The sequence below is a fragment of the Photobacterium sp. R1 genome (assembly GCF_054600795.1).
In genome coordinates this window covers 1-115,343 of the sequence record NZ_BAAHZP010000012.1, presented here as the reverse complement: position 1 = coordinate 115,343, position 115,343 = coordinate 1, and the positions used below count along the sequence as shown (strand labels likewise).

Annotated in this window: 107 protein-coding genes, 2 pseudogenes and 1 riboswitch (1 of these 110 running past the window's edge); of the genes and pseudogenes, 68 read left to right on the top strand and 41 right to left on the bottom strand. The window is 51.6% G+C overall.

The genetic code is table 11. The annotated features are described in order from the left end of the window. Window positions 1-584: the 5' portion of a DMT family transporter gene (locus ACYP03_RS18485; protein ID WP_459781535.1), read on the bottom strand. Its footprint begins 325 nt before the window's first position; 584 of the gene's 909 nt are visible here — the first part of the coding sequence; it begins with the start codon at window positions 582-584; the stop codon falls past the left edge of the window. Between the two features lie 209 nt (window positions 585-793). Between ACYP03_RS18485 and rmuC the strand changes: the two genes are divergently transcribed. From rmuC to hemB, 9 genes are all read left to right on the top strand, one after another. Further along, complete coding sequence (gene rmuC / locus ACYP03_RS18480) at window positions 794-2,317, top strand: DNA recombination protein RmuC (protein WP_459781555.1); 1,524 nt, start codon at window positions 794-796, stop codon at window positions 2,315-2,317. A 46-nt stretch (window positions 2,318-2,363) separates the two neighbouring features. Next, entirely contained in the window at window positions 2,364-3,116 is a 753-nt protein-coding gene (gene ubiE, locus ACYP03_RS18475) for a bifunctional demethylmenaquinone methyltransferase/2-methoxy-6-polyprenyl-1,4-benzoquinol methylase UbiE (protein WP_248144623.1), read from the top strand. Window positions 3,117-3,123: 7 nt separating this feature from the next. Further along, window positions 3,124-3,750, top strand: coding sequence for a ubiquinone biosynthesis accessory factor UbiJ (locus tag ACYP03_RS18470; protein WP_459781532.1), 627 nt, complete (start codon window positions 3,124-3,126; stop codon window positions 3,748-3,750). Window positions 3,751-3,755: 5 nt separating this feature from the next. Continuing rightward, window positions 3,756-5,393 carry a ubiquinone biosynthesis regulatory protein kinase UbiB gene (gene ubiB, locus ACYP03_RS18465; RefSeq protein ID WP_459781530.1) on the top strand — a complete coding sequence of 546 codons (1,638 nt, stop codon included), beginning with the start codon at window positions 3,756-3,758 and terminating at the stop codon, window positions 5,391-5,393. A 55-nt stretch (window positions 5,394-5,448) separates the two neighbouring features. Continuing rightward, complete coding sequence (gene tatA / locus ACYP03_RS18460) at window positions 5,449-5,694, top strand: Sec-independent protein translocase subunit TatA (RefSeq protein ID WP_248144626.1); 246 nt, start codon at window positions 5,449-5,451, stop codon at window positions 5,692-5,694. 3 nt (window positions 5,695-5,697) lie between these two features. Further along, a complete protein-coding gene (gene tatB / locus ACYP03_RS18455) occupies window positions 5,698-6,126 on the top strand; it encodes a Sec-independent protein translocase protein TatB (RefSeq protein WP_459781527.1) in 429 nt (142 codons plus the stop codon). A gap of 6 nt (window positions 6,127-6,132) precedes the next feature. After that, window positions 6,133-6,879, top strand: coding sequence for a Sec-independent protein translocase subunit TatC (gene tatC, locus ACYP03_RS18450; RefSeq protein ID WP_248144628.1), 747 nt, complete (start codon window positions 6,133-6,135; stop codon window positions 6,877-6,879). Window positions 6,880-7,008: 129 nt separating this feature from the next. Beyond that, the gene (locus ACYP03_RS18445; protein WP_459781524.1) at window positions 7,009-7,797 is read left to right on the top strand and encodes a TatD family hydrolase; all 789 of its coding nucleotides are present in this window, start codon (window positions 7,009-7,011) and stop codon (window positions 7,795-7,797) included. A 90-nt stretch (window positions 7,798-7,887) separates the two neighbouring features. After that, window positions 7,888-8,934, top strand: coding sequence for a porphobilinogen synthase (gene hemB / locus ACYP03_RS18440; protein ID WP_248144630.1), 1,047 nt, complete (start codon window positions 7,888-7,890; stop codon window positions 8,932-8,934). A 92-nt stretch (window positions 8,935-9,026) separates the two neighbouring features. Here hemB and asnC read toward each other — a convergent pair whose 3' ends face one another. After that, window positions 9,027-9,488, bottom strand: coding sequence for a transcriptional regulator AsnC (asnC, locus tag ACYP03_RS18435; RefSeq protein ID WP_036750916.1), 462 nt, complete (start codon window positions 9,486-9,488; stop codon window positions 9,027-9,029). 115 nt (window positions 9,489-9,603) lie between these two features. Here asnC and ACYP03_RS18430 point away from each other — a divergent pair, with 115 nt between their 5' ends. The 3 genes from ACYP03_RS18430 to ACYP03_RS18420 all read left to right on the top strand — a co-directional run bounded on the left by ACYP03_RS18430 (window position 9,604) and on the right by ACYP03_RS18420 (window position 14,114). Continuing rightward, a complete protein-coding gene (locus tag ACYP03_RS18430) occupies window positions 9,604-12,741 on the top strand; it encodes a bifunctional diguanylate cyclase/phosphodiesterase (protein ID WP_248144631.1) in 3,138 nt (1,045 codons plus the stop codon). A gap of 133 nt (window positions 12,742-12,874) precedes the next feature. Further along, the gene (locus tag ACYP03_RS18425; protein ID WP_459781521.1) at window positions 12,875-13,645 is read left to right on the top strand and encodes a class I SAM-dependent methyltransferase; all 771 of its coding nucleotides are present in this window, start codon (window positions 12,875-12,877) and stop codon (window positions 13,643-13,645) included. Window positions 13,646-13,685: 40 nt separating this feature from the next. Next, window positions 13,686-14,114, top strand: coding sequence for a hypothetical protein (locus tag ACYP03_RS18420; protein WP_459781519.1), 429 nt, complete (start codon window positions 13,686-13,688; stop codon window positions 14,112-14,114). A gap of 374 nt (window positions 14,115-14,488) precedes the next feature. Here the strand turns inward: ACYP03_RS18420 and ACYP03_RS18415 are convergent, their stop codons facing one another. Genes ACYP03_RS18415 through hemC form a run of 4 tightly spaced genes read right to left on the bottom strand, consistent with a single transcriptional unit; the run spans window position 14,489 to window position 18,531 of the window. Then, window positions 14,489-15,676 (bottom strand): heme biosynthesis HemY N-terminal domain-containing protein, encoded by a 1,188-nt coding sequence (locus tag ACYP03_RS18415; protein ID WP_248144634.1) that lies wholly within the window; start codon window positions 15,674-15,676, stop codon window positions 14,489-14,491. Beyond that, window positions 15,673-16,842, bottom strand: a complete 1,170-nt coding sequence (gene hemX, locus ACYP03_RS18410) for a uroporphyrinogen-III C-methyltransferase (protein ID WP_459781516.1) — start codon at window positions 16,840-16,842, stop codon at window positions 15,673-15,675. The genes ACYP03_RS18415 and hemX overlap by 4 nt, the downstream gene beginning before the upstream one ends. Window positions 16,843-16,846: 4 nt before the next feature. Beyond that, window positions 16,847-17,599 (bottom strand): uroporphyrinogen-III synthase, encoded by a 753-nt coding sequence (locus tag ACYP03_RS18405; RefSeq protein ID WP_330961626.1) that lies wholly within the window; start codon window positions 17,597-17,599, stop codon window positions 16,847-16,849. Then, entirely contained in the window at window positions 17,596-18,531 is a 936-nt protein-coding gene (gene hemC, locus ACYP03_RS18400) for a hydroxymethylbilane synthase (protein ID WP_248144637.1), read from the bottom strand. The genes ACYP03_RS18405 and hemC overlap by 4 nt, the downstream gene beginning before the upstream one ends. Before the next feature lie 389 nt (window positions 18,532-18,920). Here hemC and ACYP03_RS18395 point away from each other — a divergent pair, with 389 nt between their 5' ends. Continuing rightward, a complete protein-coding gene (locus tag ACYP03_RS18395) occupies window positions 18,921-21,509 on the top strand; it encodes a class I adenylate cyclase (protein ID WP_248144638.1) in 2,589 nt (862 codons plus the stop codon). Window positions 21,510-21,568: 59 nt separating this feature from the next. Here the strand turns inward: ACYP03_RS18395 and cyaY are convergent, their stop codons facing one another. Further along, window positions 21,569-21,880: an iron donor protein CyaY gene (gene cyaY / locus ACYP03_RS18390; protein ID WP_248144639.1), complete on the bottom strand. Its 312-nt coding sequence runs from the start codon at window positions 21,878-21,880 to the stop codon at window positions 21,569-21,571. Between the two features lie 76 nt (window positions 21,881-21,956). Here cyaY and lptM point away from each other — a divergent pair, with 76 nt between their 5' ends. The 6 genes from lptM to yigB all read left to right on the top strand — a co-directional run bounded on the left by lptM (window position 21,957) and on the right by yigB (window position 26,629). Beyond that, a complete protein-coding gene (gene lptM, locus ACYP03_RS18385; RefSeq protein WP_248144640.1) occupies window positions 21,957-22,076 on the top strand; it encodes an LPS translocon maturation chaperone LptM in 120 nt (39 codons plus the stop codon). Window positions 22,077-22,104: 28 nt separating this feature from the next. Further along, entirely contained in the window at window positions 22,105-23,355 is a 1,251-nt protein-coding gene (gene lysA, locus ACYP03_RS18380; protein ID WP_248144641.1) for a diaminopimelate decarboxylase, read from the top strand. 20 nt (window positions 23,356-23,375) lie between these two features. Further along, window positions 23,376-24,206 carry a diaminopimelate epimerase gene (gene dapF, locus ACYP03_RS18375; RefSeq protein ID WP_248144642.1) on the top strand — a complete coding sequence of 277 codons (831 nt, stop codon included), beginning with the start codon at window positions 23,376-23,378 and terminating at the stop codon, window positions 24,204-24,206. Window positions 24,207-24,273: 67 nt separating this feature from the next. Then, a complete protein-coding gene (locus ACYP03_RS18370) occupies window positions 24,274-24,981 on the top strand; it encodes a DUF484 family protein (protein WP_248144643.1) in 708 nt (235 codons plus the stop codon). After that, window positions 24,978-25,886, top strand: coding sequence for a tyrosine recombinase XerC (gene xerC, locus ACYP03_RS18365; protein ID WP_459781508.1), 909 nt, complete (start codon window positions 24,978-24,980; stop codon window positions 25,884-25,886). Before ACYP03_RS18370 ends, xerC begins: the two co-directional genes overlap by 4 nt. A 26-nt stretch (window positions 25,887-25,912) precedes the next feature. After that, window positions 25,913-26,629 carry a 5-amino-6-(5-phospho-D-ribitylamino)uracil phosphatase YigB gene (gene yigB, locus ACYP03_RS18360; RefSeq protein ID WP_459781506.1) on the top strand — a complete coding sequence of 239 codons (717 nt, stop codon included), beginning with the start codon at window positions 25,913-25,915 and terminating at the stop codon, window positions 26,627-26,629. A gap of 2 nt (window positions 26,630-26,631) precedes the next feature. Here yigB and ACYP03_RS18355 read toward each other — a convergent pair whose 3' ends face one another. From ACYP03_RS18355 to ACYP03_RS18340, 4 genes are read right to left on the bottom strand one after another with little or no spacing between them, the layout of a single operon-like run. After that, window positions 26,632-27,090, bottom strand: coding sequence for a DoxX family protein (locus tag ACYP03_RS18355; protein ID WP_248144646.1), 459 nt, complete (start codon window positions 27,088-27,090; stop codon window positions 26,632-26,634). A 9-nt stretch (window positions 27,091-27,099) separates the two neighbouring features. Beyond that, a complete protein-coding gene (locus ACYP03_RS18350; RefSeq protein ID WP_459781504.1) occupies window positions 27,100-27,882 on the bottom strand; it encodes an HvfC/BufC family peptide modification chaperone in 783 nt (260 codons plus the stop codon). Further along, on the bottom strand, window positions 27,863-28,732 hold the full coding sequence (bufB, locus tag ACYP03_RS18345; RefSeq protein WP_459781502.1) for an MNIO family bufferin maturase: 870 nt from the start codon (window positions 28,730-28,732) through the stop codon (window positions 27,863-27,865). The genes ACYP03_RS18350 and bufB overlap by 20 nt, the downstream gene beginning before the upstream one ends. Beyond that, entirely contained in the window at window positions 28,729-28,992 is a 264-nt protein-coding gene (locus tag ACYP03_RS18340) for a BufA1 family periplasmic bufferin-type metallophore (protein ID WP_248144649.1), read from the bottom strand. The genes bufB and ACYP03_RS18340 overlap by 4 nt, the downstream gene beginning before the upstream one ends. Window positions 28,993-29,282: 290 nt before the next feature. On the opposite strand from ACYP03_RS18340, the gene uvrD reads away from it, so the two are divergent. Next, window positions 29,283-31,454, top strand: coding sequence for a DNA helicase II (uvrD, locus tag ACYP03_RS18335; protein WP_459781499.1), 2,172 nt, complete (start codon window positions 29,283-29,285; stop codon window positions 31,452-31,454). Between the two features lie 86 nt (window positions 31,455-31,540). Here uvrD and ggt read toward each other — a convergent pair whose 3' ends face one another. Further along, window positions 31,541-33,286 (bottom strand): gamma-glutamyltransferase, encoded by a 1,746-nt coding sequence (gene ggt / locus ACYP03_RS18330; protein ID WP_248144651.1) that lies wholly within the window; start codon window positions 33,284-33,286, stop codon window positions 31,541-31,543. A gap of 110 nt (window positions 33,287-33,396) precedes the next feature. Continuing rightward, a complete protein-coding gene (gene rarD, locus ACYP03_RS18325; protein ID WP_459781496.1) occupies window positions 33,397-34,308 on the bottom strand; it encodes an EamA family transporter RarD in 912 nt (303 codons plus the stop codon). A 188-nt stretch (window positions 34,309-34,496) separates the two neighbouring features. Here rarD and recQ point away from each other — a divergent pair, with 188 nt between their 5' ends. The 4 genes from recQ to ACYP03_RS18305 all read left to right on the top strand — a co-directional run bounded on the left by recQ (window position 34,497) and on the right by ACYP03_RS18305 (window position 38,275). Continuing rightward, window positions 34,497-36,344, top strand: coding sequence for an ATP-dependent DNA helicase RecQ (gene recQ / locus ACYP03_RS18320; protein WP_459781494.1), 1,848 nt, complete (start codon window positions 34,497-34,499; stop codon window positions 36,342-36,344). Between the two features lie 280 nt (window positions 36,345-36,624). Beyond that, window positions 36,625-36,942 carry a DUF3630 family protein gene (locus ACYP03_RS18315; RefSeq protein ID WP_459781492.1) on the top strand — a complete coding sequence of 106 codons (318 nt, stop codon included), beginning with the start codon at window positions 36,625-36,627 and terminating at the stop codon, window positions 36,940-36,942. A gap of 156 nt (window positions 36,943-37,098) precedes the next feature. Next, a complete protein-coding gene (locus ACYP03_RS18310; protein ID WP_330961641.1) occupies window positions 37,099-37,776 on the top strand; it encodes a 7-cyano-7-deazaguanine/7-aminomethyl-7-deazaguanine transporter in 678 nt (225 codons plus the stop codon). A gap of 58 nt (window positions 37,777-37,834) precedes the next feature. After that, complete coding sequence (locus ACYP03_RS18305; protein WP_459781553.1) at window positions 37,835-38,275, top strand: N-acetyltransferase family protein; 441 nt, start codon at window positions 37,835-37,837, stop codon at window positions 38,273-38,275. A 494-nt stretch (window positions 38,276-38,769) separates the two neighbouring features. Here ACYP03_RS18305 and elbB read toward each other — a convergent pair whose 3' ends face one another. Beyond that, window positions 38,770-39,420, bottom strand: a complete 651-nt coding sequence (gene elbB, locus ACYP03_RS18300) for an isoprenoid biosynthesis glyoxalase ElbB (RefSeq protein WP_248144656.1) — start codon at window positions 39,418-39,420, stop codon at window positions 38,770-38,772. Window positions 39,421-39,745: 325 nt separating this feature from the next. Here elbB and polA point away from each other — a divergent pair, with 325 nt between their 5' ends. Together polA and ACYP03_RS18290 are read left to right on the top strand one after the other, a co-directional pair. Beyond that, complete coding sequence (polA, locus tag ACYP03_RS18295; protein WP_459781489.1) at window positions 39,746-42,520, top strand: DNA polymerase I; 2,775 nt, start codon at window positions 39,746-39,748, stop codon at window positions 42,518-42,520. 189 nt (window positions 42,521-42,709) lie between these two features. Beyond that, entirely contained in the window at window positions 42,710-42,757 is a 48-nt protein-coding gene (locus tag ACYP03_RS18290; RefSeq protein ID WP_438616993.1) for a small protein SpfP, read from the top strand. Window positions 42,758-43,515: 758 nt separating this feature from the next. On the opposite strand, the gene yihA is transcribed toward ACYP03_RS18290, so the two are convergent. Further along, a complete protein-coding gene (gene yihA / locus ACYP03_RS18285; protein WP_248144658.1) occupies window positions 43,516-44,199 on the bottom strand; it encodes a ribosome biogenesis GTP-binding protein YihA/YsxC in 684 nt (227 codons plus the stop codon). A gap of 158 nt (window positions 44,200-44,357) precedes the next feature. Here yihA and ACYP03_RS18280 point away from each other — a divergent pair, with 158 nt between their 5' ends. From ACYP03_RS18280 to hemN, 5 genes are all read left to right on the top strand, one after another. Beyond that, window positions 44,358-44,975, top strand: a complete 618-nt coding sequence (locus ACYP03_RS18280) for a c-type cytochrome (protein WP_248144659.1) — start codon at window positions 44,358-44,360, stop codon at window positions 44,973-44,975. Window positions 44,976-45,183: 208 nt separating this feature from the next. Further along, on the top strand, window positions 45,184-45,825 hold the full coding sequence (locus tag ACYP03_RS18275; RefSeq protein ID WP_459781486.1) for a class I SAM-dependent methyltransferase: 642 nt from the start codon (window positions 45,184-45,186) through the stop codon (window positions 45,823-45,825). Next, on the top strand, window positions 45,822-46,355 hold the full coding sequence (yihI, locus tag ACYP03_RS18270; RefSeq protein WP_248144661.1) for a Der GTPase-activating protein YihI: 534 nt from the start codon (window positions 45,822-45,824) through the stop codon (window positions 46,353-46,355). The genes ACYP03_RS18275 and yihI overlap by 4 nt, the downstream gene beginning before the upstream one ends. A gap of 3 nt (window positions 46,356-46,358) precedes the next feature. Further along, the gene (locus ACYP03_RS18265; RefSeq protein ID WP_459781484.1) at window positions 46,359-46,841 is read left to right on the top strand and encodes a DUF2489 domain-containing protein; all 483 of its coding nucleotides are present in this window, start codon (window positions 46,359-46,361) and stop codon (window positions 46,839-46,841) included. A 166-nt stretch (window positions 46,842-47,007) separates the two neighbouring features. Then, a complete protein-coding gene (gene hemN, locus ACYP03_RS18260) occupies window positions 47,008-48,381 on the top strand; it encodes an oxygen-independent coproporphyrinogen III oxidase (RefSeq protein WP_459781482.1) in 1,374 nt (457 codons plus the stop codon). 112 nt (window positions 48,382-48,493) lie between these two features. On the opposite strand, the gene add is transcribed toward hemN, so the two are convergent. The 4 genes from add to glnA all read right to left on the bottom strand — a co-directional run bounded on the left by add (window position 48,494) and on the right by glnA (window position 54,041). After that, window positions 48,494-49,495, bottom strand: a complete 1,002-nt coding sequence (add, locus tag ACYP03_RS18255; RefSeq protein WP_459781479.1) for an adenosine deaminase — start codon at window positions 49,493-49,495, stop codon at window positions 48,494-48,496. A gap of 164 nt (window positions 49,496-49,659) precedes the next feature. Further along, on the bottom strand, window positions 49,660-51,075 hold the full coding sequence (gene glnG, locus ACYP03_RS18250; RefSeq protein ID WP_330961646.1) for a nitrogen regulation protein NR(I): 1,416 nt from the start codon (window positions 51,073-51,075) through the stop codon (window positions 49,660-49,662). A gap of 74 nt (window positions 51,076-51,149) precedes the next feature. Then, a complete protein-coding gene (gene glnL, locus ACYP03_RS18245) occupies window positions 51,150-52,214 on the bottom strand; it encodes a nitrogen regulation protein NR(II) (RefSeq protein ID WP_248144666.1) in 1,065 nt (354 codons plus the stop codon). A gap of 417 nt (window positions 52,215-52,631) precedes the next feature. Further along, a complete protein-coding gene (gene glnA / locus ACYP03_RS18240; protein WP_459781476.1) occupies window positions 52,632-54,041 on the bottom strand; it encodes a glutamate--ammonia ligase in 1,410 nt (469 codons plus the stop codon). 560 nt (window positions 54,042-54,601) lie between these two features. Here glnA and typA point away from each other — a divergent pair. Further along, on the top strand, window positions 54,602-56,431 hold the full coding sequence (gene typA, locus ACYP03_RS18235; RefSeq protein ID WP_248144668.1) for a translational GTPase TypA: 1,830 nt from the start codon (window positions 54,602-54,604) through the stop codon (window positions 56,429-56,431). A 96-nt stretch (window positions 56,432-56,527) separates the two neighbouring features. Here the strand turns inward: typA and ACYP03_RS18230 are convergent, their stop codons facing one another. Next, window positions 56,528-57,172, bottom strand: a complete 645-nt coding sequence (locus tag ACYP03_RS18230; protein WP_330961648.1) for a DUF2959 domain-containing protein — start codon at window positions 57,170-57,172, stop codon at window positions 56,528-56,530. A gap of 200 nt (window positions 57,173-57,372) precedes the next feature. On the opposite strand from ACYP03_RS18230, the gene ACYP03_RS18225 reads away from it, so the two are divergent. The 3 genes from ACYP03_RS18225 (at window position 57,373) to ACYP03_RS18215 (ending at window position 59,800) form a co-directional block, all read left to right on the top strand. Beyond that, a complete protein-coding gene (locus ACYP03_RS18225) occupies window positions 57,373-58,320 on the top strand; it encodes a virulence factor BrkB family protein (RefSeq protein ID WP_248144700.1) in 948 nt (315 codons plus the stop codon). A gap of 19 nt (window positions 58,321-58,339) precedes the next feature. Beyond that, window positions 58,340-58,777, top strand: coding sequence for a D-aminoacyl-tRNA deacylase (gene dtd, locus ACYP03_RS18220; protein WP_248144670.1), 438 nt, complete (start codon window positions 58,340-58,342; stop codon window positions 58,775-58,777). A 99-nt stretch (window positions 58,778-58,876) separates the two neighbouring features. After that, window positions 58,877-59,800, top strand: coding sequence for a bifunctional GNAT family N-acetyltransferase/hotdog fold thioesterase (locus tag ACYP03_RS18215; protein ID WP_459781473.1), 924 nt, complete (start codon window positions 58,877-58,879; stop codon window positions 59,798-59,800). On the opposite strand, the gene ACYP03_RS18210 is transcribed toward ACYP03_RS18215, so the two are convergent. From ACYP03_RS18210 to hslR, 4 genes are all read right to left on the bottom strand, one after another. Next, window positions 59,752-61,857 (bottom strand): AsmA family protein, encoded by a 2,106-nt coding sequence (locus tag ACYP03_RS18210; protein WP_459781471.1) that lies wholly within the window; start codon window positions 61,855-61,857, stop codon window positions 59,752-59,754. The two genes, ACYP03_RS18215 and ACYP03_RS18210, sit on opposite strands and share 49 nt — an antisense overlap. A 166-nt stretch (window positions 61,858-62,023) precedes the next feature. Beyond that, entirely contained in the window at window positions 62,024-63,658 is a 1,635-nt protein-coding gene (gene pckA, locus ACYP03_RS18205; protein WP_330961651.1) for a phosphoenolpyruvate carboxykinase (ATP), read from the bottom strand. Window positions 63,659-63,968: 310 nt separating this feature from the next. Beyond that, the gene (gene hslO / locus ACYP03_RS18200; protein ID WP_330961652.1) at window positions 63,969-64,847 is read right to left on the bottom strand and encodes an Hsp33 family molecular chaperone HslO; all 879 of its coding nucleotides are present in this window, start codon (window positions 64,845-64,847) and stop codon (window positions 63,969-63,971) included. Between the two features lie 26 nt (window positions 64,848-64,873). Continuing rightward, window positions 64,874-65,281 (bottom strand): ribosome-associated heat shock protein Hsp15, encoded by a 408-nt coding sequence (hslR, locus tag ACYP03_RS18195; RefSeq protein WP_330961653.1) that lies wholly within the window; start codon window positions 65,279-65,281, stop codon window positions 64,874-64,876. 299 nt (window positions 65,282-65,580) lie between these two features. On the opposite strand from hslR, the gene gspC reads away from it, so the two are divergent. The 14 genes from gspC to cysQ all read left to right on the top strand — a co-directional run bounded on the left by gspC (window position 65,581) and on the right by cysQ (window position 78,378). Continuing rightward, window positions 65,581-66,495, top strand: a complete 915-nt coding sequence (gene gspC / locus ACYP03_RS18190) for a type II secretion system protein GspC (RefSeq protein ID WP_330961654.1) — start codon at window positions 65,581-65,583, stop codon at window positions 66,493-66,495. A gap of 38 nt (window positions 66,496-66,533) precedes the next feature. Next, a complete protein-coding gene (gene gspD, locus ACYP03_RS18185) occupies window positions 66,534-68,546 on the top strand; it encodes a type II secretion system secretin GspD (RefSeq protein WP_305885150.1) in 2,013 nt (670 codons plus the stop codon). Beyond that, the gene (gene gspE, locus ACYP03_RS18180; protein ID WP_248144677.1) at window positions 68,546-70,042 is read left to right on the top strand and encodes a type II secretion system ATPase GspE; all 1,497 of its coding nucleotides are present in this window, start codon (window positions 68,546-68,548) and stop codon (window positions 70,040-70,042) included. The genes gspD and gspE overlap by 1 nt, the downstream gene beginning before the upstream one ends. Beyond that, window positions 70,042-71,262: a type II secretion system inner membrane protein GspF gene (gene gspF / locus ACYP03_RS18175; protein ID WP_248144678.1), complete on the top strand. Its 1,221-nt coding sequence runs from the start codon at window positions 70,042-70,044 to the stop codon at window positions 71,260-71,262. The genes gspE and gspF overlap by 1 nt, the downstream gene beginning before the upstream one ends. Window positions 71,263-71,286: 24 nt before the next feature. Then, window positions 71,287-71,724 carry a type II secretion system major pseudopilin GspG gene (gene gspG / locus ACYP03_RS18170; RefSeq protein WP_248144679.1) on the top strand — a complete coding sequence of 146 codons (438 nt, stop codon included), beginning with the start codon at window positions 71,287-71,289 and terminating at the stop codon, window positions 71,722-71,724. A gap of 8 nt (window positions 71,725-71,732) precedes the next feature. Beyond that, entirely contained in the window at window positions 71,733-72,308 is a 576-nt protein-coding gene (gene gspH, locus ACYP03_RS18165) for a type II secretion system minor pseudopilin GspH (RefSeq protein ID WP_248144680.1), read from the top strand. Further along, window positions 72,305-72,682 (top strand): type II secretion system minor pseudopilin GspI, encoded by a 378-nt coding sequence (gene gspI / locus ACYP03_RS18160; protein WP_330961655.1) that lies wholly within the window; start codon window positions 72,305-72,307, stop codon window positions 72,680-72,682. The genes gspH and gspI overlap by 4 nt, the downstream gene beginning before the upstream one ends. After that, the gene (gspJ, locus tag ACYP03_RS18155; protein WP_330961656.1) at window positions 72,672-73,340 is read left to right on the top strand and encodes a type II secretion system minor pseudopilin GspJ; all 669 of its coding nucleotides are present in this window, start codon (window positions 72,672-72,674) and stop codon (window positions 73,338-73,340) included. Before gspI ends, gspJ begins: the two co-directional genes overlap by 11 nt. Continuing rightward, on the top strand, window positions 73,337-74,356 hold the full coding sequence (gspK, locus tag ACYP03_RS18150; protein WP_330961657.1) for a type II secretion system minor pseudopilin GspK: 1,020 nt from the start codon (window positions 73,337-73,339) through the stop codon (window positions 74,354-74,356). Before gspJ ends, gspK begins: the two co-directional genes overlap by 4 nt. Continuing rightward, window positions 74,325-75,614, top strand: coding sequence for a type II secretion system protein GspL (gspL, locus tag ACYP03_RS18145; protein ID WP_459781464.1), 1,290 nt, complete (start codon window positions 74,325-74,327; stop codon window positions 75,612-75,614). The genes gspK and gspL overlap by 32 nt, the downstream gene beginning before the upstream one ends. Then, window positions 75,611-76,093 (top strand): type II secretion system protein M, encoded by a 483-nt coding sequence (locus ACYP03_RS18140; RefSeq protein ID WP_330961659.1) that lies wholly within the window; start codon window positions 75,611-75,613, stop codon window positions 76,091-76,093. The genes gspL and ACYP03_RS18140 overlap by 4 nt, the downstream gene beginning before the upstream one ends. A gap of 2 nt (window positions 76,094-76,095) precedes the next feature. Beyond that, window positions 76,096-76,854: a type II secretion system protein N gene (locus tag ACYP03_RS18135; protein ID WP_459781461.1), complete on the top strand. Its 759-nt coding sequence runs from the start codon at window positions 76,096-76,098 to the stop codon at window positions 76,852-76,854. Between the two features lie 127 nt (window positions 76,855-76,981). Then, complete coding sequence (gene nudE / locus ACYP03_RS18130; RefSeq protein ID WP_248144687.1) at window positions 76,982-77,530, top strand: ADP compounds hydrolase NudE; 549 nt, start codon at window positions 76,982-76,984, stop codon at window positions 77,528-77,530. Window positions 77,531-77,544: 14 nt separating this feature from the next. Beyond that, the gene (cysQ, locus tag ACYP03_RS18125; protein ID WP_330961661.1) at window positions 77,545-78,378 is read left to right on the top strand and encodes a 3'(2'),5'-bisphosphate nucleotidase CysQ; all 834 of its coding nucleotides are present in this window, start codon (window positions 77,545-77,547) and stop codon (window positions 78,376-78,378) included. 42 nt (window positions 78,379-78,420) lie between these two features. Here cysQ and ACYP03_RS18120 read toward each other — a convergent pair whose 3' ends face one another. Continuing rightward, window positions 78,421-79,296 carry a LysR substrate-binding domain-containing protein gene (locus tag ACYP03_RS18120; protein WP_248144689.1) on the bottom strand — a complete coding sequence of 292 codons (876 nt, stop codon included), beginning with the start codon at window positions 79,294-79,296 and terminating at the stop codon, window positions 78,421-78,423. A 167-nt stretch (window positions 79,297-79,463) separates the two neighbouring features. On the opposite strand from ACYP03_RS18120, the gene ACYP03_RS18115 reads away from it, so the two are divergent. Continuing rightward, window positions 79,464-80,315: a bifunctional allantoicase/(S)-ureidoglycine aminohydrolase gene (locus tag ACYP03_RS18115; protein WP_330961662.1), complete on the top strand. Its 852-nt coding sequence runs from the start codon at window positions 79,464-79,466 to the stop codon at window positions 80,313-80,315. Between the two features lie 94 nt (window positions 80,316-80,409). Here ACYP03_RS18115 and sthA read toward each other — a convergent pair whose 3' ends face one another. Beyond that, window positions 80,410-81,825, bottom strand: coding sequence for a Si-specific NAD(P)(+) transhydrogenase (gene sthA / locus ACYP03_RS18110; RefSeq protein WP_248144691.1), 1,416 nt, complete (start codon window positions 81,823-81,825; stop codon window positions 80,410-80,412). A gap of 296 nt (window positions 81,826-82,121) precedes the next feature. On the opposite strand from sthA, the gene fabR reads away from it, so the two are divergent. The 4 genes and pseudogenes from fabR to ACYP03_RS18090 all read left to right on the top strand — a co-directional run. Further along, window positions 82,122-82,757, top strand: a complete 636-nt coding sequence (gene fabR / locus ACYP03_RS18105) for an HTH-type transcriptional repressor FabR (protein ID WP_248144702.1) — start codon at window positions 82,122-82,124, stop codon at window positions 82,755-82,757. 17 nt (window positions 82,758-82,774) lie between these two features. Then, a complete protein-coding gene (locus ACYP03_RS18100; protein ID WP_248144692.1) occupies window positions 82,775-83,152 on the top strand; it encodes a YijD family membrane protein in 378 nt (125 codons plus the stop codon). Window positions 83,153-83,441: 289 nt separating this feature from the next. Beyond that, window positions 83,442-84,695 carry a tyrosine-type recombinase/integrase gene (locus tag ACYP03_RS18095; RefSeq protein WP_459781457.1) on the top strand — a complete coding sequence of 418 codons (1,254 nt, stop codon included), beginning with the start codon at window positions 83,442-83,444 and terminating at the stop codon, window positions 84,693-84,695. Window positions 84,696-84,835: 140 nt separating this feature from the next. Further along, window positions 84,836-85,002, top strand: a pseudogene (locus ACYP03_RS18090) (IS256 family transposase); the annotation flags it as partial. Window positions 85,003-85,039: 37 nt separating this feature from the next. On the opposite strand, the gene ACYP03_RS18085 reads toward ACYP03_RS18090, so the two are convergent. Beyond that, window positions 85,040-85,960, bottom strand: coding sequence for a hypothetical protein (locus tag ACYP03_RS18085; protein ID WP_459781455.1), 921 nt, complete (start codon window positions 85,958-85,960; stop codon window positions 85,040-85,042). A 361-nt stretch (window positions 85,961-86,321) separates the two neighbouring features. Here ACYP03_RS18085 and ACYP03_RS18080 point away from each other — a divergent pair, with 361 nt between their 5' ends. Further along, complete coding sequence (locus tag ACYP03_RS18080; protein ID WP_459781453.1) at window positions 86,322-86,972, top strand: inovirus Gp2 family protein; 651 nt, start codon at window positions 86,322-86,324, stop codon at window positions 86,970-86,972. 38 nt (window positions 86,973-87,010) lie between these two features. Here ACYP03_RS18080 and ACYP03_RS18075 read toward each other — a convergent pair whose 3' ends face one another. After that, window positions 87,011-87,508, bottom strand: coding sequence for a lecithin retinol acyltransferase family protein (locus ACYP03_RS18075; RefSeq protein ID WP_459781451.1), 498 nt, complete (start codon window positions 87,506-87,508; stop codon window positions 87,011-87,013). 345 nt (window positions 87,509-87,853) lie between these two features. Between ACYP03_RS18075 and ACYP03_RS18070 the strand changes: the two genes are divergently transcribed. Further along, window positions 87,854-88,054 (top strand): AlpA family transcriptional regulator, encoded by a 201-nt coding sequence (locus tag ACYP03_RS18070; protein WP_459781449.1) that lies wholly within the window; start codon window positions 87,854-87,856, stop codon window positions 88,052-88,054. 99 nt (window positions 88,055-88,153) lie between these two features. Here the strand turns inward: ACYP03_RS18070 and ACYP03_RS18065 are convergent, their stop codons facing one another. Beyond that, entirely contained in the window at window positions 88,154-88,441 is a 288-nt protein-coding gene (locus tag ACYP03_RS18065; RefSeq protein ID WP_459781447.1) for a DUF2787 family protein, read from the bottom strand. Between the two features lie 22 nt (window positions 88,442-88,463). After that, window positions 88,464-89,324 carry a helix-turn-helix transcriptional regulator gene (locus ACYP03_RS18060; protein ID WP_459781445.1) on the bottom strand — a complete coding sequence of 287 codons (861 nt, stop codon included), beginning with the start codon at window positions 89,322-89,324 and terminating at the stop codon, window positions 88,464-88,466. A 148-nt stretch (window positions 89,325-89,472) separates the two neighbouring features. Here ACYP03_RS18060 and ACYP03_RS18055 point away from each other — a divergent pair, with 148 nt between their 5' ends. The 4 genes from ACYP03_RS18055 to ACYP03_RS18040 are packed head-to-tail and all read left to right on the top strand — an operon-like array spanning window position 89,473 to window position 94,973. After that, window positions 89,473-90,747 (top strand): hypothetical protein, encoded by a 1,275-nt coding sequence (locus ACYP03_RS18055; protein WP_459781443.1) that lies wholly within the window; start codon window positions 89,473-89,475, stop codon window positions 90,745-90,747. Continuing rightward, window positions 90,737-91,306 carry a condensin complex protein MksE gene (locus ACYP03_RS18050; RefSeq protein WP_459781441.1) on the top strand — a complete coding sequence of 190 codons (570 nt, stop codon included), beginning with the start codon at window positions 90,737-90,739 and terminating at the stop codon, window positions 91,304-91,306. The genes ACYP03_RS18055 and ACYP03_RS18050 overlap by 11 nt, the downstream gene beginning before the upstream one ends. Continuing rightward, complete coding sequence (locus ACYP03_RS18045; protein WP_459781440.1) at window positions 91,300-94,092, top strand: hypothetical protein; 2,793 nt, start codon at window positions 91,300-91,302, stop codon at window positions 94,090-94,092. The genes ACYP03_RS18050 and ACYP03_RS18045 overlap by 7 nt, the downstream gene beginning before the upstream one ends. Then, the gene (locus ACYP03_RS18040) at window positions 94,089-94,973 is read left to right on the top strand and encodes a DUF7281 domain-containing protein (RefSeq protein WP_459781438.1); all 885 of its coding nucleotides are present in this window, start codon (window positions 94,089-94,091) and stop codon (window positions 94,971-94,973) included. The genes ACYP03_RS18045 and ACYP03_RS18040 overlap by 4 nt, the downstream gene beginning before the upstream one ends. 308 nt (window positions 94,974-95,281) lie before the next feature. Here ACYP03_RS18040 and ACYP03_RS18035 read toward each other — a convergent pair whose 3' ends face one another. The 9 genes from ACYP03_RS18035 to radC all read right to left on the bottom strand — a co-directional run bounded on the left by ACYP03_RS18035 (window position 95,282) and on the right by radC (window position 102,967). Continuing rightward, on the bottom strand, window positions 95,282-96,097 hold the full coding sequence (locus ACYP03_RS18035; RefSeq protein ID WP_459781436.1) for a hypothetical protein: 816 nt from the start codon (window positions 96,095-96,097) through the stop codon (window positions 95,282-95,284). A 68-nt stretch (window positions 96,098-96,165) separates the two neighbouring features. Continuing rightward, window positions 96,166-96,909, bottom strand: a complete 744-nt coding sequence (locus ACYP03_RS18030) for a helix-turn-helix transcriptional regulator (protein WP_459781434.1) — start codon at window positions 96,907-96,909, stop codon at window positions 96,166-96,168. Between the two features lie 694 nt (window positions 96,910-97,603). Beyond that, window positions 97,604-97,981, bottom strand: coding sequence for an Imm31 family immunity protein (imm31, locus tag ACYP03_RS18025; RefSeq protein WP_459781433.1), 378 nt, complete (start codon window positions 97,979-97,981; stop codon window positions 97,604-97,606). Window positions 97,982-98,038: 57 nt separating this feature from the next. Next, entirely contained in the window at window positions 98,039-98,314 is a 276-nt protein-coding gene (locus ACYP03_RS18020) for a bacteriocin immunity protein (protein WP_459781431.1), read from the bottom strand. After that, window positions 98,292-98,711: a hypothetical protein gene (locus ACYP03_RS18015; protein WP_459781429.1), complete on the bottom strand. Its 420-nt coding sequence runs from the start codon at window positions 98,709-98,711 to the stop codon at window positions 98,292-98,294. The genes ACYP03_RS18020 and ACYP03_RS18015 overlap by 23 nt, the downstream gene beginning before the upstream one ends. Window positions 98,712-98,719: 8 nt before the next feature. Then, window positions 98,720-101,002 (bottom strand): S-type pyocin domain-containing protein, encoded by a 2,283-nt coding sequence (locus tag ACYP03_RS18010; protein ID WP_459781427.1) that lies wholly within the window; start codon window positions 101,000-101,002, stop codon window positions 98,720-98,722. Between the two features lie 555 nt (window positions 101,003-101,557). Next, window positions 101,558-102,001: a DUF2787 domain-containing protein gene (locus ACYP03_RS18005; protein ID WP_459781426.1), complete on the bottom strand. Its 444-nt coding sequence runs from the start codon at window positions 101,999-102,001 to the stop codon at window positions 101,558-101,560. Window positions 102,002-102,059: 58 nt separating this feature from the next. After that, window positions 102,060-102,497: a DUF2787 domain-containing protein gene (locus tag ACYP03_RS18000; RefSeq protein WP_459781425.1), complete on the bottom strand. Its 438-nt coding sequence runs from the start codon at window positions 102,495-102,497 to the stop codon at window positions 102,060-102,062. Further along, window positions 102,494-102,967 carry a RadC family protein gene (gene radC, locus ACYP03_RS17995; RefSeq protein ID WP_459781423.1) on the bottom strand — a complete coding sequence of 158 codons (474 nt, stop codon included), beginning with the start codon at window positions 102,965-102,967 and terminating at the stop codon, window positions 102,494-102,496. Before radC ends, ACYP03_RS18000 begins: the two co-directional genes overlap by 4 nt. Window positions 102,968-103,230: 263 nt before the next feature. Here radC and ACYP03_RS17990 point away from each other — a divergent pair. From ACYP03_RS17990 to ACYP03_RS17970, 5 genes and pseudogenes are all read left to right on the top strand, one after another. Beyond that, window positions 103,231-103,497, top strand: a pseudogene (locus tag ACYP03_RS17990) (restriction endonuclease subunit S); the annotation flags it as partial. A 53-nt stretch (window positions 103,498-103,550) separates the two neighbouring features. After that, window positions 103,551-106,046: an McrB family protein gene (locus tag ACYP03_RS17985; RefSeq protein WP_459781421.1), complete on the top strand. Its 2,496-nt coding sequence runs from the start codon at window positions 103,551-103,553 to the stop codon at window positions 106,044-106,046. Then, window positions 106,036-107,370 carry an McrC family protein gene (locus ACYP03_RS17980; protein ID WP_459781419.1) on the top strand — a complete coding sequence of 445 codons (1,335 nt, stop codon included), beginning with the start codon at window positions 106,036-106,038 and terminating at the stop codon, window positions 107,368-107,370. The genes ACYP03_RS17985 and ACYP03_RS17980 overlap by 11 nt, the downstream gene beginning before the upstream one ends. A gap of 211 nt (window positions 107,371-107,581) precedes the next feature. Then, window positions 107,582-108,049 carry a Panacea domain-containing protein gene (locus tag ACYP03_RS17975; RefSeq protein WP_459781416.1) on the top strand — a complete coding sequence of 156 codons (468 nt, stop codon included), beginning with the start codon at window positions 107,582-107,584 and terminating at the stop codon, window positions 108,047-108,049. Beyond that, window positions 108,046-109,260: a RelA/SpoT domain-containing protein gene (locus tag ACYP03_RS17970; RefSeq protein ID WP_459781414.1), complete on the top strand. Its 1,215-nt coding sequence runs from the start codon at window positions 108,046-108,048 to the stop codon at window positions 109,258-109,260. Before ACYP03_RS17975 ends, ACYP03_RS17970 begins: the two co-directional genes overlap by 4 nt. A gap of 243 nt (window positions 109,261-109,503) precedes the next feature. Here ACYP03_RS17970 and trmA read toward each other — a convergent pair whose 3' ends face one another. Continuing rightward, complete coding sequence (gene trmA / locus ACYP03_RS17965; RefSeq protein ID WP_459781413.1) at window positions 109,504-110,613, bottom strand: tRNA (uridine(54)-C5)-methyltransferase TrmA; 1,110 nt, start codon at window positions 110,611-110,613, stop codon at window positions 109,504-109,506. Between the two features lie 147 nt (window positions 110,614-110,760). After that, a riboswitch (cobalamin riboswitch) is annotated at window positions 110,761-110,987 on the top strand. A 42-nt stretch (window positions 110,988-111,029) separates the two neighbouring features. Here trmA and btuB point away from each other — a divergent pair. The 3 genes from btuB (at window position 111,030) to murI (ending at window position 114,463) form a co-directional block, all read left to right on the top strand. Then, window positions 111,030-112,862 carry a TonB-dependent vitamin B12 receptor gene (btuB, locus tag ACYP03_RS17960; RefSeq protein WP_459781411.1) on the top strand — a complete coding sequence of 611 codons (1,833 nt, stop codon included), beginning with the start codon at window positions 111,030-111,032 and terminating at the stop codon, window positions 112,860-112,862. Between the two features lie 49 nt (window positions 112,863-112,911). After that, window positions 112,912-113,589, top strand: coding sequence for a Dph6-related ATP pyrophosphatase (locus ACYP03_RS17955; RefSeq protein ID WP_459781409.1), 678 nt, complete (start codon window positions 112,912-112,914; stop codon window positions 113,587-113,589). A gap of 76 nt (window positions 113,590-113,665) precedes the next feature. After that, window positions 113,666-114,463: a glutamate racemase gene (gene murI, locus ACYP03_RS17950; RefSeq protein ID WP_459781407.1), complete on the top strand. Its 798-nt coding sequence runs from the start codon at window positions 113,666-113,668 to the stop codon at window positions 114,461-114,463. Here murI and ACYP03_RS17945 read toward each other — a convergent pair. Then, window positions 114,435-114,887, bottom strand: coding sequence for an RNA recognition motif domain-containing protein (locus ACYP03_RS17945; RefSeq protein ID WP_459781405.1), 453 nt, complete (start codon window positions 114,885-114,887; stop codon window positions 114,435-114,437). The genes murI and ACYP03_RS17945 overlap by 29 nt on opposite strands. Window positions 114,888-115,343: the final 456 nt, after the last annotated feature.

Below are 115,343 nucleotides of genomic sequence, written 5' to 3'. Positions count from 1 at the left end.
AATGGTAGTGACAGCAGGAAACCCAGCAAGACACTGACCACGGGGTCGGCCTGATTTTTAGTATTCAGAATCCAGAACAGGGCCCACAGCAGGGTCGACAGCAGTGCCAGAGCCACCCCGAGCGGGCTGTCGAACTGCAACGCCATCAGATCGCCTTTGGTCGCAATCACCACCACACCAAGATAGCCAAACAGACAGGCGACCCAGTCCTGCGGGCGGATTTTCTGGCCCAGAAACAGTGCCGCCATCAGGGTCAGAGTGATGGCCCAGCTGTAGTTGAGTGGCTGCGCCTGCGAGGCCGGGAGCAGCGCATAGGACTGAAACAGCACCAGATAATAGATACAGGGATTGATTAGCCCGAGCATCAGGTAATAAAGCGGCTTGGCTTTCAGAGTCGGCAGTAACTGACTGAGCTTGCCCTGATAACCGGCGATGGCAATCAGGGCGATCGCGGAGACGGCGCTCGCGGCCGCCACCATCTGGATCGGCGAAAAATAGTTGAGGGTGATTTTGAAGGCGGTGGCGACGGTGGACCATAAGAGTACGGCGGCGAGACCGAACCCGATCGCTTTCTTTTCCTGCATACTGCGCTTCCTGCTGCTGGACGAGAACTGACAGGCAGGACTGACGACAGCCTGCCGTAAAAACCGTCAGTTTATGCCATTTGCGCTTAGTCAGCCAGCACAGGATTCCGCCAGAGCCCGCTTTCCGTGATGACAATATCTGGACATTTATCCAGTATCTTTTTAGCCTTATCCTAAGAATACAAAAACATGCAGGAAACAGTGCAATGATGGGGGAATGGTTCAGTGAGAACGGCCAGTGGCTGGCCGCTGCGATCACCGGTGCGGTGGTGGCAGGCAGTGCGACCGCCCTGTGGTTTCAGGGCCGACTGCGTCAGCAGGCAGAGATCTGGCAGCGGCAGTTAGAGTCCGAAACCCGGCTGGCCCGTCAGCAGGAGCAGCAACTGCGCCACGAACTGGCGGAACAGCAGCAGGAGCTGGATACGCTGGATGTCGAACGTGACCGGCTCAGCAACGAACTGCGCCAGATGCACGCCCGGCTGGCCGCGGCGGTGGAGAAGCTGCGTTATCTGGAAACGCTGCGTCAGGAGCATCTGAAACTGACGGAGCGGCTGGAAGCCTCTCGTCAGGCAGAATCCGTGCTGGCGGCAGATCTACGTGAGTTGCAGACCCGTTACCGGGAAGAGCAGAAATCGGCTCAGGAGAAAATCACCCTGCTGGAAAATGCAGAAACCCGCCTTCAGCAGCAGTTTGAAAGTCTGGCTAACCGGTTGTTCGAGCAGAAAAGCCGTAGTGTGGATGAGCAGAACAAGCTCAGTCTGGATGGCCTGCTCAGCCCGCTCAAGGAACAGCTGGAAGGATTTCGTAAACAGATTCACGACAGCTTCAGCCATGAGGCCCGCGAGCGGCATACGCTGGTTCACGAGATCAACAGCCTGAAGCAGCTCAATGAGCAGATGGCGCGTGAGGCAGTGAATCTGACCCAGGCCCTGAAAGGAGACAACAAAGCCCAGGGCAACTGGGGCGAAGTGGTACTGGCACGGGTGCTGAGCGAGTCCGGTCTGCGCGAGGGGCACGAGTATCAGACTCAGGTGAATCTGGAAGATCACAGCGGCAAGCGCTATCAGCCTGACGTTGTGGTGCATTTGCCGCAGGACAAAGATGTGGTGATCGATGCCAAAATGTCACTGGTCGCCTTTGAGCGTTATTTCCATGCCGAGACGCAGGCCGAACGGGATCAGGCACTCAGCGATCACCTGACTTCGCTGCGTGGTCATATCCGCGGCCTGAGTCGCAAGGATTATCATCAGCTGGAAGGCGTGCGCAGTCTGGATTATGTGCTGATGTTTATTCCGGTTGAGCCCGCGTTCCAGACCGCCGTGGAAGCCGACCCGTCACTGATCCGGGATGCCATGGACAGCAATATCATGCTGGTCAGCCCGACAACTTTGCTGGTGGCTTTGCGTACCATCAATAACCTGTGGCGGAACGAAAGGCAAAATCAGAATGCCAAGCAAATTGCGGATCGCGCCAGCAAGCTCTATGACAAGCTGCGGCTGTTCGTCGCCGACATGGACAACGTCGGCCATGCGCTGGACAAGGCCAGCCAGAGCTATCAGGGTGCGATGAACAAGCTGGCGACCGGGCGGGGCAATATTATCCGGCAAGCGGAGAGCTTCAGGCAGCTGGGGGTTGAAGTGAAGCGGGATTTACCGGCCGCCCTGACCGAACAGGCGCTGCGCGACAGTGAGGCTGTTCACGTCCTCACCGAGACGGTGAATGACACACCATGATGCATCAAGTAAACTACGCCCATAAATCAAAATTGATGGAACGAGCATGACTGAACCCACACAAACCACTGATTTTGGTTACCGTAAGGTCGCCAAAGAAGAGAAAGCGCAACTGGTCGCGGAAGTGTTTCACTCTGTAGCTGACAAGTACGATCTGATGAACGACCTGATGTCGATGGGCATTCATCGTCTGTGGAAGCGTTTCACGATCGACTGCAGCGGTGTACGTCGTGGTCAGCACGTGCTGGATCTGGGCGGTGGTACCGGGGATCTGGCCGCGAAATTCTCTCGCATGGTAGGTGAGGAAGGTCAGGTGGTTCTGGCTGATATCAACAATTCCATGCTGAAAGTCGGTCGCAGTAAACTGCGTGACCGCGGAATTGTCGGGAATGTGGCTTATGTTCAGGCCAACGCTGAAGAGCTGCCGTTCCCGGATAACTATTTCGACTGTATCACCATCAGTTTCTGTCTGCGGAACGTCACCGACAAAGACAAAGCGCTGCGTTCCATGTTCCGGGTGCTGAAACCGGGCGGTCGTCTGCTGGTGCTGGAATTTTCCAAGCCGGTGCTCGAGCCGTTATCGAAAATCTATGATGCTTATTCGTTCCACATTCTGCCGCGCGTGGGTGAGATGGTGGTCGGTGATGCCGACAGTTACCGCTATCTGGCCGAGTCCATCCGGATGCATCCGGATCAGGCCACGCTGGAAGGTATGATGCAGGACGCCGGTTTTGAGCAGACCAGCTACCATAACCTGACCGGCGGCATCGTTGCGCTGCACCGCGGCTATAAGTTCTGAGGTCCGGATGCCAGTTGATGCGCTCCTCACCGGTGTGGTGGAAACGGCTCTGAATACCCTGCTCAAAGACGAGGAGGCCAGTCAGCGACGTCTGGCCCGTCTGCGCGGCAAGGTGATCAGTGTGCAGATAAACGAGTTCGGCAAACGTCTGTATTTTGTGTTCAGCCAGCAGATTGATGTGCTGGCAGCCTACGAAGGCGAGGCCGACTGCCAGTTGGCACTGAGCCTGACGGCGTTGCCGGAGCTGCGCGAGCAGGCCAACCTGACCCAGCTGATCAAAGCGGACAAGCTGGCGCTGGATGGGGATATCCAGCTGGCCCAGCAGTTCTCTGCGTTGCTGAGCGGTCTGAAACCGGATGTGGCCGAGCGCTTGTCCCGCTATACCGGCGATGTGGTCGCCCATACGGTGGTAAGCGGTGTGAAGCAGAAGCTGACCGGGCTGCGCCATCATGCCGGAGAACGCAGCCGCGATCTGGCGGAGGTGATCACCGAAGAGTGGCGCCTGGCACCACCGGCGCTCGAGATTGCCCATTTCGCCGATCAGGTGGATGATGCCGCGTCTCAGCTGGCCCGGCTGGAAGCCCGAATCAATAAGCTGGCTGATCGGCTGGCGCAACCCACTCCTGCTGCCTGAGAATCATGAGTCGTTTTTCCGAAATTAAGCGCCTATACCAAATTACTGCCGTCCAGCTGCGTTACGGGCTGGATGACCTGCTGCCGGACGATCCCCGGACCCGGCTGCCGAAACTGATGCGAAAAAGCCTGTTCTGGATCCGCAACCAGCATCCGGACAAGCCGCTGGGCGAGCGTCTGCGTCTGGCCTTACAGGCGCTGGGGCCGGTCTGGATCAAGTTCGGCCAGATGATGTCGACCCGGCGCGATCTCTTCCCGCCGCATATTGCCGACCAGCTGGCGATGCTGCAGGACAGGGTGGCTCCGTTTGACGGTGCGCTGGCCCGCCAGCAGATCGAAAAAGCACTGGGCGGTCCGCTGGATCGCTGGTTTGCCGATTTTGACCAGACACCACTGGCCTCGGCTTCGATTGCACAGGTGCATACTGCGACGCTGAAAGAAAATGGCCGCGAAGTGGTCCTGAAGGTGATCCGTCCGGATATCCTGCCGGTGATTCAGGCCGATATCCGTCTCATGTACCGGATGGCCCGGCTGGTGGCGCGTTTTGTGCCGGAAGCCCGACGTCTGCGCCCGGTCGAAGTGATCCGGGAGTATGAAAAGACGCTGATCGATGAACTGGACCTGATGCGTGAGGCGGCCAATGCGATTCAGCTGCGCCGGAACTTTGAAGGCAGTGATTCACTCTATGTGCCTGAAGTGTTTACCGATTACGCCAGCAGTCATCTTCTTGTCATGGAACGTATTTATGGTATTCAGGTCTCTGACATTGAGGCGCTGAAAGCCAACGGCACAGACATGAAGCTGCTGTCGGAAAAAGCGGTGAACGTATTCTTTACTCAGGTTTTCCGTGACAGTTTTTTCCATGCGGACATGCATCCGGGGAATATTTTTGTCTCGTATAAGAATCCGGCCGACCCGCAGTGGATTGCGCTGGATTTTGGCATCGTGGGGACGCTGAACCGGGAAGATAAGCGCTATCTGGCAGAAAACCTGCTGGCGTTCTTTCACCGGGATTACCGCAAGGTGGCCGAGCTGCACGTCGACTCGGGCTGGGTGCCGCATGATACCAATGTCGATGAGTTTGAATTTGCGATTCGCACGGTGTGCGAGCCGATCTTCGAGAAACCGCTGGCAGATATTTCGTTTGGCCATGTGCTACTGAACCTGTTCAATACCGCACGTCGCTTCAATATGGAAGTTCAGCCGCAGCTGGTGCTGCTGCAGAAAACCCTGCTTTATGTCGAAGGGCTGGGCCGTCAGTTGTATCCGCAGCTGGATCTGTGGGATACCGCCAAACCGTTTCTGGAAGACTGGATGTCGCGTCAGGTCGGGCCGCAGGCCATCATTGGTGCGGTGCGGGAGAAGGCGCCGTTCTGGGCTGAAAAATTACCTGAACTGCCTGAATTGCTTTATGACAGTTTGCGCCAGGGCAAAGTAATGAATCAGCGGATTGATATGCTGTATGACAACTTTATGTCCAGCCGTCGTCAGCAGGGCCAGGCAAGGTTTTGTTTTGGCGTTGGCGCGACCCTGATTATATGTTCTGCCATACTTTTTGGTAACCAGGTGGATATTTATCCAGCCATATCTGCAACAGCTGGGGGGATCTTCTGGCTGATGGGTTGGCGGGCTTACACCAAATAACCGCTGTGTCACGCAAGGTGCCATGGCTTTAACGATGAATTGAGGAAAGGTAAACATGGGTGGAATCAGTATCTGGCAACTGCTAATCGTTGCCCTGATTATTGTGCTGTTATTCGGAACCAAGAAGTTGCGTTCAATCGGCGGTGACTTGGGCTCAGCGGTGAAAGGCTTCAAGAAAGCCATGAGCGATGAGGAAGAGAGCAAAAACAAAGCGGATGCAGACTTTGAGCAGAAGTCGCTGGCGGATAAGAAAGATGCCGCAGAGCCGCAGAAAGACCAGAAAGATAAAGAGCAGGTTTAACACGTGTTTGATATCGGGTTCTGGGAGCTGATTCTGATTGCCGTGGTCGGCCTGGTAGTGCTGGGGCCGGAACGGCTGCCGGTTGCGATTCGCTCGGTCTCGCGCTGGGTTAATGCTGCCAGAAATATGGCCACTGCGGTGAAGACTGAGCTGTCTCAGGAACTGAAGATTCACGAGCTGCATCAGGACCTGAAAAAGGCCGAGCAGGCGGGGATGCAGGATCTGGCCCCGGATCTGCAAAAATCGGTTGAGGAACTGAAAGAGGCAGCGGCCTCAGTGCAGCGTCCTTATGCCAAACCTGAGCCTGCCAAATCTGAACCTTCAATCAAGCCAGAGCACCCGGCAACGGAAGAAGTGCATCCGCAGGTAGAGACTCATCCGGATGAGATGCCTGCCAAGCCGTCATCATTTTCGCAACAACAGGATAAATAACGCTTCATGTCGAGTGTGGAAGAGACCCAGCCTTTGTTCAGTCATTTGCTGGAATTGCGGAACCGGCTGCTCCGTTCTATCTTGAGTGTCCTGGTGGTCTTTCTCTGCCTGGTGTGGTTTGCCAATGACATTTACAGTCTGCTGGCAGCTCCGCTGGTTGAGCGGCTGCCGGAAGGCACCAGCATGATTGCCACCGATGTGGCATCGCCGTTCTTTACCCCGATCAAGCTGACGCTGGTGACCTCGGTGTTTCTGGCTGTGCCTTTTATTTTGTATCAGGTCTGGGCCTTTGTGGCACCGGGATTGTACAAGCATGAACGCCGCCTAGTGATGCCGCTGCTGTTTTCCAGTTCGCTGCTGTTCTACTGCGGTGTTGCCTTCGCCTATTTTGTAGTGTTCCCGCTGGTGTTTGGTTTTTTCACCAGCATCGCACCGGAAGGGGTCCAGGTCGCGACGGATATTGCCAGCTATCTCGATTTTGTGCTGGCGCTGTTTCTGGCATTCGGTATCGCGTTTGAGATCCCGGTAGCCATTATTCTGCTGTGCTGGACCGGGGCGACTGACCCGGAGAGCCTGCGCCAGAAGCGCCCTTATATCATTGTGGCAGCCTTCGTGGTCGGCATGCTGCTGACACCGCCGGATATCATCTCGCAGACCTTGCTGGCCGTGCCGATGTGTCTGCTGTTTGAAGTCGGACTGTTCTTCTCCCGCTTCTATGTACGTGCAGATGACGATGGATCCGCAGAAGACTGAGTCTGAACGCTGAGACTGACAGCCGCCTTTGTGCGGCTGTTTTTGTTTGTGCCGTGTGCCAAGGTCAGTTTTTATTTGTCTGAATGTGGCGTGTACAATGACGCCAAATTTCCAGCGGACAGCACAGTGATGATAGATATAGGTGTCAACCTGACCAACAGCCGTTTTGATAAAGACCGGGATGCCGTGATCGCCCGCTCGCGTGAAGCCGGGGTCCAAGCCTTGATCCTCACTGGTACCAGTGAGGACGAGAGCCGCGAGGCTCTGGCGATGGCGCATCGCTGGCCGGGCTATTGCTTCAGCACTGCGGGCGTGCACCCGCATGATGCCAAGTTGGTGACCGATTTGTCGATGCCGGTTATCCGGATGCTGGCGGCTGATCCGGCGGTGGTGGCGATTGGGGAATGCGGGCTGGATTTCAATCGTGATTTCTCGCCTAGGCCGCAGCAGGAGGCGGTGTTCGAAGCCCAGCTGGCGCTGGCGGCTGAGCTGAAAAAGCCGGTCTTTATGCACTGCCGGGATGCGCATGAACGCTTTCTGGCGATTCTCAAACCCTGGCGCGACAAGCTCCCGGCTGCGGTGCTGCATTGTTTTACCGGGACGGAGCAGGAACTGAAAGACTGTCTGGACCTGGATCTGCACATCGGGGTGACCGGCTGGATTTGTGACGAACGCCGGGGGACCGAGCTGCGGGAGATTGTCTGCCATATTCCGGACCATCGTCTGATGGTAGAGACGGACTGCCCGTATCTGCTGCCGCGTGATCTGCGGCCAAAGCCGAAATCAAGCCGCAATGAACCGGCTTATCTGCCGCATATTGCAGCGACGGTGGCGGCCTGCCGCAACCAGCCGGCGGCAGAATTCAGCTCGGCGGTTTTTTCCACAACCCGGGCATTTTTTCAGATCGAACCAGCGTAACTGACTGTTCAGTGGTAAGATGAGCGTTACTGTGACTGATTGCGGCGCCTTTCAGCAGAATTTCGCCGCACAACCAACAAGGAGTGAGCAGTGTCTGTATCTATTCAGGGGGCATTTCCGGCCCGTCGTATGCGTCGTGTGCGCAAGCAAGACTTTACCCGCCGTCTGACGGCTGAAAACCAGGTGTCAGTCAACGACCTGATCTATCCCATGTTTATCCTGCTGGGGAAAAACCGCCGCGAGCCGGTGGAGTCCATGCCGGGGGTAGAGCGTCTGTCCATCGATCTGATGCTGCTGGAAGCTGAGTATCTGGCAAAGCTGGGTGTTCCGGCGATTGCCCTGTTCCCTGTTGTGTCACAGGACTTCAAGAGTGTCTGCGCGGCAGAAGCCTACAACCCGGAAGGTCTGGTGCAGCGTGCGGTGCGTCTGCTGAAAGAGCACGTGCCGCAGATGGGCGTGATCACTGACGTGGCGCTGGACCCGTTCACGACTCATGGTCAGGACGGCATCATTGATGAAGACGGCTACGTCCTGAATGATGAAACCACCGAAGTGCTGGTCAAGCAGGCACTGTCTCACGCCGAAGCAGGTGCCGACATTGTGGCGCCTTCCGATATGATGGATGGCCGCATTGGTGCCATCCGCGAAGCGCTGGAAGAAGCGGGTTACATTCATACCCAGATTATGGCGTATTCAGCCAAGTATGCGTCCAACTATTACGGTCCGTTCCGGGATGCAGTCGGTTCGGCGGCCAATCTGAAAGGCGGCGACAAGAAGACTTACCAGATGGATCCGGCCAACAGTGACGAAGCATTGCATGAAGTGGCGATGGATGTACAGGAAGGTGCCGACATGGTGATGGTCAAGCCGGGTATGCCGTATCTGGATGTAGTCCGCCGGGTGAAAACCGAGCTGCAGGTACCAACCTTTGCCTATCAGGTCTCAGGTGAGTACGCCATGCATATGGCAGCGATCCAGAATGGCTGGCTGAAAGAAAAAGAGACCGTGATGGAATCTCTGCTGTGCTTCAAGCGCGCTGGTGCAGACGGCATTCTGACTTACTTTGCCAAGTCTGTGGCCGAGTGGCTGGCTGAAGAAGCGGCGGAGCGTCAGGCTACACTGAACGAAAATCGTTAACAGCCTGACCTGTTGTGAAAAGCGAGCCTGAGGGCTCGCTTTTTTGTTTGTGGCTGCTGAAGGCAGTATCGCGTCCCGGCGTTTGCCGTTGCTCAGGGTTTGACGTTACGGTTGATCGGATTTTGGAGCGAGATCAGGGTTTCTGTTGACTGAACTTCATCAATGGCCTGGAGTTTGTCGATCAGTACATACTGGAGTTCTTCAATCGAGCGGCACATCAGTTTGACGAAGATATTGTAGGCCCCGGTGGTGTAGTAGGCTTCAACCACTTCATCCAGCTCGTTCAGCTTGGCCAGTGCGGAGTGATAATCCCGGGCGGCGTTCAGATTGATACCAATAAAACAACAGACGTCATATCCCAGAAGCTTAGGGTTGATAATCACCTCAGTTCCAGTAATGATGTTTGCAGCGCGCATTTTTTCAACACGGACATGGACGGTGGCCGGGCTGACATGAAAGCGTTTTGCCATTTCGGCATAAGGGATCCGGGCATCATGCATCAGGGCATTCAGAATATCCCGATCTAAGTCATCCAGACGGGGTAGCGGGGTCATGGCATCTTTCCGTGGTAGTTCGCAACTACTGCATCATATACTGGCTTGCACTGTGACGCACGGTTTAGGATTGAAGAACAATCGCGACATTACCAAAGGATATCACTTTCTCTTCATGCGCTTAGTTCTCTTGTTGCTGGCATTGTGCCTGCCCAGGCTGGTGATGGCTGAGGCGAATGTGCTGGTGATCCATTCGTATCATCAGGGGATGCGCTGGACCGATGCCCAGCAGGATGGTCTGAGTGCCGCATTGCGTTCAACGGATATCCAGCTCCAGGTGGATTACATGGACAGCATGCGGTATCAGTCGCCCTGGTATCTGGATCAGCTGGTCGATTTGTATCAGGCGAAACTGAGCAGCGAGAAATTCGATGCCATTGTGGTGACGGACGACAATGCGTTGTGGCTGGCAAACCAGTTGGCGGCAGATATAGGCGAGACCCCGGTCCTGATCTCCGGAATTAACAAATATAAGCCCGAGAAACACGCCAACCTGTCCCATGTGGCCGGTATCCTCGAAGCGAACGATGTGTCAGCCAATATTCGCCTGGCACAGAGCGTCCAGCCGGATGTCTCGCGCTTTTATTTCATTACCGATAACACCGCCACCGGACGTGAACTCTGGCAGGATGCTCAGGAATATCTGATTCAGCATCCGGATATCCCGTATACCTACCTCAACCCGCATACCTTCGGGGAACTGTTCGATACCGTCAGTCAGCTGCCGCCGGATTCAGCCATTGTTTTCCTTAGCTACTATGTGGATGGCCAGGGTATTTTCATGCCCAGCCGTGAGATCATGCATACCCTGACCCGAAGGGCAAACGCGCCGGTTTATGTCTCCTACCGTTTTCTGCTCGACAGTGATGCGCTGGGCGGTGTGGTCAGCCGCGGGTATGATCAGGGGCTGATGCTGGGCCAGCTGCTCAGGCAGGTGCTCAATGGAACAGTGGCAGATTTTCCGGCGTTTCTGAGCAGCCCGCATCAGGCGATGCTGAATTATCCGGCGCTGAAACGCTGGAAAGTGAAAGTGGATCCGGAAGCAGTGCTCCTGGTAAATCGTCCGCCCAGCTGGTTTGACCGGTATGCCGGACAGGTCAGGCTGATCACGGCGGTGCTGGCAGTGCTGCTGTCGGTGATTTTGTTGTTAATTGTCATTATTCGCCGCTTACGCCGCAGCGAGCGCAAGCTCAATCAGAGCCGGACCCTGTTTGAAGGCGTCTTTGATCAGAGTTTCCAGTATATCGCGATTCTGACCCATCGCGGCCAGCTGAAGTCGGCCAATCTCGCACTGCAGGATTTGCTCGGGCGTTCAGTGATTAAATATGACTGTCCCTTCTGGGAGTGGGGCTGCTGGGAGCGCTCCGGCACAGAGCAGTTAAAGCAGTCGTTTCTGTCGGCCAGCCACAGTCAGCTGGTTCGCTTTGAAACCGGAATTAACAGCAGTGAGGACGGGATCCGTATTCTGGATATCTCGATCAAGCCGCTGCCGCAAACCGAGAAGGAAGAAGGTCAGCTGCTGCTGGAAGCCCGGGATGTGACGGCCAGGCATCATATGGAAGAAAAACTGCGTGAACGGGAGATCAGCTACCGGCTGCTCTACGAACAGCAGCCGGTGATCCTGCTGGCCATCAATCAGCATGGACGGGTTCAGTCAGTGAACCAGTTTGCGACTGAGCTGCTGGGCTACAGTAAGCGCGAAATGCTGGGCCATAAAGTGACCGACTTCTATCTGGATGATGCCGAAATTCCGCAGCACTTTATTTCAACCCATCCGGGGAAGGAAGAGCAGAGTGTCTGGCGTCGCCAGCTGCGCTATACCTGTGCCAGCGGCAAGGCAGTATGGATTCGTGAGACGATCCGCTCTTCACTGTCTCAGCATCAGTTGCTGCTGGTGGGAGAGGACATTACCAGTACCCGTGAGCTGGAAGCCAAACTGGAATATCAGGCCAACCATGACTACCTGACCAGCCTGTTCAACCGCAGCTACTTTGAGCGTCTGCTTGAATCTTCTCTGGCCGAAGCCAGAGAGAAAAGTGCCCGTCATGCCATGCTGTATATCGATCTGGACCAGTTTAAGGTGATTAATGATACGGCAGGCCATGAAGCGGGGGATGAAGCATTAAAACAGGTGGCCTGGCTGCTGCGTGGGATCATGCCGCATAAAGCGTCGCTGGCCCGGCTGGGCGGGGATGAATTTGCCATTATCCTCAGTCATTGCGAGGTTGAGGGGGCGCTGCGGCTGGGGGCCGAAATTCTCCAGTTGCTGGAAGAGAGCGAGTTTTACTGGCAGAACACCCGTTTCAGCCTCAGTGCTTCGATTGGTATCCGCCTGATTGATAACACCGCGGGTTCAACCCAGCAGGTGCATGCTCAGGCCGATACTGCCTGTTATGCCGCAAAAGACGAAGGGCGAAACCGTCTCCACCTTTACCGTCCGGATGATGAAGAGCTGCAGCGGCGGGAGCGGGAAATGGCTTATGTGAATCATATCCGGCGGGCGCTGGATGAGCGGCGCTTTGAGCTCTATGCGCAGACGATCGCGCCGCTGGCTCATCCGATGCCGGGCCATCACTATGAAATTCTGCTCCGGATGCGGAGCAGTGACGGGGCCATGATCCCGCCGGGTCTCTTTATGCCGGCGGCTGAACGTTACAATCTGGCCCATCTGATTGACCGCTACGTGGTCAGTGCCGCCCTCGACTGGCTGGAGGCTCATCCGGAAGCGGTGGCACCGCTTCAGTTGTGTTCCATCAATCTGTCGGGACAGTCGATGGGGAATCCGGACTTTGTGGACTTCCTGCTGACCCGGATCGGCCATTCTACGGTCCCGCCCAGCAAGTTGTGCCTGGAAATTACCGAAACGGCCGCAATCGGCAACATGAGTGAAGCCATCGAGCTGTTTACTCAGCTGAAATCACTGGGATGTCTGATCTCTCTGGATGATTTCGGTGCCGGGCTCTCTTCTTTTGGTTACCTCAAGCGTCTGCCGGTGGATTTAATCAAAATTGACGGCATGTTCGTGCGCGATATCGCCGATGACGAGGTGGATCTTGCCATGGTGACGGCCATCAATGATCTGGCCAAGAAAATGGGCAAGCAGACTGTGGCAGAATTTGTCGAAAACGAAGCGATTCTGGTTCGTCTGGAACAGCTGGGTGTGGACTATGGTCAGGGCTACCTCTTCGGCAAACCAATGCCGCTGCCGCAGCTGGTACACCGTCTGAATCAGGCCACCGAGGCGATATTGTAAGCCTGCCGCGAGACATCACCGCTGTTCGCTGGGTGCATGAAAAAGTGAACCATTTGCCTGCCCCGGTTGCTATAATCCGCAGCCGATATTGAAATCTGCCTGTCCGGTCAGGCGACCTTTTGCGGAGACACCCGTGCGCATCACCTTACTTTGTGACCAATCCGAGCGTCAGTCTGAGCTGACGGAACTGGCTGCCCGCTGGGGGCTGGAGCATGATCCTGAGGCTCAGTTTGCGCTGCACCTGACCGAAGAACGGCTGGAGCTGCTGAAACGGGATGAACCCAAACTGGGTGCCGTTTATGTGGATCTTGCAGGCGGGGCAGCGGCCCACCGGCGCAAATTCGGGGGTGGACGAGGACAGGCTATTGCGAAGGCCGTCGGTCTGAAAAGTGGTGTGACCCCAACGGTACTGGATGCCACGGCCGGGCTGGGTCGCGATGCCTTTGTACTGGCCTCGCTGGGCTGCCGGGTTCAGATGATTGAGCGGCACCCTGTGGTGGCAGCACTGCTTGAGGACGGATTACGTCGGGCTCAAGCTGATGCCGAAATTGGCGGCTGGGTCAGTGAACGGCTGAGTCTGCTGCATGCGACCAGTCAGGATGCACTGACTAATCTGATTGCGGATCCGGACTATATGGCGCCGGATGTGGTTTATCTGGATCCGATGTTTCCGCATAAGAAGAAGTCGGCGCTGGTGAAAAAAGAGATGCGGGTGTTTCAGAGTCTGGTCGGGGCTGATACGGATGCCGATCTGTTGCTGTCTCCGGCACTGGCGCTCGCGGCGAAACGGGTGGTCGTCAAGCGTCCGGATTATGCGCCCTGGCTGGATGAGCAGACACCTTCGACGGTGATTAGCACCAAGAAGAACCGCTTTGATGTCTATGTAAAAGCGGCCATGAAGTAAAACCTTGTCAGGCGAGATGGCGGCAGAGTGGAGAGAAGTCATGTCTAAGTCACTATGTAAATTCCGGCGCACGGAAATCAGTGCCAAAGCAGAGGCGATTGGTGAGCTGGTGAATCAGCCCCGCTATCTGTGTCGCAGTTGTGCCCGGGCTGCCAACGGGAAAGGGGCGCTGTGTAAGCCGATGCGTCTGCCTGAGTCGTCTGTTCAGTCTTTGCCGGTTACACCAGCCCTGACGGTTCCTGCGGTTGGTGAGCCGCTGGAATCCGGTGCCGTACTGAATTTATCAGCTCAGTTGCTGATGTCCGTGAAAGCCCGAAAGCTGGATAAAAAATTACGAAAACTGGCCAAGAAAAAGCGTCAGTACGAAAAGAAAAGCGAGGAAAAGCGGAAGAAGGCTGATAAATATCAGAAGAAAGCTGAGCTGGCTCAGCGGCAGTTTGATAAGCTGATATACAAGGCCAGCGCCTGAAAATCGCATAGATTTGAAACGCGTGGATTTGAAAAAAGAAAAGCCTCCGTTCCGGAGGCTTTTGTATTTTGGGGGATTGATGAATCTCAGGATTCTTTAATCAGTACCGCTGTCAGCAGGCAGGTAATGACTGCAACAACAATGCCGGAAACAATTAACCAAGGGAGCATAACCGTATTTCCATCTGTGAGTGCTCAAAGAGGCCACATTGAATATTTTTTAATTCATTCCATCAATAGCAAATATATAAGCTGAAATGGCTATTAACAGATGGATACAAAAGCGGATGAAATTCTGAGATTGTTTTACCGGATGGGACAAAAAAGCGCCAAAAATGGCGCTTTTTACATTTTGCAACAGATGTGTCTGAGCGGTTAAATTTTCGACGGCAGAGCCAGTGCCAGACCTTCCCGGGACAGGCGGTGGGCGGCGGCTTTGTCGTTCAGTTTCTCCAGCGTTTCTACCAGATAACTGTAATCGACCACGGTCGGGTGCAGCTCAATGGCTTTTTCCAGATGCGTCCGGGCTTCCGGGTATTTCCCTTCACGAAGATACAGCTGGCCCAGGGCACTGTGCGTCGTCGCATTGCCGCTGTCATAGCGGAGCAGATCCTGCAGTGTGACAATCGCGGGATGATAGTCCGTCAGCTTGAGAGTCGGCATCAGACTGATCAGTTGCGGCTCAATCTTTTTGCGCAGTGCTTCGCGAAGGACGGTATAGGCTTCGCTGTCGGCATTCCGGGCACACATTTCCCGAACAAAGCAGGCAACCAGCACCGGGTTTTGTCTGGCTTTGCGGTTCAGGCTGTTCCAGTGACCCATCAGACCGTCGCTGCCACTGTGCTGGGCGATTTGTGCCATCAGGCCGCATTCCGCTTTTTCCTGCAGTTTGTCGGCCTGTTCATCGCTCAGCGTGCTGTATTTTTTCAACGGCTGAATGAGACCGAGTAAGGCCGGCCAGTCTTCCAGCTCGAGGTAACACTGCTTCAGCAGTTCCAGCAGCAAGGGGTTACGCGGATGGGCGCTTTTCATATCCTGCAGCGTCGCCACGGCTTCTTCATACTGATGCTGACGGCATTGCAGGCGGGCACGGGTGAGGGCGACAGCCAGACTCTCGCTGTCCAGCTCAGAGGCCTGGCGCAGGTATTCGTCGCGCTGGTGCAGCTGACCCTGTCCCTGAGCGGCTTCGGCAGCGGCCAGGTAGTTCAGCAGCGGGGTGTCACTGTGACTGGCGGATTTGACCACCAGCTTTTCAGCCTGTTTCCAGTCTCCTTCCAGGACTTTGACCAGTCCGCTGGAAGTCAGCTGGCGGGCTTTCCGGCTTTGGCGGCCGGAGAACCAGCCGCGGGTAACGCTGCTCAGAGACAGCAGCCATTTAACCAGATTTTCCAGCAGGAAGAAGAGACCGAACAGCACAACGACCAGCAGGATTAACGTGGTCAGGCTCATTTCCAGGGTCTGATTGGCGGCAGAAATCAGGACATAGCCCTGATTGCCGGCCAGCATCGGGCCGAAAATCAGGCCGGCGATCAAGGCAACCACCAGCAGCAAAAGTTTAATCATGCCGGATTCTCCTCACCGTGGATTGGGGCGACCTGCTGGCGAATGCGCTTGCTGATGATATCTGACAGCTCAGACCTTGATTTCAGTGTCTTGGGGTAGCTGACCTGAATCTTCTGCTCTGCCAGCTCGTTCAGGGCCTGGATGAAACTCTGGGTTTTGGCATCGTCTGTTTTATAGAACTGGCTGGCCCAGTCTTTCGCCATGGTCAGTGAGGTCGTATAGAGCTCACCCTGTTCCCGGTAAACGGCTTTGATGGCGGTTTCGAGTTTGGATCTGATATTTTCCTGCAGGTAGAAATCCTGCTCCGGCGACAGCAGCGGTATCACGTTGCCATCCCGTTTGCGGTACGTGACGAAGTGCTCACTGAACTGTTTCAATGAGGTCATCAGGTTGGTTTTCCAGTCCGAAATGGACTCACTGACGCTGTCAGTCTGGGGCTGATCCAGGGATACCGGCACAATGGCGTTGGCCAGCGGCAGGCTCTCGATCTGATTCTGCAGGCTGGTCAGGCGAAGCACCAGACCGTCACGGTCAATCCGGGCGATGGATTTGAGCATGGTAATGTCATCACTCAGGGCTGTCCGCAGTTCGGTCAGGCTCGGATCATTGAGCTGTGCGATGCGGTTATCGGCAGACTCCAGCAATAAAGTGGCACTGGCAACGTCGTGCTCCAGCCAGAGTTTGCGGCCGGCCATCCGGGTCAGATAATCGGCCTCGGCCAGCAGCCAGTCGTTCGGGCGGCGTCCCTGAACTTCAGTCAGTGCGCGCTGTAATCCCTGAATATCGTTTTCCTGCTGACCCAGTCTGGTCTCCGCTGTGTCCAGGCTGGCCTGCACGGCAGCTTTGACGGACTGCTCGCTTTGTGACAGGGCGTTTTTCATCTCGCTGAGCTGACCGGTCAGTGCGGCCAGTTGTGCCTGTTGGGCCAGATTCTGCTGGTGGCCGTGGTAATAGAGCCCGCCGCCCAGCAAAATGACGAGGGCAATGGCGACCAGGCCGGTCTTACTGCCGGATTTGGCCGGGGCGCGTTGGGTCGGCTCTTGGGCTGGTCGACCTGACGCTTTGGGCTGGTTGTCGGCGTTTTTGGGGTTGTCCTTGGCGGTCGCTGCGGCATCAGACTGGTTGCCTGCCGTAGGGTGATCGTTATTGGTCTTCTTCTCAGTCATCCGTTTATCCCGTTGTGCCAGTTGTGCTTAGGGTAGTAAGCAATGCGTCATTACTGGCACTGCCTACCATGGTTATACAGCGAAAGCCGATGTCCTTGGCTTCCTTTGCTATACGCTCACTGGGAACCAGCAACCGGCACTGGCATAGCCATGGCCGGGCCTGTGCTGGCATCAACCGGTACAGAAAATCCAGTTGCTGGCCGCTGGTGACGACCAGGGTATCCACGTCCTGCTGTTGCCATTGGCGGAACAGTAAGTCTCCGTCCAGTGCCAGCCAGTGTCGCGCATAGGTTTCACAGTAAGATACCCTGGCCTGTCGTTCGACCAGCGTATCAAAAATCAGTTCACGGCCTCCGTTGCCCCGCAGAATCAGGACCCGGTGCCCGGCTGGCTGTGCCAGTTCAGGGAGTGCCAGCAAGCCCTCACTGTCTTCACGCGGCGGTGCCGTGACAGCCTGACCGCAGGCTTGGGCCAGTACATCGGCCGTTTGCCGGCCGACAGCCAGATAATGGGGCTGCTGCGGCCAGCTAATGCCTTGTTCTGTCAGATAAGTATGAGCCATTTTGACTGCATGGCTACTGACAGCAATCAGACAGTCTCCTTCTTGCAACGTCCGGAGCTGATCACCCAGCCCGGGGAGCCCGGCACCGGGAGCAATGGTCAGCAGCGGCTGTACCAGAGATGTGATTCCCTGATGTGCCAGAGCTTGTGCCAGTGCGTCGCCTTGCGGGGCCGGGCGGGTGATCAGGACTGTCATTCGGCGTCGTCGTATAGTCGGGTCAGAATTTCCCGGGCACCGCGTGACAGCAGTTCTTCTGCCAGCTGAGTTCCCAGACGCTCGGCATCGGCGATCGGGCCGCGGATTTCTCCCGCAACGATGTGGGTGCCGTCGGGTTCTCCCACCAGCGCCCGCAGCCAGATTTGATCGCCCTGTAGTTCGGCGTAGCTGCCGATCGGCACCTGACAGCCGCCTTCCAGACGGTTATTCATAGCGCGTTCACACAGGACTCGGGCCGTTGTGGATTCGTCGCTCAGGACGGCCAGCAGGTTCCGGATCCGGGTGTCGGCCAGACGGCATTCAATCCCGACTGCACCTTGTCCGACGGCAGGCAGGCTGACTTCCGGCTCCAGCGCACAGCGAATGCGGTCTTCCAGCTTCAGGCGCTTAAGCCCGGCACAGGCCAGAACGATGGCGTCGTATTCGCCTTCATCCAGTTTGCGCAGGCGGGTAGCGACGTTACCGCGCAGGGTTTTGATCTGCAGATCCGGGCGCCGGGCAAGCAGCTGGCACTGACGGCGCAGGCTGGAGGTGCCGACCACAGCGCCTTGCGGTAGTTCGTCTACGTGGGCGTACTGGTTGGAAACAAAGGCATCGCGCGGGTCTTCGCGCTCACAGATGGTGACCAGCCCCAGTCCTTCCGGGAATTCGACCGGAACGTCCTTCATAGAGTGGACGGCAATGTCGGCCCGGTCTTCCAGCATGGCTTGCTCCAGTTCTTTGACAAACAAGCCTTTGCCGCCCACTTTGGCCAGCGGGGTATCCAGAATGATGTCACCTTTGGTGACCATAGGCACCAGTTCAACGGTGATCCCTGGGTGGGCTTGTTCCAACGCCGCTTTGACATATTCTGCCTGCCAGAGGGCGAGCGGACTTTTGCGGGTGGCGATCCGGATAGGCTTCTCAGTCATACAATGGAGTCCATCTAATTGCTTTAAATACACTAATCGTACCACTCCGGCACGGGTAAGGTAATGTAGATGTTGTGACCAGTGCGGTGAAGCGCTTTTGTCTGGTTCTGTGATATCGCAACTGTGATATGCTTCACATTCCGGTGTGTGATCTGCATTCCAAACTCGGGAGCGCTGGCGATTTTTATTCATTGTACTATTTTGTGGTGATATTGAACGGACTTGCACAGCCAGCGCCTGACCATCATCTGAATCAACCTTACTGACTTTACGGATTGCCCAAAAACTGTTAGATTGATCACGTTTTTGCTCACAGATGGCTCACAGACTGCCCTATCGATGACAAGATTCGGGCCGCGCTGGATGCTGGTAGCTCTTGGAAGAGTAATTTGCAAAATTATATTCATACGTTAATTGGCAGGCTGGATACACATAACCAGCGTCGGGTCGAGCGTGCCCGGCTGGCCATGAATGCACAGTCGGAGCAGGTCTTCAGTCTGTTGCCTGTGCTATTGCATGTGAACCATCCCGCTTTGCCTGGCTTCCAGGATGCCGAGGTGCCGCAGGGCATTGCCTCTTTTGTTCCTTCTTCTCTTCAGATTTCCCTGATCCGTGAGCAATTCGGTTTCGATCTTTCGTCTTTTGGTGCTCAGGAAGCCGCAGACGGCGATATTCTGGGCCTGTATGCCATGGGCAGCACGGCGTCACTGGGGCAGAGTCTGACCAGCGATCTGGATATCTGGGTCTGCATTCGTACCCGGATGCCGGTGGAGGAGCGCGAAGCGCTGATCGCCAAATGCAAGGCGGTGTCCGACTGGGCGATGATTCAGGGGGTTGAGGCCAACTTTTTCCTGATCGACGATAACCGTTTCCGCGATAACTGTTCCGATGCCCTGAGCGGGGATAACTGCGGCTCCAGTCAGCATCTGTTGTTACTGGACGAATTTTACCGTTCTGCCGTCCATCTCGCCGGCCAGCGTTTCCTGTGGTACCTGGTCCCGCCGGAGATGGAAGAATGCTATGACGATTACGTCGACTACCTTGCCAGCAGCGGCTACATCAATCGTGACGAATGGATCGATTTTGGTGGCCTGACCCGAATTCCCGCGGAAGAGTATTTCGGTTCCAGCCTGTGGCATCTGTATAAGAGCATCGATTCGCCGTATAAGTCGGTGCTGAAGGCGATTCTGCTGGAGGCTTACTCCTGCGAATACCCGCACACGCAACTGCTGAGTGTTGACGGAAAACGCCGCTTCTTCTCGGAGCACTCCTCACACTATGCGATGGATGCTTATTATCTGATGCTGGAAAAGGTGACCCGCTATCTGGAGCGGATTCACGATCACCGCCGGCTGGATCTGGTCCGTCGCTGTTTTTATCTCAAAACGCACGAAAAGCTGACCCGTGAGCCCGGCGCGGGCTCCGTGGCCTGGCGTCGTGAAGTGCTGGCTGAGCTGTCTTCGGAATGGCAATGGTCACAGGAAGTTCTGGCGGAACTGGATAACCGCCGGAACTGGAAAGTTGAGCTGGTGAAACGGGCGCACAACGAGCTGCTCGATGCCCTGATGCTCAGCTACCGGAACCTGATTCTGTTTGCCCGCCGCAACGACATTACCTCGTCAATCAGTCCGGAAGATATCAGTATTCTGGCCCGGAAACTGTATGCGGCTTTTGAGGTGCTGCCGGGTAAGGTGACTTTGCTCAATCCGCAGATTTCTCCGGATCTCCACGAAGGCGATCTGACCTTTATTCAGGTCCCGGCCGGGCGCACCAACACAGCAGGCTGGTATCTCTACAAGCAGCCGCTGGATCCGTTTGCCATTCTGGGCCAGCCATCGCTGGAGCATAACCGTTACCTGAGCAAACTGGTGTCCTGGGCGTATTTCAACGGTCTGCTGACCGAGACGACAAATCTTCATGCTGTGGTCCGTGATTCGGCGATGGATATCGATAAGCTGTATCAGCTGGTGAGCGATATCCGCAACACCTTCTCGATTCGCCGTCCCAAGCCCAGCCTGAGCGCGCTGTCCAGTCCGTGTGAGATCCGTCAGTTGGGAATATTTATCAACCTGGAGCAGGATCCGACCGAGGAACTGAAAAGCCGGGCCGTGAAGTTTGACTTCAAAAATACCGATATTTTCAGCTTTGGTCCTGAGCAGGCCTGTCTGGTGGGCAGTGTCGATCTGGTGTACCGGAACTCCTGGAATGAAGTGCGGACGCTGAACTTCAAAGGCGAAAATGCCATGATGGATGCCCTGAAGACGATTCTCAGCAAAATGCACCAGGACGCGATCCCGCCGGAGTCGGTGGATGTGTTCTGTTACAGCAAGCATATGCGCGGGATGATCCGGAATCTGGTGTATCAGCTGGTGGCGGAATGCATTGAGATGCGTCTGATGCCGGTCGAGCAGCAGGAAAAACAGCGCCGCTTTAAAGCAATCCGTATCGGCAGTCAGACCCATGGTCTGTTCTTCGAGCGCCGCGGGGTATCCGTGCAGAAACTGGAAAACTCCGTCGATTTTTATCGCTGTATTTCCAGTAACAAGCTGATGGGTTCCGCCAGTGTGGTAATGGGGAAAATGGATGAACCTCATCCGCCGTCAATCGTGGATGCCTATGCCAGCGAAGGGCTGATCCAGTTTTTCTTTGAAGACTGTGAGAATGACGGATTCAATATCTACATTCTCGATGAAACCAACCGCATTGAAGTGTACCGCCAGTGCAGTGGCAACATGGATGAGATGGTGCACGGGGTAAACCGTTTTTATACCTCGGCGCATGACAGGTTCAGCTACAGCTCGAACTTCATCAACTTCAACCTGCCGCAGTTTTACCATATCGTGTACAGCGCTGAAGGTGAATGTCAGGTCCTGCCGTATAAAAGCGGGTATCAGGCTGAGCGCCGGATGGCGGCGGATAGTGAAAACGGCTTGTCGGAACCGGATTCCGGCAAGGGCGGTCATCTGAGTCTTTCCTGAACTCCTCTCTATCGATAATTCCGGCGCGTATGCACTGTCAGCTGACGCGCCGGAGACTGTTACCAGTCGACTTTCTCTTCTGCATGCAGTGAACATTCCCGCTTGATCAGCGAAATCAGTTCTTCATCACTGCGGGTGCAGTGCCAGATGCCGTCGTTATACTTGAAGTGGTAACCGCCTGATTTGGATGCAACCCAGATCTCATGGAGTGGTTCCTGGCGGTTGATGACGATCTGACTGCGGTTTTCAAACTCCAGAGTCAGTACATTGCCGGTCGTTTCATACTCGATATCTGCACCGGACTGGTCGATGCCTTCTTCGATATGCATCAGTACCTGATCAGCCAGTTTATGAAATTCAGTATCGTTCATCCTGTTAGTCCTATTGCTTTTCCTAGTGTGGGTGCGATTATAGAGGGCATTGCAATCATTATCACTGGCTTTGAAAATGCGTAAAGGTTTAATCACAACATTTATCCTGACCGTGCTGACGCTGGCAGGCTGTGGCCAGAGCGGCCCGCTGTATATGCCGGCCGATGACACCCAGAACAACGAACAAACCGAATAACCGCGGCCATAACAGGGAAGAGATCACATTGGATTATTTTAATTATCAGCAAGACGGTCAGCTATACGCCGAAGAGATTGCCCTCACTGATTTGGCTGAACGTTTTGGCACCCCGCTTTATGTCTACTCCCGTGCAACGCTGGAACGCCACTGGCGTGCCTTTGACAGTGCGGCGGCGGACCATCCGCATTTAGTCTGTTATGCCGTGAAGGCCAACTCCAACCTGGGTGTGCTGAATATTCTGGCGCGACTGGGCTCCGGCTTTGATATCGTTTCTGTGGGTGAACTGGAGCGGGTGATTGCCGCGGGCGGTGATGCGGCGAAAGTGGTGTTTTCCGGGGTCGGTAAAACGGCGGCGGAAATGCGCCGGGCGCTGGAACTGGACATTAAGTGTTTCAATGTAGAGTCCGAACCTGAGCTGGAGCGTCTGAACCAGGTCGCGGCGGAGATGGGCAAGATTGCGCCGGTCTCGCTGCGGATCAACCCGGATGTTGATGCGAAAACCCACCCGTATATTTCCACCGGTCTGCGTGACAACAAGTTCGGGATTGCCTTTGACCGGGCACCGGAAGTGTACCGTCTGGCACACAGTCTGCCGAATCTGAACGTGATTGGGATGGACTGCCATATCGGTTCGCAGCTGACGGAGATGGCGCCTTTCATTGATGCCACGGATCGCCTGCTGGCGCTGATCGATACCCTGAAAGCAGAAGGCATCGTGATCAAGCACCTGGATGTTGGTGGTGGTCTGGGCGTGACCTACAGTAATGAGCAGCCGCCGCTGCCGTCAGACTACGCGAAGGCGCTGCTGGAGCGGCTGGAAAATCATATGGATCTGGAACTGATTTTTGAGCCGGGCCGTGCAATTGCTGCCAATGCCGGTGTGCTGGTCAGCCGGGTGGAATACCTTAAGCATACGGAACACAAAAATTTCGCGATTGTCGATGCGGCCATGAACGATCTGATCCGCCCGACCCTCTATCACGCCTGGCAGGAAATTGTGCCTGTGGTGCCGCGTGACGGGGAGCCGATGGAATATGATTTTGTGGGCCCGATTTGCGAAACCGGAGACTACATTGGTAAAGAACGACTGCTGAAACTGGAACCGGGCGATCTGGTGGCCGTGCGTTCTGCCGGTGCTTATGGTTTTGTGATGTCTTCAAACTACAACACCCGTCCGCGGGTGGCGGAAATCATGGTGGATGGCGATCAGGCGCATGTGGTGCGTGAGCGCGAGACCCTGAGCCAGCTGTGGCAGTCTGAACACCTGTTGCCTTAACCCGGAACGAGAGAACGCCGATGCAGTTTCAATTTTCCAAGATGCATGGTCTGGGCAATGATTTCATGGTCGTTGACTGTGTTACCCAGAACATCTTCTTTTCACCGGACGCAATCCGGCGTCTGGCAGATCGGCATCGCGGGGTCGGTTTTGACCAGTTACTGGTCGTGGAACCGCCTTATGATCCCGAGACGGACTTCCACTACCGTATTTTCAATGCGGATGGCAGCGAAGTCTCGCAGTGTGGCAACGGTGCCCGTTGCTTTGCCCGCTTTGTGTCGATGAAGGGGCTGACCAACAAATACCGGATTTCGGTCAGTACCAAGTCCGGCAAAATGATGTTGCAGCTGGAAAACGACAATCAGGTGACGGTGAATATGGGATTGCCTGAGTTTACTCCGGAAAAGATCCCGTTTTCAGCCAAACAGGAAGAGAAAACCTATATCCTCCGGGCTGAAAATAATACGATCTTCTGCGGCGCAGTCAGTATGGGAAATCCGCACTGTGTGACCGTGGTCGATGACGTCGATACCGCTGAAGTCGAAACGCTGGGCCCTTTGCTGGAAAGCCATGAACGTTTCCCGGAGCGGGTGAATGTCGGTTTCATGCAGGTGCTGTCGCGCTCTGCCATCCGACTGCGGGTTTATGAGCGGGGTGCCGGGGAAACACAGGCCTGCGGCAGTGGTGCCTGTGCGGCAGTGGCGATTGGTCAGCGGCAGGGGCTGCTGGACAGCAACGTCACGGTCAGCCTGCCGGGCGGGGACCTGCACATTCGCTGGGCTGGTGATGACCAGCCGCTGTATATGACCGGACCGGTCGCCCATGTGTTTGATGGTCAGCTCACTCTCTGAACCAGAGTGACTGGCAAGTTGCCGGCGGCGGCTGAAGCCTACGCCGAGCCTAACCAAACCAAGAGATATGACGGATATTAACCAACTGGATCAATCCCCGGTTGACGACGAGGCCGCACCGCTGAACCAAGAGGCGGTGGTGGCCTTTTTAGCATCAAACCCGGATTTTTTTCTGCACCAGCCCGAATTGCTGGAGCAGCTGCGACTGCCTCATCCGGAGCGCGGTACGGTGTCGCTGGTGGAGCGGCAGATGGAACGCCTGCGCCATAAAGTCGCTGAGCTGGAAAAGCAGATCGATACCATGATGGTGGTGGCTGCCAGCAACAGTACTTTGTTTGCCTCATTTGCCCAGGCGCAGCAGCGGCTGTTTCAGACCCACAATATTTATCAGGCTCTCAGTGTGCTGACTGAGCTGGCAGTTGAGCTGGATCTGAGCGTGAGCGTGCGGCTGTTCGACAGTCTGGATAATAAACTTTATCTGAGCCGGCAAGCCTTTGAGGGATTTCGCCGCGCCCGCTTTAACCCGCGGGGTGTTTATCTGGGCCGATTGCGCAAAGCAGAGAGTGAGCTGTTGTTTCACCAGCCGCCTCAGCTGGGCTCTTTTGTGGTGCTGCCGCTGGGCGAGCCGGAGCGGCCGGATGGGATCCTGAGTTTTGCCAGCCGGGACGGCGGCCACTTTCAGCCGGATATGGATACCCTGTTTGTCGAACAGATGGCCGGGGTACTGGCGCGTTTAATCCGGCACTGGGAATACAGCCGGGAGGTGATTGAGTGAGTTTGCCCGCCAGTCTGACCAAATCGCTGGAACGTTTTTACGAGTACCTGCGCAGTGAGCGCGAGCTGAGCCTGCACACCCAGCAGAACTACAAGCGTCAGCTGACGACTGTGGCCGAACAGTTATGCGAGCTGGGCGTGTCAGACTGGACGTCGGTGGATGCCGGCTGGGTTCGTCAGGTCGCCAGCAAAGGGATGCGTGACGGCCTCAAGGCCAGCAGTCTGGCCATGCGGCTGTCGGCTCTGCGCAGCTTTCTTGATTATCTGGTGCATCAGGGCGAGATCAAAGCCAATCCGGCCAAAGGGGTTTCGGCGCCGCGGAAATCCCGTCCGCTGCCAAAGAATCTAGATGTCGATGAAATGGATCAGTTGCTCAGCGTGGACGAAAACGACCCGCTGTCGGTGCGCGACCGCGCGATCATGGAACTGATGTACGGGGCAGGACTGCGCTTGTCAGAACTGGTCGGGCTGAATGTCAAAGACATCAGTCTGAGCAAAGGCGACCTGCGGGTGATTGGTAAAGGGGACAAAGAGCGGATCGTTCCTTTTGCGGGTCAGGCCCGGGAATGGGTCGGGATCTGGCTGAAAGTCAGAGGCCAGTTAGCTGCACCCGGTGAACCGGCGTTGTTCGTTTCCAAACTGGGTCAGCGGATCTCAAACCGTAATGTTCAGAAGCGGATGGCAGAATGGGGCCAGAAACAGGCCGTCTCGAGCCATATTAATCCGCACAAACTGCGCCACAGTTTTGCCACTCATATGCTGGAATCAAGCGGTGACCTGCGGGCGGTGCAGGAATTGCTCGGCCACGCGAATCTCAGCACCACACAGATCTACACCCATCTGGATTTCCAGCATCTGGCGAAGGTGTACGATCAGGCCCATCCCCGGGCCAAAAAACGTAAATAAGTCCAGGCAGGAAAGGAGCCGTTGTCATGCAGTTTTACCGTAGTTTTCGTTCGCCCAAGGCGATGACCTTCGATCTGGACGATACCCTGTACGACAACCATCCGGTGATCCTGCGGGCAGAACAGGCGATGCACGACTGGCTTGCGGCTTCGCATCCGGTCGCCCGCGATCTGACCCCGGCGGACTGGCAGCGGCTCAAGTTCCGGCTGGCGAAGGAGAATCCGATGCTGCGTCATGACGTGACGGCCTGGCGACGGGAAATGCTGCGGACCGGACTGATGCAGCTGGGTTATTCTGCGCAGCAGGCAAGTGCCGCCAGTGAGGAAGGGCTCAGTGTGGTACTGACGGTGCGCAATCAGGTCGATGTGCCGGCGCTGACCCACACGGTGTTGGGTGAGCTGGCAACCCGGGTGCCGCTGCTGGCGATTACCAACGGCAACGTGGATGCCGATAAGATTGGTCTGGGTCAGTATTTTTCCCGGGTGCTGGTAGCGGGCCGCGATGGTCTGTCGAAGCCGGAGCCGGATTTGTTTCTGCAGGCACAGGCTCTGCTGGGCGTGGCGCCGCAGGATATCCTCCATGTCGGCGACCATCTGGAGACCGATGTCGGCGGTGCCCGGCGCTGTGGTTTTCAGGCCTGTTGGCTGAACGATCAGCACCGGGAAATGCGTCAGGAAACAAAAGCCAAGTGGTTGCCGGACGTTGAAATTCACACGCTGGATCAGTTGCTGACGCTGGTCTGAATTTATTCCATCAGACGGCTGGGTTTGCGTGCCCGGCCGGTCAGATGATCGAGCGACAGCAGACCCGCCCCCCAGAACACATTCACCAGCAGCATCATGCCCCACAGCTGGTGGTCAAAGAATCCTTTCTCCCACAGCAGCGGATAAGAGACCACCGCAATCATATTGAAGATGAACAGCAGCAGTGCCATCGGGCGGGTCAGCAGACCCAGCGCCAGAAAAACGGGCACAATCAGTTCGGTTGCTGTACCCAGATAGGCCGCGATTCGCCAGGGGATCAGCGGGACCTGATACTCGTATTCAAACAGATAGAGGGTACTGTCCCAGCTTTGGAACTTCAGCATTCCGGCATTGAAAAACACCCAGGCGACCCACAACCGGGTCAGCAGGAGCAGTAACGGGGTAATGGGTGTCAGCGCCCGGCTGAACTGGGTATCGATGTCTTTAATCAGATAAAACATATCAGTCCCTCAGTTTGATGCTTCTGTGTCATCAGGATAGCGGATATTGATAAACACCTGCTGCGAAATCAGTTCGCCCAGCAGCGCCAGCATCTCCGGGGTGGCCTGGCTCAGTGGTCGATGTTGTCGGGTCAGTTCGACCAGCGCCGTGCCTGCCGCTGTGGTGGTGATCACCCTGGGGCCGGACAACACGATGGCCGATTGCGGCTGTCGAATGTCCAGACGCTCCAGCGTGTCCAGATCATCGTCGCGAATCGCCTGCCACAATTGAGCAACCGCATAGTCACTGTCGAGCAGCCCGCAGCCGGGATTCGGAACCAGCCGAGCCTGTGCCAGCCGTGCTTCAGTCAGACCTTGCAGTTTCTCCAGCGGGAAATCCTGTCCGGACGGCGTGAGCAGCGCAGCCCGGTCCACCAGCCATTCCAGCCGGGCCAGATCGGCCAGATACGGGACCGACTGGTGCAGTGCCTCCTGTGCGGCGATGGTGTTCTCAAGGCCGCATCCGTAATGGCTCACATCGCCCTGTTCAAGCGGGACTGTCAGAATGTGTTGCCGGGCCAGTGCGGAAAAACATGCTACTCCGACGACGGCTTTCACGGCCGGGTAGGTGGCTTCCAGCACTTCGGTCAGGCTGATAATGAAATTGTTGCGGTAGATCTGGAGTTGCTGTTCGGCACGCAAGGCATGTGGCGTGATGTGATCCGTGATTTCGCTGGGCTGGTAATGCAGGGCCCGGGCAAAGCTGGTTTGCAGTGTTGCCAGATCCGGCCCGTCAGGCTTGACGGCATTCATGCGAGACCTCCTGTGCTGTTTCGCGCAGGATCTGCCGGGCCTTGTCCGCTTCGCCGAGCAGAACCGCCAGCGGCGGAATGTCGAGATCCCATTCAATCAGGGTCGGGACGGCGCCGTGCTGACGGACCCAGTCGCGATATAGCTGCCACACCGGTTCGCTGACCGGGCGGCTGTGGGTGTCAATCCAAATCTCGCCCTGATCCAGTTTCCGGACCGTAAAACCGGCCAGATGAATTTCCTTCACCGCAGCCGGGTTGATGGCGTCGAGATAGGCCCTGCACTCAAAGCCGTGGTTAAAGCTGCTGACATAAATGTTGTTGAGATCGAGCAGCAGTCCGCAGCCGGTCTGTTGCTGGACCAGGCTCAGAAAATCCCATTCCGTATAGTCAGCATGACGGAAGCTGAGATAGCTCGACGGGTTTTCTATCAGTAGCTGGCGTCCGAGAGTGTCCTGGACCTGCGAGACTTTGTCGCAGACCACGTTCAGGGCTTCTTCGGTATATGGGATGGGCAATAAGTCGTTCAGGTACTGGCCGTTGACGGAACTCCAACTCAGGTGATCAGAGACAGCCATGGGGCAGAGGTCATCAACCAGATGCCTGAGCTGGGTCAGGTGACGGCGGTTGAGTGGATCGGCAGACCCCAGAGATAAGCCAATGCCGTGACAGCTGATCGGGAACTGTTCAGCAATCTGGCTGAGGGTCTGGCGTGCCGGACTCTCTGGGTTGAAGTAGTTTTCGCTGTGGACTTCCAGCCAGCCGACCGGAGGCTGTGCCATGTCGCGAAAAAGAGTCAGGTGGGGGGCTCTCAGGCCAACCCCAACCTGCTGAAAGGCGCAATCATTGGTCATGATTTGCTGCTTTGGGTGCTGCCGCCAGCCAGACGATCACACAGGCCTTTGGGCACCATGATAAATGCATCTTTCTGACCGTCCATTTTGGCGGTTCCGGCACAGGAGCCGGTTTTGGTGGCGCAGTCATTCTTTCCGGCTTTGGCGACGCCATAACATTTTTCTTTCGCACCGCTGTCAGCTGCGACGGCAGGGGCAGTACCAGCCAGGATCAGCAGGCCAGAGACAGCGGTGGCTAAGGCGAGATTGCTCTTTTTCATCATCATTCCTCTTGATATCAGACAGTTCAAATGTTGCGGTTTTCGAGCGTTAGTCCTGGAAGCTGAGGTGAAACGCATCAGGTGCTCTTACCCACTATAGAAAGGGAGGGGCTGAAAGAAATTTCAGACGAAGTGAATTTTTTCTGTGCGGCCGTTCTGTGCTGCAGTGGTGCTGACGTCGGAAAATTGAGGCCGACGGGCCGGACGAGACTCAGCATGAGACAGGGCGGGCATTCTCTGTCTGAGCTGTTATAATCACCGCCAGTGTATAAATAACCAGTAGAAAGGCGATGGACGTTTCACTCTTGTTAGATGGTCTCAATGACAAACAGCGCGAAGCGGTGGCGGCACCGCTGGGCAATCATTTGGTTCTGGCCGGGGCCGGCAGCGGAAAAACCCGGGTGCTGGTGCACCGGATTGCCTGGCTGCTGCGGGTCGAAGAAGCCTCGCCTTTCTCCATCATGTCGGTGACCTTCACCAACAAAGCCGCGGCAGAAATGCGCGGCCGGATCAACGCGCTGATGCAGGGAAACTGTGCCGGGATGTGGAACGGGACTTTCCACGGCCTGAGTCACCGCATGCTACGCGCCCATTATCTGGATGCCAGGCTGCCGGAAGATTTCAATATCATCGATTCCGATGATCAGATGCGTCTGCTGCGCCGCCTGATCAAAGCGCAGAATCTGGACGAGAAACAGTGGCCGGCCCGTCAGGCGGCCTGGTATATCAACGGCAAGAAAGATGAGGGACTGCGTCCGTCGCATGTCGAGACCTTCAACGACCCGGTCGAACAGACCTGGCTGCGCGTTTATACCGCCTATCAGGAAGCCTGTGACCGCGCCGGACTGGTCGATTTTGCCGAACTCTTGCTGCGTTCATTTGAACTGCTCAAGCACAACAAGCACATCCGCGAACATTATCAGGCCCGTTTCAAGCACATTCTGGTAGACGAGTTCCAGGATACCAACAACATTCAGTTTGCCTGGCTGCGCCTGATGGCGGGGCCAGAATGCCACGTGATGATCGTGGGCGATGACGATCAGTCGATTTACGGCTGGCGGGGCGCCAAAGTCGAAAATATTCAGCGTTTCCTGAAGGAATTCACTAGTGCGTCCAGTATCTTCCTGGAACAGAACTACCGTTCGACCGGCAATATCCTGCAGGCGGCCAATGCGCTCATCGCCAATAACAATGAGCGGATGGGCAAGAACCTGTGGACCGAAGGCGGCGAGGGCGAAAAGATTTCGGTGTATTCCGCCTTTAACGAGCTGGATGAAGCCCGGTTTGTGGTCGGTAAGATCAAAGGCTGGCAGGACAGCGGCGGCGCACTGAATGACACGGCGATGCTGTACCGCAGCAATGCTCAGTCGCGGGTGCTGGAAGAGGCACTGATTCAGGCCGGGATGCCTTACCGGATCTACGGCGGCATGCGTTTCTTCGAACGTCAGGAAATCAAGGATGCGCTGTCTTATCTGCGCCTGATTGCCAACCGCGATGACGATACCTCGTTTGAGCGGGTGGTGAACACCCCGGCCCGGGGACTGGGAGAGCGGACGCTGGATACTATCCGGATGGCGGCCCGGGATCGCGGCACTACTCTGTGGCAGGCCAGTGTCGCTTTGCTGGATGAGAAAGTCCTGGCCGGCCGGGCTGCCAACTCACTGCGTCGTTTTGTGGAACTGGTCAATGCGCTGGAAGATGACACCCGGGAGATGCAGCTGTATCAGCAGACCGATGAAGTGATCCGTTCTTCCGGACTGCGGGCAATGTATGAGCAGGAAAAAGGTGAGAAAGCGCAGGCCCGGATTGAAAACCTGGAAGAGCTGGTGACCGCCACCCGCCAGTTTGAGGTGCCGGAGGAAGCCGGGGAGATGAGTCCGCTGGCTGCGTTTCTGTCGCATGCGGCGCTGGAAGCCGGTGAAGGACAGGCCGATGATTTTGATGATGCGGTACAGCTGATGACGTTGCACAGCGCCAAAGGACTGGAATTTCCGATGGTGTTCATGGTGGGCGTGGAAGAAGGGATGTTCCCGAGTTTCCGCACCTCTGAAGAGCCGGGACGTCTCGAGGAAGAGCGTCGTCTGTGTTATGTCGGCATGACCCGTGCGATGGAAAAACTTTACATTACACACGCCGAGATGCGTCGTCTGTACGGTAAGGACAATTTCCACAAAGTGTCGCGTTTCGTGCGCGAAATTCCGGAAGAATTTGTCGAGGAAGTGCGGATGAAGGCGCAGGTCTCCCGTCCGTCAACTGGTGGTCGGTTCAGCCAGACGCAGGTCAACGAGAACTTCAATCAGACCGGTTTCAGCCTCGGGCAGCGGGTCCAGCATCCGAAGTTCGGGGAAGGCACTATTATCAACTTTGAAGGCAGCGGTGCTCAGAGCCGGGTGCAGGTTGCTTTCAATGGTGAAGGGATCAAGTGGCTGGTAACTCAGTACGCCAAACTGGAAGCGATGTAAGTCATCACTGACTTATCTTAAAAATAAACGCGCCGTCTCCTTAGGAGGCTGGCGCGTTTTTGATCGCAGTCGCGGAATAAGGCCGCTTACTGCGCGACCACTTTGCCTTCCCGGCGCGGGTCGGCGGCACCGTTCAGCTGGCCGCGGAACAGACCGATGGCCTGGACTCCGGAATTGAGCGGTTTGATTTGGACTTCAAAGCCCAGTTTTTCCAGCTCCGGTGCCCAGCGCTCAGCACTGGTCCCCTGTTCCAGCTCAAACGGACCAAACCGGTTATTCATGTTCGGCAGATCAACCGCCTGCTGCAGGCTCAGTCCCCAGTCGAGGTGTGCGACCAGCGTTTTGGCCACATAGCCGATGATCTGGCTGCCGCCCGGTGAACCGATGGCCAGTACCGGCTTGTCGTTTTTCAGCACGATGGTCGGTGCCATCGATGAACGAGGCCGTTTGCCCGGCTCGACCCGGTTGGCGATCGGCATGCCGTTGTCATGGGTGCTGAAGGAGAAGTCGGTCAGCTCGTTGTTGAGCAGGAAGCCGCGCACCATCAGGCGGGAGCCGAATCCGTTCTCAATGGTGGTGGTCATGGAGAGTACGTTTCTGTCTTTGTCGACGATCACCAGATGACTGGTTGACGGCAGTTCAATCGCGTTATCCAGCCCGTAGTTCATGGCGTGAGACCATGGCGGTAAGCCGGCACTCACTTCCTTCAGCGCCTGATTGCTTTTCAGCAGGCCGGCGCGCTGTTGCAGGTAGTTTTTGTCCAGTAGCCCTTCGGTCGGCATCGGAACGAAATCACTGTCGGCCATGTAGCGGCCACGGTCGGCAAAGGCCAGCCGGGAAGCATCGCCAAGCAGATGCCAGCTCAGGGCTTTGTTCGGGCCCAGTTCTTTCATCGGGTAATGGCTGAGAATACCGAGGATCTGACCCAGTGTCAGTGCGCCGGAGCTGGGTGGTCCCATGCCGCAGACCTCGTACTGGCGGTAAGGGGCGCACACGGCCGGACGTTCTTTCACGGTGTAGGTGGCCAGATCCATGGTGTTCAGGACCCCCGGATTGCCCGTGGCTTGACGTACTGTTTTCACGATGTCTTTGGCGATGTCGCCGTGGTAGAAGGCACTGGCACCCCGTTCAGCAATTTGCTGCAAGGTATCGGTATAGGCCGGATTTTTCAGGGTATCACCGGCTTTCAGCGGCTGGCCGCCCGGGAAAAAATAAGCTTTGGTCGCCGGAAAGCGCTGCAGGCGTTCACTGTCTTCCCGGATCAGCTGCGCCAGACGCGGACTGACGGTAAAACCATCCCGGGCCAGTTTAATCGCCGGTTCGAACAGATCTTTCCACGGCAGTTTGCCTAAGCGCTGGTGGGTGTGCCACAGCAGCTTGACGGTGCCCGGGGTACCGACGGAACGCCCGCCGACCACCGCATCGTAAAATGCCAGCGGTTTGCCGGATTCATCCTGGAACAGCTGAGGTGTGACTTCCGCCGGTGCCGTTTCACGGCCGTCGAAGGTTGTCAGGGCATCTTTCTCGCTGTCCCAGTACACCAGAAAAGCCCCGCCACCCAGGCCGGAGGATTGCGGTTCGGTCAGGCCTAACACCAGCTGTGCAGCAATCATGGCATCAATAGCATTACCGCCTTTGGCCAGCATGGCGGCACCGGCATCACTGGCATAAGGGTTGGCCGTTGCAATCATCCAGTCTTTGCCTGTGACCTGGGCACTATGCTGTAAACCCGTGGCCCCTTCCGGGGCGACTAAATCGGTGGCTTGCTCGCTGAATGCCGGTGCGGTGAGCAGCAGGCCGGTCAGCGCCAGGGCAAGGGAGGTCCTTTTCATGGCAGATCCTTTTTAAAATTGTTGTGAATCAAGGGATAAGATTAGGTGTTTTATCACAGATTGCCCGTTGGGTTGAGCAATCTGTGACATGATCAGAAAAGCGGGGCGGGTTAAGCGAGCTGGGCTTTCTTGCGGTTGCGGCGGTGACCTGTGATGCCGTCGTAGCTGAACAGCACCAGTGCCAGCCAGATAAAGGCAAAGGTCAGACTCTTGTCAGCACTGAAAACCTCGCCGTACATGAAGACGGCCAGCAGGAACATCAGGCTCGGGCCGATATATTGGAAAAAGCCCAGCGTCGAGAGTTTCAGCTTGGTCGCGGCGCCGGTAAAACACAGCAGCGGCAGCGTGGTGACGATTCCGGCAGCCATCAGCAGCAGGTTGGTGTTCATGCTGTTCTGGGTCCAGTCTGAGGTCGGGCTGTCGGCAAGGAAAAAGACATAGCCCATGGCCAGCGGCAGCAGAATGCTGGTTTCCATGAATAAGCCGGTCTGTGCATCCAGATTGACTTTCTTGCGCAGCAAACCGTAGAGACCAAAACTGCCCGCCAGCACCAGCGCCACCCAGGGCAGTGAGCCGAAATGGACAAGCTGGATCACGACGCCGCCGGCAGCCATCGCAACGGCCAGCCACTGCAGCGGCCGCAGGCGTTCCCCGAGGAAAATCATGCCCAGCAGGACATTGAGCAGCGGGTTGATGAAATAGCCCAGACTGGCATCCAGCATATAATTGCTGTTGACGGCCCAGATAAAAATCAGCCAGTTGCCGCCAATGACCACAGAGCTGGCCAGCAGCATCATGACAGCTTTCGGTTGCTTGAGGACCTGCCGGACTTTCCCCCAGCCCCGGCCGAGAAAAATCAGAGCAGCCAGGAAAAAGAAAGACCAGATAATGCGGTGGCTGATAATTTCAAAGGGGCTGACCGATTGCAGCTGTTTAAAGTAAATGGGTGCAATGCCCCACATGGTGTAGGCGGCCAGGGCCAGGATCACCCCGCGTTGGGTCGTTTTCGCTTGCTCGTCCATGGTATTCCAGTGTGTTGTGGTAAAGCGTTGGCAGAAGGCGGTGCAAAGACGCAGTGTCTGTTGGAACGGGCAGTATAATGCCAGCCAGCTGAAATTGACTAGTGACTTATTGGTGTTCAGTGCGGGTGGCTCCCATCCCGGATCTGATTGGTATAGAATAGCCGGCTGTGTCAATCAAGAGTGAAGTCATGTCTGCCTCAACCTCAGATCTCAGCCGCGCCGTCACGTCCGCCACCAGTACGCAGATCCTGCAGCAGGTGTTCGGTTATCAGTCTTTCCGGCCCGGCCAGCAGGCAGTCATTGACGCGGTGGCATCCGGGCGTGACTGCCTGGTGATCCTGCCGACCGGTGGCGGGAAGTCACTCTGTTACCAGATCCCGGCGCTGATGCGTGAGGGGCTGACACTGGTCATTTCGCCGCTGATTTCCCTGATGAAAGATCAGGTCGACCAGCTGCAGGCCAACGGGGTGGCAGCGGGCTGTCTCAATTCGACCATGACCCCGGAGGCGCTGCTGGCAACCTGGCAGGGCATGGCCGACGGCACACTCAAGCTGGTGTATGTCTCTCCGGAACGGGTCCTCAGTCGCGACTTTATTGACCGGCTCAGCGGTCTGCCGATCAGCCTGCTGGCGGTGGATGAAGCCCATTGTATTTCGCAGTGGGGGCACGATTTCCGTCCGGAATATGCTGAGCTGGGAACCCTGAAAGAACATTTTCCGCAGATGCCGGTCATTGCCCTGACGGCGACAGCGGATGACACGACCCGCCACGATATCACGAGCCGGCTGGCACTCACCGATCCATTCATTCATCTGGGCAGTTTTGACCGTCCGAATATCCGCTATACCCTGCAGGAAAAATACAAACCGATGGCGCAGCTGGGACGTTTTCTGACCAGTGTGCGCGGTCAGAGCGGTATCATTTACTGTAACAGCCGCAAGAAGGTCGAGCAGGTGGCGGAAAAGCTTGCCGAGCAGGGGATTCGGGCTGCGGCCTACCATGCCGGTCTGGACCACGACGAGCGTATCCGCGTGCAGGAAGGTTTCCAGCGGGATGACATTCAGGTTGTGGCGGCAACCGTGGCTTTCGGGATGGGGATCAACAAGCCCAATGTGCGCTTCGTGGTGCACTTTGATATCCCGCGGAATATCGAATCTTATTATCAGGAAACCGGCCGTGCCGGGCGGGATGGCCTGGCGGCAGAAGCCGTGATGTTTTATGACCCGGCCGATCTGGCCTGGCTGCGCCGTTGTCTGGAAGAAAAAGATGACGGACCGCAGAAACAGGTGGAAGGGCATAAGCTCAATGCCATGGGCGCTTTTGCCGAAGCACAGACCTGCCGGCGTCAGGTTCTGCTGCACTATTTTGGCGAGCACAGTGAACATGCCTGCGGCAACTGCGATATCTGCCTAGATCCGCCACAGCATTTCGAGGCCCTGGAAACGGCCCAGAAGGCCCTGTCCTGCGTCTACCGGGTCAACCAGCGTTTCGGCCTCCATCATGTGGTCGATGTGCTGCGCGGCCTGCAAAATGCCAAGGTGCGCGAGCAGGGACACGACAAGCTGAGTACCTATGGCATTGGCCGGGAGCACAGTCATGAATTCTGGGTCAGCATCCTGCGTCAGCTGATCCACCGCGGGTTCTTGTCTCAGAACATCGTGAATCATTCCACCCTGCAACTGACGGAAAAAGCCCGGGCTATTCTGCGCGGAGAAGCGTCACTGCAACTGGCGGTGCCGCGGATTGACAGCAGCGCGCGCAACTCGCGGCCGGACAGCCGTCTCAAGCGCCAGTATGACAAGAAATTATTTTCCAAGCTGCGGATGGTTCGCAAAGCAATCGCCGATGAAGAATCGCTGCCGCCTTACGTCGTCTTCAACGATGCCAGTCTGATGGAAATGGCTGAGAGTCTGCCAACCTCGGAAGGGGAGTTACTGGCGGTGAACGGGGTCGGGCAGCGGAAGCTGGAAAAATACGGCAAGGTTTTTTTGTCGGTGATTGAAGAGCATCTGCTGGCGGCTGCAGAGTATTCCTGAGGAACGCAAAGTAAAAAAAACCGGACAATCGATGATTATCCGGCAGAGAGTGTAGCAGAAACAAAACGAGGGCTTTGTTCACTACAAAACAGCTTGCGTATTGGGGCGAGAATGCAATTCTTCGCCACGGTGTTGTGAGGCCTCCTGGCCATCAGCACAACACCAGCATCAGACCATGAAATTCGCCCGGAAGCTATCGGTTGCTTATGCTTTGACACGCTAAGCAACACTTGGTTACATCAAACCGGATTTGTGTGCCGGAGACTGAAAAGGAAATCCTATGACTTTATCGACAGAGCCTCATTTTGGTGTACGAGCGCTGGACCAGGAGCGCGGCTGCCTGCACCTGACTGCCCCGGAATTCGACTACGACAGTTTTGAAGAGCTGGCGCAGTCTCTGGTGATACTGCTCGATGCCAGTGTGGTGGAAAAAGAGGCCAATGCTGATCTGCATGTCTGGCTGATTGACTTTGAAGGCTGTCGTCTGATGCTGAAAGGGGAGCATTACAGTGCCAGCCTGTGGCTGGAAGCGCTGAGTCAGGACGACAGTGAAACGCTGGTGTTTCTTGCGGGCTGGCTAAAAAAATTGACCCACTAATCAAATTTTAACTGCAAACGTTTGCCATTGCCGTGCTGGCTTGGCAGTCGGATTGCTTACGGTATAATCAGCGCCTTTGGAGACAGCACTGTACAGAAAATGTGCTGTTGATTGTGTTGGGTTCCCTCGCCCCCATTTGACAAAAAGGTCTGTTTGATGACGACTTCTTCTTTTTCGCCGGCGCAGCAACGCCAGGCACTCTGGATTCTGGTTGCTTTCCATCTGGTGATCATTACCTCCAGTAACTATCTGGTTCAGATCCCCTTTACCCTGTTTGGTGTCCACACGACCTGGGGCGCTTTCACCTTTCCGTTTATTTTTTTGGCCACAGATCTGACGGTGAGAATTTACGGTGCGGCAATGGCGCGCCGGATCATCACCCGGGTCATGTTCCCGGCACTGGCGGTGTCTTATCTGCTGTCGGTGGTGTTCTATCAGGGGGCTTATCAGGGGCTGGCGCCGCTGGGTGAGTTCAATCTCTTTGTGGCCCGGATTGCGATCGCCAGCTTTATGGCCTATTTGCTCGGGCAGATTATGGACGTTTCAGTCTTCAGCCGCCTGCGACAGTGCCAGCAATGGTGGATTGCACCTGCCGCATCGACCGTGTTCGGCAATGCAATGGATACTGTCGCTTTCTTTGCCATCGCATTTTATCAGAGCCCGGATGCTTTCATGGCTGAACATTGGGTCGAGATTGCGCTGGTAGATTACGGGGTGAAACTGATCATCAGTCTGGGATTATTTGTGCCGATGTACGGTGTATTGCTGAACTATCTGGTGAAGCGCCTGACCCGGATGCAGGCCCAGCTTGAGCCCTCGCAGGGGCTGTCTTAAACTCAAAGCCGGCGACTGCCGGCTTTTTTCTTTCTGAATGGGAGTACCACAAGCTGTGATAAAGATACGTGAAGCCAGCCTGGCGGAAGCGGCTGAGGTCCTGGCCAGAATCAGCGAACTTGATCAGCCGGAAACCGAGTCCAGTCTGGCAAGCCGGGTCCGGGGACGCAGCCCTTTGATCCTGATTGCTGAAAAGAACGGCATATTGCTCGGGGTGAAAATCGGTTACCGCCTGTCTGAAACCTGCTTTTACAGCTGGCTGGGCGGTGTGGTGCCGGAGGGCCGTCAGAATGGCGTGGCGCAGGCACTGCTGTCAGCGCAGGAAAACTGGGTCCAGGCGCAGGGGTATGCGGAGCTGCGGGTGAAATCCCGTAACCGTTTTCCGGCCATGCTGCGTTTATTATTGCGAAATGGTTACCAGATTGAGCATATGGAGAAGAAAGACGGGATTGAGGACTACCGGCTGCATTTCGTGAAGACCTGGAACGAACTTAAATGAAAATAATTCTCAAATAATACTTGAACATTAAATGAGAATAGTTATTATTAACTTGCTTTCAACGAAAACTCACACCAGAGGATTTCTGTTTGATGGCACGACATTGCTCACATTGCTTCCAGTGTACTTTAGCGAAGGCGGGTATTGAGTGTAGGGCTGAATATTCTGCTGACTTTTGCTTAGCGGTGCTTGTTCTCAGGCGCCGCTTTTTCTTTTTTGGCAGCTCCGGATCTCAGGGTGAAAAGAGGTCGGGGAAGTCTTTGAAAAACTTAGCAAATGAAAATTATTCTCAATAAAGACTTGCAAAGGTAATGAGAATGGTTATTATTAACTGGCACTCAGCGAGGAACATCTTGTTATCCTTTCTCGTATGAAGGCACGACATTGCTCACATTGCTTCCAGTATACAGCTTGGGTTTGGTTTTTAGTGTAGGGCTGATAACCTCGACCGTTTCTGCTGAGCGGCGCTTGAATCAAGCGCCGCTTTTTCTTATTCAGGCCATTTTCACCAGCTGCTGCACCAGTTTATTGATCCCACTGGCGGCTTCAGAGATAGAACCTGCCAGCATGTAAGCCGGGCTGCTGAGCAGACTGCGTTCCTGATCCAGCACGAATTCATCCACAGGACAATCGATATGATCGCCGCCCATGGCCCGAAATGCACTGGCGACTTCTTTTTCATTACCGATGGTGCCTTTGGCGCCCTGACCGTAAATCTGAGGAATGAGAACCGGTGCAATACACAGATAACCGGCAGGTTTCTGCGCCCGGGCAAATTCCTGACAGGCACGTTTCACCTCTGGATGAATTTGGCAGTGGGCACCGTTGAACGCAAAATCTGACAGATTTTTTGCTGCGCCAAAGCCGCCGGGCAGCAATAATGCATCGAAGTCCCGGGCGCTGAGCTCGGCAACATCCTGGATCTGGCCCCGTGCAATCCGCGCAGCTTCAATCAGGACATTGCGTGTTTCGTTCATGGGCTCACCGGTCATATGGTTAATCACATGATGCTGTTCCATATTGGGTGCAAAGCAGTGCCAGCTGGCCCCAGCCTGTTCAATGGCATGTAATGCCAGAACGGCTTCATGGATCTCACTGCCGTCAAATACACCCGAACCGCTTAAAATGACTGCAACCTTCTTCATCTTGGCCTCCTTTTTGTTCAAAACTGAAGAAATTAACACCGCTTTGTCCGATTACACCGCCATCTGATAACTTTTTCCACATTTGATGATCATTTCAGGATCATGGATCCATTTTTGCTTTGCTAAATAAACCATTGATCTCAAATGACTAAAAATCGTTTTTCTGATCAAGAAGCAAAAATGATCTTCAGGCTCTCGGCAATAGTTAACAAACTTATCCACAGATCTCGGGCCAACAACAGGGAAAACTTCGGTTAACACTTGGCACGTCTCGTGGCATCCTAAGGTTCTGATCCTTTTATCTCCCAGATACTGATAATCCATTATGGCAACTATTCCAGAAAATCCACTGATCCTGATCGATGGCTCCTCGTATCTCTACCGTGCGTATCATGCCGCGCCTAACTTTACCAACTCTGACGGCGAACCGACCGGGGCGGTGTATGGTGTGGTGAATATGTTGCGGAGCATGCTGCGGCAGTTTGCCACAGAGCATATTGCTGTGGTGTTTGATGCCAAGGGCAAGACCTTCCGCGATGAGCTCTATCCCGAGTATAAAGCGCATCGGCCGCCGATGCCGGATGATTTGCGCGCTCAGATCGAACCTCTGCATGCCATTATCAAGGCCATGGGGCTGCCATTGATCTGTGAACCGGGTGTTGAAGCAGATGATGTGATCGGGACCCTGGCCTGTCAGGCGTCGCAGGCTGGCATGCCGGTTCTGATCAGCACCGGAGATAAAGACATGGCACAGCTGGTGGATGAGAATGTCACCCTGATTAATACCATGACCGGTGTCGTGATGGATCCCGAAGGCGTGCGTGAAAAGTTCGGGATTGGTCCGGAGCTGATCATCGATTATCTGGCACTGATGGGAGATAAAGTTGATAACATTCCGGGCGTTCCCGGGGTGGGCGACAAGACGGCTACCGCATTGCTGACTGGCATCGGCGGCCTGAAAGATTTGTATGACCATCTGGATGCAATTCCGGCATTGGGCTTCCGTGGCTCGAAAACCATGCCGAAAAAGCTGGAAGAACATCGTGATGCGGCCTTTATGTCTTACGAACTGGCGACGATCAAGCTGGACGTCGCACTGGAATTCGGCCCGCAGGATCTGCAAAAAGGCACGCCGGATACGGATGAGCTGACCCGTCTGTTCGGCAAGTTACAGTTCCGTCGCTGGCTGGCAGAAATGCTGGACGGCAGTGACGGCCGCATTGTTGCGGACAGCTCGGCCAGTCCGGTCAGTGAGGAAGCGGCGCCGTCGAAGTCACCGGCACCTGTGATTGATCGCAGTGGCTATGAAGTGGTGCTGGATGAAGCTCGCTTCCTGGAGTGGCTGGATATTCTGAAACAGGCTGAAGTCTTTGCCTTTGATACCGAAACCGACAGTCTGGATTACATGATTGCCAACTTGGTCGGGCTATCTTTTGCAGCTGAAGAAGGCCAAGCGGCTTATGTGCCGGTTGCACATGACTATCTGGACGCACCGGCACAACTGGATCGCGACTGGGTGATTGCGCAGCTAAAGCCTTTACTGGAAGATCCGGCACAGGCGAAAGTCGGTCAGAACCTGAAATATGATGCCAGTGTACTGGCCCGTTACGGCGTCGACATGCAGGGGATCCGTTTCGATACCATGCTGGAGTCTTATGTCTTCAATAGCGTGGTTGGCCGCCATGATATGGACAGCCTGTCGCTGCGTTATCTGGAGCACAAGACCATCAGTTTCGAAGAGATTGCAGGCAAAGGGAAAAAACAGCTGACGTTCAATCAGATCGATCTCGAACAGGCTGGCCCATATGCGGCGGAAGACGCAGACATTACCTTGCGCCTGCACCATCTGCTGATCGGGAAGCTGAATGTCGACCCGAAACTGAAACATGTACTGGAAGACATTGAGATGCCACTGGTGCCCGTGCTGTCGCGTATGGAGCGGACCGGTGTCTTGCTGGATGTGAACAAGCTGGCGAAACAGTCGCAGGAAATCGCAGTTCGTCTCGATGAGCTTCAGACTCAGGCTTATGAGGTCGCCGGGGAAGAATTCAATCTCAGTTCGCCGAAACAGTTGCAGGCGATTTTGTTTGAGAAAATGGGCCTGCCGGTTCTGAAGAAGACGCCGTCCGGCACTCCGTCGACCAACGAAGAAGTGTTACAGGAGCTGGCGCTGGATTACCCGCTGCCGAAGCTGATTCTGGAACACCGTGGTCTGGCGAAATTGAAATCAACCTATACCGACAAGCTGCCCCGGATGATTAATCCGGAAACCAAGCGTGTGCACACGTCTTACCATCAGGCCGTGGCGGCCACGGGGCGTCTGTCGTCGACTGATCCGAACCTGCAGAACATTCCGATCCGGAACGAGGAAGGCCGCCGTATTCGTCAGGCCTTTATTGCGCCGGAAGGATATCAGATCCTGGCTGTGGACTATTCACAGATTGAGCTGCGGATTATGGCGCACCTTTCTGGCGATAAAGCCCTGCTGGAAGCGTTCCGGGAAGGTAAAGATATCCACGCCGCAACGGCTGCCGAGATCCTGGGTATCGCTATCGATGAGGTGACCAGTGAACAGCGCCGTCGTGCAAAAGCGATCAACTTTGGTCTGATCTACGGGATGAGTGCGTTTGGTCTGGCAAAACAGCTGGGGATGGGCCGTAATGAGGCGCAGGAGTATATGAATGTGTACTTCGAGCGTTACCCGGGAGTTCTGGAATATATGGAAAGTACCCGAACTCATGCCAGTGAACAGGGGTATGTGGAAACACTGTTCGGCCGTCGTCTTTACCTGCCGGATATTCAATCGCGCAATGCGATTCGCCGGAAAGCAGCAGAGCGGGCGGCAATTAACGCACCGATGCAGGGCACGGCTGCGGATATTATTAAACGCGCCATGGTTGCCGTTGATGCCTGGGTTCAGACACAGGATAGTGTTCGTCTGCTGATGCAGGTGCACGATGAACTGGTCTTTGAAGTGAAAACTTCAGAGCTGGATCGTGTGGCGAAGTCGGTTTGTGAGCTGATGGAAGCTGCAGCTGAACTTGATGTGCCGCTGATTGCTGAGGCAGGCAGTGGTGACAACTGGGATCAGGCTCATTAATTTGTGAGATTCATCCCTGTAATTCAATTATCAAAAACCAGCCATTTGGCTGGTTTTTTTTAATCTGGATCGGGGTTTAGCGTGCTGATGTAAAACTTAATTACGTGATGAATGAAAAAAAATTACGGAAAAGGGTTTTCATTTCTGCACAATTGATATACAGTTAGCGGCGTAGGGTACAGAGGTAAGATGTTCTATCTTTCAGACCTTTTGTTTCACGTTATTGGATTTGGCTGATTCAGCCGCCCTGATCGCTTTGGTCAGGGCGTTTTTATTTCTGGCCCGAAATTTTTCCCGCATATCTTTTCTCCGCTGTCTGCGAACTGACGTCTCCGATTAATATTGAACGACATTGCCTGTTTTCACTGACAAAAGCACTGTGACCACGACGAATCCTCTTCCGCTTTGACCATTCAAACTGTGACGATCCTGCCAAGTGGTGAGCGGGCAGGGCATGATACGACATAAAATTAGAGCAATTACTTTAATTCGTGATTCCGGAAGGTTATACTCAAGTCTGCTTCTTGTTCATATTTGTCTGGCTGTATTTCATTTGTGACAGTCGACCTATCCATGATCAGCCACTCTTGATTTGAGTGGCTTTTTTTTGTCTGTTTGCCATCCATTGTGTAATAAAATTCCAAGTGAACATGGCTGCATAGCTTTGTCTATGCAAACTTAATTTGCAGAATGAAACAATAGGCATTGAATTTGGGCTGAATGGGGTAAAAAAGGAAGTTAACAATGAGAAGGGCTAAGGAATATCTGGCATCAGGGAGGAAAAAATAACCAGATTACGGATAAAAAACTTGCGTTGAGGGGTTAAATCATTAATCCTTTCTGGACAAATATAAAAACCTCCTATTTCTCTCCCGTTGCCCCATCGTTCAGGTGGGGTCATTTTTATCTGGTATCTCTGACACAGTATTTGTACGGACAGATAATGATGCCTGTGACGGTTTCCTGCCTGGCCTCGGGCCAGGCAGGAAGACAAATTATTCAGAAGCGGCGTTATGATTCAGGCCGTCAATGTCTTCGTCCTGATCAGCTTCGAGCAGTGCTTGCTGACGGGCCAGTTCCGGGGCAAACCAGATGTCCAGTTTGCGGCGAACCTGATCCACACCAATCCCTTTCAGGGCAGAGAAGCATTCCACTTCGACATCGCCGCCAAAAGCCAGAGCTGCTTCACGGATTTTCAGCAGCTGCGCTTTGCGGGCACCGCTTTTCAGTTTGTCGGCTTTGGTCAGCAGAACCAGAACAGGCAAACGGCTCTCGACGGCCCAGTAAATCATTTGCTGATCGAGATCTTTCATCGGGTGGCGGATATCCATCAGAACGACCAGACCCTGCAGGCATTCACGCTTTTGCAGATACTCACCCAGCGCCGCCTGCCACTTCTGCTTCATCTCCAGCGGAACCTGCGCGTAGCCGTAGCCCGGCAGGTCGATCAGGTTGCAGCCCGTGCGGACTTCAAACATGTTGATCAATTGGGTCCGGCCTGGTGTTTTTGAGGTCCGTGCCAGACTTTTCTGATCTGTCAGACGATTCAAAGCACTTGATTTACCAGCATTTGATCGGCCAGCAAATGCAATCTCAACTCCCTTGTCCATGGGAAGGTGGCGGATATCCGGGGCACTGGTAATAAAATGGGTTTGTCTGTAGTTGAGAGGGGAATTCACTGTTAACTCCGTCAAGTCTTCTGGTCGTCGACTAATTACTTTTATGCGAAAGTGTGTAAAATGTAGCACTAACCCTGCTTGGTTGATGGTGCATTGTATACCATGTTGCTGAGCAATACTTGTGGTACTGGAAGCTCAATAATTATAAACGGAATGTCATGAAGAAATTAGCATTGATATTTACACTTCTTGCCAGTTGCACAAGCTGGGCCCAGGGAGATGTTGAAGCTGGAAAAGCAAAAGCAGCGACATGCGCAGCATGTCATGGCGCTGACGGTAAAGGTATCACCGGACAATACCCCAACCTTGCGGGTCAGCACCCACGTTATCTGGAGAAACAGCTGAAGGAATTCAAGCTGGGGATGACAACGGGTGGTGAACAGGGGCGTAATGATCCTGTGATGGGCGGCATGGCGATGCCACTGTCTGAAGAAGACATGGCGGATCTGGCGGCTTACTTTGGTTCCTTACCTGCGGTAGAAGGCACCACCACAGAAGGCTCGATCGCAATTGGTCAGCAGCTGTACCGTGTGGGTGATGCTGAACGTGGTATTACGGCCTGTACGGCGTGTCACGGTCCTCGCGGTAATGGTACCAGCTTGTCTGGTTTCCCGGACATCTCCGGGCAAAACGCGGATTACATCAAGAAACAACTGACAGCTTTCCGCGATGGCCAGCGTAGTAACGATATGAACGCAATGATGCGCTCTGTTGCCGCGAAACTGAGTGACAAGGAAATCGACGCCCTGTCACATTATATTGGCGGTCTTCACTGATCCCGACTTCAGTATCGCAAGCAGTAACAAGCGACAAAAGGCAGCTCAGGCTGCCTTTTTTATTCGTCGAGCTTTGTGATTGTCCGTCGTACTCGGGATAGTGCTCTGATTGCTGCCTGTGGATGAAGCAGACCGTCCATTTCTCAATCGGAACAGGTCTGGTATGATACGCGGCTTGATTTTGAGCGTCGGAACCCAGGAGAAGCTGATGACGGCCTGTACCTTATGCGGTGCATCTGCCTTGCCATATCATGAAGATCGCCGTCGCGGATATCTTCAGTGTCAGGCGTGTCACCTGATTTTTGCCAATCCGGCCTCGCATTTGTCCCCGTCGCAGGAGAAGGCAGTCTACGATCAGCATGAAAACCATGTTGAGGATGAAGGCTACCGTGGTTTTCTGGATCGTCTGGCGACGCCGCTGACAGCGCGTCTGCCGGAAGGCAGCCTCGACGGGCTGGATTTTGGCTGCGGCCCCGGTCCGGCCCTGGCCGCGATGTTTCGTGAGCAGGGGCACCGGATTGCTGTCTATGATCCTTATTATGCCCCGGACAACAGCGTGCTCGAGCGTCAGTATGACTTTGTCACCAGTACCGAGGCCATTGAACACTTTTATACCCCGGCCCGCGAATGGCAGTTGTTGCTGTCGCTGGTGAAACCGGGAGGCTGGCTGGGACTGATGACCAAACTGGCCACAGATGTCGAGGCATTCAGCCGCTGGCATTATAAAAATGATCCCACCCACGTCAGCTTTTTCAGCCGGGAGACCTTTCGGTTTCTGGCCGAGCGTGATGGCCTGACGGTGGAATTTGTTGGAAACGATGTAATTATGCTGAGGAAAAATCAGTCATGACCCGTAAGAAAAGAAGCCGTAAACCTGGCTCAGAAGGCCCGGCGCAGTACGTAGAAAAAAGTGTCAGCCAGATGGATCTGGATGGCCGTGCCCGTCAGAAAGCCCGCAAGCGCAAAGGGTTGAAGGCCGGCAGCCGTCATTCTGAAGGCGGTGCTGAGTATGGCAGCCGACAGGGTCAGGCCAGAGATCCTCGCCATGGCAGCAAAAAACTGGTGCCGCTGACTGTCGAGCCGAAACCAACCAAACAGGTTCGCCGCATGAATGCTGAGCAGGAACTGGCGATGTTGGAGAATGATCCACAACTGATGGCGTTGCTGGACCGCCTCGATGCCGGTGAAAAGCTGGGTGCCGGTTTGCAGAAGCAGGTTGATCAGAAACTCGACCGCATCGAGCAACTGATGAAACAGCTGGGTCTGTACGAGGAAGACGTGGCTGCAGATGATGAAATCGCGATCGGTGATACCCGCAGCGAGGAAGATCTGCTGGATGACTTTGAAAATGCCCGTTGGGACGATTTCGATAAGGAGTAAGCCTTGCAGGATCTGAAACTCTGGCTGCTGGTGGCAGGAAGCCTGATTGTACTGGCACTGGCGTTTTATGCCGGTTATCTGTTGTACCAGCTGTATCTGCAGAAGCAGCGTCACCAAGCCTTTATTGCCCGTGCTGAAGCGCAACAGGCAGAGGCGATTGTGCAGCGCAATACCAATATTCTTGAAAGTGTCTATATCATTGCCGAAGCCGGAAAGCAGGAACAATGTGACATGTCGGAAATTGCCATCCGGCTGTATAAGCTGATGACGGTATTGCAGGCTGAGCGCAGCGTGAATTTTTCTGCCCAGTATCCGGCACTTTATGAGCTGTATACCGTGGTGGAAGAGATGCCGCGCGGCGATGAGCGCAAAGCCATGCCGAAACAGGATCGGATGAGGGACGATATGGTGCGGATGAAAGCTGAATCCCGTTTGTTCGACGCCATTCAGCAGGAGTTAGCTCAGATTCTGGCGCAGAAAGCCTGATTGAAAAGCTCGATGATGACCATGAACCCGGTGGATATGTCCCCGGGTTTTTTTGTATATCGGCCTGATGAATGCGTGCTGTCTTTGTGATCGATCAAAAAGGAGGGCGTTAGCCCGTGTTAGCTTAGCCGATTGACTATTTCGAGCGTCCGTGAGGTAAAGCAGCATGACACAGCCAGCCATGATTTGGGATCAGGCCCTGATTGAAAAGTACAATTATTCCGGTCCGCGCTATACCTCTTATCCGACCGCACTCGAGTTCCAGCCTGACTTCACCGTTGCCGATTTTGAAGCGGCCTGTCAGCGCTATCCCGATCGGCGTTTATCGCTTTACGTCCATATTCCGTTCTGCCACACCCTCTGTTATTACTGCGGTTGTAATAAAGTCATTACCCGTCATGCTCATAAAGCGGATATTTATCTGGCGGCACTGGCGCTGGAAATTCGTCAGCGAGCGGCGCTGTTACAAGGCCGGGAGGTGAGTCAGCTTCATCTCGGCGGCGGAACCCCGACGTTTCTGACGGCTGCGCAGATCACCCGCCTGATGACGATGCTCCGCGAGTCGTTCAACATTCTGCCTGATGCGGAAATCAGTATTGAAGTGGACCCGCGCCGCTTGGAACTGACCATGCTGGATCATCTGCGCGCAGAAGGGTTTAACCGTCTCAGTATCGGGGTGCAGGATTTTGATAAAGAAGTTCAGCAACTGGTCAACCGGGAGCAGGACAAGGATTTCATTGAAGCGCTGGTGCTCCGTGCCCGTGCGCTGGGATTCCGCTCAACCAACCTGGATCTGATTTACGGATTGCCCAAGCAAAATAACGAACGATTTGTCAAAACCCTGGAACAGGTGCTGGCGATGCAGCCGGGCCGGCTGTCGGTGTTTAACTATGCCCACATGCCGTCGCTGTTCGCGGCGCAGCGTAAGATTAAAGATGCGGATTTACCGGCGCCTGCCGAAAAGCTGGCGATGCTGCACAGCACGATTACCACCCTGACGGGGGCCGGTTATCAGTTTATCGGGATGGATCATTTCGCTTTGCCGGATGATGAACTGGCCGTTGCACAGCGCGAAGGCAAGCTGCACCGTAATTTTCAGGGGTACACGACGCAGGGCGACTGCGATCTGCTCGGATTGGGTGTGTCGGCGATTTCCATGATGGGGGACAGTTATGCCCAGAATCAGAAAGAGCTGAAAGCGTATTATGCCGAGATTGAGACCCAGCAGCATGCTTTGTGGAAAGGCGTAAACCTCAATGCGGATGACCTGCTGCGTCGGGAAGTGATTAAAACTCTGATTTGTCAGTTCGAACTCTCAATAACCGACATCGAGCAGTGCTACGGGATCTGCTTTGCAGACTACTTTGCGGAAGATTTGGCGCTGTTGAAGACCTTCATTGAGGATGGTCTGGTCACGGTGACGCCGGACCGGATTCAGGTCGCGCCGAAAGGCCGGTTACTGATCCGCAATATTTGCATGTGTTTTGATGTGTATCTGCGTCAGCGTGCCCGTCAGCAGCAGTTTTCCCGGGTGATTTAAGTCTCGTTCCCGCTGAGTGCTTTATATATAAAAGAACGCCCCGGACTGGATGCCAGCCGGGGCGTTTTTCATGATGAAGCTATGGGTTTATGGTGAAGCGACGGGTTTGAGATTAACGATTTGCGGCCATCTCACGCAGCGCTTTTTTCTCGCTGTCAGACAGGAACGCCAGTTCCAGACCGTTGATCTGCGCCTGACGGATTTGATCCTGAGTCAGACCGGCCTGTGGTGCCGCGACTTCGTACTCGTAAGGCAGCTCGATGCCTTCCACAGCCGGGTCGTCGGTGTTCAGACAGGCTAGGATACCGTGATCCAGGAATTGCTTGATCGGGTGTGCGGTCAGGCTGGCGACGGTGCTGGTCTGGATGTTTGAGGTCAGACAGGACTCGATGCCGATCTTGTGCTCGGCCAGATAGTCCATCAGCTTGGCATCTTCGACCGCTTTCACACCGTGGCCAATCCGGACGGCGCCCAGCTCCTGAATGGCTTGCCACATGCTCTCAGGACCTGCGGCTTCACCAGCGTGAACCGTCACCTGAAGACCTGCATCGCGTACTTGCTTGAAGTGACCGACAAACTGATTGCCTGGCTGGCCCAGCTCATCACCGGCCAGATCGACTGCCACCAGATGGTCTTTCTGGGTCAGCAGCGCATCCAGTTCCTGCTGACAGGCTTGGATACCAAAGGTACGGCTCATAATGCCGATCAGATTGGCTTTGATGCCAAAGTCGCGGCAGCCGGCTTTGACGCCGTCAACAACAGCTTCGACCACACCCGCTACCGGCAGATTGTGCTTCATTGCCATGTAGTAAGGCGAGAAACGCAGCTCTGCGTAATCGATCTGTGCGTTCAGTGCGTCTTCAACGTTCTCATACGCAACACGGCGGCAGGCTTCCAGATCGCCCAGTACCGCCACTCCCCAGTCCAGTTTGGACAGGAAAGCAACCAGACTCGGCTCGGCTTCAACGATCTGAACGTGCGGACGCAGTGATTCAAGGTCATTGGCAGGCAGGGTCATGCCAAACTGCTGGCCCAGCTCAAGGATGGTCTGAATACGGATGTTTCCGTCAAGGTGACGGTGCAAATCAGTCAATGGCAGGTGTTTGTGAATCATGATGATGGTATCCCGGAAAAACTGTAGCCTCAGTATAAGCAAAGAACGGAAGACAATCATTACCGGGCTGGGGGAGGATCCGGCCCGATCCGTCAGATCGGGCGAATGTTTACTTCAGGTGTTGAGAAAATCACCAGTATTTCAGGAGCAATCTCTGAACAAGATCAATCGTTGGCCATGTTCAGCTCTTTCAGTTTCCGGGTCAGGGTATTGCGTCCCCAGCCGAGCAGTTTGGCGGCTTCCTGTTTGTGACCATGGGTAAACTCCAGTGCGGTATCGAGCAGAATGCGCTCAAATTCCGGCATGGCTTCGCCCAGCAGATTCTGATTGCCCTGCTGCAGCGCCTGACGGGCCCAGGTTTGCAGTGACTGGTGCCAGTGCGGCTCGCTACCGTCGCCTGCGGGCTGGCTTTCTACTGTCGTCAGCTCCGGCGGCAGATCAGAAGGCAGGATCTCATTCCCGCTGGCCATGACCGTCAGCCAGCGACAGGTATTTTCCAGCTGACGGACATTGCCCGGCCAGGACAGGCTGGTGAGCAGGGTTTCGGTATCCGGATGCAGGGTTTTGATTTCCACACCCAGTTCGTCTGATGCCCGTTGCAGGAAATGCCGGGTGAGCTGCGGGATATCCTGACGGCGGTCTTTCAGTGCCGGCAGATGAACCCGAATGACATTCAAACGGTGGAACAGATCTTCCCGGAAATCGCCCTTGGCGACCAGACGCTCCAGATTCTGGTGTGTTGCGGCGATGATGCGGACATCCACGTTGATGGGCGAGTGGCCCCCAACCCGGTAAAACTGACCGTCGGCCAGAACCCGCAGCAGCCGGGTCTGAATATCCAGCGGCATATCGCCGATTTCGTCCAGAAACAGGGTGCCGCCGTTGGCCTGTTCAAAACGGCCCTGACGGATATTGTTGGCACCGGTGAAAGCGCCTTTTTCATGGCCGAACAGTTCGGATTCGATCAGATCTTTGGGGATGGCAGCCATGTTGAGCGCGATAAATTCGTTTTCCCGCCGTGGGCTGTGGCGGTGCAGCGCCTGAGCAACCAGCTCTTTACCTGTACCGGATTCGCCATTGATCAGCACGGAAATCGAGGAACGGGACAGGCGGCCGATCGCCCGGAATACTTCCTGCATCGCCGGGGCTTCACCGATGATTTCCGGTGCCCGTTTGGTGATTTCTTCCGGCTGCTGTTGGCGTTTCTGCTCCTGACTGTGCGTGACTGCGCGTTCAACCAGACTGACGGCTTCATCAATATCAAAAGGCTTGGGCAGGTATTCAAACGCCCCTTCCTGATAGGCGTTGACGGCAGCATCCAGATCAGAATGTGCGGTCATGATGATGACCGGCAGGGTCGGATAGTCGGTATGCAGGTTGCGCAGCAGCGTCAGACCGTCGGTGCCCGGCATCCGGATATCGGAAACCAGCACATCCGGGACGCTGCGTTCGAGTGCCTCCACGACGCTGTCGGCATCGGCGAAGGTTTCACAGCGCAGTCCGGCTGCATTCAGGGTCCGTTCCAGTACCCAGCGTATCGAGCTGTCATCATCGACAACCCAGATTAGTCCTTTGCTCATTGCGTGCCTCCGTTGTGTCCTTTGTTAGCGTGCCGGGTCTAAAGGCTGAGGTGCGCCTGCGCCCGGCTGCTTTGTTATTCTGTCGTTTGTATCGGTAAATAAATGGAAAATTTGGTCTGTCCGGGCCAGCTTGAGACTTCAATCTTGCCGTGATGCTGGTCTATCAGGTTCTGGGCGATGGACAGCCCCAGCCCATTCCCGCCTTCGCGCCCGGTGACCATGGGATAAAACAGGGTGTCCTGAATATCTGCCGGAATGCCGGGACCGTTATCAATGATGTCAATTTTGGCCGCAATCCGGTGGCGCTGGCCGTGAATCATCGCCTGATGGGCCGTCCGGGTCTGCAGGATGATGATGCCTTCGCCCGGTTGCTGGCTCAGCGCCTGCGCCGCGTTGCTGACGATGTTGAGAATCGCCTGCTCCAGCTGCTCCGGATCCATACTGAAATCCGGCAGGCTGGGGTCGTAGTCGCGCTGGATCTGCAACTGTTGCGCTCGGTGGTCCAGCGACACCAGCTGGCGGACTTTCTCCAGCACCACATGAATATTGCCGACCGTGCGCACGCCCGGTTTTTGCGGCCCCAGCAGCCTGTCGACCAGGTTCCGCAACCGGTCGGCCTGCTCAATAATCATCTGGGTGTACTCGGTGTAACTGGGATCGGGCAGGGTCTTCTCCAGCAGCTGTGCCGCGCCGCGCAACCCGCCGAGCGGGTTTTTGATCTCGTGCGCCAGCCCGCGAACCAGCTCCTTGGCCGCCTGCTGCTGAGCATGCTGACTGATTTCCTGACTGATCCGCCGTTGCTGGTCAACCGGCTTGAGTTCAAGCAGGATCAGCACTTCTTTCTGCCAGCTGACCGGGGTGGCGTTAATTTCCAGTGTGTGGTGACGACCGTCGATCACCAGGGTGACTTCACCATCAGTCAGCCCCTGGCCGCTCTGAACCGTGGCCTGGATCAGGCTTAAGTCCAGCGAACTGTGCTGGAGCAAGTCCGGAAACCGGCTGCCCAGCAGGCGCCGCTGGCTGCAGGACATCAGCTGTTCAGCAGCCGGATTGACATAGCGGATCTTCAAAGGCTCATCGAGCAGAATCACCGCAGTGACCAGATTGTTCAGGATCAATGGTGTAAAAGCGGCAGTCACAGTTTCATCCTTGTGTTGGTGATCCGTGCTGCCCATGCTGGCGCAAACCGGATCGGTGCATTGCACTGTTTTGGTGCATTACAGTGTAGCTCGTCTCTCCGCGCTTGTGCAGCACAATGTCGGTGAGCCCGGTTGTTTTCCGGGCCGACGCCTCTGAACTGGTTTAGCCAGCACTACGCAGCGCACGGGAGATGGTGACTCGAATAGATAATGCAATAAGCTTGCCGTATTTTGACTGCAGTCCGGATGCAAGGAAGATGGTCTGGCGGGAGGGCTCGGACAGGTTGCGCCAGTTCCGGGCAACAACGGATGAAGGCCGCAGAAATGCACCATCAGGGCGCACCGGGGCCGATGAACAGACAGAAAAAAGGCCTGCAATTGCAGGCCTTGGTCAGCATTTGAAGTTGCTGCTCTGATTTATACAGAGTAGTACAGGTCGAATTCCAGCGGGTGCGTCGCCATGTTAATGCGCTCAACATCTTTGGATTTCAGTGCGATGTAAGAATCGATGAAATCGTCAGAGAATACGCCACCGGCAGTCAGGAACTCACGGTCCTCATTCAGCGCTTTCAGTGCGATTTCCAGTGACTCTGCAACTTTTGGAATCTCTGCCGCTTCTTCTGCAGGCAGGTCGTACAGGTCTTTATCCATCGCTTCGCCTGGGTGGATCTTGTTCTTGATGCCGTCAAGACCAGCCATCAGCAGACATGCAAACGCCAGGTATGGGTTAGCTGCCGGATCCGGGAAGCGCGCTTCGATACGACGTGCTTTCGGGCTTGGAACCACTGGGATACGGATGGACGCAGAACGGTTACGAGCTGAGTAAGCCAGCATAACCGGTGCTTCGAATCCAGGAACCAGACGCTTGTAAGAGTTGGTTGACGGGTTTGCAAAGGCGTTGATGGCACGCGCATGCTTGATGATACCGCCGATGTAGTACAGTGCAGTTTCAGACAGACCGCCGTACTTGTCGCCTGCAAACAGGTTCTGGCCGTCTTTCGCCAGAGACTGGTGAACGTGCATACCTGAACCGTTGTCACCAACCAGTGGCTTCGGCATGAAGGTCGCAGTTTTGCCAAACGCGTGCGCGACGTTGTGCACGACATATTTGTAGATCTGAATTTCGTCTGCTTTTGAAGTCAGGGTGTTGAAACGGGTTGCGATTTCGTTCTGACCCGCAGTTGCAACTTCGTGGTGGTGCGCTTCAACAACCAGGCCCATTTCTTCCATGATCAGACACATGGCAGAACGGATGTCCTGAGATGAGTCAACCGGTGCAACCGGGAAGTAACCGCCTTTCACGCCAGGACGGTGACCTTTGTTACCGCCTTCAACGGTCGAACCTGTGTTCCATGCCGCTTCGATGTCGTCGATCTTGAAGAAAGAACCGGACATGTCGGTCGCGAATTTCACATCGTCAAACAGGAAAAATTCCGGCTCCGGGCCCACCAGGACGGTATCTGCGATGCCAGTGCTGCGCATGTATTCTTCAGCACGTTTCGCGATAGAACGCGGGTCACGGTCGTAGCCTTGCATGGTTGCAGGCTCCAGGATGTCACAGCGGATGTTCAGTGTGGCATCTTCGGTGAATGGATCCAGTACCGCGGTTGATGCGTCCGGCATCATCACCATGTCAGATTCGTTGATGCCCTTCCAGCCAGCGACCGAAGAACCATCAAACATTTTACCGTCTTCAAAGAAGTCAGCGTCGATCTGATGAGCGGGGATAGAGATGTGTTGCTCTTTACCTTTGGTATCGGTAAAGCGTAGGTCAACAAATTTAACTTCGTTTTCCTGGATCAACGCGAGTACGTTTTCTACTGACATCTTAAGTAACCTCCGGTGTTAGATTTGGGCAACTGGCCGCAAAAAAATATTTGGAAGGGAACAGTCATGTGCTCCGATACCAAGAACTTTGCGAAATCCATGCCAACTTTTTAAAGCCCCAAAATTGCCATCAATAACGCCCTGTTATGGCGCTCAGTACAGAAAAACTTGGGCTTCCATGCACTGATATGGTGAAAGCGCGCACCATGATGGTGCATTGGGTCACTTTCCGACTTGGCTGGCCTGACATGCAAGCCGATCCAAGAGTCAGGCTATATTTAGTTCACATTGGTTAATTGTCAATCACCAACACTACTGATTGCATTCTCTATAAATAGCCAGAGAAAAGAAGATTATCATGCAATTGGTTTAATTTGCTGTTTTTAATGATATTTTTAAGTTTAATCCTCATTGTGATGTCGGGCCGGTTCGGCTGCGATGATATAAATCACATAATTGCTGGGTTTTGACGTAAAATCTGGTAGATTATGAGCCGTTTTTTTAATCAGTGGCTGCCTCGTGAAACAGGTGGTCGCAACATCTGAGTGAATGCCAAATCCATGTCTAATCCACAGATCGATAAATTACGTAATATCGCAATCATTGCGCACGTAGACCACGGTAAAACCACCCTGGTAGATAAACTGCTGCAGCAATCAGGTACTTTGGACTCCCGTGGCGGCGTTGAAGAACGCGTGATGGACTCCAACGATATCGAAAAAGAGCGTGGCATTACCATTCTGGCGAAGAACACCGCCATCAACTGGAATGATTACCGCATCAATATCGTGGACACCCCGGGACACGCCGACTTCGGTGGCGAAGTAGAGCGTATTATGTCGATGGTGGATTCCGTACTGCTGATCGTTGATGCCGTGGATGGCCCGATGCCACAGACCCGTTTCGTAACGCAGAAAGCGTTTGCGCACGGTCTGAAGCCAATCGTGGTTATCAACAAAATTGACCGTCCGGGTGCGCGTCCTGACTGGGTGATGGATCAGGTCTTTGATCTGTTTGACAACCTGGGTGCGACCGACGAACAGTTGGACTTCCAGGTGGTTTATGCGTCAGCGCTGAACGGCTGGGCTTCTCGTGAAGAAGGCGAGACAGGCGAGAACATGGAACCGCTGTTCCAGGCAATCGTTGACAACGTAGCTCCGCCATCAGTTGACGTAGACGGCCCACTGCAGATGCAAATCTCTCAGCTGGACTACAGCTCTTACGTCGGCGTCATCGGTGTAGCCCGTGTGACCCGTGGTTCTGTGAAACCAAACCAGCAAGTGACCATTATTGGTGCAGACGGCAAAACCCGTAACGGTAAAGTCGGTACTGTCATGGGTTACCTGGGTCTGGAGCGTCACGACATCGAGCGTGCGACTGCCGGTGACATCATCGCGATCACCGGTCTGGGTGAGCTGAAAATCTCTGACACCATCTGTGACGTCAACGCTGTTGAAGCGCTGCCGGCCCTGAGTGTCGATGAGCCAACTGTGACCATGACCTTCCAGGTGAACACCTCTCCGTTTGCCGGTAAAGAAGGTAAGTTCGTGACCTCTCGTAACATTCTGGAGCGTCTGCAGAAAGAGCTGGTCCATAACGTTGCTCTGCGTGTCGAAGAAACTGAAGATCCGGACAAATTCCGCGTATCAGGTCGTGGTGAACTGCACCTGTCGATTCTGATCGAAAACATGCGTCGTGAAGGCTTCGAGCTGGCGGTATCTCGTCCTGAAGTTATCATCAAAGAAGAAAACGGCCAGCTGATGGAACCGTTTGAGACCGTGACCATTGATGTGATGGAAGAGCATCAGGGCGGTATCATGGAGAAAATCGGCCTGCGTAAAGGTGAGCTGAAAGACATGGCACCGGATGGTAAAGGCCGTGTTCGTATGGACTTCGTCATGCCGTCACGTGGTCTGATCGGTTTCCAGACTGAGTTCATGACGCTGACTTCTGGTTCTGGCCTGATTTACCATACGTTCGATCATTACGGTCCGCACAAAGGCGGCGAGATTGGTCAGCGTATCAACGGCGTGCTGATTGCAAACGCCGCGGGTAAAGCACTGACGAATGCCCTGTTCAACCTGCAGGAGCGTGGTCGTCTGTTCATCGGTCACGGTGTGGAAGTTTACGAAGGGATGGTGATCGGTATTCACAGCCGTGACAATGACCTGACGGTGAACGCCCTGAAAGGCAAGCAGCTGACGAACGTCCGTGCATCCGGTACCGATGATGCGCAGGTGCTGACTACGCCAATTAAGTACACCCTGGAACAGGCACTGGAATTCATCGATGACGATGAGCTGGTGGAAGTGACGCCTGAAAGCATCCGTATCCGTAAGAAACTGCTGACGGAAACTGATCGTAAGCGTGCAAGCCGCGGTGCGAAGTAAGATTTGATGTGGTGCGCCAGTGAATATGGCGCACATGAAAAAAATCCCCCGTCCGGTCTGTCCGGCGGGGGATTTTTTTATCGGTTGTGACCGGGATTAACTGTTGTGATTCAACTGGGCGACAAAGCGTTCCGACTCACTGATTGCTGTTCGCATATCGTTGATGGCGCGCTGAATATCCCGTTCCAGTGAACGGAATTCGCCCTGCAGGGAGCCGATGGCCGCTGCGTTCAGGTTATGTTTCAGGTACAGGCTGTTGTCACGCAGTGTATTGAGGACCGGCTTCATTTTTGCTTCCGCCCGATGCATGGCTGCCAGCATTTTCTGGTAGGACGTCCGGGTTGCTTTCAGTTTTTTCTCGCTGTCACGGCGCAGGGTCGCGCTGGAATACAGGCTCAGCTCTTCCTGCCACTCTTCAAACAGGGCATCGGCGACATCTTCGATTGCAGCAATCCGGTCACTGACTTTGTCAGCTGCATCGGCGCTGGCTTCGTACTGAGCGTTCACGCGTTCATAAGTGGCTTCCAGTTCTCCGCCATTGAAGTTGGTGAGTGACTGCAAAGCTTCCAGAGCTGAAGTAAACTGCTCCTGAGCATCCTGTTGTGCTTCGGTGGCGTCTTCCACCCGGTCGACCATGATGTCGCGTTTATGTACACCCACGGATTCCATGGCTGAATAATAGGCGCTCTGACAGCCGGACAACAGGGTCAGACTCAGCAGCAGAACAAAAGCATATCGCATTGGGGGGCTCCTGACTGGCGACAGGGTTAGTTGTGATTCTTTCCCGGACGCACTATGTTGTTGATATACCCAAACAACCTGACGGCGGCATTGGTGCCTCCGGCTATTTTTCGACGCAAGATGCTGATTTAGAAAAGGGTTGTTTGATTCAATGAACGAATGAAAGCAAAGATTCAATCAATATGCCAGATAAAAAAATCATGCGACGCCCGGGTTTGCGCCAGACGCTCACAGTCCTGTGGCATTTTGTGCAGTATTTGCACCGCCGTATCGGCCACGATCGCCTGACGGTCATTGCCGGATCCATGGCCTATGTGACCTTGTTGTCACTGGTGCCACTGATCACTGTGGTGCTGTCGGCACTGTCGAGCTTTCCCGTGTTTGCTCCGCTGGGCGAGCAATTACAGGGCTTTGTGTTTGAAAATTTCGTCCCCACTGCCGGGGATGTGGTGCGCAACTATTTGAACCAGTTTGTAGCCAACGCCGGGAAGATGACGGCGGTGGGGATCGGCGCCCTTTTTGTAGTCGCCATTTTGCTGATCTCTGCCATCGATAAGTCGCTGAACTTCATCTTTCGGGTTCGCCAGCACCGCCGCATGGTGATTTCGTTTTCGATTTACTGGATGGTCCTGACGCTGGGCCCGATTCTGGTCGGTTCCAGTCTGGCAATCAGCTCATATCTGGGCTCTTTGAATATCATGGGGAGTGAAACCGCCAGCGGGCTGTTGCGACAGCTGCTGCGCGGACTGCCGGTGTTGATGTCAACGCTGGCGTTTCTGGGACTTTATCTGCTGGTGCCTAACACCAAAGTCCGATTGCGCAATGCCCTGATTGGTGCTCTGATCGCGAGTGCCTTGTTCGAGCTGAGTAAAAAGGGCTTTGCCCTTTATATCACCAATTTTCCGTCCTATCAGGTGATCTATGGCGCACTGGCCGTGGTGCCGATTCTGTTCGTTTGGGTGTACCTGTGCTGGTGCATTGTGTTGCTGGGCGCCGAAATTACCGCCAGCCTCTGCGAAGAGCAGCACTGGATGAAGCGGGGGCACGCAACACCATTGCCGCAGGGGGGGGAGGAGAAAAGTGCGCCTCATTTGACGTCAGTAGACAAAGGGCCGGACAAAACCGACAATTCCTCCTCTGAACTTTGAAAGCTGTAGGGGAAACAGAATGATTGCGCTTATACAACGGGTCAGCGAAGCCAGTGTGACGGTCGATGGGATGGTGACCGGGGCTATTGGTCAGGGGCTGCTGGTATTACTCGGTGTCGAAAAAGGGGATGATGAAGCCAAGGCCCGTCGTCTGCGTGATAAGGTACTGGGCTATAGGGTGTTTGAAGATGAAGCCGGCAAAATGAACCTGAATGTGCAACAGGCCGGCGGCAGCGTGCTGGTGGTGTCGCAGTTTACCCTTGCGGCGGATACCAACAGCGGGATGCGTCCGAGTTTCTCAGCCGGGGCGAATCCGGCAGATGCAGAGCGCTTATATGAATATTTTGTTCAGGCCTGCCAGGAGAAAGAGATCCGCACCGAAACCGGGCGTTTTGCGGCCGATATGAAGGTCGCACTTCTGAATGATGGTCCTGTCACTTTCTGGTTACAGTGCTAGCCTGCACAAATGCGCTCGGTTTGTGAGTCAGCCGCGATGCACTCAGAACCACATCGGGTGTACCGCGCAAATGGATTTGAATGACTGGAGAAAGATGGAATGTTTCGACTGATCACCCCGCAATCTGACGCGGAACTTGATCGCTATTTCGATTTTCGCTGGCAGATGCTGCGACAGCCCTGGCACATGCCTGTCGGCTCAGAGCGCGATGCATATGACGCCCTCAGCTTCCATCGCATGATTGTCGATGATGACGGCCAGCCGGTGGCGATTGGCCGGCTGTATATGACCCCGGAGAACGACGGCCAGATCCGCTATATGGCCGTCCACCCCAATTACCGTAATAAAGGGATGGGGGGATTACTGTTGATGGCACTGGAGTCACTGGCCCGGCAGGAAGGTGCCAAACGTCTGGTCTGTAATGCCCGTGAGGAAGCGATTCGCTTTTATCAGATGAACGGCTTTGCCAATCAGGGAGAGCTGAGCGAAGAGCGTGGGCCGGTCCGTCATCAGCAGATGCTGAAATATCTCGACCCGCTGACCGAGGTGGTACGTCATCCGGACTGGTGTCAGGAGCTGCAGGATGTCTGGCAGTCACAGATCCCGATCAGTGACAAGATGGGCGTGAAGATCAGCCAGTACACCGGGTATCGTTTCGAGGTCAGTGCTCTGCTGAATGCCAATCTCAACCCGAGGGCGACCATGTTCGCCGGCAGTATCTTTACCATGGCGACACTGGCAGGCTGGGGTTTTCTCTGGATGCTGCTGAGAGAACGTCAGCTCAAGGCCGACATCATGCTGGTCGACAGCCGGATCCGCTATTCAGCCCCGGTAAAATCCAGACCGCGTGCGGTGACCGGAGTCGAAACCCTGACCGGCGATCTGGACCGCATCGCCAACGGCCGCAAAGGCCGTATGGTGGTCGAAGTCCAGGTGTTCAGCGATGAAACTCTGGCCGCGATCTTTACCGGGACCTATATGCTTTTCCGCTCACAGGATGACGACACGCGGGTCTCCTGCTGATGACTGTGCCAGCGTTTGGTGAGCTGCTGACAGCCATCGCTGGCCTGTAATTCAACGGCACTGTCTGCCGGTGCAGCCAGATCCCAAGCGCCCTGCAATTCAGCATGCAGCTGCGGTCCCTGCAATGCCAGGGGCTGGAGACTGATCCGGCCGCGATCGGCTTGTATCATCAGCGGACTCAGGGTTACGGGCATCAGCGGTTCGGTGTTGTCTGTACCGGGCTGAAAGCCTGCCGGTTTATCACCGGCTTGCCAGCGCGCCATCAAAGTGCTTTCTTGCTGGGTCAGCGACAGCTGACGGAATTTGGCTTCCAGCTGACCATGGAGGCTGTAGGCCAATCCGCGCTGGAACTGTCCCAGACCGCTGGCTTGCGTCTGAATATCCATGGCGCCGTGCAGCGGGAGCGGCAGGCCCAGCCATTGGCTGAGCATCTGCGGCGGCAGACTGTCACCGGAGAGCTTGAGCTGCCACGGCCAGCCAGCTTCGCCGAGCTGTATCTCACCTTTACCCTCCAGCAAACCCGCTTCAATCGGCAGTGTCAGTCGGGTCAGTTGCCAGTGGCCAGCCTGACTGCTCATGGTCAGCAAGGGATCCCGGATTGTGATCTGGCGGATATTGGTAAAACCGGCACCTGCCGCAAACTCGCCCTGCCAGAGGCCGGGCTGCCCTTCATTCAAGAGCACCATACCCGTCCCCTCCAGGTTGATATCGCTGAACTGAAAGGGCAGCGGTGCATATGTTCCGGTGATCTGGCTGTAGCCGACGGACAACTGATCGACGGTCAGTTCATTCAGCTGATGCCACCAGGTATCGACCTGCTGTTGCAGCGGATTCTGCGGTTCCGCATGCCCCATGAGCCAGGCCTGAATGGCCTCTGGCATGATCCAGCGAATCCCTTTCAGTTCCAGCTGGTGCAGCAGCAGGGCATCCGGTGTCAGTGTCGCCTCGGTTCGCAGGTAACCTTCCAGTAAACGGGCGGAGAACCCCTTGAGGCTGATTTGTCCCGGCGTGAGGTGTAACTCGGTTAACGGATTTTCCAGCAGTAGATCGTGCCAGCGCAGGGTTTCAGCCCCCAGTGACAGCCGGGCGTCTTTTTGTTGCCAGATTTCTCCCGGCCACTGCCAGTTCTCCAGCGCCAGACTGGCGTGATTGATGCTGTAATGATTGTGCTCCAGACTGCCGTCGAGGATATCCAGCCGGCGTATTTCAACGCTGAGAGCCGTCTGGCGGGCTTCTGTGGCCAGACTCATCAGGGGCTCAAGCGGAAAATGTTCGTCAACCTGCAGTCCGCTGGCCGTCAGCTGGTGGACAATCAGGTGGTGTGTGTCGGTGTCGAATTCAGCCTGGCCGTTGAAATCTGCGTTCTGCCAGTGGAAAGACAGACCGTAGAAAGTCCAGCCTTTTGGAGAGTGCTCGCCATCGAGCAGCAACTTGTCCAGAGTCTGCTGCTGCCAGAGCATCTGGTCTGCGGTCAGTTGAAAATCGCCGCTGAAGTCTCCCCAGGGTGACTGACTGTTACGCCAGTTATCTAACTGCAGCCGGGCATTTTCCAGACGGAGTTCGGGCAGGTTCAGGTTCAGGTTCGTCAGGGCCAGACGCTGCGTGTTGATGGTGCCGCTTTCCAGCTGCAAATCCGGGAGGTTATCCACGGTGAGTCCCTGGATTAGCAGGCTGTCAAAATGCCAGCCTTTGCTGAACAGTGTTTTCGGGGACAACCAGAGGTCAATTCGTTCGGCCGTTTGTTCTGAATGACCCTGTTGTTGCCAGCGGGGCTGGATCAGTCGCAGGTGACGGGGGTTGTCTTGCAGGGAATACTGCACATCTGTGACCCGGAAATTCGTGTCACTCAGATGATGGATCAGAGTATTGACCAGAAAAGCGCTGTGACGGGTATGCAGCAGTATGATTGCAATGCTCACTGTCATCAGCAGCAGAATGATCAGGCTAGCCAGAATTTTTGCGATAAAACGCATGCCGAACTCCATATCAGCCGCCCAACCACGTTTAGGCCGCTGCCGGGCAATCGGGCGGTGATGAAATTCCTGAGAAAACTGCATGGTAAGGTCGGTATCAAAAGAGTGACGGAAATGCGACATCTTGGCAAGGAATGCGGCTGGTTTTTGCTGGTTATTTAGCTTTTCATGAAGAAGTTCAGCTGAGTGTGTGATTGCTTCAGAGACAAAAAAGCCCTGCTGTGCAGGGCTTGTTCAGTTTGATGGTTTATCAGTCGAGCTGAGGGCCGGCAGCAACCAGGGCAGCACCCTGTTCGTTGTCGGTGTACTTCTCGAAGTTGTTGATGAAACGCTGTGCCAGATCGTGGGCTTTTACTTCCCACTCGGCCGCGTTGGCATAAGTATCGCGCGGATCCAGAATGTCCGGGTTGACGCCCGGCAGGGCTGTCGGCACGGTCAGGTTGAAAATTGGTACCTGCTTGGTGTCGGCAGCTTCAATGGAACCGTCCAGAATTGCGTCAATGATGGCGCGGGTATCCTGGATAGAAATACGTTTCCCGGTGCCGTTCCAGCCCGTGTTGACCAGATAAGCTTCTGCGCCGGCTGCTTCCATGCGCTTGACCAGCACTTCCGCGTACTGCGTCGGGTGCAGGCTCAGGAAGGCATTACCGAAGCAGGCAGAGAAGGTTGGTGTTGGTTCGGTAATACCACGCTCTGTACCGGCCAGTTTGGCTGTGAAGCCGGACAGGAAGTGATATTTGGTCTGCTCAGGTGTCAGTTTGGACACCGGTGGCAGAACACCGAAAGCATCAGCAGAGAGGAAGATCACTTTGTTAGCATGACCGCCGCGGGAGACGGGCTTCACGATGTTCTCGATGTGGTACAGCGGGTAGGAGACGCGGGTGTTTTCAGTTTTGGAGCCGTCATCAAAGTCAATCGTGCCGTCCGGGCGGACCGTCACGTTTTCCAGCAGGGCGTCGCGACGGATGGCGTTGAAGATATCCGGCTCTGCCTCTCTGGACAGCTTGATGGTTTTGGCGTAGCAGCCCCCTTCGAAGTTGAACACGCCGTTGTCGTCCCAGCCGTGTTCGTCATCCCCGATCAGCTTACGTTTCGGATCAGTCGACAGAGTGGTTTTCCCGGTTCCGGATAATCCGAAGAAGACAGCAACATCTCCGTTCTCTCCCTGGTTGGCAGAGCAGTGCATGGAGGCGATGCCCTGAAGCGGCAGGAAGTAGTTCATCATGGAGAACATACCTTTCTTCATCTCGCCGCCGTACCAAGTGCCGCCGATCAGCTGTACACGCTCAGTCAGGTTGAACACGGTGAAGTTTTCCGAGTTCATGCCGTGCTGTTGCCATTGGTCATTGGTGCACTTCGCGCCGTTCATTACAACGAAGTCAGGCTTGAAGGTCGCCAGCTCTGCTTCACTCGGGCGGATAAACATGTTTTTCACGAAGTGGGCCTGCCAGGCAACTTCGGTGATCACACGAATGCACAGGCGGGTGTCCGGGTTGGCACCACAGTAACCATCGACGACAAACAAACGTTTGCCTGACAATTGGTTGGCAACCAGTGTTTTCAGATCCTGCCAGACTTCCTGGGTCATCGGTTTGTTATCGTTATTGCCTTGATCTGACCACCACAGGGTGTCGCGGGTGGTGTCATCTTTAACAATGTATTTGTCCTTCGGGGAGCGGCCGGTGAAGATACCGGTATCGACTGCAACAGCGCCCAGTTCAGTCACTACGCCTTTTTCATAGCCTTCCAGTTCAGGCTTGGTTTCTTCAGCAAAAAGGACTTCGTAGCTCGGATTACGAAGGACTTCTTTCACGTTTTGGATGCCGTACTGGCTTAAATCCAGTGTTTGGCTAACCTTTTGTTCCTCGGCGTGCACGACTGTCATCGGTGGCTCCTTGGGGGTAAGAGGGGTTATTGGCTGTCTTTTTTTACCCTGAAGTCAGGGAGGTAACTTTTATAGTAACCACATACAAAATGTGGAGATTGGCTAGTGTTTTTATCTGTACCTAGACTAATTTTACCCTCTCAGGCAAGGGTTGTACCAGCGGTAAGCGATTAATATTACTTGCCAATTAAGGCGGGTGAAGTTGTATTTCCATTTCAGAAAACAGCAGGAAAGTGTGCCGGAGTTAAAAAAAAAGCCAGCACGGTGCTGGCTTTTGTAATTTAATTTCAGTGTTAATAATTTCTGAAAATTAATGAAGCTGTGAATCGTCGCCTTCAGAACCGGTTTCGAACAGGCTGGCTACGTCAATACTGTCAAAGTCATAGCTGGTACCGCAGTAATCACAGTGCAGAGACAACTTGCCCTCTTCCTGCAAAATACGTTCAATCTCGGCACGATCCAGAAGTTTGATGGCGCCTGCGCTGCGTTCACGGGAGCAGCCGCAGTGGAAAGCGACCGGTTGCGGTTCAAACAGCTTCACTTTCTCCTGATGGTACAGGCGGAACAGTACATCTTCAGCTGCTAGTCCGAACAGTTCATCATTTTTCACCGTTTCGGTCAGCTGCTCCAGATGTTCGAAATCGCCGGCATCGCCTTTACCGTCCGGCAGGATTTGCAGCAACATTCCCGCGGCTTTTTTCTGGCCTTCCAGCTCGCCGGTACGCAGCCAGATTCGGGTCGCGAGCTGCTCTGAATTGGCAAAATAGCTTTCCAGACAAGCTGCCAGGTTGTCGCCTTCCAAGCCAACAACGCCCTGGTAACGCTCACCCTGATCCGGCGTAATGGTGATCACCATGTGGCCTTTGCCCATCAGGTCGTGAATATTGCCGTTGGCAGGGATGTTGCCATCCCAGCGGGCTACACCGCGCATCTGCTGGTTGTGATCACCGTTAATCACCGCCAGTTTCACCGGACCGTCACCCTGGAGCTGCACAGTAACGGAGCCTTCGAATTTCAGGGTTGCCGTCAGCAGGCTGGTGGCAACCAGCAGCTCGCCCAGTAAGGTCTGCAGCGGCGCCGGGTAGTCTTTACTATTAATAATATGCTGATAAGTGTCGTTCAGTTGTACGAGTTCACCGCGCACAGAGACATCGTCGAACAGGTAACGGTAGAGATTATCGCTGGTCATGATTTGGTTTTCTCCGGCAGTCACTGTTAGTGATTGCTTTTAAACTTAAGTATATCGCGCCGCTGCTTTTTATCCGGACGCTTCTCCGGGTGCGGGTTGTTGTGTGCGTTGAGTTTACGCATCTGAGCCTGCTTCTCGCGCTGGGCAAGGCTGGCTTCGGTTTCCTGATACAGCGTTTGGGCTTCGGGGGCACCACGACGGGTACCGGACACGATGAGGATAGTGACTGTTTTTTCCTCATTGCCCTGCCGCAGTTTGATTTCGGCGCCGACTTCGACAAGTTTGCTGGGTTTGGAGCGCTGACCGTTATAGTGAACTTTACCGCCGTCGATCATATTGCGTGCGATCGAGCGGGTTTTATAGAAACGGGCAGCCCACAGCCACTTGTCTAACCGCACATCAGGTGCATCGGATTCGGAAGTTTGCCGACTCATTTTCTGGCTCCTTACCCAAATGGGCGCTAAAAATATCACATCGGAAAAGCTGCGTCAGCTTTACTAAATGGTGATGCCAGATCGCAAATTCAACAATGAATGGGAATTTGCTCACACGAAACGGCATTCTTATTGAATGAGTTATGTTTTTTCATTGATTGGGTTTGCTATATTAACCTGTCATGCAACAAGATGAGCTTTCATGGGTATGCAAAAAATTGCAGCTTTTAACAGGAACCTAAGCAAAGACTTGCTTGTCATAATATTGATTACACAGAGTCACGAGGCAGAAACAGTCAATGGATGTAGCTAGGGTAACAATGCAGTGGCGTCAGGCAGTTGCGGGTAAACGGATGCCTTCCATGCAGACCCTGACCCGGATCGTGACCTGGTGGCTGGTGATTGTGCTGGCCTGGGTGTTGGGACGCCTGCTGTGGTCCTTTTTGCAGCCGGTAGAAACCCCTCCAACCTGGCAGGCGCCATTGGTCACGGCCACCGGGAGCAAGCAGGAAGGATTCCAGATCTCAGATATCACCAGTATGGAGCTGTTTGGCCGGTACCGGGCGGATACCCCGAAAGTAACCCCGCAGAAACCAGTCAAACAGGACGCGCCGGAAACCAAGCTGAATCTGACACTGGTTGGGGTGGTCGCAAGCGACGATCCCGGCACCAGCCTGGCGGTGATTACGAACCGGGGCAAACAGAATACTTACGGTCTGAATGAAGCGATTGACGGGACACGTGCCACCTTGCAGGCCGTCTTTGTTGACCGGGTGATTATCCGCAACAACGGCCGGGATGAAACCCTGATGCTGGACGGCGTAAAGTTTGGCCAGAGTACGTCACGTTCAACCCCGCCACCGCCGGCTACAAGAGCTGCACCTGAGCCTGCGCAGGGCGGGGCGGATGAGCTGGCGCAGATTAAGCAGGAAATTCTGGAGAAACCGCAGAATCTTTTTTCTTACATTCGGCTTTCACAAGTGAAGCAGGATGGAAATTTGCTCGGCTATCGGGTCAATCCGGGGAAAAACCGGGTGCTGTTTGATGCCGTTGGTTTACAGCCGGATGATCTGGCGGTCAGCCTGAATGGCAACGATTTGAAAGACGAGGCTGTGATGGCACGGCTGTGGACCGAACTGTCTTCGGCCACGGAGCTCACGCTGACCGTTGAGCGCGATGGCCAGTTACATGACATATATATTGAGCTGCAATAGCAGCCTGAACACATTGCGTACACACGCAGGAGTTAGTTGTGAAAAAATGGATGGGTAAGGGCACCCTATGGCTGGCGGCCAGCCTGCTATCGGCTCCTCTGATGGCGAGCGAATTCAGCGCCAGTTTTAAAGGAACTGATATTCAAGAGTTTATTAATATTGTCGGACGGAACCTGCAAAAGACAATTATCGTAGACCCATCTGTCAGGGGACAGGTGAATGTACGCAGTTACGATTTGTTAAATGATGAGCAGTACTATCAGTTTTTCCTGAATGTGCTGGAAGTATATGGGTTTGCTGTCGTCGAGATGGACAACGGTGTACTCAAGGTGATTCGGGACAAAGACGCAAAAACTTCTTCAATCCCCGTGGTCGACAGCAAAACACAGGCTCAGGGCGACGAAGTCGTGACCAGGGTTGTGGCGGTACGTAATGTGTCGGTGCGGGAACTTTCTCCTTTGCTGCGTCAGCTCAACGATAATGCCGGTGCCGGTAACGTCGTGCACTACGATCCGGCAAACATCATTATGATCACCGGTCGTGCGGCCGTTGTGAATCGTCTGGCCGAGATCATCGAGCGGGTTGACCGCGCCGGCGATAAAGAAATCGACGTGGTGGAGCTGAATAATGCCTCCGCGGCGGAGATGGTCCGGATTGTCGATGCATTGAATAAATCAGCCGATGCCAAGTCCACACCTGAATTCCTGCAACCGAAGCTGGTGGCGGATGAACGAACTAACGCCGTGTTGCTGTCTGGTGACCCGAAGGTACGTGAACGCCTGAAACGTCTGATCCGTCAGCTGGATAAAGAGATGGCGAGCGCCGGGAACAACCGGGTTATTTATCTGAAATACGCCAATGCTGAAGATTTGGTGGACGTGCTGAAAGGGGTATCGGATAACCTGCAGGCTGAAAAGCAGGGAAATGCGAAGACAACCAACACGAAAAATGAAGTGATGATCGCTGCCCACGCCGATACCAACGCCCTGATCCTGACGGCACCGCCTGATATCATGCGCGCGATGGAAAACATCATTGCTCAGCTGGATATCCGCCGTGCACAGGTGCTGATTGAAGCCATGATCGTTGAGCTTTCCGAAGGTGCCGGGATTAACCTCGGGATTCAGTACGGCTCAAAAGAAAATGGTGTTGTGCAGTTTGGCAACTCCAACGTGCCGATTGGTCAGTACCTGATTGGTCTGGAAGAAGCCAAGGACACAACTACAACTGAGCAGCGTTTTGACAACAATAACAATCTGGTGGATGTCGAAGTGACCGAAAGTGGTGACTTTACGACGCTGGGTCAGGTGTTGTCCGGTGCCAACGGCGCGGTGCTGGGGCTGATCATGGGTGACTGGACCATGCTGGTGAACGCCGTTGCCACGGATCGTGAATCGAATATTCTGTCTTCGCCAAGTATTACCGTGATGGATAACGGTGAAGCTTCGTTTATCGTCGGTGAAGAAGTGCCGGTGGTGACGGGTTCGACTGCCAGTTCCAACAACGATAACCCATTCCAGACTGTTGAGCGGAAAGAAGTGGGTATCAAGCTGAAAGTGACCCCGCAGATTAACGAAGGTGACTCAGTCCAGCTGAAAATTGAGCAGGAAGTATCCAATGTCCTGGGTGCTAACGGTGCGGTCGACGTTCGCTTCTCCAAGCGTCAGCTGACAACGTCCGTCTTGATTCAGGACGGTCAGATGATTGCACTGGGCGGCCTGATTCAGGACCAGTCGAACGAGAACGAATCGAAAATTCCGCTGCTGGGGGATATCCCGATTCTGGGCCATCTGTTTAAGTCCAACAATACCAGTAAGGGCCGCACAAACCTGATGGTCTTTATTAAACCGACCATTATTCGTGATGGGGTGACGGCTGATGGGATCACCCAGCGCAAATACAACTACATCCGTGCCGAGCAGCTGTACAAAGCGGATGAAGGTCTGCGCCTGATGCCAAACAGCAAGTCGCCTGTGTTGCCGAAATATGGTGATGATATTGCGCTGCCGCCTGAAGTACGGGCCTTTGTCTCCCGTCTGGAGGAGCAATAATGAACGACGTGCACCCGACTGAACTGGTGCAGTTCCGTTTACCGTTCTCATTTGCCAAGCGTCATCAAGTGGTACTGGAGGCAGGCGAGCAGGGCCGGGTGCTTTATCATGGCAGCCCGCTGAAAGCCGTGGTCCTGGCGGAAGTCCGCCGGGTTTGCGGCAGCAGTTTTCATGTTGAGCAATTGACACCTGAAGCTTTCGAATTGCGCCTGACAGAAGCTTATCAGCGTGATTCGTCGGAAGCCCGCCAGTTGATGGAAGATCTCGGCTCCGATAGCGATGACTTTTTCTCGCTGGCTGAAGAGTTGCCTCAGACGGAAGATTTGCTTGAATCTGAAGACGATGCGCCGATCATCAAATTGATCAACGCGATGCTGGCAGAGGCTATCAAGGAAGGTGCGTCCGATATTCATATTGAAACGTTTGAAAAGGCTTTGTCGATTCGTTTCCGGGTCGATGGCGTGCTTCGAGAAGTGTTAAACCCGAGTCGTAAACTTTCACCGTTGCTGGTGTCTCGTATCAAGGTTATGGCACGACTGGATATTGCTGAGAAGCGGGTCCCGCAGGACGGCCGGATTTCACTTCGCATTGGTGGCCGTGCCGTCGATGTGCGGGTGTCGACCATGCCTTCCTCTCACGGTGAGCGGGTAGTGCTGCGTTTGCTGGATAAAAACGCAACCCGGCTGGATCTGCACAGCCTGGGGATGACTCCCCGGATTCATGAGAGTTTCCAATACATCATTCAGCGTCCGCACGGCATTATTCTGGTGACCGGTCCGACGGGTTCCGGTAAGTCAACGACGTTGTATGCGGGCCTGCAGGAGCTGAACAGCTCAGAGCGGAATATTCTGACAGTTGAAGACCCGATTGAATTTGATATTGACGGGATTGGCCAGACACAGGTCAATACCAAAGTGGACATGACCTTTGCCCGCGGCCTGCGTGCAATTCTGCGTCAGGACCCGGATGTGGTGATGGTTGGTGAGATTCGTGACCTTGAAACTGCCTCAATTGCAGTTCAGGCGTCCCTGACCGGTCACATGGTGATGTCAACGTTGCACACCAATACGGCAGTCGGTGCGATTACCCGTTTGCGTGACATGGGCATTGAGCCTTTCCTGGTTTCGTCTTCTCTGTTGGGGGTACTGGCACAGCGTCTGGTGCGGACCCTCTGTAAGGAATGCCGGAAGCCTTATCTGGCAGATAATGAGCAGAAGAAACTTTTTGGTCTGCCTGAGTATGAATCCCTGACTCTCTATCATCCTGTCGGCTGCGAGCATTGTAACAACAAAGGCTACCGGGGCCGGACTGGTATTCATGAACTGTTGCTGGTCGATGAGCAGGTACAGGAACTGATCCATGCCGAAGCCGGTGAGCAGGCCATTGAGAAGGTGGTCCGCCAGCATACGCCGAGTATCCGTGATGACGGACTTGCGAAAGTTCGTCTGGGGATCACGACGCTGGAAGAAGTGATGCGGGTCACCAGGGAGGGATAATGGCAGCGTTTGAATATAAAGCGCTGGATGCCAAAGGGCGCCAGAAAAAAGGGGTCATGGAGGCGGATACGGCGCGCCAGATCCGTCAGCAACTGCGGGAGCAGGGGCTGATCCCGGTTGAAGTCAGCCAGAGCCATGAAAGAGAAAAACGCAAAGCTGGCGGTCGTCTGGTGCTGCGCCGCGGTATCAGTACCAATGAATTGTCTTTGCTGACCCGGCAGCTGGCTACGCTGGTTCAGGCCGGGATGCCGCTTGAAGAGTGTCTGCGGGCCGTTGCCGAGCAGAGTGAAAAAGTTCGCCTCAAGAACATGATACTGGCCGTACGTTCCCGGGTTGTAGAGGGTTACACCCTGTCCGACAGTATGGCGGAATTCCCTCATATTTTTGATCAGCTGTTCCGTGCCATGGTGGCGGCCGGTGAAAAATCCGGCCACCTGGATACCGTGCTGAACCGGCTGGCTGATTACACGGAAAATCGCCAGAAAATGCGCAGTAAGCTGCAGCAGGCGATGATCTATCCCACCATGCTGACGCTGGTGGCTGTTTCCGTGGTCGCTTTCCTGCTGGCAACAGTTGTTCCAAAAATTGTCGATCAATTTGTTCATATGGGCCAGGAACTGCCGCAGATCACTCAGGTGTTGCTGGCAGCCAGTAACTTTGTCCAGCACTGGGGATTGCTCGTCGTTCTGGCGATCCTGGCACTGATTATGGGAGTCCGGATGGCACTGCGCCGTCCTGATCTGCGTTTGAAGTGGGACCAGCGTATGATGAAGGTGCCGGTGATCGGTAAGGTTGCCCGGGGGCTGAATACCTCGCGCTTTGCCCGGACACTGTCAATTTGTACCTCGAGTGCCATTCCGTTGCTGGATGGGATGAAGGTGGCGGCTCAGGTCATGACCAATACCTGGGTGAACCAGCAAATCCTCGAAGCAGCAGATAAGGTGCGTGAAGGGGCCAGTCTGCGGGTCTCACTTGAGCAGACGAAACTGTTTCCGCCTATGATGCTGCACATGATTGCCAGTGGCGAGCGCAGTGGTGAGCTGGAGCAGATGCTGACCCGGGCAGCAGATAATCAGGACCGGGACTTTGAGTCACTGGTCAATATGGCACTGGGGGTGTTTGAACCCCTGCTGATAGTAGTGATGGCCGGGATAGTAATGTTTATTGTCATTGCTACCCTGATGCCAATTATTGCCCTGAACAATATGGTGGGCATGTAGTTTTTCCTTTTGGAGGTTTTTGCAATGCAACGTCAACAACGTGGTTTTACCCTGCTGGAAGTCATGGTGGTTATCGTGATTCTCGGTGTTCTGGCCAGTCTGGTCGTGCCGAACCTGCTGGGTAACAAAGAGAAGGCGGATCAGCAGAAAGTGGTGACCGATATCGGTGCACTGGAGCAGGCGCTGGACATGTACAAACTGGACAACAGTGTGTACCCGAGCACGGATCAGGGACTGGCTGCACTGGTTACTGCTCCGTCATCCACGCCGGAGCCGCGTAACTACCGTACCGGTGGCTATATCAAGCGTCTGCCGAAAGACCCTTGGGGTAATGATTACCAGTATGTGATGCCTGGCGAAAATGGCCCGGTCGATGTGTTCAGCCTGGGTGCTGACGGTCAGGAAGGCGGTGAAGGTGTGAATACCGATATCGGCAACTGGAATATGCTGGACTACCGTTAATTTCCGATATGTATCGAAAGGCTGCTGGTTTTACCCTGATCGAACTGCTACTGGTGCTGGTGCTGCTGGCAACCAGCGCCGTAGCCGTTATTTTCACCCTGCCTGCCCCGAAAGACGATGCGCTGAAAGAAGAGGCGCATCGCTTTCAGTATCTGGTGCAGCTGTTGGGGGAGGATGCGATGCTTAACGGGCGTGATTATGGTGTCCGGGTTGACCGACAGGGCTATCGCTTTTTTGAGCTTGCGCCGGATGGCTGGCAGCCGTTGAAAGACTCCCGTTACTTTACGGAAGTAACGCTGCCGGACACATTGGGAATGGAGGTCAAAATCGGCAGTAATGCCTGGCAGGACGATGACCGTCTGTTTGAGCCGGGGACATTGTTTGATGAAGACCTGTTCGCAGAGGAAAAGGAGAAGCAGGCCCGGCCACCGCAAATTATTGTCATGGCCAGTGGTGAGTATACTCCGTTTACCGTGACCTTTGATGCCAGCGGAGAAAGTGATGTCTGGCGGGTTGAAGCCGATGAAGTGGGACAGCTGCACTTGCTGGCTCCGGGCGAAACCCGCGAGGGGAAGAAACCATGAAAGATGGCCTGACGAAATTCACGCAAACCGGATTTACCTTGCTGGAAGTTCTGGTAGCGCTGGCCATTTTTGCCACCGCTGCCCTCAGTGTTATGAAGGCTGTTGGTCAGCACATCAACACCGTGGGTTATCTGGAACAAAAAACTTTTGCCACCATGGTGGCGGACAATGAACTCGCCCGGCTCCGCATTGCCGGTGAACGGCTGACGGCCGAGAAAAAAGGCAAGTCAGAGCTTGCCGGGCAAACCTGGTACTGGTCAGTGAAAAGCACGAAGACAGCAGATGGCTACCTGAGAGCTCTGGATGTGTCTGTGGCGACTGATGAAGCGATGAAAGATCGGGTAACCACCCTAAGGACCTACATTGAAAACTGAGCGTCGCCCATCCGGGCTGCAGCGTTCAGCCGGATTTACGCTGCTGGAAGTGCTCGTTGCGATTGCCGTCTTCGCCATGCTCAGCATGTCTGCCTATCAGGTAATGAATGGGGTTCAGCGTAGCGATGAGCAGTCTCGCGAGCATAATGAACGCTTGCAGGAAATACAGCGTGCGATGGTGATGCTGGATGGTGATTTCCGCCAGATGGTTGCCCGCCAGGTCAGACAGCAGGGGAACAATGAAAGTGGTCCGCTGCTGCAAAGTGGCGAGTATCTTCTTGATTCTTCAAGTCATGGTATCCTTTTTACCCGAGATGGCTGGCAAAATCCGCAGCAGATGTTTCCCCGCAGCGAAATTCTTCGGGTCGGTTATCGGATCATTGATGAGACGCTCGAACGGGTCTGGTTTCGTTATCCGGATACGGTGGTCGGCACTGAGCCGCTGGTACGCAAGGTACTGACCGGCGTGACCGCACTGTCGTTTCGTTACTACGGCGCGGAGGGCTGGCAGGACAGCTGGACTGACAGCGGGGCATTGCCCAAAGGGATTGCCGTCACGCTGACGCTGGATGATTTCGGCAAAGTTGAACGCGTATATATGCTGCCGGATGCGAAACTGCCTTCGGCAACCAAAAAAGACGGGGATGCAGATTCATGAGGCGGTCACCAGCGAAACAGCGCGGGGTTGCCCTGATCGTTGTCCTTCTTCTGCTCGCCATGATGACACTGCTGGCCGTACAGATGACCGATCGCTTGCAGCTGAATTTCTACCGGGTTGAAAACCAGGTGTTTAACCAGCAGGCCTACTGGTACAGCCAGGGGATGGAGCAGCTGGCGAAGGTTGCAATTGAGCAAAGTCTGTCTGACAGCGACACGGTGAATCTCAGTCAGGTCTGGGCGACAGAAGGCCAGAGCTACCCGCTGGATAACGGGGAAGTGAAGGGCAATATCTATGATCGCCAGGCCTGTTTTAACCTGAATGCTCTGTCCGGCCAGGCGCCGGAGCAGGATCGAACCAAAAAGCCTTTCCGGGTCCGTTTTCTGCAGGCCTTGCTGGAAGAAAGCGGCAGTGAAAGTTATGAAGCCGAAGTGGCGGCGGACTCCGTCTGGGAATATGTCGATCCGGATGAAACTGTATACAGCGCTTATGGTGCGGGTGACAGCAGCTATGAGGGTTTTTCACCACCTTATCTTCCCCCCAGAAATCTGATGGCGGATGTGACCGAATTGCGGGCGGTGAATGGTGTGAGCGCCAAAATGTTCCAGCAGGCACGTCCATTCTTGTGTGCTTTGCCCACCACCGAGCTGCTGATTAACGTGAATACCATCAAAGCGACTCAGGCTGCCTTGCTGGTCGGGGTATTCAGCCCTGAGCTGAGCCTGGATGATGCCCGACAGCTGATTGAAAATCGTCCTTATGATGGCTGGCAGGATGTTGAGGCCTTTTTGGCAGACGGAGCAATCAGTCGTCTGACCAAGACGGTCAGAGATCAGGCGAAGCCTTATCTGGCCGTCAAAAGTGATTATTTTGAGCTGGATGCTGAAGTGAAAGTAGACCGGGCTCGATTAAGAATACTGGCCCTGCTCAAACGAGACGGGGAGAACAAGGTGACGGTTGTGCGTCGCCGATATGGAGGAATGAGTGAGCGAGTTTCTGACGATAAGGCTAAGTAGCCGTCCTGCCGGGCCGGTGCATTGGCTGGTCTGGTCGCCACAGCAACAGGAAGTAATTGCCTCGGGTGAACTGGCTGACAGCAGTCAGCTCAGCGAACTGGCGGATTACGGTGCGAACCGGCCGGTATACTTACTGGTGCCGGGAAGTGATGTGCTGCTGAGTCAGGTGTCAATTCCATCAGGGTCCGGACGCCAGCTTGCGCAGGTGTTGCCTTACCTGCTGGAGGAAGAGCTGGCTCAGGATGTCGATGATTTGCATATCCACATGCTGAAGCGTGAAGCGGATAAAGCGCATGTGGCAGTGGTGGGTCATCAGCGGATGCAGGACTGGCTGTCACTGTGTGAGGATGCCGGGTTGTCTGTCCGGAAAGTTATTCCGGACTGTCTCTGCCTGCCGGCATTTGAGAACAGCTACAGTGCCGCGGAAATCGATGGTCAGTGGTTGCTGCGGCAGTCAGTGACACAGGGAATATGTGCAGACAGTGAGTGGCTGGCAAGTTGGCTGACGGCACAGAAAGTTCCTTTGATCAGTCAGGCCATGGAAGAAGATATCTCTGAGGAGGAGGTTGAAGCTGAAGTGGCTGAAGAACTGGCAGGCGGAGATGCCGAGGTGGTTCAGACACGTATCCGTCATTTCACCCCGGCACCGTCGGGTATGCCCGGGGTTTGGCAGGCTGAAGCACCAGAACTTGTGATGGCGCTGCTGGCAAAAGGGGCGCACGAGAGTAAATCCAGCCTGTTATCGGGCCCTTACAAGTTGCAGCCTACCTGGCATAAGGCACTGAAGCCCTGGCGTAAAGTCGGCATTGCCGCTGTGTTGCTGTTAGGGGGCATGGTGGCTGAATATGTGGTTCGGGTGCAGAGCATTGAGCAGCAGGCTCAGGCTTATCAAGATGAGAGTTACCGGATTTTTCGTGAAGTGCTGCCTCAGTTTAAGTCAATTCCAACACCAAGTTACCTGAAACGTCAGTTTAATGATGAAATTGATCGCCTGGGTGGCGCAGAATCAGGAGAGGGACTGTTGCCGTGGCTGGTCAAATTAAGGCCGGCTCTGAGTAGTGTGCCGCAACTGACCGTTCAGAATCTGAAATATGATCAGAATCGTAAGGAGCTGCGTCTTCAGGCAATTGCAGCGGAGTTCCAGCACTTTGAGCAACTCAGGGTATTGCTGGTGAAAGAATTTGAAGTTGATCAGGGCCAGCTGAACCGGGAAGGCCAGCTGGTAAGTGGTGCGCTGGTACTGAGGAGGCGTTCGTGAATCAGTGGTTTAAGTCCTTAACCAGCCGTGAGCAGCGTCTGGTGATCGGTGGCGGAATTGCGCTGGTGATTGCCGTCCTCTACTGGGGGATCTGGCAACCGATGGCTTTACGCGCGGAACACGCCGAAAATGAGCTGAAAAACCAGCGCCAGTTACTGACCTGGGTGAGCAGCAAAGCGGATGACATCATAAAGCGCAGAGCGAAAACCGGCGCGTCTGGGAGCATCAGTCCGACAGGACTGAATCAGGTGGTCAATGAAACGACCCGGCGATTCCGGATTGAACTGATCCGGATGCAGCCGCAACCGCGCGATGAATCGGTACAGGTCTGGGTTCAGCCTTTGCCGTTTAATACCCTGGTGAACTGGCTGGCATTTCTCCGGGATGAGCATGGGATTGAAGCGAAATTTCTGGATGTGTCCAAAACCGATCAGGCCGGTGTGGTCGAAGTAAACCGTTTACAGTTGGGACGAGGCTAAGCGTGGGTTTCAGAGTGTTTGTTGGGGTGAGCTTCGTGTTTGCCCTGCTGGTGAGTTTGCTGGTGCATTTGCCCGCAAGCTGGTTATGGCAGTTTGTACCGAATACACCGGGGTTGGTTGTCTCCGGGATCAGCGGGACGCCCTGGAAGGGCAGTGCATCGCAAATTCGCTGGCAGCAGTGGGTGTTGGGAGAGGCTGAATGGACAATGTTTCCCTGGAAGCTGCTGACAGGCGATGCGGCTTTTAAGGTGAGCATGGGCAGGGGCAGTGAGCTGGGATACCGTGGCGATGGTACTCTTGGCATTAATTTTGATGGCCCGTACGCAAAAGGTTTTGTGCTGACGATGTCAGCGCAACAGGTGGTGCAGTCTGTGCGCTTACCGATACCTTTAACCTTTGGCGGCAGTTTTACACTGGCGCTGAATGATTACCGATTTGCCTCGCCTTATTGTCAGGCACTGGATGGTGTACTGACCTGGAATGGTGCTTTGGTCGGCACGCCGATGGGGGAAATCGACTTGGGGCCGGTGAATGCTGAACTAAGCTGTAATGACGGGCAGTTGGCGGCCACCTCCCACCAGAAATCAAATCAGGTCGAAAGCGATTGGCAGGCTAGCTTGAGCCAGAATCAAACCTACAGTCTCAATGGCTGGTTTACGCCCGGGGCAGAGCTGCCCGCTAATTTACGGGATCAGCTTAAGTGGTTGGGGAGTCCGGATGCCAGCGGCCGTTATCCGATTCGGTATTCCGGTCGCCTGTAATTTTAGGGTGACAGCGTTCATCAAAGCTGAAAGTGGTCTAGCGGGTTTGGGGAATGTGGCTTTTTTACTTTATTTTCTGACAGCCTTGCCATTTAATACCCGGTAGACCAAGTTACAAGGAAACAGCATGGCGGCAGAAAGTAAAAAACCAACCATTCTGGCGACTGAGGTTGTGGCCCAGTCACGCTTGTTCAAGATTGAATCTTTGGATCTTCGCTTCAGTAACGGGGTGACACGGACCTATGAACGCATGAAGCCCAGCGGGCGCCATGCGGTGATGGTGGTCCCGGTTACGGCAGAAGGCGACCTGCTACTGGTTCGTGAATATTCGGCTGGTACTGACCGCTATGAGCTGGGCTTTCCAAAAGGACTGATCGATCATGGTGAAGCGGCCGAGCAGGCTGCGAACCGTGAAATGAAAGAAGAAATCGGCTTCGGTGCCAATATTTTGGTCCCCATGAAAGAAGTCGTACTGGCACCGTCCTATTTTTCCAGCCGGATGACGCTGTTTCTGGCCCAGGACTTGTATCCTGAACGGCTGGAAGGTGATGAACCCGAACCGCTGGAGGTGGTGCGCTGGCCATTGGCGCAGGCTGAGGAACTGCTCAGTCATCTGGACTTTGCGGAAGCCAGAAGCATCACCGCCTTATTTTTGGCATTGAAGTACTTATCCTAGCGCAGGAGTGTGAGATGGAACTATCGAGCCTTATTCCATCCGTGATTGAAATTGCCCGGGCATCGGGACAGGTAATACTGGATATTTACCAGCGTGGCCAGTTTGAGAAGCAGGTCAAGCATGATAATACTCCGGTCACCAGTGCAGATCTGGCGGCACATAAACTAGTGCTGGAGCGTTTGAGTGAACTGACTCCGGACATTCCCGTCTTGTCGGAAGAAGATGCTGCCATTCCATTGGCAGAGCGGAGTCAGTGGCAGCGCTACTGGCTGGTGGACCCGCTGGACGGTACTCAGGAATTTATTGCCGGCAGCGGGGATTTCGCAACCATTATCGCGCTGGTGGAAGACAATCAGCCGGTGATGGGGGTGGTCTATGCACCGGTCTCCGGTGTGGTGTATTACGCGTACCGGAATCAGGGAGCCTGGAAGATCACGCCGGAAGGTGAAACGGTCCGGATTTCCACCCATAAACATGAAGGTCCGACACGCTCGATTGCTGTGGCAATCAGCCGGCGTCAGGATATACGTGTGATCACCAATCGGTTGGATCCGGCGCTGAACTATGATTTGGTACCGCTGGGCTCGGCGGCACTGAAATCCTGTCTGGTGGCCGAAGGTGCGGTGGATTGTTATCTGCGCCTGGGGCCAACCGGGGAGTGGGACACTGCTGCGACGCAATGCATTGTCGAAGAAGCGGGCGGTCGAATCCTCAACACACATCTGACGCCGTTGTCTTACAACGAGCGGCATACGCTGGAAAATCCGAACTTTATTACTCTGGGCGATGAGAGTCTGCCCTGGTCTGAGATTCTGACGCCGGATAACCGGATGATGGAAGCCAGTTAACTAAACACTGAAACGGCCCGAGCGGGCCGTTTCTTTTTTGTGTTACTGCTCGCGTTCGAAAATCCGGTCACAGGTATGGATTAGTTGCTCGGCCAGGGTCCGGCTGAGCGCAGAAAGTTTGCTTTGTGCATGCAGGGTCACCTCCATATCCGGTACCGGCGGCAGTCCGTCCTGTTCGTCCAGGATCCGGTGCTGAGCGGTCACCAGACGCCGGGGTAAGAGTGAAATCCCCAGTCCGGCTTCGACAGCGCAGCAAACACCGGACAGGCTGGTACTGACATAAGCCAGCCGCCAGCTGCGACCCAGACTGTCAAACGTATGGGCCATCTCGTTCCGGTACAGCCCGCCAATCGGGAATGAGACCAGCGGGACAGGATGCCGTTCGAGGTTGTTGCTGTGCAGCGCGTCGATCCAGCACAGCGGTTCGGGCCAGTGGCTCAGGCCGGGTTGGCTGCCCGGGCGTTGTTTGACCAGCGCCAGATCCAGCTCACTGTTCTGAAACTCTCGCCAGATATCACTGCACATCCCGCTTTTCACTTCCAGCCGGATGCCCGGATACGCACTGGAAAAGGCATGCAGGGTCGGCATGATGGCATGGGTCGCAAAATCTTCCGGAACGCCCAGACGGATTTTTTGCTGTTCAGCACTGAGGCTGGTCTGCGCGACGGCTTCATTCATCAGCTGCAGGATGCGGCGGGCATAGCTGAGCACCCGCTCTCCTTCCAGTGTTGCTGTAACATAGCGGCCTTTCCGGTGCAGCAGTTCACACCCCAGCTGTGATTCGAGTTTACGGACTTGCTGACTGACCGTCGATTGTGTGAGGTGGGTACTCTCGGCAGCACGGGTAAAGCTGCCACTGTCGATGACGGCGACGAAGCTGCGGAGCAAAACCGGATCTAATGTCTTGTTGAGGTTCATTATTTTTCCAGTGGAAAATCCACTAACTGGCATTTATTTATTTAATTTATAAATCAAACAGCCATGCTCTACAATCATAAGTCTCCAGTATCGAAACAGCAGTCTCATCCAGATCCTGCTTGATCTATCGGCGCAGTCACACTGCTATACATGAAAGGATATCTGTCATGGCTCGTAATACTTATTATGCCCCTCAGGGCGGTCTGCCGCCCCAAACTCAAATTCTGTCGGACCGCGCGGTGTTTACCGAAGCGTATGCCATCATTCCCAAGGGCGTGATGAGCGATATCGTGACCAGTTTTCTGCCTTTCTGGGAAGACACTCGGCTCTGGGTGATTGCCCGGCCGATGACAGGTTTTGCGGAAACCTTCTCTCATTACATCATGGAAGTGTCACCGCAGGGCGGCAGTGACAAACCTGAACTGGATGCCGGTGCTGAAGGCGTGCTGTTTATCGTCGAAGGGGAGATGACCCTGACCCTGGAAGGGGAAGAGCATCATATGACCACCGGAGGTTATGCTTATCTGCCGCCTTCGGCACAATGGCGTCTGAAAAATCACAGCGATGCACCGGTGCGGTTCCACTGGATCAGGAAGGCTTACCAGTTTGTAGATGGCATTGCGGTGCCGGATGCATTCGTGACCAATGAAAACGACATCGAACCGACTGCCATGCCGGATACCGGTGATGTCTGGGCGACCACCCGATTTGCTGATCCGGCAGATATGCGTCATGACATGCATGTCAACATTGTGACTTTTCAGCCCGGCGGGATCATTCCTTTCGATGAAACCCATGTCATGGAGCATGGTCTGTATGTGCTCGAAGGTAAGGCGGTTTATCACCTGAATCAGGACTGGGTCGAAGTGGAAGCGGGTGACTATATGTGGTTAAGGGCTTTCTGCCCGCAGGCATGTTATGCCGGTGGTCCGGGTCGTTTCCGCTATCTGCTGTACAAAGATGTGAACCGTCACATGTTGCTGAATCCGTCATCAGCGTATCGCGGTAACCGGCTGTAACTGACTCCGGGCATGCAAAAACGGCGCACTTCACAGTGCGCCGTTTTGTTTATGGGGTGTATCGTTCCGCAGAGCAAACTACGGAACGGTGCTTTCAAAACAGGCGGTTCAGCCCGTTCAGTGCTGCGACTCGGTAGGCTTCAGCCATGGTCGGATAGTTGAAGGTGGTATTGACGAAGTAGTCGATTGTGTTGCCGCCGTTCTTCTGCTCCATGATGGCCTGGCCGATGTGGATGATTTCTGCCGCACGTTCGCCGAAGCAGTGGATCCCTAAGATTTCTTTGGTATCGCGGTGGAACAGGATCTTCAGGCTGCCGACATCCATTCCGGCAATCTGGGCCCGTGCCAGGTGTTTGAACTGTGCACGTCCTACTTCATACGGGACTTTTTCTGCCGTCAGTTGCTGCTCGGTTTTACCGACGGAACTGATTTCCGGAATGGTGTAAATGCCGGTCGGGATATGGTCAATCAGTTGTCCCTGTGCCTGACCGGTGGCAATGGCCTGGGCGACGAACCGGCCCTGATCATAGGCGGCACTGGCCAAACTCGGGTAACCAATGACATCGCCGACAGCATAAATGTTGTCGATTTCGGTGCAGTAATTCTGGTCGACGGACAGCTGGCCGCGGGAATCCGGTGTCAGTCCGACAGCATCCAGATTCAGGCGGTCGGTATTACCGGTCCGGCCGTTTGCATACAGCAGGCAGTCGGCTTTCATTTTCTTGCCGGACTCCAGATGCAGGACCACCCCGTCATCCGTTCCTTCGATTTTGCTGTAGGTCTCGCCGTTGCGGATCAGCACCCCGTTGTTCCACAGGTGATAAGACAGTGAATCGGAGATCTCGTTGTCCAGAAATTCCAGCAGGCGTTGACGGGTGTTGATCAGGTCTACTTTGACGCCCAGCCCCCGGAAGATTGAGGCATACTCACTGCCGATGACACCGGCGCCATAGATAATGATATGGCGCGGATCATGCTGCAGGCGCAGAACGGAGTCGCTGTCGTAGATACGTGAGTGATTGAAATCAACGTTGTTCGGATGATATGGCCGTGAGCCGGTTGCGATCACGAACTTGTCAGCGGTGTAAGTCTCCTGGCTGCCGTCGTGATGACGGACCCGAAGTGTGTGGTTGTCTACAAAGCTGGCTTCGCCGGAGATAATCGGGCACTGATTGCGATCATAAAAACCCTGACGCATGCGGGTTTGTTTGCTGACAACATCTTGCGCATGACCAAGGATCCGGCTGAAGGTGCTGTGCAGCGGTGCGGAGTTTCTGCTGTACAGCGGGTTTTTGTTGAATTCAATAATCCGGCTGACCGCATGGCGTAAAGCTTTGGAAGGGATGGTTCCCCAGTGAGTACAGCCGCCGCCGACACTGCTTTCCCGCTCGACAATCGCCACATTGAAGCCAGCTTTGGTCAGGCCCATGGCGGCCCCTTCGCCCCCGGGTCCGCTGCCGATAATGATCACATCATAGTGTGAGGGAGTCGTAGGGTTTTGTTTGCTCATGGGCCGCCTTTATTATCCGATTGTTTCTGTGGTGCGGAGTGTAACGTTTTCCTGCACAAGGGAAAATCGCCTTGCCGCGATAGAGCGCGGAGGATCACGTTGTCGGTGATAGATTTCTCAAATATGTACCTGAATATCAGGAGATTGTGAGCCGACTGGGAAAACCGGAACTGTGATTTTGATTCCAGCTGAGTGGCTCGTTAGTATTCCCCCGGTCAAAAAGAGGAATGACGCTGAACAAGTTGCTGAAAGCGGGTATAGTGAAACACAAACTGGCAACCGAGAAGCAGTCAACCATGGGGATCAGGGCCCAACAGAAAGAGAAAACCCGGCGTTCACTGATTAACGCAGCATTTAACCAGCTCAGTGCCGAGCGGAGTTTTTCCAGTCTCAGCCTGCGCGAAGTCGCCCGCGAAGCGGGGATCGCGCCCACGTCTTTCTATCGACACTTCAAAGATATGGATGAACTTGGACTAACATTGGTTGATGAGGGGGGCCTGCTGCTTCGCCAGTTGATGCGTCAGGCCCGGCAGCGTATTGCCGAGGAAGGCAGCGTCATCCGCACTTCTGTTGAAACCTTTATGGAATTTATTGAAAGCAGCCCGAACGTGTTCCGGTTGCTGTTACGGGAGCGTTCCGGCACGTCTCCGGCGTTTCGTGCGGCCGTTGCCCGAGAAATTCAGCACTTTGTGGCGGAACTCACGGAGTATCTGGAGGCCAAAGGAGGAAGCCGTCATGAAGATGCATTCACTCAGGCTGAAGCTTTGGTCACACTGGTATTCAGTTCCGGCGCCGATGCACTGGATCTCGATGCTCAGTCGCGGGCAGAGCATGCCGAGCGTTTGATTATGCAACTCCGGATGATTGCCAAGGGTGCTTACTGGTATCGTAAAGAGCGTGAGCGGAACACGCTGGCGCATAAACCTAAATAGAAAATGTTGGTGAAAATATGGACAAGCAACAAGTTAAAGCAGAACGCAAGACCTTAATCCTGTCGCTGCTGGCGGGACTATGCGGTAATGCCACACTGGCTGTGTTTACCTCCAGTGCGGTCGCTTTCTCTATTTTTCCTGTCATTGCTTTTATCATGACAGTGTATTGCCTGTATCAGGATTACCTGACACGTCCAATGTCGGAAGGGACGCCGCAGATTGCCTTTGCACTGTTTTTAGTCGGTGCCTTTGGGTATTCCGCATTCCTGCGAGCTCAGACACCGGACATGGGCTCCAACTTCCTGCCGCTGATGATCTGTCTGGCGCTGCTGCTGTGGGTGGCCTACCGGATGGGTATCATGAAGCCAAAAGCGAAAACTCAGGAAGACGCGTAAGCTTGTCGATTTCACGTAAAAAGGCGCCTGAGGGCGCCTTTTTTATATCGGAATGATTGCCTGCCGGACGTGCGGTTATCTGCGCTCCAGCATCACACCGGCTTCCATGTGGTGGGTAAATAGATGCATTAATCCATTGATGTCCATTAAAGTTCATTGTTTTACATTAACTATATGATTCTAGTGTATTTGTTCTGGTTTTGTTGTCCATTGACGTCTTTGTGAGTACAATGAAAGCTCAATCGAATCCGTACCCCATGCCGTACCCAGATGAGAGGGTTGCTTATCCATGACAAAACGAATCAGTAGCAATGCTACGTTGCAAGCACTGAAACCTCAGGATAAAGAGTATCTCGTTCCGGACAAGAAGATTGAAGGATTGAACATCCGCATTCGTCCTACGGGCACGATGACTTGGACATTTCGCTTTCAGATTGGCAAGAAGCACGACAAGATCTCCATGGGGCGGTATGTTAAATCCAAGCCAGAAACCGGGATGACATTAGAGCAGGCAAGGAAGGAGGCTGGGCGTTATCGAAGTTGGCTAGAGAACAGTAAAAACCCGAAGGTTGAGCTTGAAAAGGAAAAGCGCGCACAAGACGAAGCTAAGATCTTTGATGATGCCTTTGTGAGTTTTGATGAAAAGCGTCTATCAAAACAATTACGGGGTGACCAGTCGAGAACCATTTACAATCGAGACATAAAGCCATTCATCGGTCATATCAAACTGGCTGATTTGAGCATATACGATCTCAATACGGTCTTCGATGCAAAGGTCGATAGAAATGGAAAGCGTATGGCTGGAGCCATCGGTGTCTGCCATAAAATCATCAATCAAGTGATTAGTCATGCTTTAGCATTAAATATGCTTGATAGTCATCCTGCCCCGCAACTGAAAGCAAAAGACGTTGGTGGGGGTTCCAGAGTTACTAAGCGAAACCTTAGTTTTGCTGAGCTAAAGATTTTGTTCACCAGCTTGGATGACTGGAGAACTGATCCTGCGAATATCCGCTTAATACGTTTTTTGCTTGGCTGTGGACAAAGAATCAGTGCCGTGCTCGAAATGCGTTGGAATGAGTTAGATTTTGATGAAAGGGTTTGGCTATTACCTGCCAGTTCAGAAGAGCGACACACTAAAAGCCAAGACACTCGAAAAGTCCCCTTGAGTGATTACCTGCTTGAGCTTTTAAAAGAGCAGCGTGAGAACGTGCATAACAAGTGGAAGTTAGTTTGGCCTCAACTTTCGGTCGACAAGATCCAAGAGCCTGCTGCTATTCGTGCGCTTATCAAGCGAAATTTACCACTTGAGATTGAGCGTTTTTCACCACATGACTTGCGTCGTACCTTTATAAGCCGTTGCAGCGAAATGGGGTTAGATATCGTGGCGATTGAGAAGACGGTCGGCCACCAGCTACCAGGCATGCTCAGAATCTATAATCATCATGATTATCTCGATGAGCAATTGAAGGTATTAGATGCTTGGGGCAAAAAATTGCAGTCATTTGCGGTTGCCAATGTGATACCTCTTTCATCGGCCAACTAGCGTAGCGATTGATATGTAAGCTGGCTTTGTCAGTTTAAGGTGGCGTTCTACGTATTCTGTCTTTTTCTCCGTGACTGACAACAGAGCCATAGTATCTAGACATTGATAGTCAAAACGCTCTTATCTGGCATGTTCGTTAGCTGACGATGATCATGGGCGGATTCATCAACGAAAGCAGCCTGCTAAAGCTGCTCTATGCATAGATGCTGAAGACCTCCGGAAGTGGTTGTTGCAAAACTGGAATCTAACGCTATCCCAGTTAAGCATCCACTTTCCAGATAGGAGCAATCAATATGTTGATCTGTGACTTACGCTGACACAGAACGATGAACACCTTCGTGAATTTAATCTTCACTTATCAATGGATCTGCAAATTGTGGATTGGTATCTATTCTTCTCAAGATAGTTTTTTCTTTGTGCGCCTTTTCGATTAATCGTTCTAAAGTTTCGTTGATAAGTAAGTCATTTAATTTAGCTAGTGCAATCAGCTTTTCTTTTGTTTCTTCCCTGACTCTATATTGAATTGATACTTTACCGTCTCTGTTTCTTCTCTGTTTTCTTTGGTTCCAATTCTTCTTTAATCTATGTAGGAAAACTTCTCGGCTTTCTAAGTCATACCATGAATCAATAGTTGCAATAAAGAAATGATACTTTGCATTTGTTGATGTTGGACGAACACGTAGAACTCCGTATAAATTATCATATGCATCCCAAATGAAATCTATTTGATCTTTATCGTCTTTATGAATCCACTTTATACTTTTTAAATTATATTGAACTTCGTACCACCGTTCTTTTATTTCAGTAATTATATCTTCTTTTTCTTTTTTAGTTGATTTGCAATTTTGTATGCACTTAATTATACGGTCTTTTATCTCATTTTTACTATCTACCCTGATGCTTAAATATTTTCTTTCTATATGGTCGAGATCTCTTTTCCATATATTTTCGATATCAAAAGGGTCTGTTTTTAATAGGTCAAACCATAGCCAGTATATAAATCTATCTTCTCCGTTTGTTATAAATTCAATTTCTGTATTTGTTAACTTGGTTCCCAAGTATTTACTTCTTGTTTTCTGTATAAAAGTGTTCTCTTGACCTCTGAGATTATATTTTATTTCTTTGTTTATATAGTCTTCCTTGTCCTGAATGGAAGCCCTTCTTAAATCCTTTCTCTGCAGCTTAAATTGTGAGATTAGCTGTGTTATGAAAAAATCACATTCATCCTCTGATTTAGAATTGAATACATTATCATTATTATTCATGTTTACCCTTTAAAAGTAATACTTAGTAGTAATGTAGTAGTTATAAGGTATTTTTAGTGGGGTTATCAAGGTGTTTAATGAGGGTTTTTCTGTAGGATGAGATCGGTGTAACATGTTGTTGTATCTTGAGTGAATGGTATGATTTTAAGTGCGATAACTCTAGAGTGAACTTTTCTATCGGAATCCTGCTTGTTGTGCATGTGGGCTGGACTGATGTGAAATGAATGATGTCTGTTTGGTTATATAAGACTAAATAGCCATGAATAAATTAAATAAAACATGTAATTAAGAGTAATGGTCATAACACTTAAAAAATAACTCAGTGATTATTCCTTTGGATGAAACCAAGAAGGAATAACACATGAATGAGAATCTTACTTACGACAACAGCTACCAGGGATATGATATTTACGCCAAATCACCATTAATGATTCGGTGTTTAGACAGGATTGAAAGCTTATTGGATGGGTATGTTTCAAAGTGCCCGAGAGTGCTGGCCTTACGTTTCGATCTTAGAACCCCGAATTGTTTCTACTGTGATGATTACCCTGTCACAGCTAGTGGTTCATTGATTAGTCGGTTTATCCGATCTCTTGATGAGAAAATTAAAGCGGATCTAAAAAGGAAGCAGAGAAGTAAAAGTAGAACCCATAAAACTGAACTTGGATACATATGGGCGAAGGAAGATGGGGAGGATGGCAAAGAGCATTATCATGTGGCTATACTTTTGAATGCTGATACCTACTATTTACCAGGAGACTATAATGGTGAGCGTCATTGCTTGGCAACGATGATCATTGAAGCTTGGCAAAGTGCTTTGGAAGTTGATTTTTATATGGCAAGAAATTTAGTTCACTTTCCTAACAATCCAGCATATCGCTTAAACTTACGATCAAATGAATTCTTTGAAGTAAAAAATAGATTGTTTTATCGCTTAAGCTATTTAGCAAAAGTAGACACTAAAATCAGAGGTCGTGGCAAAAGAAGTTTTGGGACAAGTCGGATTCGATAGAAACAAGAATGGGCTGGATACACCAGCCCAGATTAAACTTAAATGTCTGCCCTGTCCCACACACGCCATTTTCGTGTGTCTTGATAACGCTTAGAATCAGATTTGAGTTGCATGAGTAAGACGGTATTGTTTTCGCTCTCTCCAGAGACACAGTAAGACGCGAATTGGTGGCAATTACGCCAAAGTGGGTGGTAGTCGATTTCTTTACCGAGGTAATCTTCTGCGTTTTTGGCGGCCACCTCATTATGGATGGCTTCACCGTGAGCATCGCAAGAAACGTAGATACTGATTGCAGTAGTGTCCCGGATGAATGCTGATGCTGAAACGACTTCAATCATCCCTTTCCTATTGAGATGAACGATTTGACCATTCCCTATATAGATACCGGAATGATCTGCATATCCAAACGCTAGATCACAATAGACCACTGAACCACGCTTTGGTGCTGTCTTATCCACCAATACATTATCAATAAAGCTTTCAGCAAGGTTGATCGCTGGTTTTACCAACAGCCACCTTAAAATAGGCCATGCCATGGACTCCCTCCAAATTAGTCCGCATAGTGTTAATGACACGCAGAATTTGCATGTCACGATATGATTTAAAGCTCTTACTTCAATCAAGTCCGGTGCATCATGAATGGTGCTCCTGAGTCTAAGATCAGATGCAACCCTCCAGTACTTGATCTTCAGACGTGAAGTACTGCTTAGGGTAACGATTAGACGCAACACATCTCCTTAGTTAAAAATCGCTCTATCAAAGTGATGACATATATCTGTGTTGGTTTGAATTGTGTTCAATGGGCGACGACTGGAAGGGAGGAAATGCAGTAAATTTTTACTCGCGAATCTATCTCATGAACCAATACAAGGAGTAACACCATGAGACTGATTAAATTAAGCGAAGTGAAACACTTAACAGGTCTAGGGCGTTCAACCATTTACAATTTCATGAAAGAAGGTAAGTTCCCTCAAAGCGTTTCACTGGGTGGAAGGGCTGTTGCGTGGGTAGAAAGTGAGGTAATGGAATGGATTGTGAAAAAAATTGCGGAGCGTGACGGCCAACCACCGCAATTTTCTTAGGTTATCCTCGCTGATACTCCGATAGCTGAGGAGTAACGTTCACCTTGTCGTAAATCTCCGCATCGCTCAGGAAGTTCTCCCCCCAACAACTGATAGAGCTCAACCGTAGCAGTATTGCTTTAATGGATTGCCAGCCATCATACTGGGTAAACAACGACTGCACGCGAAAATCGAAATTGATACAGCGCTCCAGCTTAGAGGGTAATTGTTCCCTACATAAGCAAAGTCGGTGATGTATTCGATGTTCCAGGTCCCATCGTCAGTCTTGTCAATGCCAATTTCAACAGAGTGAAACCCAATATCTCCAGCGCTATAGCTACTTTGTAGTGATGGCCACAGGTTTGTTGCTAGCAGTAGCTGTTGTGGCGGTGTTTGAGTTTGGAACAAATTTTGGTGTTTATACTCATGTTTAGTAAGTCAGAAATGGCATCAACTCATCCATATTTCCCACGGTAATTTGTTGTCCTTGGGGTCTGTTTTGCTGCATGTGTATATCAATGTTATACGCATCTAACAGATATCGAACGAGCGAGGCGTTTGTGGCGATGTGAAGTGCGCCGTTGGCCATGCCGTAATCTTTTTCAATCACCGCTTTTTGCTTTTTGTTGAAACGGATATCAGGGATGAGCTCGATCGTTACTTCAGTATTCCAAAGCGTATCATCTTGCCTGCCGTGTGCGGCACTGTCGTTGATGTCCGGTATGCCATGAATACGACTCAAGACGAAATCGCGATAGTCATCGGCATGCTCACAATAAGCGCGAACATGCCAGCGTAAAGGTGTGCAAACCAAGGTGTGAGGAGATATGATCCTTTCGACGATTTCGCCATCTTTTAAGGATGTGTAGCAAATATCGACACGTTTTTTCTCTCGAATGGCTTGTACTAAAGGCTGTAATACCTCCGGTGAAATATTGCGTGTCACTGGGCGAATCATGGCAGTGTGTTCAAACCCCATATCCAACTCATTAAATGTTACTGTCATATCTTCTCGGCGAGAGAGTATATGTAGGTACTCGTCGGCATGGCCAGAGGTCAGCTTGGGAGTAAAGCTATCACCTGGTTTGTAGCCTTTTAGGTGCTTATCGTAAACAAGGTTACCGGGTGCGATGTCGGCCAAGTAGGAATTGATGTCTTTGGATGCTTGCTGACGCCCGATACCAAAACTTTGTATCAAGTGATTGGTGGTTAACCTCCCCTCCCAAAGCGCGACAATTTCAATCACCCTGTATCGTAAAAGCAGGTCCCACCTAATCGGCCATTTCGTCATTCTTCGATTCCTGTCTATTTGTTCGACATGTTTATGCGTTCAGTATTTACCAGTCTCCGCGGATACCATAATGTTTCGCTGTTACTTAAGAGTCAACGTTGTATAAGGTTTGTTGGGTTTGGAATTTTTACAACAAAGGTAGTTACGGATGGCGGCACCAAAAAGTCTCATTTTTCAATTACATCGCCACTGGGAGGTAGTTGAGCAGTTAACTCGGCTTTCGCGAGAGTTTCCGGCATTTGACCTTAGCGTGCTTGGTCATGTGCTCAATCAGTATAAAAGCAAAGACACGGATAGTAATACCGTGCTCACTAGTCTCTTAAATGCGGACATCTTGCAACCTATCAATCGAAGTAGTGACTATCAGCTAAATGCCCTAGTGGTGGACTTTGTTAGAGGGCTGACTCAGGAGCATGAGTTGGGTTTATCTGCAGTGCTTAAAGCCCGTGTTGAAGCGATTAAGCAAGCCACAAGTCAAGTATTAAAAGGGCTTGACGAATCGGATAATGACTTACTTCGCGCAGGGGCGAATCAACTGTCAGAACTGATAAGAAAGATCGCCCAACAGTTGACGCAAGACAAGCAAGCCATCTTTGAAATTGCTGAATTGGCGAAATCATCTGACACCAGTGTACCAATTGAACGACGTTACCGAGAGGTTTTAGAAGTCTATGACCAATATGTTGAACCAATGAATGAAATGATGGATAGCGGTCTAGGAGGAAGTTTCTATCCATTATTAGAAAAAGCGGAAGAAGCGCTAGATCACGCTGTTGATGTTCTCTCAATTCGTGGCTCTTTGTATCAACAAAGGTTGGCACTGCGCCAGATAGCCTATCAAGTAAAAGATTTGCGATACCAAGGGCGGACCATTGCTCAGCAATGTGCGGATACCTTGCTGCCATTGAGAGAAGAAGTGAGGCAGCACAACCAACTTTCAGCTGTGATTAGCAAGCAACTAGGCCAAGTGCGTAAAAAGGGATTGCAAAGGGGGCTTAGTAAGGGGTTGCCACTATGGAAAAGTGGTCGCGTCTCGAAAATTCAAATAGGGAACGAAGTGCGTGAATTGATGGCTGAATTTTTAAACTTTGAGCCTAGCTCGATCCCTTTTCCTGACGAAGAAACACTGCCAGAGAGCCCTTTAGTCAATTGGATCGATGAAGTCTGGCTACGAGAACAACTTGCTGATGAACTACCGGTAGAAAATCTTATGACATGGCTTAAAGAAAGCTATCAGCACTTACCTGATGCAGAATTGTTACGCCTCTATCATGAGCTTGTGCGAGACCCGCAATGGGATAGCTCCTTGGGTATCAACTCACATACCACGATGTTGAATACGGTATCCGTGACCTATCATCCGCATGAAATAACAACCTTGGATAGCTCACTAAATGAAAAGGAAGCTGATAGTGCAAAATAGCAAAATCGATCTATCTGAGCTGGCTCATCTGACAGAGCTTTTTAGTGTTTTTAACTCTGGTCGACATCTCAACCGTTCGACAGATGCAGCGTTGTGGCATGCGCTCGAACTTAAAGCAAAACAGTATCAATTTCTATTTTCAAGTTTGGGTTTTGATTTGCGTATCGATGGTCGCGGATTTGCTTGGTTTCATGACGATGAAGGTAGTCAGAACATCAATAAACAATCGCAACAGTTAGCACTGCTACTGATGGTGATTTTTGATCATCAAGCTGACATTGGCCGATCGCTTGGGCAATTTTACCTGTGGACGATTGATAACTCTCTCTTAGATGAAGTCTACAAAAAGCATCAAGGGCTACTGGATGCGGAAGAGTTGGATCGTGGTTCACTTATCAAGATCCTCGAGAACGCCGTGCGAAAAGGCTTTGCGGTTCAGGAAAAAAATCACTGGCGTTTACTACCTTCGGTGTATCGCTACCTTGACCATTTTGAAGCTATTACCGAACAAGCATCCGACACTAATATGTCAACAAATGAGGAAGATGAATCATGCTAAATTACGGCTTTCAACGTTTAGCGTTAATTGGTAGCGCTGGTTACCAGCGAGCGGAGCTTCCTCTTGATGACTCTGTGTCTTTGATCGCACCTAATAACCGCGGCAAAACAAGCTTAATCAATGCCCTCCAGTTTCTACTGATCATCGACCAAAGAAGGATGGATTTTGGCTCTCATAGCCTAGAAAAAGCCCGTCGCTTTTATTTTCCGAACAACAGCGCTTACATCCTGCTAGAAGTCATATTGCCCCAAACAGGTACAGTTGTTTTTGGATGTGTCGGTAAAGGGGTTGGCTACGACTATGAGTATTTTGCTTATAAAGGTGAGTTGAATCTTGATGATTACCGTTTGGATGATGGCAATATCGTTACCCAACCCAAATTAAACAATCACTTAGCTAGTAAGAAGCACCGCGTGTATCGATACAACGACAAAGACTTTCGTCATTTGATCTATGGCGGTGCGAAAAGTAAAAAAACAAGTGATATCGACTTTACAGTATTCAAACTCGAACACGTGAGCGATGCACGTTCCTTCCAGCAAGTACTGACCAAGACGTTAAGACTTGATAAGCTCAACTCTAGTGATGTTAAAGACTGCTTGTTGAAGATATTTAGTCGAGAGCTACCCAACGCTAGCATCGATTTTAAGCAGGAGTGGGAAAAAGCGTTTCAGGGCATCAATCTAGAACGTGAGCAGTACCTGGCGGCCGTCAATAATCTGCCAACGATTCAGGAACTCGAACAGAAGTTTGAGCGCACGTTGTCATTAAGAGGAAAGATCGCAGCATGTCAGCCAAAAGTGAATGAATTGCTGCAAGATTGGCATGGCCACGTTCAATTTATGGCCGAAAGTCTATCTACACAAAGAAGTCAGCTTGAAAAAACGCGAGAAGAGATGCGCGAGCAGGATATCGCGCATGCTGTAGCGCGCACTGGATTAACGAATAAACTCGCAGAATTACAACGTACCGAAGAGCAATACCAAGCGCTAGACGCTCGATTTACCTTGATTCCGAACCAATCATTTTTGGAGGATCAGCTCAGATCAGCCGTGAAAAAATATGAAGCACAGGCTGCATTGTGTATTCAATCGCAACGTTATTCCTCACCAGATCTTGTTAGGCAGTTGCGAGACCGCACGGAAAAGTTGCGAAAGTTGAAGTCACAACACCAAACCCTGGGTGACAACTTATACCTTCATCTTTCTAAACAGCTCAACGCCCCCGAGTTAGAAAAGCTGAACAAAGTGCTCAGTCAGCAAGTAATGCAACTGTCATCCTCGCAGTATTCATTTGATATAAAACAGCTTCGAGCAGTGCTGAACGGTGAATCAGCGAATGTACTCTCACTTCCTGGTTTAAAGCTGACCCTTGACGAACTTATGTCTCAACACGTTCAAAAAACAGAGCAAGAGCTGATGGAGGAAATAGATAGTGTTAATGAACAAATAAAGAACATTGAAGAACTGCTGGAAGCAAGCAAAGAACGTGAGGCTGCGGAAAAGGAAAAGAACGAATTACATCAAGTGGTTAAGCAATGTGAAAAGGATCTTTCTGATTACCAACAGCTTCAACAACTAGCAAAGAGCCAGCCGCAGCGGATTGAGGAAAAAGAAAAACTTAATAAAGAGTTACATGGGGTTAATACAGCCCTTGCTACTGCTGGTGAGAAGCATAATGAGCTTACGAATCAAATCAATGAGATCGTGGAAAATCTAAGTAAGATAACTTCGGACGATGGTAATGTTGAAAAGCTAAAAAAACAGAGAATTGATGACCAAGCGCTGTTTACCGCACTTCCAGACCAACCTCACACTCCATGGCTAGTCACAGAAGAGTGGTCTTTGGAGCATTTGCCAGTTCGTCTTGCGCAGTACATCGACGATTGCAGAGAGCTCGATAATCTAGCCAAAGAGTTGCGCCAATTGAAAAATGAGTTAGGCCAGAAAGGACTTACTAAATTTCACATGGCTCAAACTATGGATGAAGAGCTAAAAGGCATCATTCAATTCAGCCATTGTTTAGATGATGAGAAGAAAGCGCTGGAGAGGAAAGCTCGCTCAGCGGTCGTGAACGTGTCAGCGAGTTTGAGAGAACTTCGTAGTGGGCTTTTTTCACTGCAAAGTAAAATGAGGGAGTTCAATCGATTAATCAGCCACAGGCAACTTTCTGATCTGAAGACTTTTAAAATTGAAACGGTTGAGGAAAGCCAACTTATTGATGCAATGAACGTACTTATACAACAAGCAGAGCAAACTGAAAGTGGGCAGAGTTTTGAACTGTTTGATCAAGCCAGTGTTTTGGATGATGCCGATCTAGACCGAGCCAAGAATTTGCTGATAGAAGAGGGTAATGCGCGCCAAGGGTTGAGGGTCGCGGACTTGTTTAGGCTTGAGTTTGTCGTGGCTAAGCAAGGGCAACAGCAAGAGTCGTTTGAGGATATTGATAGTGCTGCGTCTAATGGTACGGTTTTGATGGCGAAGCTAGTGACAGGCCTTGCTATGCTGCACTTAATGCAAGATAAACGTCACCAAATGAAAGCGGTATGTTATTTAGATGAAGCATTGGCACTGGATACCAAGAACCAAATCAACTTAATTGAGATTGCTGATCAGTTTGGTTTTGCGTTGATTTTTGCATCCCCAGCTCCGTTAACAACAGCTAGGTATTGTGTACCCATCCAACAAGCGAATGGTAAAAACCATATTAGCCGCAATAGTTGGCAGATGTTCACACCCATTGAAAACTGCTCAACGGCTCAATCAATGGCGGAGCCCTCATTATGAGTCAGGCATTGATTAAAGCATTAGGGCGACTTGTCGAGGTATACCCGGGCTCTGTTGCGGCGAGCTCTCTGACGCCATCTCAGAGGAACCAGCTCGAAGAGTTCAGCCGTAAGACTCAGAGTATACACGTCACACCTAAAGGACGGGGGGTTGTCTACAGTATTCAAGATATTGACGTCATTAACGTTACCATAGAGCAGTTAGCGCCTCAAAGCGATTTGTCTGTTACCGTCCCACAAAGAGCGGCGAATATAGCAAATTCCCGCAGCAGTAAGCAGGGGCGAGTGACTCATGATGTGACCTATATTTTGGCAAAAACTGTAGCGAACCCAAGTTGGAACGTATCAGGAGTACCAACCAATGATTTAAATGCAGCCGTACGAGAGTTTGGTGTGGTTGCGCTTGAAGTTGGAGGAGAAAAAAACAGCAACCTTCACAGCAATCACTCAATTTGGCTTGTAGAGAATCAAGCTCTGTTCGATCAACTAGATTGGCTACCTACCAATGAGCCTGTGACCGTCATTTGGTATAGAGGGCAGCTTCACAACAAGTTGATTAACTGGTTATCGGAGCCTGAAAGGGCGCCATTGGTCTATTTTTTTGCTGATTATGATGGTGTAGGGCTGAGCAATTACCGCCGATTAAAAGAACGATTACAACATCGCACAGAGTTTTGGTTGGTACCAAACTGGCGGGAGCTATTGATTCGATATGGTCAAAATCAACTTTGGATCGATACAGCAAGAGAGTTTGAATCTTTTGAGCGCAGCGTAGGGCAATGGTTTGAGGAGGACATTGAGTTACAGGACCTTGTTCAAGAGATGAAGAAACAAGGATTGGCGCTTGAGCAAGAGGCTATTTGGCTGAACATTACCATTTGAAATTATTGAGAAAGGCATGTCAAATATCTGATAGTGGGGCTGCTTATAGTGCACTGATATTTATAGCACCTAGATTAGATGGACCTGTAGCAGTAATACTGCGATGTAGGTAGCTTCGACAACATAGACCAGCCATCCACTGAGATTCTCAGTCATTGTCACAGCACTCTGGTATTTGATGGGCTTATTGGTTGAAGAAAGAGGTAAGACTAAGTAGATTTAATCGGTGGCATGGAGGATTGGGTTTAGTTGATAACACTCGTGTGCTTAAAGTGTCTATGAGTGTTATCAGACAATAAGATTCTTTATTAGGAGTAATTACATTTCAAATCATTTAAATGAATAATACCTTTGTTTCCAAAATTGATAGATGTGGTCCAATGCTTAAGAGTGTTAATTAAAGATAAATAAAATTTACTATCTTTGTCTTCATAGATGTTTTCAAGAGAATATAACAGGTCATTATTACACTCTACTTCTCTATTATCATTTAGTTTAATGGTATATCCGTTATACACAAAAACTGGTTCATTTTTGTCAGAGATTGTCCACTGATAAACTTCATTGATTTGTGATGGTAAAATAGAATTAGCATATTTGTCTTTAATGCCAGATAACCTCTCTTCCAAACCATTAGGAAACTTACTATCCATTTTTTTCTTTGCCCGATTATAAGTATCAGCCTGGGATCTCAGTTTTCCTGTAGACATGATATAGTCAGCTATATTATCACTGCTTTCTTTGATTTCCTTTAATTTTTCATTAACACCTTGGTACTTATTAATTGTTGTAGCTAGTTCATTATGTTCTTTGGTTAGATTTTTTATCTCTGTTTCCTGTGAATCATAAAGCCATTCATAAATTATTGAATCAATAGATTTCAGCTGGCACTCATATTGGACAATTTTTCTGCCTCTACTCCCTTCAAAAGTAATCCATTTGATATCTTTGCATGATTTTCGATGTTCGAAGGCTTGTGAAATTGTAAAGGAATGGTTGTATGTAACCACTTCATTGTAGCTATTAATATAGTTGAAGTTGGATTTTTTAACAAGGTCAATTTCAGATTCACACCCAATGAAGCAAAGTGTGAGAGTTGATAATGTTAAACTTGTATTTAGCATGATTAATCCTCATTTAGAGATGGTGTTATAATCTTATAGTGTTCATCAGAATGGTGGAATCTACTGCGCTATATTATTTCTTTCGAGAACCCTCCATTTCTTTCAAATTTTTCAAGATCAAAATCATTCGGATAACTGAAGTTAAAGCTGGAGACCGAGGCGCGTTTTATTTTGTTAATAGGATATATGATTTCATTGTTAGAGTTTAATTCTCTATAAACGAGAAGTAATATTTTACCTTTCTGTGCTAGCCCAAGCGGCATTAAATTTTTAGTGTATTTATTACACCCTTCGTGTTTAATTGAGAGGTATCGGTTGTTATATAGAGCCATGCTAATACTGTGAAATACATCTGAGTCAATTCCAGCGGATCTTGAAGTCTGATTTTCACCAATTAAAATTACCTTTCTTAGCCAATCAGTTTCTTTTGAATTTTCTGAGCTTGGAACTAGATGAAGTTTCGCATCATGGAATAGCATATCAAGGCTACGAACAAGATTGATTGGTAATAAATGAGTTAAATATTTCTCAGTAAGACATAATAAAAGAGCTTCATGAGCACTATTAGAGAAGATGCTTTTTGAACGACGACGGTAGCCATATGGCTTATCTCTGGTGTCTACTTCAATATCATGAAAATATTTTACTATGTCGGATAAATTACGTTGAATTGTGCGTTCAGTGCGGTGGATATCAATGTCAGACAATTGCATTTGAAGTTCCTTCGCAGTGATTTTTCTTCGAGTTGGAATGCGTCGATATATCTCTAGTACGAGTTCGAGATAGTGTTGAGAGCGGTTGTTTTTATTCATTATCCGATCCCGAGAATTAGTATGTGAGTGAGTGTATTCTTAGCTGCGACACAACATGTCGCATGTAACAAATATGAAGAAAACCTGCGACAAGATATGTCGCAGGAGGTGTGGGATAAGTGACTCTGGTGGATTTTTGTCCGATGTTTTCTCTTATGTTTGCTAAGAAAAAGTATCTACTGGAGGAGAGTTTGGTAATGAAATTGAATTGTATTATTCAAATTTTATGTACGCTTAAGGTGCTCCATTTTTCCTATGCGTATTGATTAAATATATCTGAGTGATTTTAGATTATGTATAAGTAATACTTATAACTAGTGGGGGTTGAAATTTATCGGAATGATGATTTTAAAATTATTATTAACACGATTAATAAAAAATATCAGTTTGTCAATTTCTTGTACCTATTCACTCGATTGATCTTTGTTAACATGATGAAGCATTTCAAAATGCAATGGCGGTGCGGATAAACCTTAGGCTATGAATGATACAATACAGTGGGAGCTAGAGCAGGAAAATTTACTGTCTTTTTCTGAGTCATCATTAATAATGCATAGGCATGGTCATCTTATATATCCTCTTGCCCAAAACAGAACCGATTAACATTACATCGTTCCACATGTAGTGTATTTGTATGTTTTTGCGGTTTTTTAGATTTTAGATTTTGGATTTATTTACGTTGGTTATATTGCGGTTATTGTTTCAATGTACCTTCGCCATCTTGAGTGACGCTGACGGAAATTGACTCTCCAGTATAAAATTCTTCTCTTGACATCATCTTCCCAGTAGATATTAACTCATTCTCCATAACATCCCAGCATTCACCAGTTGTCAAAATATCTACGGCATACCAAAAAATACCATCATCATCTTCAGCAAAGCCCAATATAGCGCCGTCAAATCCATTGATTTCAGATAATTTAGGTCTTTTCGAACTCACTTTCACCACTTCATAGTAATCAAATTTTGATGTCATCACGGTGTCCTGTTGTGGTGTGCGGCAAAAAGAAAGCGGTGTAACCTGTTGCCTGATCTCGCAAGAACCACCGCTCAACATCACATCGTGCCACATAAAGCGGACTTGTATGCTTTGCGGTGGTTTTTCGACTGTTTTGTTATGGGCAGTAACTTACTGATCTTTAAAGCCGGGTAAACCTTGCGACCTTCGCCATTTTTGGACTATCTCTGTAATCGCTTCAGGCGTAGCGTCTGCTGGATTCTCGGGATAATAGATCAAATCTGAACCATATGGATGTTGGGATATACCCTCACAATGATCCACTAATTTGTCCAGCTCCGCTTCGGAGCTGGTATCTGCTCGGTAAATAATATTAAGCATTTCGACAAATTCTGACCTGTTATAGTCAGTGAAAGTATTTTTATCAAAAGTCTTCAATATCTGCATTATCCAAGTTGAAGCTTTTTAGCACATGTAAGACATTATCACTAACAACTAAGCGAAAATCATCAGCAAGGCCAAAATCATCTCTGCCAGATTGACCTGTTATTTTTAACCAAACAAAATTTGGAAGGTTAATTCCGGGTTGTAATTCTTTAAATTCATCTGAAATTGATATCATAACGCTATCAATAGTGAATCCGCTGAATTTGTTAGTAGTTAATGCATCAGCCAAAGGGCGGGTGACGACAAAACAAGGAAAGGATTCTAGAATAGAATCGCCTAACCAAGATTCAAATCGATACTCGAGTAGATTGACTACTGGAGGATGCATGCTATTGTCCACAACTGTAGTAGGACCTAGCTCACCAGCCACTTCAGGTTCGATATAAAAGAAATTCATTTTTTATCCTATTCTTTTTTGTCAAGTGGAGGATTAAATTGCTCGCCAAACATATTATCAATTTTTTCGGCTTGGGTAAGTAAATCTTCTTTACTTGGTGCTGGATGAGCCCTATAAAAGCGGTTCCATTCTTTTCGAATTTTACTTAAATGGATGCTAGAGTTTTTTTCTTTCGGTATCCCGCGTAAATTATCCAATGAGTGTAACTCTGAATCAGTTACTAAATCAGGGTAACGCTTTTGTACTTGTTGCTCGACAGCGTGATGGACTACCACTTTTCCCTTGGTATCAGGATAGGCGTCAAAAAAAGTCTTTTTATAGTTTTTACTGTCAGACTCACCAAACTTAGCTTTGCTGAACACCAGATAAATCGGTGGTATCCCTGAGCCAATCGGGAACACCAACACAGCGTCGCTCCAGTGCGTTTCTGCATCAGCCGGATAGGTTTCCACTGATGGAAACCACTCATCCGCAATGGGTGTGGTGCGAATACCTTCCGGTTCGTAGCCATCCTCGTGCCCCGGCGTGAGCTGCCATTCGGGAGCCCCGGTGGCTGTCGGGAGCCAGGTCATCCGTGGCCCTTCTTTCCCCAAAGCCACAGAGAAACTTTGATTGTCTTCGTGTAAATCCACCTGAAACACCGGGATACGGGCGAAGTTCATGTGCCATGCGTGAACAGTCGGGTACTGCTCACCCGGTGCCGGGTCGGTCAGGCTGATGCGGATCCGGCTTTGCACACTTTCCAGATTGCGTAATTCTTCCTCGGTGTACTGCGTATCGTCATGGTGCCAGACTTTATGGGGCATCATGAAGACATTGCCGATGACCCCGATCCCATTCCACAGATAGAGTTCGTAATTATCCAATGCATTGTCGAGTTTTCCGAATAATCGGGTCAGTCCAATTGCGGCCTCCTTGTTGGCTGAACAGGAGGCACAGTTTCCGCCAGTACCTGCCGCAGCACTGCCAGTGAGTGCAGCCTGAGTCGCTTGCTGAGCCTGAAGGATGCCGATTGGGTTGGCATGCGCACTCCCCATGATTTGAAATGTCCAACTGAAATTGGAGAGCGATTCGGGCTCAGAGCCTGCATCTGTGCTGCCTTCAGGAACATTGCACGACTTGGCAAACACCGGTGTGACGATCGATTTCACGCGAACGACCGGAATATCATGCGCCAGATGTGCTTCACGGAGCGGATGGATCGTCGTGTCTTCAAGGCATTGGCTGTCATAGGGGTAATAGCTGTTTAATGCCTGATTAAAATCTTTTGGCTGCTCTGGCGGCCGCTCCCGAACGGGTTTGGGCGCATCAGGGGCATCCGGTGACTGTACCGTTAACTGATCTCCGACACTCAGGGATAGCGGATCCGCTTCATAAAGCGAATTGAAATCCAGCAGTTCACGGGCGCTCAAACCATATTGCTGAGCGATCTCATCCCAGGTTTCCCGTTCTCCTGTCGCCGGATCCCGTTGGACGGTATGAGTTTGGCGGGTGGACGCCGCAACTTGTTCGTTAGCGACCGCGGTTCGCTCAAGGACAGGTTGTTGAATGGCATCCAACAATGCATCGAGGTCGATTTTCACACCGTGCTGTAACAACCAGTCTTCACTGAAATGATCCAGATCCTGACGGGTGATCCGCTCTCGAAGGTAAATCAGGTACTGATCCGTCACCAAGGTCCCGGCCCGTTTCCAGGGCAGCAAAATCGCACTCAGGTGCCCCTGATAAAAATCGTCACTGAGCTGATCGTGGGTGGAATGTGTGGCACGGAATGCCCAACGCCTGTCACCGAGGAGTTGATATTCCTGCATCAGCTTTCCATCACAGAAGTGGTAGAAATAACCATGGCTGGGATGCCCTAACAGGCCTTCAATTTCTACGGCGGGCATGACGGCCATGAATGCTTCCTGCACGACCCCGGAATCCGCAGGATGAACGGTCACAGGCTCTGGCGGTGTCACGCCCAGCGATTCACAGGCTCGGGCCGCATACAGACGTTTGGCTTCATTGATCACGACGGTCGTAGTCAATCGGAAACCCTGTTCAACGGGCTTTTCCTGCCAGTTCATGAGCCTGCCTTCTTCCTGAGTCTTACCGAGAAAGAACTCGCAATTGTTGTGCTTGTGCAGCGACTTCATGGCGCAGGACAGCTCGAAGCAATATTCAAATTCTGCCACCGGAGCCGGATCTTCCCGTACCGGCGGTGGCGGGGGCAGGATGGTGCATTCATCCAACGGCTGAAAGGCCGCATTGGGAAATCTTCTGTTTACCGAATCGTCATCAATACTCACAGTGCCCCCTGAACAAAATGTCTACATATCAAACACATTGCGCGGATTTTACCACCCAAAGGGGGTTGCGGTGTGACGGTTTTTGAGGGGTGTTTTTCAGTGAAACTGACGGGCGAGACTGTGAATTGTCAGCTTGGGGGTGTCAAAATAACAGTTCGCCAAACCGCCTTGTTCGGATGATTATCTTCAATAATGTTTTCGTTCTCAGTTAACTTCTATCACCCCACTAAAGCATCTACTTTATTGGGGTTTGACTGCTGGGAGTGATGAAGTGCAAGTGAGCAAATAGAAGTTGAGAGAATAGGGGGGAGACATGGAATGTCCGATGGTGAAAACCGTAGCAATCGGCTTCACGAAAACGTGAGCCGATTAATATTAATCAGGTTGATACTTATCACTGAGCTCTGAAATGGCTGTAAGCAATCCTATGAGCAGCACCACCAGAAACCCTAATGTGGACTGGGTTCCAATGGTCCTGAATAAAAGGAAGAGTGAAAACAGCGTAGTGAAGGCAGTGATAAGTTTGATGGTTTGTAGAAGAAGGGAAGTCTTGAGTTATTGCGGGGTGACGGTTATCTCGTTGTAAGCGTCTGTATCGACATAGGTAAGAAAGTTATTCTCCCAAAGCTGATACAGCTCTTTGGCATCACGGCTACCCTGTATTGGTAGCCAGCCACGATAGGCGACAAAGAACTGCCCAACCCGAAAATCAAAGTCCAAGTTTCGCTCTAGCTCTGGATAGTAGTTTCCTATATAAGCAAAGTTGGTGATGTACTCAATACTCCATGCCCTTGTTGAGGTTTGGCAAATCGCAATCTCAACCGGATGGAAGCCGCCTTCATCCGCGCTGTATGTTTTATCGCGAAAGTTAAACACCAGATAACGGCTGGTGGTCTTTGCGTCATCACTCAGCAAATGAGCGGTGAGCTTTTCATTTAGCAAAGAGTGCAATTTCTTTGACACAGGTAGTGATGATGCTGTGAAGGTTAATTTGGACATAGTAAGTCCTCCTTGTTTCAGGATTTCAGGATTCAGATAAGAAATAACAACGTGGGAATTATTGGAACGTGCCGACCATCGTCAGTTGCACGTCATCAAAGATGTTACGAGAAAGGTGACGAGCAAAAGCTTTCATCCATACTGAGAGCAGCTCTTGTGCCTCTGGGTGGGATAAATCAGCGCTCCCCACATCGGGTTGATAGCACCAGTGATTAACAAGGTGAAAGTACAACTCAGGCTCAACAGTTGTACTATTGTCATTGGGATAAGAGAAGCTGGCAAAGAACACCACCAACCAAGGGCTTGAGGCTGACTCACGTTTAAGCTGCACTTCAATGGGATGCAAACCTTGTCGATGTCGGTAGTAGTTCATTTGGCGGCAGTTCAACACGAGTCGCTCCGCATTGTCCGATATGGTGTATCTATTCAGAAGAGCTTCTAGTGACGCATGTAAAGCGTCATCAATGCATAACTCACCATAATGTTGTTTAATCATAACCATCCCCTCTCAGCAAATGAGGTGCAGGTATCGCCAGTCACGATATGGTCAAGTACGCGAATATCCACCAGCGCGAGCGCGTCCTTGAGTCTTTCGGTTATGCGTCTATCGGCTTGAGATGGCGTTGAGTCTCCAGATGGATGGTTGTGTGCGAAGATCACCGCAGATGCGTTTACTTCTAAGACCGCTTTGACTACTTCTCGTGGGTAGACGCTGGCTGCATCCACTGTCCCTTGAAACAACTCTTTAAATTCAAGCAATCGGTTTTGGTTATCCAATAGCAGTAGGGCAAACACTTCACGCTCATAGCTGCCCAGCTTGCAGCGTACGTACTCTTTGGTTGCATTAGGATTAGTTAAGGCATCACCACGCACATAGCGTGTCGCCAGTATCTCAGCGGCATGCTCCAGGATTACATTTTCCTGATAGCGTTGCAGCTTTTGGTAATCGGAAGTTTTGGGATTCATTTCAGGCTCCTGTCGGAATCAATGGTGGGTATTCGCTGTGATGACATATGCCTGAAGGATTTTGGGTTGAGGGGGCACTTGGTGATGTGAAGAGGAGAAATAGATACTATTTTTCGAGGAAGTGTGATTTTTCTCTCCCTAATGACTTAATTTCAAACAGGAACGAATATGAGATCATGTAAACTGCACCTAGGTTTCAGTGGGCACAGGAACACAAATGGCTTCGTCAACTTTTGAACTTTTACAAGGTGAGATTGCTCTCTGAAGAAATCGTCCGCCTAGTCGACCAATATTTCGCTTTCGCTGACGCCATTGAAGCGCAGGTGAAGGTGGCCCAAGCCAGAGTGGGTAATCTTACGCAAAGCATTCTTGTCGAAGCTTTCCGTGGTGAATTAGTGCCGCAGGATGATAGTTATGAAACCGCAGATAAACTACTAGAGCGCATTACTAATGCGTGTGCTGAGGCAGAAGCGCTAGCTAAAGCGGCAAAGAAAGCGGAAGCTGCTACAAAACGCGCAGCAAAAGCATAATTGACAACTATATAAGCACGCCATTGAGCGTGCTTTTTTTGGGGGGAGTGTAAATGTCAAAGTATTTATTAACGTGGAACCCAAAGTATTTCAGTACCGGTGGTGATGGAAGCGAAAGCGGACAATTGGACTATATGGCCGGACAAGAGATCCAGTGGTCTTGCCACAGCAAAGAGCCTAAGATAGGTGATGTGGTTTACTTGATCCGCTTGGGTGAAGAGCCTAGAGGAATTATCGCTAAAGGCAAGGTAACAAAAGAAAGCTATTTTGATTCAGACTGGAAGGACCCCGCAAAGCAGAAAGCTTATATTCAATTTGTAGTAGAGGACATCCGCCACTCTTGTGAAGAGGGCTTATTGCCAATGTTGCTTCTTAACTCTGCGATGCAGGACCAACAGTGGAGCCCACAAGTCTCAGGAATTAAAGTTAAATCTGAACACGAAAAGGTTTTGGCGGAATTATGGGAAGCTGGCAAGAACAGGCACTCATTGACGCAATTGCTATCTTGGGATAAGCAAAGTCACTTTAACCCCAATGGCTGGTATAAAGGCTACCAAGATACCTGTCAGCTGGCTAAGCAGATAAAAGAAGGAAAAGTGATATCAGAGGGTGATGTACATAAGCTCTGGTATGAGAAAGCCAACGGCATTGCGAGTGTCGGGCAGGGCTTTATGTTTAAACGAGAGCTAAGCAATAATATAAGTTACTTGCAAAAGCTAACGGAAGAAATCATTAAGGACCCTTCGAAAGAGACGTACCAGAATATTCTAAATAATTGGCGTATAGACGGTGAATTTGACCGTGTTTTGTGGTCGGTTATTCATAGACTATTTGGGGCGGCATCTCCAGAAAAGTACACAAGTATTGCTGGTAGAGATTACTTGAGCACAATTATCGACTGCCTGAAAAAACAGTTCCAATTATCTATCGAACCAACAGGAGACTGGGTTGTTGATAATCATAAGCTACTTCAAGCCGTTGAAACCTTGATTCCGGGAGATTGGGATGCCCAAACGCGAAATATCCATCTGTGGAATTTGTATGAATGGGAAACGAAATGCAACAAAAAAACTGAAGATGCAGATCAAATACAAGAAGAGGGGGAAGAATACAGCGTGGAAAAGGAGGCAACCTTAAGGGCTGGTCCTCAGAATGTGATTCTTTTTGGTCCCCCGGGTACAGGAAAAACTTACAAGCTGCAACAACTTCAAGCTAAGTATACCAGCCAGACAGAAAGCATTGATGCCTCTCTTTGGCTACAAGAAAAGATTGCCCCACTGAATTGGATGCAAGTGTTAGTGCTCTCGCTTCTTAGCTTAGGCAAAAAGGCGAAAGTGTCCGATATTGTTGCCAGTAAATACTTCCAGACTAAAGCAAAGGTGAACAATCGAGATGGGAACTTAAGCCAGACCGCATGGAGTTACTTACAGAAGTTCACTGTGTCTGATTCGACAACCGTTAATTACAAAGGCCGTGGTGAGCCTGCTGTGTTTGATAAAACAAACGATTCCGTTTGGCTGCTTCTTGACGACAAATTGGAGCTGGTGGATGAGTTAGTGGCTCTGCATAAAGAGTTGGAGCAAGGGCCACCACCTGGAGCGGTTGTGAAACGATATTCCACAATAACGTTCCACCAGTCCTACGGCTATGAAGAGTTCATTGAAGGGCTTAAAGCCACCACTGATGAAGAGGGAAATGTTCATTATTCTGTCGAGCCAGGAGAGTTTCTTGAGCTATGCAGTAAAGCAGAACGAGATCCAGGCTCTCGATATGCTATGTTTATCGACGAAATTAACCGTGGCAACATCTCGAAGATCTTTGGTGAGTTAATCTCGTTAGTGGAGACCGACAAACGTAAAGAGGGGGCTCACCCTATGTCTGTTCATCTCGCATACAGTGGTAAACCATTTAGCGTGCCTTCGAATGTCGATATCATCGGCACAATGAATACAGCAGACCGCTCTATTGCCTTGATGGATACAGCGTTACGCAGACGTTTCGAGTTCATCGAAATGATGCCCGATAGTCGTTTGTTTGAATCTAATGGTTTGATCGATATTGGTAACGACCAACAAATCGATTTAGGTGAGCTATTACAGACGCTTAATGATCGTATCGAAGCCTTGTATGACAGGGAGCATACGCTAGGGCATGGCTTCTTCTTTCCTGCCTATAATGTTGCTAAATCAGGGAAGCCTGATGAAGCGTTATCAGAACTCGCCAAGGCTTTTAAGGGTAAAATTGTTCCTTTGCTCCAAGAGTACTTTCATGACGACTGGAGCAAGATTCGCCTTGTGCTAGGGGACAATCAAAAGCGCGGTAATGACCGAAAAGAGCTGGAAGAGCAGCAATTTGTACGTCGAGAAAAAATCGAGTACCAAAAGCTGTTTGGTAACCAGTATGAGCCCGATGGTTATATGTCAGACGAGTATCGTTATACTTTAGCCGATCAAAACGATGATATTTGGCGCAGTGGTGAGTGTTATCTTACTATTTACAAGCCGCAGTTGAGCGAGGAGCTTGCAGCACAGGTGAAGGATGAGAGCTAACAAAGAGATCTCCCTGTTTGAGTTTTCTTATCTGGTCAGTGAGTCCAGCGAAGTGTGTAGAGAAGTGAATCATGTAGAGCCTATTTCGCCTTCTGCCTTTGTTTTTCTCAAGCAGATCGCACTAGGTTCGCAAGAAGAAAATAAGCTGTTTCGGCTTTGTAAAAAGTCAGGGGTGGAAGCTTTACAAGTGCGTAACCATGCAGGCGTGATCTTTACTCCTGATAGTACCCATATCGAAGTGTTGCCCAAAATTGGCAGAACGTCTCCTAGCTCGACACGAGCCCGAAAGTCATTACTGATCATGCTCCGTGCTCTTAAAGGCTTCTCACACATTCAAATGTCAAGTGCTCTAATTTATGAAGAGAAAATGCCATTGCTTGAGGTGTTCATTGGTCAGTTCATTGGCTCAGTGCTTAACCTAGTTAAGAAAGGCCTGAAAAGTGACTATGTGCAGACAGTGGATAATCTTATCTATAAGAAAGGTAAGCTAGTTGCAGCAGGACAATTGCGCAAAAACTTGGTCACAAAACACAAGTTCTATTGCGAGTATCAAGAGTATTTAGTGGATCGACCTGCCAATAGGCTTATCCATTCTGCACTACATGCTGTCGCCAAGTTCTCCCGTAACGCTAAGCATAAGAAGCAATTACAGGAACTCTTTTTTATATTCGAAGAGGTTCCTTTAAGCCGCGATTATAAAAGTGATCTATCAAAGTTAAGGCTAGATCGGGGAATGAGTCACTATCAGGCGCCAATTGCCTGGGCTACATTAATACTCAATGGTTTTTCACCTCAAACAATGAAAGGAAGTATCCAAGCTATCTCTCTTCTATTTCCTATGGAGCGAGTATTCGAAGATTACGTAGCCAAGGTTTTACGGCAGCAGGTATCTGTGGATCTCGTGGTTAGAAGTCAAGTGAAACGTAAAAGCTTGGTGGAGCATAAACAAGCCAGCTGGTTCAAATTACAGCCAGACTTGTTGCTCGAAAAGGCGGGGAGTGTAGTTAGTATTTTGGATACTAAGTGGAAGTTGTTGGACCAAGCAAAAGATAATGGCTCCGATAAGTACGGCCTATCACAGAGCGATTTTTATCAAATGTTTACCTATGGACAGCACTATTTCGATGATGGAGCAGAAGAAAGAGAGATGTTCTTGATCTATCCCGCACACGATGGTTTCAAAACAGCGATAGAGCAGAGCTTCGACTTTAATACCAATGGTGGTAATAAGTTGAAGTTGTGGATTGTACCGTTTGTCATCGAAGAGGGAGTCACAGGTGGAGTCATCTGGCCTGAAGGATGTCGGTTTCTATTAAGCAAATGAATGTTATTGGTCGCTATTCATATAGGTTGATATTTATGAGTACGCTATCATCTAAGGGGCTGGACTACTCGCATGAATACGTTGCTAAATTTTGCGAACGAGTATCTAACTGCGAATAAAATTACTGTCTTTAAATACAGCTATGGTTTACACTTTTGGCGTTGCATCGGCTGAATTATGTAAACTATTTAGACGAACTTGGAATAAGAAGATGAAAGCATATCACACATACAGTGCTGTAGACGTTGCATGGAGCTTGCTTAAGCATGCGAAAGAGCAAGGTAAATGCTTCTCCAATTTGCAGCTACAAAAGCTTACCTATGTTTGTCACGGTTTGTCATTAGCACACTTCCAGCGTCCTCTTGTTGTGGATGATGTATTTGCTTGGAAGTTTGGCCCAGTAGTACCGTCGGTCTATTTCCGTTTTAAATCATACGGCAGTAGCGTGATCACTGAACAATATGATGTGGTGTTAGACCATGAGAGTGAGTCTATTGTCAAAGACGTAGTATCACAACTGGGGCATCTAACAGGGCCTCAACTCGTAGATCTGACTCATCGTGTAGGTAGTCCATGGCATCAAGTATGGGATGGCACACATCAGAAAGTGATTCCGGATCATTTGATCCAAGCCCATTACACTCAGATCAAACAATCAGGTCGAACAGCTAGCCTGTGAGTGATAAAGAAAAAACTGTCGTCAGTTTTCAAATTGACGACACACCTACCGCCGAGCAGGCATCAAAAAACTTCCAAGACGACTATGAGTTGGACTTTCAAGATTTTCTTGAAAGAACGGTTGATGAAAGTGCTGCCGAAGATTTCTCATACTCTAATAACGGAGTGAAGAAAGCAGGGCGACGACTACGCAAGAAAGAGGGCGATCTTAAGTCCGCCACTGCGATAATCCAGCAGTTTCGTGCCGCCCATGAAAAACCACTGAATACAATTGCTTACCTAGTTGGCCGCTGTTCCCGAGAGTTAGGGATAGATGTGAAGCCAGTGACACGACTAAAGCGTCTAGAAACGATAGTAGACAAGCTACAACGTAAATCACTTGATGGTGAGACTACAAATGCGACTTGTGTGACTAATATGAATGATATTGGTGGCTGTCGAGCAATTTTTCCTGATCTAATGTCGTTGGAGAAAGTCAAAACCCAACTGCAAATGACGGTCGAAAAAGTAGTAGGTCGGGTTAGAATTAAGGATATTGATGATTACATCACCAATCCTAAACCAAATGACTGCGGATATCGAAGTTTGCATGTTATTTATCGTTATGATCATGCCAGCGGCAAAAGTTTCAACATAGAAGCTCAGTTACGTACACGCCTTCAACACCTTTGGGCAACAACGGTAGAAATCGTCGATATCTTGGAAGGTACTAAGATTAAAACTCACTCTCATAGCCCTGCTGAAGATAAAGGTAGTTTGCAGCTCCAGTGGGAAGAGCTGCTTTCGATTATGAGTCAGTATATTGCTGATGCTGAAGGTGCTATTGAGTTAAGTGACGATGATAGGGCTCAATTTTCAAACAGATTGACTGAATTGAATAGTGAAATCAATGCACTGAGTCGTTTGAGAAGCTTTAAAATTTTATCTGAGAAAGTTGAAGGCTGTTGCGATGGCTCAACAGAACATGTTCTTTTGGTGATTGATGAAACTTCGCTGGAAATGCTCTTTAGTGTAGAGTTTGAGAATTATAACCAAGCTATTTCAGTTTATAATGCCGCTGAGAAGGTGACTCGCAGCCATGCGAGATTAAATACTCTTCTCATATCAACAAAAAATATGGGACAGCTGTCAGAAGCATACCCCAACTATCTAGGTGACTGTGCTTCATTCATCACGTTGTTTGAAGACGCTATGCAAGCGGGCCAGAGTTAAACATACTCTGTTCTTATATTAGTAATCGCTGTTTTTCTGATATCACAACGAACTGGATGTTCAGTGTTTTGCCTTAAAGTTAGCTAAAAGCTGAATTTTGTGGTTTTAGATGTAAAGTTTTAATTGAACTTGCACTGGATGACAAAGAACTTTATGTTGTGGCGTGAAGTCGGTTTTTTATTTTCCCGTACCCCACGCCGTACCCAGACTGATATTTGGTAACTATATAATCTATTAACCCCTTTATTTTATAAGCTCGAGCAGAATGCCCGCTTCCATATGGTGGGTATACGGAAACTGGTCAAACAGTGCAAAGCGGGTGATCCGGTGAGTCGTACTCAGAATCTCCAGATTGGCTTTCAGGGTGTCCGGGTTACAGGAGATGTAGACGATGCGCTCGTAGCCCTGAACCATACGGCAAGTATCGTCATCCATGCCGGACCGTGGCGGATCGACAAAAATGGTGTTGCAATGGTAGCTTTTCAGATCAATGTTGTTGTCTTTCAGGCGGCGAAACTCGCGCTGACCTTCCATGGCCTGTGTAAACTCTTCAGCGGACATCCGGATGATCTGTACGTTATCGATCTGGTTTGCCGCAATGTTGTACTGAGCTGAGTCCACAGACGGCTTCGCCAGTTCGGTTGCCAGAACGCGTTCAAAGTTCTGCGCCAGAGCCAGCGAGAAATTACCGTTACCGCAATACAGCTCCAGCAGATCGCCTTCGCTGTCCTGCGTACAGTCGACCGCCCACTCAAGCATTTTCTGTGCGACTTCACCATTTGGCTGAGTGAAACTGTTCTCGACCTGCTGATAGGTGAGGGTGCGATCATTGACTTTCAGTTTTTCAACCACGTAGTCCTGATCCAACACGATTTTTTGTTTGCGTGCACGACCGATCAAATTGAGGTTGAAACCTTCATCATTCAGGCGCTGCTTCAGGATTTTGGCTTCTTTGAGCCACTGATCGTCCAGCTGACGGTGATACAGTAGGGAGACCAGCACCTCGCCGCTTAAAGTTGACAGAAAGTCGACCTGAAACAGTTTATGACGCAGGGCGCGGTTTGGTTTCATGGCGTCCATCAGCAGCGGCATCAGGTCATTGATCAGGCGGCTGGCCGCTGGGAACTGATCGACACGGTATTTCTCGCGGGTTTCCTGATTGAACATGATGTAATACAGGTCTTCCCCTTCGTGCCAGACGCGAAATTCCGCGCGCATGCGGTAATGCTGTGCAGGCGAAGCAAACACTTCCAACTCCGGGGTGTCTACGTCAGCAAACAGCGCTTGCATGCGCTCGGCTTTCTCGTCCAGCTGTGCCTGGTAGGTATCGGGGTTGATTGGGGTTGCTGCCATGGTGTTGCCTCAAAACTGCTCAAAATAAGAGCGGAGATTTTATTGCATTGTTGACTGATGTCCAGTGCAAGGGCGGAGAAAAATGTTGGCGGTGTAGATTTGTCATGAGTAATAGCAAACTAAACTAGACAATCGGAACAGTGAAAACTAGCATTTTGTTGCGCTGGTTTGCCTGCAGAGCAGGTGGGGGAATACGGTGAGAATCCGTAACTGACGCGCAGCGGTAAGAGAGAACGAAGACACAGGGCTGGAAGCCAGACACTGTTTCCTCAGGTGTGCGCAATGCATGCTGAACGAAATGGGAAGTCGTTGTCCTAGGCGGTTGTTCAACCGTGCTCTCAAGTCCGAAGACCGACCAGCGCCGAAGGCAGTACGGAGACTGCCAGATTTCAACGCGATTTAAGGTATCCAAAATAATGAAAAAAACGCTTTTAGCAGTGGCGTTGGCACCGTTGTGCCTGCAATCCTCTCTTGTTTCCGCCCAGAACACGACTGAAGAGACTATGGTGGTTACCGCCAACCGGTTTGAGCAGTCTGTGAAGAATACACTTGCTGATGTCGAGGTTGTTACCCGTCAAGCTATGGAGCAAATGCAAGCGAAGTCTTTACCGGATGTATTACGTCGTTTAACTGGGATACAAATTACTCAGAACGGTGGGCGAGGACAGCTTGCATCGTTATTTGTGCGAGGAACTAACTCTGATCAGGTACTTGTTTTGGTGGATGGTGTTCGCTTTTCTCGTGCAGCTAAAGGGGCTGTTGATTTTAACCAGATCCCTTTAACTTATGTTGAGCGCATTGAGTACGTTCGTGGCCCACGTGCTTCACTTTATGGTTCAGAGGCAATTGGTGGTGTGATTAATATCATTACCATTGCTCGTTCAAGTGAAGATGGCACTAAAGCCCAAGGCGGCTTGGGTAGCCTTGATTATCGAGAACTCAGTGTTGCATCAGGTCTAAAAGCAGGTGAAAAAGGTCAGGTAAATCTGGCTGTAGGGATGGAAAGCGATAAAGGCTACAACGTTCATCCAGTCTCAGGTGTTAATGACGGTGACCGACATGGGTTCAAAAGTAACAATACACTACTGGGATATGTGTATGATTTTAACCAACAGTGGTCTGCTTTTGGTAATCTGCGAGCGTATGAGAACGTTTATCAATATGATCGGAGTTTTGGGTCACGTGGATATTTTGAGTCGGAGAAAGAAGATATTTCAGCAACCTTAGGGGCTAAGTATCAGTCTCAAACCCTGATGTCAGAATTACAGTTAAATGTGCAACGACAAAAAGCTTGGGATTACGAACAATCCAAAGGAAAACAAGGTGGGACTCAAGACAAACTCGAGCAACAAAATCTACAGTGGATAAACAGCTATTTGCTCAATGATGCATTCACTTTGTCAGGAGGGATCGATTGGCGAAAGGAATCTTATACCGACAAAGTTGCCAATAAGACTTTTGATAGGACTAATAGTGCAGCTTTTGCTTCCGCGATTGCGCAATTTGAAGAGCTGAGTCTTGAAGCAAGCTCGCGGCTGGATGATAACGAGGAGTTTGGTACAAAGTTTACATACAATCTTGCTGGTGGTTATCAATACCTACCTGAGTTTGGTGTAAAAGTCTCTTACGGAACAGCATTTAAAGCTCCAAATCTTTATCAGCAGTATGACCCTAAATACGGAACTAAAGATCTAAAACCTGAAGACTCAAAGAACTGGGAAGTCAGCTTTAGTGGTGTAGTTAAAGATGTGTTCTGGTCTATTACTGGCTACGATTACAAAATCAATAACTTAATTGACTACCGTCTAGTTACCAATAATTACCAGAACATAGATGGAAAGACACATATTCAAGGTATTGAGTTTGTATCTGAGTTCGACACTGGTTTTGTCCAACACCAAATCAGTGCTGATTTTAAAGACCCTGAAGATGCTGAAGGAAACCAGCTTCAACGTCGGACTAAGGAGATGTACAAGTGGAATGCTTTAATCAGTTTTGAGCAGATTGATTGGTCAGTAAGTTATCTTTATGTTGGAAAGCGTCCAGATGTTGATTATGGAACTAGTCCTGCGAGTGACATCAATCTACCGGCATATTCACTTTTCGACACAGCGCTTAATTATTATGCCAACGAATCCGTTACAGTGAGTGCCCGTGTAGCCAATTTGTTTGATGAAGAATATGAAACGGCACTGGGGTACCCGTCCGCAGAGCGTGCTTATTACTTAACTATTGGCTATCAGTTCTAACGTTAATTTTGTTTCAGCCGCCTTCGGGCGGCTTTTTCGTGAGATAAAGATGAAACCCAAGAAAGTGATTGTCAGCTGGTCCTCCGGTAAAGACTCAACCTTGACGCTGCTTCGCTTGCTGGAAAACCCCGATTATGAGGTGGCAGGCTTGTTCACGACTTATGTCGGTGACGAAGTACCGTTTCAGGCGACCCCAATCGCTGTCGTTCGGGAGCAGGCGCGTCTCACTAGGCTGCCTTTGCTGGAAATTCCATTGCCGCAGGTTTTTCCTGCCAATGATGTTTACCAGTCGCTGGTGGTTGCGGCCATTCGAAACTGTGGATGGGAGATTGGCGCTGTCGCCTTTGGCGATATGTTCTGTAATGGCATTGAAGCTTACCGGCGGAGTTATATTGAGCCGGCTGGCTGGGAATGCGTGTTTCCTTTACTCGGTGAGGACAGCCATCAACTGGCGCTGGAAATTCTGGACAGGGGAATTCAAACCATACTGACAACAGTGGATACGCATCAGCTCAGTGGTGATTTTTGTGGACAACAGTTCGGATATCCATTGCTTGAACAGCTCCCTGAAGGTGTCGACCCATGCGGAGAAGACGGTGAGTTCCATACTATGGTGGTGTCTGCCCCCTGTTTTCACGGGCAATTGAATATCCGTCCGTTGTTTGTAGAACGTGAGGAGCGCTTTCATTATCTCCGCTATCAGATCTCGGCCTCAGACTCACAGTAAACTGACGTTGCCGAGTTGGTTTTTACGATTCAGGCAGTATGATGAAGGCTTGAATTTTTCTCTGCCAGAATGACACGTGAAAACCATCCTTATTTTTGATTCCGGTGTGGGTGGCCTGTCGGTATATCAGGAGATATACCGACAACTGCCTCACTATCAATATATCTATGCGTTTGATGACGCCGCTTTTCCTTATGGTGAGCTGGATGAATCCACTCTGATTGAACGCACACTGCACATCGTCAATACGTTGGTTGATAAACATCAGGCTGATCTAGTGGTGATTGCCTGCAATACGGCAAGTACGATTGTGTTGCCTCACCTGAGAGCCGCTTTAAGTCAGCCGGTGGTTGGGGTTGTTCCTGCCATTAAACCTGCTGCGCAGCTGAGTCAGAGTAAAGTTGTGGGCGTGTTAGCGACACCGGCCACCGTGAAGCGTCAGTACACTCAGTCATTGATTCAGGAATTTGCTTCAGACTGCGAAGTGCATTTACTGGGCACGACCAGGCTGGTGGAAATGGCTGAAATGAAGTTACGTGGCGGAAGGGTGGATCTGTCTGAACTGGCCGCTATCCTTCAGCCGTGGGAATCGACGGCAATAGATACCGTGGTGCTGGGGTGTACTCATTTCCCGCTGATGAAAGAAGAGATTGAGACAGTATTCCCGCAGGCGCGTCATGTCATTGACTCCGGGAATGCAATTGCAAGCCGGGTGAAGTCACTTTTAGCTGAAGGGATTACAGGCGGTGAAAAGATGAAGGTGGAAAATCTGACTTATCACACCTGCGACAAGTCAGATCATAAGGCACTGAACGAAAGTTTACTGGCGATGCAGCTCAGCCAGGTCAGAACTCTGAACTATCCTCGTTCTTAGGCTCATTGGCTTCGCGGACTTTGAGAGTGCGCTGACCGAACTCTTTCTCATTCAGTTTATTGATAGCGAAGTCTGCATCTTTGCTATTCATGACGACAAAACCGAATCCGCGTCTTTTTCCTGTCCGTTTGTCTTTCATCAGGCGGACAGCGAACACCTCACCGTACTCCGCAAATAGCTCTTTGACATCCCCTTCATTCGCCCGGTAAGGCAGGTTACCAACGTAAAGTGTTTTGCTGCTTTGAGTGTCTTCTGTAGTTGTGCTGTCTTTTTGGTTGCTGCCCAGATAGAAGTTGGCAAAACCCGACAAGATGGCACCTAACGCAAAAGCAATCGCTGCGGTTAAAGAAATGAAGCTAAAAATGACAGCGCCAACCAGTGTTATCAGCGCGATGATCATTGTGTGTGAGTTAGAAAGTTTCATAGGCAAGCTACATTGTCATTGATTGAATAGTAAGAATGCGAACTCTTTTAACAAATTAATCACATTAATATTACGTGTATAAGTTTCTGATTACCAGAAAGTGAAAATAGCGTTCGTATAATGTTGACTTACGACGCATAATTTCACATTAGCTGAATTTATGACCGCTTAAACAATTTTTCTGAAGAAAAGGGTTGTCACGTGTCTTCAAGTCTCTATAATGCCGCCTCACCAACACGGGGTACGGAACAAAACGGCACTCTGGTTTGGATACAAGGCGGCACAAAGAAGCCAAATAAAAAATTGTTTGACTCTTTAAATTGATTCGTTAGAATGGCCGCCCTGTTCGAGATTAACCCTTTGGGTTAACAGCGAAAGCTCTTTAACAATTTGACCATGCAATCTGTGTGGGCACTCGACAATGATACAGTCAAAAGATTTTATCAGTGAACTGAG

Coding starts and splice junctions, on each gene's coding strand:
- rmuC (WP_459781555.1), top strand. CDS start 794: ATGGGGGAATGGTTCAGTGAGAACGGCCAGTGGCTGGCCGCTGCGATC.
- ubiE (WP_248144623.1), top strand. CDS start 2,364: ATGACTGAACCCACACAAACCACTGATTTTGGTTACCGTAAGGTCGCC.
- ACYP03_RS18470 (WP_459781532.1), top strand. CDS start 3,124: ATGCCAGTTGATGCGCTCCTCACCGGTGTGGTGGAAACGGCTCTGAAT.
- ubiB (WP_459781530.1), top strand. CDS start 3,756: ATGAGTCGTTTTTCCGAAATTAAGCGCCTATACCAAATTACTGCCGTC.
- tatA (WP_248144626.1), top strand. CDS start 5,449: ATGGGTGGAATCAGTATCTGGCAACTGCTAATCGTTGCCCTGATTATT.
- tatC (WP_248144628.1), top strand. CDS start 6,133: ATGTCGAGTGTGGAAGAGACCCAGCCTTTGTTCAGTCATTTGCTGGAA.
- ACYP03_RS18445 (WP_459781524.1), top strand. CDS start 7,009: ATGATAGATATAGGTGTCAACCTGACCAACAGCCGTTTTGATAAAGAC.
- asnC (WP_036750916.1), bottom strand. CDS start 9,488: ATGACCCCGCTACCCCGTCTGGATGACTTAGATCGGGATATTCTGAAT.
- ACYP03_RS18430 (WP_248144631.1), top strand. CDS start 9,604: ATGCGCTTAGTTCTCTTGTTGCTGGCATTGTGCCTGCCCAGGCTGGTG.
- ACYP03_RS18420 (WP_459781519.1), top strand. CDS start 13,686: ATGTCTAAGTCACTATGTAAATTCCGGCGCACGGAAATCAGTGCCAAA.
- ACYP03_RS18415 (WP_248144634.1), bottom strand. CDS start 15,676: ATGATTAAACTTTTGCTGCTGGTGGTTGCCTTGATCGCCGGCCTGATT.
- hemX (WP_459781516.1), bottom strand. CDS start 16,842: ATGACTGAGAAGAAGACCAATAACGATCACCCTACGGCAGGCAACCAG.
- ACYP03_RS18405 (WP_330961626.1), bottom strand. CDS start 17,599: ATGACAGTCCTGATCACCCGCCCGGCCCCGCAAGGCGACGCACTGGCA.
- hemC (WP_248144637.1), bottom strand. CDS start 18,531: ATGACTGAGAAGCCTATCCGGATCGCCACCCGCAAAAGTCCGCTCGCC.
- cyaY (WP_248144639.1), bottom strand. CDS start 21,880: ATGAACGATACTGAATTTCATAAACTGGCTGATCAGGTACTGATGCAT.
- lptM (WP_248144640.1), top strand. CDS start 21,957: ATGCGTAAAGGTTTAATCACAACATTTATCCTGACCGTGCTGACGCTG.
- dapF (WP_248144642.1), top strand. CDS start 23,376: ATGCAGTTTCAATTTTCCAAGATGCATGGTCTGGGCAATGATTTCATG.
- ACYP03_RS18370 (WP_248144643.1), top strand. CDS start 24,274: ATGACGGATATTAACCAACTGGATCAATCCCCGGTTGACGACGAGGCC.
- yigB (WP_459781506.1), top strand. CDS start 25,913: ATGCAGTTTTACCGTAGTTTTCGTTCGCCCAAGGCGATGACCTTCGAT.
- ACYP03_RS18355 (WP_248144646.1), bottom strand. CDS start 27,090: ATGTTTTATCTGATTAAAGACATCGATACCCAGTTCAGCCGGGCGCTG.
- ACYP03_RS18350 (WP_459781504.1), bottom strand. CDS start 27,882: ATGAATGCCGTCAAGCCTGACGGGCCGGATCTGGCAACACTGCAAACC.
- bufB (WP_459781502.1), bottom strand. CDS start 28,732: ATGACCAATGATTGCGCCTTTCAGCAGGTTGGGGTTGGCCTGAGAGCC.
- ACYP03_RS18340 (WP_248144649.1), bottom strand. CDS start 28,992: ATGAAAAAGAGCAATCTCGCCTTAGCCACCGCTGTCTCTGGCCTGCTG.
- uvrD (WP_459781499.1), top strand. CDS start 29,283: ATGGACGTTTCACTCTTGTTAGATGGTCTCAATGACAAACAGCGCGAA.
- ggt (WP_248144651.1), bottom strand. CDS start 33,286: ATGAAAAGGACCTCCCTTGCCCTGGCGCTGACCGGCCTGCTGCTCACC.
- rarD (WP_459781496.1), bottom strand. CDS start 34,308: ATGGACGAGCAAGCGAAAACGACCCAACGCGGGGTGATCCTGGCCCTG.
- recQ (WP_459781494.1), top strand. CDS start 34,497: ATGTCTGCCTCAACCTCAGATCTCAGCCGCGCCGTCACGTCCGCCACC.
- ACYP03_RS18315 (WP_459781492.1), top strand. CDS start 36,625: ATGACTTTATCGACAGAGCCTCATTTTGGTGTACGAGCGCTGGACCAG.
- ACYP03_RS18310 (WP_330961641.1), top strand. CDS start 37,099: ATGACGACTTCTTCTTTTTCGCCGGCGCAGCAACGCCAGGCACTCTGG.
- elbB (WP_248144656.1), bottom strand. CDS start 39,420: ATGAAGAAGGTTGCAGTCATTTTAAGCGGTTCGGGTGTATTTGACGGC.
- polA (WP_459781489.1), top strand. CDS start 39,746: ATGGCAACTATTCCAGAAAATCCACTGATCCTGATCGATGGCTCCTCG.
- ACYP03_RS18280 (WP_248144659.1), top strand. CDS start 44,358: ATGAAGAAATTAGCATTGATATTTACACTTCTTGCCAGTTGCACAAGC.
- ACYP03_RS18275 (WP_459781486.1), top strand. CDS start 45,184: ATGACGGCCTGTACCTTATGCGGTGCATCTGCCTTGCCATATCATGAA.
- yihI (WP_248144661.1), top strand. CDS start 45,822: ATGACCCGTAAGAAAAGAAGCCGTAAACCTGGCTCAGAAGGCCCGGCG.
- hemN (WP_459781482.1), top strand. CDS start 47,008: ATGACACAGCCAGCCATGATTTGGGATCAGGCCCTGATTGAAAAGTAC.
- add (WP_459781479.1), bottom strand. CDS start 49,495: ATGATTCACAAACACCTGCCATTGACTGATTTGCACCGTCACCTTGAC.
- glnG (WP_330961646.1), bottom strand. CDS start 51,075: ATGAGCAAAGGACTAATCTGGGTTGTCGATGATGACAGCTCGATACGC.
- glnA (WP_459781476.1), bottom strand. CDS start 54,041: ATGTCAGTAGAAAACGTACTCGCGTTGATCCAGGAAAACGAAGTTAAA.
- typA (WP_248144668.1), top strand. CDS start 54,602: ATGTCTAATCCACAGATCGATAAATTACGTAATATCGCAATCATTGCG.
- ACYP03_RS18230 (WP_330961648.1), bottom strand. CDS start 57,172: ATGCGATATGCTTTTGTTCTGCTGCTGAGTCTGACCCTGTTGTCCGGC.
- ACYP03_RS18225 (WP_248144700.1), top strand. CDS start 57,373: ATGCGACGCCCGGGTTTGCGCCAGACGCTCACAGTCCTGTGGCATTTT.
- dtd (WP_248144670.1), top strand. CDS start 58,340: ATGATTGCGCTTATACAACGGGTCAGCGAAGCCAGTGTGACGGTCGAT.
- ACYP03_RS18215 (WP_459781473.1), top strand. CDS start 58,877: ATGTTTCGACTGATCACCCCGCAATCTGACGCGGAACTTGATCGCTAT.
- ACYP03_RS18210 (WP_459781471.1), bottom strand. CDS start 61,857: ATGCAGTTTTCTCAGGAATTTCATCACCGCCCGATTGCCCGGCAGCGG.
- pckA (WP_330961651.1), bottom strand. CDS start 63,658: ATGACAGTCGTGCACGCCGAGGAACAAAAGGTTAGCCAAACACTGGAT.
- hslO (WP_330961652.1), bottom strand. CDS start 64,847: ATGACCAGCGATAATCTCTACCGTTACCTGTTCGACGATGTCTCTGTG.
- hslR (WP_330961653.1), bottom strand. CDS start 65,281: ATGAGTCGGCAAACTTCCGAATCCGATGCACCTGATGTGCGGTTAGAC.
- gspC (WP_330961654.1), top strand. CDS start 65,581: ATGGATGTAGCTAGGGTAACAATGCAGTGGCGTCAGGCAGTTGCGGGT.
- gspE (WP_248144677.1), top strand. CDS start 68,546: ATGAACGACGTGCACCCGACTGAACTGGTGCAGTTCCGTTTACCGTTC.
- gspF (WP_248144678.1), top strand. CDS start 70,042: ATGGCAGCGTTTGAATATAAAGCGCTGGATGCCAAAGGGCGCCAGAAA.
- gspG (WP_248144679.1), top strand. CDS start 71,287: ATGCAACGTCAACAACGTGGTTTTACCCTGCTGGAAGTCATGGTGGTT.
- gspH (WP_248144680.1), top strand. CDS start 71,733: ATGTATCGAAAGGCTGCTGGTTTTACCCTGATCGAACTGCTACTGGTG.
- gspI (WP_330961655.1), top strand. CDS start 72,305: ATGAAAGATGGCCTGACGAAATTCACGCAAACCGGATTTACCTTGCTG.
- gspK (WP_330961657.1), top strand. CDS start 73,337: ATGAGGCGGTCACCAGCGAAACAGCGCGGGGTTGCCCTGATCGTTGTC.
- nudE (WP_248144687.1), top strand. CDS start 76,982: ATGGCGGCAGAAAGTAAAAAACCAACCATTCTGGCGACTGAGGTTGTG.
- cysQ (WP_330961661.1), top strand. CDS start 77,545: ATGGAACTATCGAGCCTTATTCCATCCGTGATTGAAATTGCCCGGGCA.
- ACYP03_RS18120 (WP_248144689.1), bottom strand. CDS start 79,296: ATGAACCTCAACAAGACATTAGATCCGGTTTTGCTCCGCAGCTTCGTC.
- ACYP03_RS18115 (WP_330961662.1), top strand. CDS start 79,464: ATGGCTCGTAATACTTATTATGCCCCTCAGGGCGGTCTGCCGCCCCAA.
- sthA (WP_248144691.1), bottom strand. CDS start 81,825: ATGAGCAAACAAAACCCTACGACTCCCTCACACTATGATGTGATCATT.
- fabR (WP_248144702.1), top strand. CDS start 82,122: ATGGGGATCAGGGCCCAACAGAAAGAGAAAACCCGGCGTTCACTGATT.
- ACYP03_RS18100 (WP_248144692.1), top strand. CDS start 82,775: ATGGACAAGCAACAAGTTAAAGCAGAACGCAAGACCTTAATCCTGTCG.
- ACYP03_RS18095 (WP_459781457.1), top strand. CDS start 83,442: ATGACAAAACGAATCAGTAGCAATGCTACGTTGCAAGCACTGAAACCT.
- ACYP03_RS18085 (WP_459781455.1), bottom strand. CDS start 85,960: ATGAATAATAATGATAATGTATTCAATTCTAAATCAGAGGATGAATGT.
- ACYP03_RS18080 (WP_459781453.1), top strand. CDS start 86,322: ATGAATGAGAATCTTACTTACGACAACAGCTACCAGGGATATGATATT.
- ACYP03_RS18075 (WP_459781451.1), bottom strand. CDS start 87,508: ATGGCATGGCCTATTTTAAGGTGGCTGTTGGTAAAACCAGCGATCAAC.
- ACYP03_RS18070 (WP_459781449.1), top strand. CDS start 87,854: ATGAGACTGATTAAATTAAGCGAAGTGAAACACTTAACAGGTCTAGGG.
- ACYP03_RS18060 (WP_459781445.1), bottom strand. CDS start 89,324: ATGACGAAATGGCCGATTAGGTGGGACCTGCTTTTACGATACAGGGTG.
- ACYP03_RS18055 (WP_459781443.1), top strand. CDS start 89,473: ATGGCGGCACCAAAAAGTCTCATTTTTCAATTACATCGCCACTGGGAG.
- ACYP03_RS18045 (WP_459781440.1), top strand. CDS start 91,300: ATGCTAAATTACGGCTTTCAACGTTTAGCGTTAATTGGTAGCGCTGGT.
- ACYP03_RS18040 (WP_459781438.1), top strand. CDS start 94,089: ATGAGTCAGGCATTGATTAAAGCATTAGGGCGACTTGTCGAGGTATAC.
- ACYP03_RS18035 (WP_459781436.1), bottom strand. CDS start 96,097: ATGCTAAATACAAGTTTAACATTATCAACTCTCACACTTTGCTTCATT.
- ACYP03_RS18030 (WP_459781434.1), bottom strand. CDS start 96,909: ATGAATAAAAACAACCGCTCTCAACACTATCTCGAACTCGTACTAGAG.
- imm31 (WP_459781433.1), bottom strand. CDS start 97,981: ATGTGGCACGATGTGATGTTGAGCGGTGGTTCTTGCGAGATCAGGCAA.
- ACYP03_RS18020 (WP_459781431.1), bottom strand. CDS start 98,314: ATGCAGATATTGAAGACTTTTGATAAAAATACTTTCACTGACTATAAC.
- ACYP03_RS18015 (WP_459781429.1), bottom strand. CDS start 98,711: ATGAATTTCTTTTATATCGAACCTGAAGTGGCTGGTGAGCTAGGTCCT.
- ACYP03_RS18005 (WP_459781426.1), bottom strand. CDS start 102,001: ATGTCCAAATTAACCTTCACAGCATCATCACTACCTGTGTCAAAGAAA.
- ACYP03_RS18000 (WP_459781425.1), bottom strand. CDS start 102,497: ATGATTAAACAACATTATGGTGAGTTATGCATTGATGACGCTTTACAT.
- radC (WP_459781423.1), bottom strand. CDS start 102,967: ATGAATCCCAAAACTTCCGATTACCAAAAGCTGCAACGCTATCAGGAA.
- ACYP03_RS17985 (WP_459781421.1), top strand. CDS start 103,551: ATGTCAAAGTATTTATTAACGTGGAACCCAAAGTATTTCAGTACCGGT.
- ACYP03_RS17980 (WP_459781419.1), top strand. CDS start 106,036: ATGAGAGCTAACAAAGAGATCTCCCTGTTTGAGTTTTCTTATCTGGTC.
- ACYP03_RS17975 (WP_459781416.1), top strand. CDS start 107,582: ATGAAAGCATATCACACATACAGTGCTGTAGACGTTGCATGGAGCTTG.
- trmA (WP_459781413.1), bottom strand. CDS start 110,613: ATGGCAGCAACCCCAATCAACCCCGATACCTACCAGGCACAGCTGGAC.
- btuB (WP_459781411.1), top strand. CDS start 111,030: ATGAAAAAAACGCTTTTAGCAGTGGCGTTGGCACCGTTGTGCCTGCAA.
- ACYP03_RS17955 (WP_459781409.1), top strand. CDS start 112,912: ATGAAACCCAAGAAAGTGATTGTCAGCTGGTCCTCCGGTAAAGACTCA.
- ACYP03_RS17945 (WP_459781405.1), bottom strand. CDS start 114,887: ATGAAACTTTCTAACTCACACACAATGATCATCGCGCTGATAACACTG.